Source organism: Jiangella sp. DSM 45060, assembly GCF_900105175.1.
Taxonomy (GTDB): domain Bacteria; phylum Actinomycetota; class Actinomycetes; order Jiangellales; family Jiangellaceae; genus Jiangella.
Genome location: NZ_LT629771.1, coordinates 167,097 through 281,222 on the forward strand (window position 1 = coordinate 167,097; position 114,126 = coordinate 281,222).

Genomic DNA, 114,126 nt, shown 5'->3' on the forward strand with positions numbered 1-114,126 from the left:
GCCGGCTTGCGACGGGCGACGCGGCGGGGCTGCTGGAGGAGCTGCGCACCGATGTCCAGGAGACGCTGACCGAGCTGCGCGAGCTGGCGCACGGCATCTACCCGCCGTTGCTGCGCGAGCACGGGCTCGGTGAGGCGCTGCGCAACGCGGCCGGGCGCGCCACGATCCCGGTCCGCGTCGAGGCCGGCGACGCCGGCGACGTGCCGCGCTACCCGCCGGAGGCCGAGGCGGCGGTGTATTTCTGCTGCTTGGAGGCGCTGCAGAACGCCGGCAAGCACGCCGGCCCGGACGCGACGGTGACGGTGCGGATCGGCGCGGCCGAGGGCGGGCTGGAGTTCGAGGTGGCCGATGACGGCGCCGGCTTCGACCCCGCGGCGACCGCGGAGAGCCACGGGTTCGTGAACATGCGCGACCGCCTCGGCGCGTTCGGCGGCGAACTGACCATCACCAGCGCACCCGGCGCCGGCACCGTCGTCGCCGGTACGCTCCCCGTCGTCGCGCTGACGCCGGTACGCTCCCACCCGTGACCACCGGCACCCGGGTCCGCGTCGTCGTCGCCGACGACGCCCTGCTGGTGCGCGAGGGCGTCCAGCGGGTGCTGGGCCTGTACCCCGACCTCGAGGTCGTCGGCGTGGCCGGAGATCTCGACGGCCTGCTGGCGGCGGTCGACGAGCACCGGCCCGACGTCGTCGTCACGGACATCCGTATGCCGCCGACGTCCAGCGACGAAGGCGTCCGCGCCGCCACCCGGCTGCGCGAGACCGCGCCCGAGACCGGCGTCGTCGTGCTGTCGCAGTATGCCGCGCCCGCGTACGCGCTGGAGCTGCTCTCCGGCGGCTCGCAGCGGCGCGCCTACCTGCTCAAGGAGCGGGTCAGCGAGCCCGACCAGCTGGCCGCGGCCGTCCGCGAGGTGGCCCGCGGCGGCAGCGTCGTCGACCCGCGCGTCGTCGAGGTGCTGGTGGCCGGCAACCGCCCGCCCGGCGATCCGCTGGCCGGGCTCACCAGGCGCGAGCGGGAGGTGCTCGAGCAGATCGCGCAGGGCAAGAGCAACGCCGGCGTCGCCGCCGCGCTCGTGCTCACCGAACGCGCCGTCGAGAAGCACATCAACGCGCTGTTCGCGAAGCTCGGCCTCACCGCCGAGCCCGACGTCCACCGCCGGGTCAGCGCCGTCCTGCTCTACCTCGCCTCGCTGCGCTGACGGGGTGCTGGCACCCCCGCGGGACGGGTGGTGACCGGGTGGCGGTCCCGCCCGGCGGCGACGATGCTGGTGTCATGGCCGGCAGTGCGCACACCCCCCACGCCGAGGCTCCGCCCGCCGTCGTCGACGTCCTCGTGGTCGACGACCAGGAGACCTATCTGTCCGTCGCCCGCTACGTCGTCGGCGCCACGCCCGGGTTCCGGGTCGCCGGCGAGGCCACCAGCGGCGAGGACGCGGTGCGGCTCGCGGCGGCGCTGCGCCCCGGGCTGGTGCTGATGGACATCAACCTGCCCGGCATCTCCGGCATCGAGGCCACCCGCCGGCTGCTCGCGGCCGCGCCCGACGCCGTCGTGCTGCTGATGTCGACGTACCCGGCGTCCGACCTGCCGCAGGACGCGCGCGCCAGCGGCGCCCGGGCCTACGTCCACAAGGAGGACCTCGCGCCCGACGTCCTCGTCGCGGTCATGGCCGGCCGCCTCGATCCCGGCTTCTGAGCGCACCGAAAACCCCTCGACCCACGGCTCGCGCCGGGGCGAGACTGGGATCATGGGCCACGTCGACCTCAACGCCGTCTCCTTCACCCTGCCCGACGGCCGGGTGCTGCTCGACGACGTCTCGTTCCGGGTCGGCGACGGCGCCAAGGTCGCGCTGGTCGGTGCCAACGGGTCCGGCAAGACCACACTGCTGCGCATCGTCGCCGGCGATCTCACGGCACACGACGGCGCCGTCACGCGCAGCGGCGGGCTCGGTGTCATGCGGCAGTTCGTCGCCCGCGACGCCCAGGACGTCCGCGACCTCCTGCTCTCGGTGGCGCCGCCGCGCGTGCGGGCCGCCGCTGCCGCCGTCGACGCCGCCGAGCTGGCCATGATGGACCGCGACGACGAACCCACACAGATGACGTACGCGGCCGCGCTCGGCGAGTGGGCCGACGCCGGCGGCTACGAGACCGAGGTGCTGTGGGACGTCTGCACCACGGCCGCGCTGGGCATCCCGTTCGAGCGGTGCCGCTGGCGCGAGGTGTCGTCGCTGTCCGGCGGCGAGCAGAAGCGGCTGGTGCTCGAGGCGCTGCTGCGCGGGCCCGACGAAGTGCTGCTGCTCGACGAGCCCGACAACTTCCTCGACGTCCCGGCCAAGCGCTGGCTCGAGGACCGCCTGGTCGAGTCCCCCAAGACGGTCCTCTACGTCAGCCACGACCGCGAGCTGCTGCACCGCACCGCCACCCGCGTCGTCACCGTCGAGCTCGGTGCGGCCGGCAACACCGCGTGGGTGCACCCGAGCGGGTTCGGCAGCTACCACGAGGCCCGGCGCGAGCGGTTCGCCCGGCTCGAGGAGCTGCGCCGCCGCTGGGACGAAGAGCACGAGAAGCTGCGTCAGCTCATGCTCATGTACAAGCAGAAGGCCGCCTACAACTCCGACATGGCCAACCGCTACCAGGCGGCGCAGACCCGGTTGCGCAAGTTCGAGGAGGCCGGCCCGCCGGAGGACCAGCCGCGCGAGCAGAACCTTCGCATGCGGCTGCGCGGCGGGCGCACCGGCAAGCGCGCCGTCGTCTGCGAGTCCCTGGAGCTGACGGGTCTCATGAAGCCGTTCGACCTCGAGGTCTGGTACGGCGAGCGGGTCGCCGTCCTCGGTTCCAACGGCTCCGGCAAGTCGCACTTCCTGCGGCTGCTCGCCGCCGGCGGCACCGACCCCGAGCCCGAGCACGAGCCCGTCGACGACGTCCCCGTCGCGCCGGTCCGGCACACCGGGGTGGCGCGGCTGGGCGCGCGGGTGCGGCCGGGCTGGTTCGCGCAGACCCACGACCATCCTGAGCTGGTCGGGCGCACGCTGTTGGAGATCCTGCATCGCGGCGACGGGCGGCGGGCCGGCATGCCGCGCGAGGAGGCCAGCCGCGCGCTCGACCGGTACGAGCTCGCGCACGCCGCCGACCAAGCGTTCGAGTCGCTGTCCGGCGGGCAGCAGGCGCGGCTGCAGATCCTGCTGCTCGAGCTGTCCGGCGCCACGTTGCTGCTGCTCGACGAGCCCACCGACAACCTCGACCTCGTGTCGGCCGAAGCGCTGCAGGACGGGCTCGAGGCGTTCGAGGGCACGGTGCTCGCCGTCACCCACGACCGCTGGTTCGCCCGCGACTTCGACCGCTACCTCGTGTTCGGCGCCAACGGCACCGTCTACGAGGCGCCAGAACCGGTCTGGGACGAAGGCCGCGTCACGCGGGTGCGCTGATGGAGCCCGTGTCGATCACCACCGACGCCGACGAGTTCTGGCAGCGGGCGGGCGAGTGGCTGCGGCGCGAGCCGGTGCTGCGCTCGGTGCTGCTCACCACCGTCGACCGCGAGCGCCGGGGCGGGTCGGGCGGCACGTTCGCCCTGCTGGCCGATGGTGCTGGTGCCGACGCTGTCGGGGCCGACGGGGCCGCGGCGGGCGGGGTGACCGGCGTCGCGGTGTGGACCCCGCCGTTCCGCGTCTACGTCGCCGCGCCGCCGGTCCAGGCCGAGCGGCTCGCCCTGGCCATGCTCGACCGCTGCCCGGCGATCGACGGCGTCACCGGCGTCACCGACGAGTCCGCGGCGTTCGCCCAGGCGTGGGCCGGTCACACCGGCGGCACCGTCGCCGTCTCGATGAACCAGCGGCTGTTCGAGCTCGACGTCGTCGTGCCGCCGCGGCCGGTCTCCGGCGCCGCGCGGCTCGCCGGCTCCGACGACCGCGACCTGCTGGTCGAGTGGACGCTGGCGTTCGAGCGCGAGTCCAACGCCGCGCCCGGCGCCAGCGTCGCCGAGCGCGTCGTCGACCTCATGCTGGCCGACGGCCGCGCCTGGCTCTGGGACGACGACGGCCCGGCCTGCTTCGTGGGCGTCTCCCGCACCGTCAGCGGCGTCGCCCGCATCGCGCCGGTCTACACGCCGCCCGGCCGCCGTCGCCGCGGGTATGCGTCGGCGCTGGTGGCGGCGGTCAGCCAGGCCGTGCTCGACGCCGGCGCCGGCCGCTGCGCCCTCTTCACCGACCTCGCCAACCCCACCGCGAACCACGTCTACACCGCCCTCGGCTACCGCCCCGTCGCCGACGTCACGGCCTACACCTTCAGCCGCTGACCGACGGGTGAGCGTCCGGTGCCGTGCGGACGCTCACCCGCGGGTGTCAGCCCACCGGTTCGACGTTGAACAGGTCGTCGTAGGTCTCCATCAGCAGCGCCCGGCCCTTGACCTGCGCGATCACCTCCGGACCCGCGACACCGTCGATGCCGGGGAGCTGGCCGGCGCCGCCCTCGGGGCCGAGCGGGATCGCGACCAGCGGCGGCAGCTTCTGGTACGCGCTCACCTCGCCGGCTCCGGTGATCCGCGCCGTCAGGTTCGCCGCGACCAGATCCGCCTGCAGCCGCGCGGTCGCCGCCATGTTCCGGTCGGCGTCGGCGATGTCGCCGATCGCGTACACGTTGTCGTGCCCGGCCACCCGCAGCTGGTCGTCGACGCGCAGGTAGCCCTGGTCGTCGCGGGCGGCGGCCAGCGAGCCGGTGACGAACCCGGTCGCCGGGGTCACGCCGAACGCACGGAACCAGATGTCGGCGGTGAGCTCCTCGCCGGTCTCGGTCGTGACGGTGACCGGCGCCGCCGTCGCGGCCGGTGCGTCCGGCAGTGCCCGTAGCGGGCTGCCGAGCACGAGGCGCACGCCGAGCCCGTCGAGCTGGCGGCGCAGTTCCGCGCGCAGCTCCTGGTCGTACGGGCCGGGCAGGATGTCGTCGGCGAGGTCGACCAGCGTGACGCCCTTCTCCGGGTAGGCGGTCTTGATCTCGCCGGCCAGCTCCAGCCCGGCCGCGCCGGCGCCGATCACCAGTGCGTGGCCCGACCCGCGCAGCGCGTCGTGCGCCGCCAGGAACCGCTGCCGCGCCACGGCGACGTCGGTCTCGTCGGTCTTCGCCGGGAACGGGTAGGACGAGCCGGTCGCGAGGACGACGAAGTCGGCGGCCAGCCGCTCGCCGGACGCCAGCGTGACGCCCTCCCCGTCCGCCTCGACGGCGCGGTCACGGACGAAGCGGCCGTGCGCGAGCAGCCGGTCGTACGGCAGGAAGATGCGGTCCAGCCACTCCGGCGCGACGAGCGCGCGCCAGGACGCGAGGTTGTGCAGGAACGTGTCGGACGGGTCGACCAGCGTCACGTCGGCGACCTCGTCGAGCGCCTTCGCGGCGTTGATGCCGCCGAACCCGCCGCCGACGATGACGACGGAGGGGCGCGAGCCGTGGGTCTCGGTCACGAATACTCCTCGGAGAGTCGAAGCTACGAGCCTTCTCGTAGCAGCTTCGAAAATCGAAGCAACATCGCTCGCGCTAGTATTCCTGACATGCCCGCGTCGGTTCGCGCCACCCACGACGCCGACGCCTGCTCCCGCACCGACGCCGCGCTCACCCGGGCGTTCACGATTCTGGGCAAGCGTTGGAACGCGCTGGTCCTGGGTGGTCTACGCACCGGTCCGGCCGGTTTCCGCGAGCTGTCGCGCGCCATCGACGGCCTCAGCGACTCCGTCCTGGCCGATCGCCTCGCCGAGCTGACCCGCAACCACCTCGTCCGCCGCCGCGTCGACGAGGGCCCGCCGGTCTCCGTCACCTACGAGCTGACCGACCACGGCTGCGCCCTCATGCCGGCCCTCGACCAGATCTCCTCCTGGGCCGTCGAGCACCTGCCGCCGGAGCCGTCGGAGGAGTGAGGTCGGCCTCGACAGGCCTCCTCCTGTTCGGCGCCTGCCGCCGGAGCCGTCAGAACAGCGGCGGCGCTGCTGCGATTGCGCACTCGGCCTTAGCTCCAGCCTTGGCGGGTGCCCGCAGCCGGTGGCCGTCACGGCAGTGAGGCGCGGGTCCTACGGGCGATTTCCAGGTCTGTCGGCACCTGCTGCGGGAGGCCGTCACGACAGGGAGGCCGGCCCTGGGTCAGATCTCCGCCGGGCGTCCGGGCGCCTCTCGCGCCGGGCGCCCATCAGAACAGCGCTGGCAGCGGCTGCGGTGGCGGCGGACCCTCGTAGCGGCCCGTGACCCGGACCCGCAGCGCCCGCTCGTCGTACTCCTCCAGCGCGTGCGCGATCCAGCCGGCCGTCCGCGCCACCGTGAAGATCGCCTCGCCAGCCTCCGGCGGCATCCCGGCCGCGACCGTCAGCGTCGCCAGTGCCAGGTCGACGTTCGCCGGCAGCGGCAGGTGCGTCGCGGCGGTCTCGGTGACGGCGCGCGCGGCGGCCAGCGCGGGCGCGGCCTCGGGCATGGCCGCGAGCCGTTCGAACAGGACCTGGGCCCGCGGATCGGTGGTCCGGTAGAGCCGGTGCCCCAGCCCCGGGATGCGCCGCCCCGCGCGCAGGTGTTCGGCCACGACCGGCCCGGCGCCTCGCTCGAGCACGTCGGTGAGCATCCGGTGCGCCAGGCCGCTCGCTCCACCGTGCAGCGGCCCCTCCGCCGCGCCGAGCGCCGCCGAGACGACGGCGTACGGATGCGCCCGCGCCGACGCCGCCGCCCGCGCCGTCACCGTCGACGCCGCCAGCCCGTGGTCGATCAACAGCACCAGCGCCCGGTCCAGGATGTGCACGGCGTACGGCCCGGCCGGGCGGTCGGTGAGTCGGGGCCACAGCCGCTCGGCGATGATCTCGCCCTCGCCAGATGTGCCGCTCTGGTCCGATGTGGTGCCGTGGTCCGTCGCGCCCCCGTGCGTAGTTGGGTGCCCGTCGCCTGCGGCGCTCCCGTGCGCTGCTGGACCGCCGTGCCGTGCTGCTCCGCCGTCTCCGACTCTGCCGCCGCGCGTCATGGGGTGCCCGTCGCCTGCGGCGCTCCCGTGCGCTGCTGGACCGCCGTGCCGTGCCGCTCCGCCGTCTCCGACTCTGCTGCCGTGCGTTAGGGGATCACCGTTGCCTGCTGTTGCCCCGCGGTGACCAACCGGGTCACCGTGCCCTGCTGCGCCCCGGTGTGCTCGGCCGCCGCGCCCAACTTGGCTGCCGGGCCCGAGTCGCCCGGTCACCTCGCCCTCACCCTGCACCGCTGCGCCGCCGCGGCCAGGCGCGTCGAGTCCGGTCTCCTCGCCTCGGCCGTCGCGGCGGGGGAGCGCGTCGACGAAGGTGGCGATGAGTCCGCGGGCCGTCGCCGCGACGGTGCCGGGGCGCAGGTCGAACCGGACCGGATCGACGGTGGCCGCGGCGACCGCCGCCACCCGGAGCCGGTCGACCAAACCGGCCTGCGGCGGCAACGCGTCGCCAGCGGCCCGGGCCGCCGCCAGTCCCTCGGACGGGGCGACGAACGGCGGGTCGAGCCGTTCCTGGCCGGTCCACAACCACCACGCCACCGCCTCGAACGACGTCCGCCGCGCCAGTTCGACCGGATCGACGCCGCGGTAGTAGTAGCGGTCGCCCTCGATCAGGGTCACGCCGCTGTAGACGGGGCCGGCCGCATCGTGCTCGCGCTCCGCGGCGGACCCGGCGTCCGGGCGACCTCGTCGCCGGCGCGCCAGCCGCTCCACCTCGTCGGGGTCGAACGTGCTGGCCCGGCCTCCAGCGCCGCGCCGGCTGCCGAGCAGGCCGCGGCTCACGTAGGCGTACACCGTCTCGGGCTTGATCCCGAGCCGGGCCGCGACCTGTTGAGTCGTCAGCCGACGCTGCTCCACCATCGTCCACCTTCATCGAGATATTGACTCAAATCAATATATCTATCATTACTGTCAACTATTGATCGCGCTGGAGGAACCATGACTGCACAGGTGCCGCGTGGACTGGCCGGGGTCGTCGTCACCGAGACCGTGTTGGGCGATGTCCGTGGCCGGGAGGGCTTCTACCACTACCGCGAGTACTCGGCCGTGGAGCTGGCCGCGAACCGCAGCTTCGAGGACGTCTGGCACCTCATGCTGTTCGGTGCGCTGCCGTCGGCGGAGGAGAGTGTCGCCTTCGCGGGCCGGGTCGCCGGACTGCGGGCGCTCACTGACGAGGTGCGTGCGGCGCTGCCGGCGATCGCCCGCGCGAGCGCCGCGTCAGGTCCGATGGCCGGGTTGCGTACGGCGCTGTCGCTGGTCGGCGCGGCGGAAGGGTTCCGGCCGGTCTACGACCTCACCGCCGACGAGCGGCGTGACGACACACTGCTGGCCGGTGCCGTCGTGCCGACGCTGCTGGCAGCACTGTACCGGCTCGGGCAGGGGCTGGAACCGGTCGAACCGCGCGCTGACCTCGGGCACGCGGCGAACTACCTGTACATGCTGTCCGGCCAGGAGCCGGCGCCCGCGCACGCCCGCGCCGTCGAGCGGTATCTGATCTCGACCATCGACCACGGCTTCAACGCGTCGACGTTCACCGGGCGGGTGATCGCCTCCACCGGCGCCGACGTCGCGGCCTGCCTGGTCGGCGGCATCGCGGCGCTGTCGGGCCCGCTGCACGGGGGCGCGCCGAGCCGGGCGCTGGACACCCTGGACGCCATCGGGACGCCGGACCGCATCCAGGCGTGGGTGCGGGAGCGGGTGCTGGCCGGCGACCGGATCATGGGCTTCGGCCACCCGGTGTACCGCACGGAGGATCCGCGCTCGCGGATGCTGCGCGACATCGCGACCGGTTTCGGCGGCCCACTGGCCGACTTCGCCGTCGAGGTGGAGCGGCAGGTCGAGGCGATCCTGGCCGAGCTCAAGCCCGGCCGCGAACTGCACACCAACGTCGAGTTCTACGCCGGCGTCGTCATGGAGCAGTGCGGTCTGCCGCGGGCGATGTTCACGCCGACGTTCGCGGTCGCCCGGGTCGTCGGCTGGACGGCGAACATCCTGGAGCAGGCGGCGGACAGCAAGATCATCCGGCCCGCCGCCCGCTACGTCGGCCCGCCTCCGCCCGTGCCCGTCCCGGCCGCCTGAGTCCGCGCGACGGGGGGTGGGGCGGACGGTCCGGGCGCCCCGCCGGCCGACGGTGCGGCCGACGACGTCACGACAACTGGCGGGGTTCGAGGACGTGGTGCAGTCGTGGTGTGGCAGGCGGGGCGCGGGGACCGCGCGAGGTACGGCGGCGGGTTTGCGGTGGCGGCGTGTGCGGTGACGGGTGTGCGGTGACGGGTGTGCGCTGCGGGCCGGTGGCCGTGAGCAGCGCGTGCGTGGCAGTCTGCGGCTGGAAGCGGCTGATCCGGGGCGTGCTGGCCGTGTGCGGTGCGTGCGTGGCGGGGTGCGCTGGCCCAGAGGCGGTGGCGGGTGAACGGTTGGGCGTTGGCCCGGGGTTCGGTGGCGAGTGCACCGCGGGGTCGGTGGTGGTGAGGCCGGTGCGGTGGCGGTCTGCGGCTGGAGGTGGCTGATCCGGGGCGTGCTGGCCGTGTGCGGTGCGTGCGTGGCGGGGTGCGCTGGCCCAGAGGCGGTGGCGGGTGAACGGTTGGGCGTTGGCCCGGGGTTCGGTGGCGAGTGCACCGCGGGGTCGGTGGTGGTGAGGCCGGTGCGGTGGCGGTCTGCGGCTGGAGGTGGCTGATCCGGGCGGTGGCCGTGCGCGGTGCGTGTGGGGTGAGGCCGGTGCGGTGGCGGTCTGCGGCTGGAGGTGGCTGATCCGGGGCGCGGCGGCCCTGGGGGGTGCTTGCCTGGCGGTGTTCGCTGGGGCCCGGGACCCGGGGCGCGGTGGCGGGTGCGCTGCGGGCCGGGTGGCCGTGGGCGGTGCGTGCGTGGCGGGGCGGAGCCGGCGCAGGGCGGGTACATGGCTGAGCACGGCCGATCCAGGGTGCGGTGGCCAGGGCGGCAAGGCGTGCAAAACGGGCGCGTGAAAGCTTGCTGAAAGTCTTGCAAGACCCGCTGGGGGTGGCTAGCGTCTCGGGCACCGTGACATCGCCGTCCGCCCCGGGAGTGACCGATGCCGACTCTGCCGCCCAGTCGCCGACTCCTTGCCCTCGCCCTCGCCGCCGCGCTGGGAACGGTCGCCGCAGCGGCGGCCCCATCCGCCGCGGTCGCGCCGCCGTCCGCCGCGGTTGTGCCGCCCGCCGCGGTGACGGCGGTGGGCGCGGAGGACGCGGCGGCGCCGAGGGTCGTCACGTTGGTGGGGAGTCTGCAGAGTGAGCTCGGCTGCCCGGCCGACTGGGACCCGGCCTGCGCCGCCACCGCGCTGACGCCGACGGACGGGGGCGGGTATGCGCTGGCGGCGGAGCTGCCGGCGGGCTCGTACGAATTCAAGGTCGCCCTGAACGGCAGCTGGGACGAGAACTACGGCGCCGGCGGCGTCGCGAACGGCCCGAACCTGCCGCTGGTGCTGGAGGCGCCGGCCGAGGTGACGTTCACGTACGACGACGAGAGCCACCGCATCGCGGTCGCGCCGACGAATCCGCCGCCCGGCCTCACGGAGGAGGACGAGCAGCTGGCGGGCACCAGCCTGCGCGCCGGTCTGACCGACGAACGGTTCTACTTCGTGATGGCGGACCGGTTCGACAACGGCGACCCGTCGAACGACACCGGCGGGTACGAGGTGCTGCCGGGGACGGACGAGCCGCGGCTGGTGCACGGGCTCGACCCCGCGGACAAGGGGTTCTATCACGGCGGCGACCTCGCCGGGATCCTGCGCCGGCTCGACTACATCGAGGACCTCGGCACGACGGCCATCTGGCTGACGCCGTCGTTCATGAACCGGCCGGTGCAGGGCAGCGGCGCCGACGTCAGCGCCGGCTACCACGGCTACTGGATCACCGACTTCACCCGCATCGACCCGCACCTCGGCACGAACGACGAGCTTCGGCAGCTCATCGACGAGGCGCACGAGCGGGGCATCAAGGTGTTCTTCGACATCATCACGAACCACACCGCGGACGTCATCGACTACGAGGAAGGCGCCTACACCTACGTCCCGAAGGGCGAGGCGCCGTACACGGACGCCGCCGGCAACGAGTTCGACGACTCCGCCTACGCCGCCGGCGACACCTTCCCCGAGCTCGACGCACAGACGTCGTTCCCGTACACGCCGTTCTTCCGCACGCCGGAGGACGCGACGGTCAAGGTGCCGGCCTGGCTGAACGACCCGACGCTCTACCACAACCGCGGCGACGCGGCCTTCGACGGCACCGAGGGCGACCTGTACGGCGACTTCGTCGGGCTCGACGACCTGTTCACCGAACAGCCGGCGGTCCGCGATGGGTTGATCAACATTTATCAATACTGGGCGGAATTCGGTGTTGACGGGTTCCGCATTGACACCGTCAAGCACGTCAACATGGACTTCTGGCAGAGGTTCGCCCCGGAGGTGCTGGACGCGGCACACGAGTCGGGCGCCGACGACTTCTTCATGTTCGGCGAGGTGTACGACGCGAACCCGGCGGCGATGTCGCGGTACACGACCGAGGGCGGGCTGCAGGCGACCATCGACTTCGGCTTCCAGACCCGCGCGCAGGGCTTCGCGACCGGCCGCCCGACGACGGAGCTGCGTGACCTGTTCGCCGGCGACGACCACTACACCGACGCCGACTCGAACGCGTACTCGCTGCCGACGTTCCTCGGCAACCACGACATGGGCCGCATCGGCCGGTTCGTCCAGCAGACCGGCGCCGGGGCCGGGGAACAGCTCGACCGCGCGCTGCTCGCGCACGACCTCATGTACCTGACCCGCGGCCAGCCGGTCGTCTACTACGGCGACGAGCAGGGCTTCACCGGCGACGGCGGCGACAAGGACGCCCGCCAGGACATGTTCCCGAGCCAGGTGAGCAGCTACAACGACGACGACCTCATCGGCACGGACGCGACGACGGCGGAGGAGAACTTCGACCCGGACCACCCGATCTACCGGCGCCTCGCCGAGCTGGCCGCCTTGCGCGACGAGCACCCGGCATTGGCCGACGGCGCGCAGATCCACCGCTACGCGAGCGACGACGCCGGCGTGTACGCGTTCAGCCGCATCGACGCCGATGAGCAGGTCGAGTACGTCGTCGCCACCAACAACTCGACGGACGCCCAGGCGGTGAGCTTCGCGACGTTCAACCCGCGGACGACGTTCCAGCCGGTCTGGCCCGCGTCGGCGACGAGCACGAGGTCGGACGCGCAGGGCCGGGTCACCGTCACCGTCCCGCCGCTGTCCGCCGTCGTCTGGCGGGCGCCGAAGCCGCTGAAGCCGTCGACGGACGCGCCGGAGGTACGGTTCCGGACGCCGGGCCCGGGCGGCACCGTCGGCGGACGGGCCGAGATCGGCGTCGTCGTGCCGGCGGGCGCGGCCGGGCAGACCAACGGGGCGGGGCAGACCAGCGGGTTCAACCAGGTCACGCTGGCCTGGCGGCCACTCGGCACCGACGACTGGCGCCCCATCGGCACCGACGACAACGCGCCGTACCGGGTCTTCCACGACGTCAGCGGGCTCGCGCACGGCACGCTGCTCGAGTACCGCGCCGTGCTGAAGGACCACTCCGGCAACCTCTCCGTCGCGTCGACGTACGGCGTGGCCGGCGAGCCGCAGGACGACGGCGAGGACCCGGGCACCGGCGGGCCGGTCGAGCAGCCGGACCGCGTCACCGTGCCCGGCAGCCTGAACAGCGAGATGGGCTGCGCCGGCGACTGGGACCCGGCGTGCGTGCAGGCCGGGCTCACGCTGGACCCGGACGACGACGTCTGGAAGGGCACGTTCGCGCTGCCCGCGGGCGATTTCGAGTACAAGGCCGCGATCGACGGCTCGTGGGCGGAGAACTACGGCCTGGGCGCCCGCCGCGACGGCCCGAACATCCCGCTCCCGCTGGCCGCGGCCGCCGACGTGACGTTCTACTACGACCACGCGACGCACTGGGTCACCAGCGACGCGCAGGACCCGATCGTCACCGTGCCGGGGTCGTTTCAGTCCGAGCTGGGCTGCGCGGCCGACTGGGACCCGGCCTGCATGCGATCGTGGCTGAAGGATCCCGACGGCGACGGCGTCTACGCACTCTCGACGACGGGCCTCGCCACCGGAACGTACGAGGCCAAGGTGACGCACGGGCTGAGCTGGGACGAGAACTACGGCGCGGGCGGCGCGCCGGGCGGGTCGAACATCGCGTTCACGGTGCCCGCCGGCGCTCGCACCACGCTCAGCTACGACGTCGCCACGCACGTGCTGACGGTGACGTCGTCGGCGGCGGAGTCGCAGGCCGACCTCACCCAGCAGAAGGCGCACTGGCTGGAGCGCGGGCTGCTGGCGTGGGACCTGCCGGCGGAGGCGGCGGACTGGAGCTTCCGGCTGCACGCGGCGCCGAGCGGCGGGCTGGCGATCGACGCCGAGGCCGTCACCGGCGGGACGTCGTACCCGCTGACGCTGGGAGAGCTCCCGGAGGACGTCCGCGAGCAGTACCCGCATCTCACCACCTATGACGCGTTGACTGGTGAGGTCAAGGACATCGAGGACGTGCTCACCGGCCAGGTCGCCGTCGCCGCGTACGACGATCTCGGGCGACTGGTCGACGCGACCGGCGTGCAGCTGCCCGGCGTCCTGGACGACGTCTACGCCGGGGCCGCGGACCGCGAGCTGGGCGTCGCCTGGCACGGACGGCGCCCCGACATCGCCGTCTGGGCGCCCACCGCGAAGCACGTCGACCTGCTCCTCACCCCGACGGGAGGCAGCGAGCAGACCGTCCCGATGCGCCGCGACCGCGACGGCGTCTGGACCGCCCGCGGCAACCCGCGCTGGGCCGGCGCCGCCTACGCGTTCGAGGCCGACGTGTACGTGCCGGCGACGGACCGCGTCGAGACGAACGTCGTCACCGACCCGTACTCCGTCGCGCTGACGGCGAACTCGCAGCGCTCGCTCGTCGTCGACCTGGCCGATCCGGCGCTCGAACCGTCCGGCTGGGACGCGCTGGCCAAGCCGGAGCTGGCGCAGCCCGAGGACTCCACCATCTACGAGCTGCACGTCCGCGACTTCTCCATCGGCGACACGTCCGTCCCGGCGGACCACCGCGGCACCTACCAGGCGTTCACCGACGCGGACGGCGCGGGCATGCGGCACCTCTCGGCGCTCGCGGACGCCGGGCTCAACACGGTGCACCTGCTGCCGGTGTTCGACCTCGCGACGGTGCCGGAGAACCGCGCCGACCAGCAGACACCGGCCTGCGACCTCGAGGCGCTGGCGGCCGCCGACCCGGCCGGAACCGCCCAGCAGGAGTGCACGACCGCCGTCGCGGGCCAGGACGGGTTCAACTGGGGCTACGACCCGCTGCACTACACCGTCCCGGAGGGCTCGTACGCCACCGATCCGGACGGCCCCGGCCGCACCCGTGAGTTCCGCGAGATGGTCGCCGCGCTCAACGGCGCCGGGCTGCGCGTCGTCATGGACGTCGTCTACAACCACACCCACGCCGCCGGCCAGGACGATCAGTCGGTGCTGGACCGCATCGTTCCCGGCTACTACCAGCGGCTGTCCGCCACGGGCGCCGTCGAGACGTCCACGTGCTGCGCCAACACCGCGTCGGAGCACGCGATGATGGAGAAGCTGATCGTCGACTCCGTCGTCACCTGGGCGCGCGACTACAAGGTCGACGGGTTCCGGTTCGACCTCATGGGCCACCACAGCCGGTCGACGATGGAGCGGGTGCGGGCCGCCCTCGACGCGCTCACCATCCAGAAGGACGGCGTCGACGGCGCGTCCGTCTACGTGTACGGCGAGGGCTGGAACTTCGGCGAGGTCGCGGACAACGCCCGGTTCCGGCAGGCCACGCAGCTGGAGCTGTTCGGCGCCGGCATCGGCACCTTCAACGACCGGCTGCGCGACGGCGTGCGCGGCGGCGGCCCGTTCGACGACCCGCGCATTCAGGGCTTCGGCAGCGGCCTGTTCACCGACCCGAACGGCGCCGCCGTCAACGGGACGCCGGACGAGCAGCGAGAGAGGTTGCTGCACCTGCAGGACCTCGTCAAGGTCGGGCTGACCGGCAACCTGCGCGACTACGCCTTCACGGACGCCACGGGCGCGGCCGTGACCGGCGCGGACGTCGACTACAACGGCTCGCCGGCCGGCTACACCGCCGACCCCGCCGAGGTGATCACCTACGTCGACGCGCACGACAACGAGACGCTGTTCGACGCGCTCGCGTACAAGCTGCCCGCGGACACGCCGATGGTCGATCGGGTCCGGATGAACGTCCTCTCGCTGGCCACGACGGCGCTCGGCCAGGGCCCGTCGTTCTGGCACGCGGGCGCGGACCTGCTGCGGTCGAAGTCACTGGAACGCAACTCCTACGACTCCGGCGACTGGTTCAACCGGATCGACTGGACCGGTCAGGAGAGCACGTTCGGGTCCGGCCTGCCGCCGGCGACGGACAACGAGGCGAAGTGGGACTTCATGCGGCCGCTGCTTGCCTCGCCGGGGCTGCGACCCGCGGCCGGTGACATGGGGACGGCGACGGCGATGGCGCAGGACCTGCTGCGGCTGCGGTTCTCGTCGCCGCTGTTCCGGCTCGGGTCGGCCGAGCTGGTGCAGGCGCGGCTGTCGTTCGGCGACGGGGGACCGGCGCAGCCCGCCGGCGTCATCGTCATGCAGCTCGACGACCGCGCCGGCGCCGACCTCGACCCGGACCGCGAGCGGCTGGTCGTCGTCTTCAACGCGACGCCGTCGGCGGCGACGGTGCCGGTGGAGGACGGGGCGAGCCTGCGGCTGCACCCCGTCCAGGCGGCCGGCGCCGACCCCGTCGTCCGCGACTCCGTGGCGGGAGCCGCCGGCGTCACCGTCCCGGCGCGGACGGTCGCGGTGTTCGAGCAGCCCTGACGGGGCGCGCGGCCAGGTGCCGCACGACGTACTCCGCGTCGGTCCCGGCGCCGCCGACCAGCATGGACGCGAACCTGCTCTGGAACGCCAGGCCGGTGAAGTAGAGCCCGGGCGACGACGGCACCACGCCGAGCTCCTCCAGCGGCCAGCCGTCGTCGCCCAGGACCGGCAGCCTGATCCAGCCGAAGTCCTGGCGGAACCCCGTACACCACACCACCGCCGAGACGTCGAGCACCCGGCCGCCGTCGAGCACCGGCCGCCCGTCCCGCACGCCCGCGACCCGCTCGGTGACCCGCTCGACCCCGGCGGCGTCGAGGTCGCCCGCCCGGACCCGCAGCAGTGGTCCGCCGTGTGTCCGGATCTCCGGGCGCATCTTCCGCCCGATCGGTGTGCGCAGCGTGAACACGTGCTGGGCCAGGAACCAGAGCAGCGGGAGCGCGGTCCGGGCCCGGCGCGACTCCAGCGGGACCGGCAGCTGGCCGTTGCCGTGCCCGGCGAGGATCGTGTGGTGGTCGCGGGCCGCCTCGACGGCGATGTCCGCGCCCGAGTGCGACGCCCCGACGACGAGGACCGGCCCCGGTGGCAGCTGGTCCGGGCGGAGGTAGTCGGTGGAGTGCAGCTGGACGATGGCCGGGTCCAGCTCGGCGGCGAACGGCGGCACGTACGCCCGCGTCCCGAACGTCCCCGTCGCCACCACGACGTTGTCGGCCGTGAACCGCCGGTCACCGCAGTCCAGGACGTACCCGTCGCCGTCGCCGCTGAGCCCCGTGACCTGGACGCCGTGCTCGACCGGCAGCTCGAACCGGGCCGCGTACGCCTCCAGATAGTCCGCGACCTCGTCCTTCGTCGGGAACGCCCGCCCCGGACCGGGGAAGCGCATCCCCGGCAGCCCGTCGTAGCGTGCCGGGCTGTAGAGCCGCAGCGTGTCCCAGTGCCGCCGCCAGTTGTCGCCGGTCCGGGCTCGGTCGTCCAGGACGAGGAACGGCCGGTGCCGCCTGGCCAGGTGGTACCCGACGCTCAGCCCGGCCTGCCCGCCCCCGACGACGATGGTCTCGATGTGCTGGTCCATGACGCCCTCCCGGTACGTTCGGCCAGGTCAGGCTTCGACGCTAGAACCGGCGCCGCCCCTCCCGCGTCGGGCGAACCATGCATCTTCGGGGCGGACGCGCGTGGGTAGAACTGTGTAGGGACCGGTGGTCCTCGTGATCATCCAGGATCTGACCCCCTATGGGTGGTCGGATCATTGATGATCATGGGTGCTGCACGAGGCCGTGCTCGTAGGCGTACGCCGTCGCTGCGGCGCGGGACGAGACGCCGAGTTTGGCGAAGATGTTGCTGACGTGCCGGGCGACCGTCTTGTCGCTGAGCACGAGCGCCGCCGCGATGGACCGGTTGCTCCGGCCGGCGGCGACCAGGCGCAGGACCTCCAGCTCGCGCGGCGTCAGCCCGCCGGCCGACCCCGGCCCCGCTCGCGACGCCACCCCAGACCCAGCCCCAGACGCCGCACCCGAGCCCAGCCCGGGCCCAACCCCCGCGCCGTCCGTCAGGCGCCGCAGCCGGTCGAGGTCCGGCCCGGCCGACAGCCGGCGGAACGTGCGCACCGCCGCGTCGAGCTCCAGCCGGGCCGCGTCGGCGTCGCCGAGGTCGCGGCAGGCCAGGCCGACCAGGACGCGGGCCCGGGCGGCCTCGTACGGGGTGTCGACCTCGTGGAAGCCTGCCCAGGAGCGCCGTGCGGCCGTCAGCGCCCCACCGGCGTCGCCGCGCACCAGCCGCACCGACGCCGTCGCGTACGCCGACATCGCCGTCAGCACCGGCACCCGGGCCCCGTCGGCGATCTCGGCCAGTTCCGCCGCGGCGTCCGCCGCATCGTCGACGGAGCCGGTCGCCAGCAGCGCCTCGACCAGCGCGGCGAGCAGGGCCGGCCGCTCGATCGGGCTCGGCGTCTCGTCCAGCGCGCGGCGCAGCCCGGCGACGGCGGGCGCCACCCGGCCCTGGCCGAGCCGGAGCAGCGCCAGCCCGGGCTGCGGGTCCAGCCCGCTCAGCCCGGCCAGCCGGTAGGCGTCCTCGGCGGCGGCCAGCTCGCCGCGTAGCCGGTGCAGCTCGGCCTGCTCGTAGTAGGCGGCGCCGGCGGCCGGCTGGCCGGGCGGGTCGGACAGCCGGACGCAGGCGCGCCCGGCCTCGGCCAGCGCGTCGCGCCAGGCTCCCTGGTCGCGCAGGACGTGGACGCGGTGCACCTGGCACTCGCCGCGGAACGGCACGAGGTCGGGCTGCGCCTCGCACCAGCGGCTGAGCGCCGCCGTCCACTCGCGGGCCCGGCGCACGTCGAACGTCGCCCGGCAGGCGTCGATGACGGTGCAGTAGACGATGCCGGTGAGCAGCGGCCCGGCCTCGCCGGCGGTGACCGCGACCATCGCCTCGTCGAGCAGCGCGACACCCTCGGCGACCTTGCCGAGGTCGATCAGCGCCCGGCCGCGGCCCATGCGGCCGAGGATGACGAGGTCGGTGTCGTCGTGCCGCCGTCCGATGGCGACGGCCTCGGCGAACATCTCCGCGGCCACGGCCGGGTCGCCGCCGGCCACCGTCTGCCGGGCCCGGGCCGCGAGGAGGTAGCCGCTCTCGGCGCAGTCGCGCCCGGCGTCGTCGAGGAGGCGGTCGGCGCGGGCCAGCCAGCCGGTCGCCCGCGCGAACTCACCCTGGTTGATCAGTACGATCGCCAGCCAGAACGCGGACCGGACGGCCGCGTGCGGCCGGCCCTCGCGCAGCAGTTCGCGGTAGCCGCGCTCCTGCAGGTTCACGCTGTTGTCGTCGTGGCCGGCGAGGAACGCCGCGACGGCGAGCCGCTCGAGGTCGTCGGTGGGCAGCGGCGCCGCGGCGTCGGCGGCCGTGAACTGCGCGTACGCCCGCTCCCAGGCCCGCGTCTCGAACGCGGCCCGGCCCCGTTCTCGTGCCTCGGTAGTCGTCATGCGCGCCCCCGACCGATCCTGCCGCCACGCTACTCCTGTGCGCGGGTGACAATCGTGGTGTGAGCGCTGCGGACGAGATACCCACCCGGGCCGGCGTGCTGACGGCGCGCCCGGTCGCCGCGCTGACGTCCGAGCAGGCGGCCGAGGCCATGACGCGGGCGTTCGAGGGCTACGTCGTGCCGGTGTCGGTCGACGGGCCGGGGTTCGAGCGCCGTTTCGGCGCCGAGCACCTCGACCGCTACCTCAGCGAGGTCTACACCGCCGACGGCGACCTCGTCGGCATCTGCCTCATCACCCGGCGCGGCAGCACGGCGCGCATCGGCGGGTTCGGCTGCACGCCGGCCTACCGCGGCGTCGGGGTGGGCCGGACGCTGATGGAGCGGGCGATCGTCCGCTGCGTCGAGGCAGGCGCCACCCGCGTCACGCTCGAGGTCATCACCAGCAACGCGGCCGCGGTCCGGCTGTACGAGCGGCTCGGCTTCCGCATCGTGCGCACGCTGGTCGGCTACCGCTGGGAGCGGCCCGCCGCGGCCGGCCCGGTGCCGCCGTCCACCCCGTCCGCGATCGACCCCGCGCGGTTCGCCCGCGACGTCGCCGCCGGGCTGGAGTACGCCGACGAGCCGCCCTGGCAGCTCGCGCCCGAGACGCTGGCCGCCGCCGGGCCGCCGCGCCGGGCCTACCGGCTCGGCCCCGCCGCGGCGCTGCTCAGCCTCACCGGGACCACCGCCGTGCTGAGCGCCGTCCACACCGAACCGGCCGCCAGACGCCGTGGTCACGGCCGCGCGCTGCTGGCCGCGCTGCGCGAGGCGTTCCCCGGACGACGCTGGACGGTGCCGCCGCTCGTGCCTGAGTCGGACGGGGCCGAATTCTTCCGCGCGACGGGCTGGGTTCGCGAGGAGCTGGCCCAGTATGAGATGGTGCACGGGAACGTGTGACCGGCGTCGGGCGGGGATTCCCCACGTTTTGACCATGCGGCGCCCGCACAGGTATCCTGTCGTGTCGTTGTGCGTACCGGAGCGCGGCACGCCAGCCACCAGCCAGATCCATCCTCTCGACCAAAGCGAAGGCCTACGACCGTGCGCACGTACAGCCCCAAGCCCGGCGATGTCCAGCGCCAGTGGCATGTCATCGATGCCACCGACATCGTGCTCGGCAGGCTCGCCAGCCAGACCGCGACCCTGCTGCGCGGCAAGCACAAGCCCGTCTACGCGCCGCACGTCGACACCGGCGACTTCGTCATCGTGGTGAACGCCGACAAGGTCGCGCTCACCGGCAACAAGCTGGAGCAGAAGCTCGACCACCGGCACTCCGGCCGGCCGGGCGGCCTGCGCTCCACCAGCTACCGCGACCTCCTCGAGAAGAACCCGCGCCGGGTCATCGAGAAGGCCGTCAAGGGGATGCTCCCGCACAACAGCCTCGGGCGGCAGATGCTGTCCAAGCTGAAGGTGTACGCGGGTCCGGAGCACCCGCACCAGGCCCAGCAGCCCGTGCCGTACGAGATCGGCCAGGTCGCGCAGTGAGTGAGGACATGACTGAGACCACCGTCGACGAGATCGACACCGACGAGGCTCCCATCGAGAGCTACACCTCCGAGTCGGCGCCGTCGCGCTTCTCGAACATCGAGGCCGCCGCGGCCACCGGCCGGCGCAAGCAGGCCATCGCGCGCGTCCGCATCGCGCCCGGCACCGGGCAGTGGACCATCAACGGCCGCACGCTCGACGCCTACTTCCCGAACAAGGTGCACCAGCAGCTGGTCAGCTCGCCGCTGGTCGAGCTCGAGCTGGGCGACCGCTACGACATCGTCGCCCGCATCGACGGCGGCGGCGTCACCGGCCAGGCCGGCGCGCTGCGGCTGGGCATCGCCCGGGCGCTGAACGCCGCCGACACCGAGAACAACCGCCCGGCGCTGAAGAAGGCCGGCTTCCTCACCCGCGACGCCCGCGTCACGGAGCGGAAGAAGGCCGGTCTCAAGAAGGCCCGCAAGGCTCCGCAGTACAGCAAGCGCTGATTTCGCGCACCGCGCGAGCATCCGCGAACGGCCCCGGGGGGTATACAGAACCCGGGGCCGTTCGCGTTTCCCATCGTTCGTCCGCTGTCCCACTAGGAGCACAATCCGTGGCTCGTCTCTTCGGCACCGACGGCGTTCGCGGCCTGGCGAACTCCGATCTCACGGCCGAGCTCGCCCTCGACCTCTCCGTCGCCGCCGCCCACGTGCTGGGTGAGATCGGCGCGTTCGGCTCCGGTCGCCGCCCGGTCGCGGTGGTCGGCCGCGACCCGCGGGCCTCCGGCGAGTTCCTCGAGGCGGCCGTCGTGGCCGGCCTCGCCAGCGCCGGCGCCGACGTCCTGAAGGTCGGCGTGTTGCCCACGCCCGCCGTGGCGTTCCTCACCGGCATGCTCGACGCCGACCTCGGCGTCATGCTGTCGGCCAGCCACAACCCGATGCCCGACAACGGCATCAAGTTCTTCGCCAAGGGCGGCCAGAAGCTCGAGGACTCCGTCGAGGACGCCATCGAGGCGCGGCTGCGCGAGCCGTGGAAGCGGCCCACCGGCGCCGAGATCGGCCGCGTCCACGACCACCCCGAGGGCCTCGAGACCTACATCTCGCACATCGTCGGCACCGCGCCGTCGCGGCTCGAGGGCCTGCGCGTCGTCGTCGACTGCGCGCACGGCGCCGCCTACCGCGCGGCCCCCGAGGCGCTGCGCCGGCTGGGCGCCGACGTCCTCGCCGTCTGCGCCGAGCCCGACGGCCTGAACATCAACCACAACTGCGGCTCCACCCACCTCGACGTCGTCGCGGCCGAGGTGGTCGCGGCCGGCGCCGACCTCGGCATCGCCCACGACGGCGACGCCGACCGCTGCCTGGCCGTCGACGCCACCGGCGAGATCGTCGACGGCGACCAGATCCTGGCGATCCTCGCGCTGGCCATGCGCGGCCAGGGGACGCTGCGCCGCGACTCCGTCGTCGCCACCGTCATGTCCAACGAGGGCTTCCGGCTGGCCATGCGGCAGTCCGGCGTCGGCGTCATCGACACCGCCGTCGGCGACCGGTACGTCCTCGAGGCGATGAAGGCCGGCGGCTACAACCTCGGCGGCGAGCAGTCCGGCCACGTCGTCATGCTCGACCACGGCACCACCGGCGACGGCGTGCTGACGGCCGTCCACCTGCTCGCCCAGGTCGCGTCGTCCGGCACCCCGCTGGCCGAGCTGGCCGGCGTCGTGCAGCGGCTCCCGCAGGTCCTGGTCAACGTCAAGGGCGTCGACAAGAGCCGGGTCACCGTCGACGAAGGCGTCAAGACCGCCGTCGCCGAGGCCGAGGCCGAGCTCGGCGACACCGGCCGCGTCCTGCTCCGCCCGTCGGGCACCGAGCCGCTGGTCCGCGTCATGGTCGAGGCCGCCACCCCCGAGCAGGCCGAGACGGTGGCCCGCCGGCTGGCCGCGACCGTCCAGGCCGAGCTCGCCCTCTGAAAACCGGTTGCCCGCGCCAGGTGGTGAAGGGGACGCTCGACGGGTGCAGATCATGAAGATTGACGCCGCCGACGCCGACTTCGCCACCTGGTACGAGGTCTACCTCGCCGCGCGGGTGGCCGACAACCCCACCGGCCCGCAGTGGCTCGAACCCGAGCTGAAGGTCATCTACCAGGGCACCGAGTACCGCTCGGTGCAGCTGTGGCTGGCCGAGGAGGACGGCCGGGCCGTCGGCGCCGCCGTGCTGGCGCTGCCGCAGCGCGACAACCTCACGATGGCCGAGCCCGAGGTGTTCGTGCGGCCCGAGGACGCCCGCCGCGGCATCGGCAGCGCGCTGCTGGCCACCGTCGACGACGCGTCGAAGGCCGCGGGGCGCAGCAGCCAGCTGCTCTACATCGAGGCGCCGCTGGGCACCGAGCAGACGGCGGGCATGGCGTTCGCCGAGAAGCACGGCTTCACCCGGCGCATCGGCGAGATCATGCGCGTGCAGCGCCCGCCGTTCGACCTCGACGCCGTCGCGGCGGCCGAGGAGGCGGCCCGGCCGCACGCCGAGGGCTACCGCATCGTCACGTGGCGCGACCACGCCTCCGACGAGTTCGTCGACGAGTACGCCCGGCTCGAGGGCCGCATGAGCACCGACGAGCCGCAGGGTGGCATCGAGTCCGAGCCCGAGGTGTGGGACGCCGCCCGCATCCGCACCGCCGAGCGGCGCAGCGACCTCATGCGCCGCAGCACGTGGGTCGCGGCGGCCATCGCGCCCGACGGCAGCATGGCCGGCGTCACCGAGATCACGGTGTCGCGCGACAGCGACGACATCGGCTTCCAGGACGCCACCATCGTCGACCCCCGCCACCGCGGCCACCGGCTCGGCCTGCTGCTCAAGGCGGCCAACCTGCGCCAACTGCTGGCCGACCGGCCCGGCGTGCAGTCGGTGTGGACGTGGAACGCCGACGTCAACACGCACATGATCGCCATCAACGAGACGCTCGGCTACGAGATCGCCGGCTGGTCCGCCGCCTACCAGCGCAGCATCTAGATCTAGATCTTGCGCAGCCTGATGCGCTGCACCGAGTGATCAGGGCCCTTGGTCAGCGTCAACGTGGCCCGGCCCCGCGTGGGCAGGATGTTCTGCGCGAGGTTGGGCCCGTTGATGGTGTCCCACAGCTGCTCGGCCTGGGTGACGGCGGCGTCGTGGTCGAGGTCGCCGTAGCGGCGGAAGTACGACTCCGGCCGCTGGAACGCCGTCTCGCGCAGCCGCAGGAACCGCTCGACGTACCAGCGGCGGACGTCCTTCGGTGAGGCGTCGACGTACAGGGAGAAGTCGAAGAAGTCGCTGACGGCGAGGCCGGCGACGCCGTCGGCGCGGGGCCGGGCCGGCTGCAGCACGTTCAGGCCCTCGATCAGCAGGATGTCCGGCCGCTCGACGCTGATCTGCCCGCCTTCGACGATGTCGTAGGTGAGGTGCGAGTACACCGGCGCCGTCACCACCTGCTCGCCCGACTTCACCGCCGTCACGAACCGCAGCAGCGCCCGCCGGTCGTACGACTCCGGGAACCCCTTGCGCTGCATGAGCCCGCGCCGCTGCAACTCGGCGTTGGGCAGCAGGAAGCCGTCGGTGGTGACCAACGCCACCCGGGGATGTTCGGACCAGCGGGCCAGCAGCACACGCAGCAGCCGCGCCGTCGTCGACTTCCCGACGGCGACCGACCCGGCGATGCCGATGACGAACGGCGTGCGCGCCGCGAACCCGCCGAGGAACGTCGTCGTCGCCTCGTGCAGCCGCGCCGTGGCCCGGAACCGCAGGTTGAGCAGGCGCGACAGCGGCAGATACACCTCGCGCACCTCGTCGAGGTCGACGGCGTCGCCGAGCCCGCGCAGCTCTTCCAGCTCCGCCGCCGTCAGCGACAACGGGGTCTCGTCGCGCAGCCGCGCCCAGTCGGCGCGGGACATCTCGACGAACGGTGACGAGTCGCGGACAACAGTCATGGTGGCCTCATTCTGACCGACATGTCCCGGCGATGCGCGATCCGGGGCCGAGTGCGGTTACAGTGACCGCCGTGTGCGGGATCGTGGGATACACAGGACATCGCCCAGCGCTCGACGTCGTCGTCGAGGGGCTGCGCAGGCTCGAATACCGCGGCTACGACTCCGCGGGCGTGGCGGTCGTCGCCGACGGCGCGCTGGCCTCGGCCAAGCGGGCAGGAAAGCTGGTGAACCTCGAGAAGGCGCTGGAGGAGCGGCCGCTGCCGGTCTCGGGCACCGGGCTGGGCCACACCCGGTGGGCCACGCACGGCTCGCCCACCGACCGCAACGCCCACCCGCACCTCGACGAGTCCGGCCGCGTCGCCGTCATCCACAACGGCATCATCGAGAACTTCGCCCGGCTGCGCGCCGAGCTGGAGGACTCCGGCGTCCGGTTCGCCTCCGAGACCGACACCGAGGTCGTCGCGCACCTGCTGGCCGCCGAGGTCGCCGCAGGGTCCGACCTCGTCGACGCCATGCGCTCGGTCTGCCGCCGCCTCGACGGCGCGTTCACGCTGCTCGCCGTGCACGCCGACGCCCCCGACCGCGTCGTCGCCGCCCGTCGCAACTCGCCGCTGGTCATCGGCGTCGGCGAGGGCGAGAACTTCCTCGCGTCCGACGTCTCCGCGTTCATCGCGCACACCCGCGAGGCCCTCGAGATCGGCGACGGCCAGGTCGTCGAGATCACGCCCGACGACGTCACGCTCACCGACTTCCACGGCAACGCCGTCGAGGAGAAGCGCTTCCACGTCGACTGGGACGCGTCGGCCGCCGAGAAGGACGGCTACGACTACTTCATGCTCAAGGAGATCGCTGAGCAGCCCAAGGCGGTCGCCAACACCCTGCTCGGGCGGGTCGGCAAGGACGGCCTGCTGTCGCTGGACGAGATGCGGCTGTCCGATGACGAACTGCGCGAGGTCGACAAGGTCGTCGTCGTGGCCTGCGGCACCGCCTACCACGCCGGCATGGTCGCCAAGTACGCCATCGAGCACTGGACCCGGCTCCCCTGCGAGGTCGAGCTGGCCAGCGAGTTCCGCTACCGCGACCCCGTCGTCGACCGTCAGACGCTGGTCATCGCGATCAGCCAGTCCGGCGAGACCATGGACACCCTGATGGCGCTGCGGTACGCCCGCGAGCAGGGCGCCAGGGTGCTGGCCATCTGCAACACCAACGGCTCCACCATCCCGCGCGAGTCCGACGCCGTCCTCTACACGCACGCCGGCCCCGAGGTCGCCGTCGCGTCGACGAAGGCGTTCCTCACCCAGCTGATCGCCTGCTTCCTCGTCGGCCTCTACCTCGGCCAGGTCCGCGGCACCAAGTGGGGCGACGAGATCCGCTCCGTCGTACGCGACCTCTCCGACCTGCCCGCCAAGGTCGACCTCGTCCTGGAGACGATGGAGCCGGTCCGCGAGCTGGCCCGCAACCTCGCCTCGGCCACGTCGGTGCTCTTCCTCGGCCGCCACGTCGGCTTCCCGGTGGCGTTGGAGGGCGCGCTCAAGCTCAAGGAGCTCGCCTACATGCACGCCGAGGGGTTCGCCGCCGGCGAGCTGAAGCACGGCCCCATCGCGCTGGTCGAGGAGGGCACCCCGATCGTCGTCGTGGTCCCGTCGCCGAAGGGCCGCTCGGTGCTGCACGACAAGATCGTCAGCAACATCCAGGAGGTCCGCGCCCGCGGCGCCCGCACCATCGTCATCGCCGAAGAGGGCGACGAGGACGTCGTGCCGTACGCCGACCACCTGATCCGCGTGCCCGAGTGCCCCGTGCTGCTGCAGCCGGTCGTCTCGACGGTGCCGCTGCAGGTCTTCGCCTGCGAAATGGCGAGCGCGCGAGGCTTCGACGTCGACCAGCCGCGGAACCTCGCCAAGAGCGTGACGGTGGAGTGAGCGACGTTCAGAAGTCGGTGGAGAGCAGGTCCATGACGAAGCCGTCGCGGCCGGTGAGCATGCCGACCGGGCGGAAGCCGACCGCGGCGTAGCAGCGGATCGCCACCTCGTTCGTCGCCGCCGTCTCGACGACGATGCGGTGGTGGTCGCAGGCGTCGAACAGGTGCCGGGCCAGCGTGCCGACGGCCTCGCGGCCCAGGCCGCGGCCGTGGAGGTCGGGGTCGAGCAGGATCTCCATGCCGGCGTGGCGGTCGCGCGGGTTGTCGACCTCCCAGTACTGGATCAGCCCGGCGATGCGCCGTCCGGCCAGGATGGTGTACCGCGTGGTGGACCCGTCCTGGAGCAGCCAGCCCTCACCGAGGCCGGTGGGATCCCACCACTGCTTGACCTCGGGTGTGCTGATGATGTGCAGCAGCATCGGCACGTCATCGGCGGCGACGGGGCGCAGAACGACGTGCTCGCCGGCCAATCCGCCCACGAGACTCAATTCGCCCATAGCCGCGAGTGTAAGTCGGCCACGGCATATCGGCATGCGGAACGACCGGCGGCCGCCCGGCTAGGGTGGTGCAGGTGATCGTGGGCGTGGGCATCGACGTCGTCGACGTGCGGCGGTTCGCCGAGACGCTGGAGCGGACGCCGGCGCTGGCGGTGCGCGTCTTCACCCCCGCCGAGCGGGCCCGGTCGGTCGCGTCGCAGGCGGCCCGGTTCGCCGCCAAGGAGGCGCTGGCCAAGGCGCTCGGCGCGCCGAAGGGGCTGCTCTGGCACGACGCCGAGGTCATCAGCGACGCCGACGGGCGGCCGTGGTTCGAGGTGCGCGGGACCGTCAAGGAGCGGTGCGAGCGGCTGCGCGTCGAGACGGTGCACCTGTCGCTGTCGCACGACGCCGGGGTGGCGTCGGCGATCGTGATCCTGGAAGGCGCGTCTCGGTGAGAGCCGTGCACACCGTCGCGGAGATCCGCGCCGCCGAGGACGCCCTGATGGCGCGGCTGCCCGAGGGCGCGCTCATGCAGCGGGCGGTCGCCGGCCTGGTGACGGTCTGCGCGGGCCTGCTCGACGGGGTGTACGGCGCGCGCGTGGTCGTGCTGGCCGGCGCCGGCAACAACGGCGGCGACGCGCTCTGGGCCGGCGCCCGGCTGGCCCGCCGCGGCGCGCACGCCGACGCCGTCCTGCTGAACCCGGAGAAGGCGCATGCGGAGGGCTTGGCGGCGTTCCGCGCCGCGGGCGGGCGCATCGTCGGCCCTGACGGCGTGAACGGCGCGCTCGCCGCCGCCGACCTCGTGCTGGACGGCATCCTCGGCATCGGCGGGCGGGGCGGGCTGCGCGGCGAGGCGGCCGAGCTGGCGCAGCTGCTGGGCGCGGGCCGCACGGCGGGCGCCGTCGTCGCCGTCGATCTTCCCAGCGGGGTCGACCCCGACACCGGCGAGACGCCCGGCCCGCACGTCGTCGCCGACCACACCGTCACGTTCGGCACCGGTAAGGCCGCGCTGGTCATCGACCCCGCGGCGGCCGCGGCCGGCGTCGTGCACGCCGTCGACATCGGGCTGACCCCGTACCTGCCGGAACCCGGGCTGACCGTGCTCGACGACGCCGACGTCGCGGCGCTGCTGCCCGATCCCGGCCGCGAGTCGGACAAGTACTCCCGCGGCGTCGTCGGCGTGCTGGCCGGGTCGGGGGAGTACCCCGGCGCGGCCGTCCTGGCCGTCGGCGGCGCGCTGCACGGCGGCGCCGGCATGGTCCGCTACGCCGGGCCCGGGGCCGTCGCCACCGAAGTGCGGGCCCGCTGGCCCGAGGCGATCGCCGGACCGTCACCGGACACCGTCGGGCGGGTGCAGGCCTGGACCATCGGCTCCGGGCTCGGTTCCGGCCGCGAGGCCGATGTCGCGGCGGCGCTGGCCGCCGGCCTGCCGGTCCTCGTCGACGCCGACGGCCTGCGCTCGCTGCCCGAGCGGTTCACCGGCTCGGCGCTGCTGACTCCGCACGCCGGTGAGCTGGCCCGGCTGCTGGGCGTCGAACGCGACGAGGTCGAGGCTCGTCGGCTGCACCACGCCCGGGCCGCCGCGGCCAGGTGGAACGCCGTCGTGCTGCTCAAGGGGTCGACGACGGTGCTGGCGTCGCCCGACGGGCGGGTGCGGGTCAACCCGACCGGGACGTCCGCGCTGGCCGCCGCCGGCACCGGCGACGTGCTCGCAGGGCTGGCCGGATCGCTGCTGGCCGGCGGGCTGTCACCGCTCGACGCGGGCAGCGTGGCGGCGTACGCGCACGGCCTCGCCGGGCAGCGGGCCGCGGCCGCGTCCGGGTACCCGAGCGCCGGCGACGTGCTGGCGGAGCTGCCGGCCGTGCTGCGGTCCCTGCGCGGCGCTTTGCCATGAGCACCCATACGCATCGATGCGTATCGGTGCTCATGGCAAAGGCCGCCGCCCGGTCGCCAGGGGCGGGCACCCCTTGTCGGTGGTGGCTGACACAATCGGTGACGTGGTGACCGATCAGTACGGCTCCCGGCCCGTGCCGCACGCGGAGGTGCGGGTCGACCTTGCCGCCATCCGCGACAACGTCGCCGAGCTCGCCGTCCGTTCCGCTCCCGCGCAGGTCATGGCGGTGGTGAAGGGCGACGCGTACGGCCACGGGCTGGTCCCGTCGGCGCGCGCCGCCCAGGCCGGCGGCGCCACCTGGCTGGGCACCGCCACCATGGCCGAGGCGCTGGCGCTGCGCGCCGCCGGGATCGGCGGACGGGTCATGGCCTGGCTCTGCGCGCCGGGCGAGCGGTGGGCCGACGCGCTGGCTGCCGACGTCGACGTGTCCGCGTCGGCGCCGTGGGCGGTGGCCGAGATCGCCGCCGCGGCGCGCGAGACCGGCCGCACCGCGCGGCTGCACCTCAAGGCCGACACCGGCATGGGCCGGTCCGGCGCGCCGCCGGCCGAGTGGCCCGAACTCGTCGACGACGCGCTGAAGGCCCAGGCCGAGGGGCTGGTCGAGGTCGTCGGCCTCTGGTCGCACCTGGCCTGCGCCGACGAACCCGGCCACCCGGCCAACGCCCAGCAGCTGGCCGCGTTCCGCGACGCCGTCGCGCTGGCCGAGTCGCGCGGCGCCCGGCCCGAGGTCCGCCACCTCGCCAACTCCGCCGCCACGCTCGCGCTGCGCGACGCCCACTTCGACCTCGTCCGGCCCGGGCTGGCCAGCTACGGGCTGTCGCCGGTGCCGCAGCAGGTCGCGCCGGGCGACGTCGGGCTGCGTCCGGCCATGTCGGTGCGGGCCCGGCTGACGCTGGTCAAACGGGTGCCGGCCGGTCAGGGCGTGTCGTACGGCCACCTCTACGTCACCGACCGCGAGTCCACGCTCGGGCTGGTGCCGCTCGGCTACGCCGACGGCGTGCCGCGGCACGCGTCCGGCGGCTCGGCCGGCCCCGGCGGGCCGTTGCTGGTGGGCGGCGTCACGCGGCGCGTCGCCGGGCGGGTCTGCATGGACCAGTTCGTCGTCGACCTCCGCGACGACGACGTCCGCGCCGGCGACGAGGTCGTGCTGTTCGGCGACGCCGCGGCCGGCGAGCCCACGGCACAGGACTGGGCCGACGCCGCGGGCACCATCTCGTACGAGATCGTCACCCGGTTCGCGCCGCGGCTGCCCCGCGTCTACGTCGGCGGAGCGCTGTGAGCCGGCTCGTCACGGCGGGACGCACGGCCGGGCTGATCGGCACGTGGGTCGGCGTCGCCACCGCCGGCGCCGCCGTCGGGTTCGCCGCCGAGCGCTACGTCATGGGCCGGTCGCTGAAGAAGGACGACCCCTACGCCGACGAGCCGTTCGGGTCGCTGCGCGGCACGTCGCACACCGTCACCACCGACGACGGCGTCGACCTCGGCGTCGAGGTCGACGACGGCCCGGCCGGCGCGCCCACCGTGGTGTTCTGCCACGGCTTCGCGCTCACCATGGACGCCTGGCACTTCCAGCGCCGCGACCTCCGCGGCAGCGCCCGGCTGGTGTTCTGGGACCAGCGCGGGCACGGCCGGTCCGGCCCGCTGCCCGACGACGGCGAGCTGTCCTTCCGGCGGCTCGGCGCCGACCTCGGCCAGGTCATCGACGAGATCGTGCCGAAGGGGCCCATCGTGCTGGTCGGCCACTCCATGGGCGGCATGACGGTGCAGGCGCTGGCCGAGGCGCGGCCCGAGCTGTTCGGCAAGCGGGTCGTCGCCGTCGCGCTCATCGCCACCAGCGGCCAGAAGATCGACGTCTCCGGGCTCGGGCTGCCCGGCTACCTCGGCCGGCTGGCCGGGCGGGCCGCGCCGGCCGCCGTCTCGATCCTGGCCCGCAAACCCGTGCTGGTCGAGCGCGGCCGCAAGATGGGCAGCGACCTCGCCTACGTGCTGACCAGGCGCTACGCGTTCGCCGAGGGCGGTTCGCCGAAGCTGGTCGAGTTCACCGCCATCATGAACGCGGCGGTACCCATCGACGTCGTCGCGCGGTTCTTCCCGCTGTTCGGCGAGCTCGACGCCGCGCCCGCCGTCCCCGTCCTGGCGAAGATCCCGGTGCTCGTCGTGGGTGGCGAGCGAGACCAGATGACGCCGGTCCAGCACAGCCGCGACCTCGCCGACGCGCTGGTCGACGTCGAGTACGTCGAGGCCACCGACGCCGGGCACATGGTGCTGCTGGAACGACACGAGGTGGTCACCGAGGCCTTGCGCACGCTGCTCGACCGGTCCCGCCGCGGCGGCCGGCCGCGGCGCATGAGCAGCCGCATCGCGTCCGTCCGGCGGCGGCGCACCGAGGAGGGCAAGCGGTGATCGACCTCGACGTCCCCGACGCCGAGTCCATGACGGCGCTGGGGGAACGGCTCGCGGGGCTGCTGCGCCCCGGCGACCTCGTGCTGCTCGGCGGCGACCTCGGGGCCGGCAAGACGACGCTCGCCCAGGGCGTCGGCGCCGGGCTGGGCGTGCGCGGCCCCGTCACGTCGCCGACGTTCGTCATCGCGCGGGTGCACCCGTCGCTGGCCGGCGGCCCGCCGCTGGTGCACGTCGACGCGTACCGGCTGGGCGGCTGGGACGAGCTCGAGGACATCGACCTCGAGGCCACGCTGGACGAGGCGGTCACGCTGGTCGAGTGGGGCGAGGGCGTCGCCGAAGGGCTGGCCGGCGACCGGCTGGAGATCCACATCGACCGCGCGCACGGCGCCGACCTCGGTGAGGTGCGGCACGTCCGCGTCCGCGTCGTCGGCGACCGCTGGAACGAGGACGCGCTGGCCGCGGTGGTGCGGCCGTGACCGACCGCACCGCGCCCACCGACGACCAGCTGGCCGCGCTGCTGGCCGCCGGCGCCGCCGTCGAGGACGCCGACCTCACCGAACGCGACCTCACCGAGCTGCTGGGCGTCGCCGGGCCGGCGCCGCGCGTGTTCCGCCGCTGCGACCTCACCGAGGCGCGGCTGGGCGGCGCCGCGCTGGTCGGCGCCACGTTCGAGTCGTGCACCATGGACGGCGCCGGGTTCGGGCGGGCCGACCTCGACGGCTCGGTGTGGACCGGCGGTGGCGCCCCGAAGGCCGACTTCTCCCGCGCCGACCTCTCCGACGCCCGCTTCGACGGCGTCGACCTCGCCAACACCAACTGGCGCGACACGCTGATCGCCGGTGTGGCCTTCACCGGCTGCCGCATGGTCGGCGCCCGGCTCGACGACTCGCGCGGACTCGGTGCCACGTTCAAGCGGTGCAACCTCATGCTGGCCGGGCTGTCCGGCATCAGCCTGCGCGGCCAGGAGCTCGACGGCCTGCGCATGGACGACGCCGTGCTGGCCGGCGCCGACCTGCGCGACACCGTCTGGACCGACTCCCGGCTGCGCGGCGTGGTGCTGCGCGCCGCCGAGCTCGACGGCGCCGATCTCCGCGGCGCCGACCTCGGCGACTTCTCCTGGCAGGAGGTCCACCTGCTGTCCGGCGCCACGATCTCCGGCGAGCAGGCGTCGCGGCTGCTCGGCCAGCTCGGCATCGTCGTCGACTGATGGCCCTCAGCTCGTCGGGAGGCGGCAGATCGCGCACGTCAGGCGGGATGCGACGGTGTGGAGGCTCGGTCCGGCTCGGTCCGCTTCGCGTCCTCCTGTGCCGGGCGGTCGCCGGGGTGGCGCAGGGCGATGAGGAACGCCACCGTCAGCGCGACGGCCATCGCGATCAGGACGGCTCGGATGCTCTCGGCGAAGTCCGCCGCCACCGCCTGCTCGACCGCGCCGCGCGCCGACGCGGGCACGCCGCTGAGGTCTCGGTCGCCGCCGCCGCTGGTGGCGGCCCGCTGGGCCAGCTCGTCCGCCGTGCTCCGGCCGACGCCGAGGCCGACCAGCGACGACGCGAACCGGTCGGTGAACACGTGCGTGGCGATGGTGCCAAGCACCGCGAACCCCAGCGCCGACCCGTAGTTGCGGATCGTCTGGTTGATGCCGGTGACCTCGCCGTAGGACGCGTCGTGGGTGCGGCTGACCGCGTCGGCGCTAGCCGGCCCGAGCAGGAACCCAATCCCGGCCCCGGCCAGCAGCAGCGGGTGGTGCTGGTCCGAGGCGTCCAGCGTGGTCACCTGCGTCGCCCACCTGGCGTAGCCGGCGATGCCCACCGCACAGCCCAGGAGGATCGTCGGCTTCGCGCCCCAGGCATCGAAGATGCGCCCGCCGACCTGCGCCGCCAGCAGGAAGCCGAGGAAGTACAGGAGCAGTAGCGTGCTCGCGCCGCCCGCGTCGAGGCCCAGCGACACCGCCGCGTACACGCTGAGGAAGTACGCGACGGGCACGAACGCGACCATCGCGAAGAACAGCACGCCGGAGTCGACCCGGAAGCCGCGCAGCCGGAAGATGTCCAGCCGGATCAGCGGCGGGTGACGGCGTCGCTCGACGAACCCGAACAACACCAGCAACACGGCACCGCCGACCAGGCACGCCCAGGTCCAGACGCTGGTCCAGCCCCACTCCGTGGCCTGCGAGAACCCGACCACGCTGAGCGCCATGCCGGCCGCCACCATGGCCGCCCCGAGCCAGTCGATCGCGCCCGGTCGCCGATGCTCGCCGATCGGCGCCAGCACGACGCCCACCAGCGCGGCCGCCGCGACCGGCAGGTTGATCCAGAAGATCGTCCGCCACGACCACTCGAGCAGGTAGCTGCCCAGGACCGGGCCCAGCGCGGTGAACGCCCCGGTGAGGCCGAAGAACATCGCCATCGACCGGCCGCGCTTCTCTGGCGCCGCGCTGCCGTAGACGATCGAGATCGCCGCGGGCAGCAGCACCGCCGCGAAGACGCCCTGCGCCGCCCGTGCCGTGATCAGCCAGGCCTCCGCCCACGATGCGTCGGGGGTCGCGCCGCACAGCGCCGACATAACAGCGAACCCGGCGACGCCGACCAGCACCATGCGCCGGGCGCCCCAGGCGTCGGCGATGCGCCCGCCGAGGGCGAACGTCGCGGCCAGCGCCACCAGGTAAGCGTTGATCACCCATTCGCCCTCGTTGCTGGTGAGGCCGAGGTCGCGCTGCAGGTCCGGCGACGCGATCGCCACGATGGTCTGGTCGATGAACGACATCGAGACGGCCAGGATCATCGCCACCATGACGAGCGGCGACAGCCGGGCGGTGCGGGTCGAGTCGGTCATGAGCATTACCCTCCGCCCGGTCGCGCCGCGCCCAGGTCACCCGAACTGGGTGAGGTGGGTACCGCGGACGTAGGGTGGGCGGGTGCTGTTGCTGGCCCTGGACACGTCGACTCCCGCGGTGACCGTCGCCCTGCATGACGGCGAGCGGGTGCTGGCCGAGGCGACCACCGTCGACCCACGCCGGCACACCGAGTTGCTGATGCCGCTGGTCACGTCCGTGCTGGACGATGCCGGCGCCGGCCGCCGCGACCTCACCGAGCTGGCCGTCGGCGTCGGGCCGGGGCCGTTCACCGGGCTGCGGGTCGGCCTGGCCGCGGCGCGCACCATGGGCGCCGTCCTCGACCTCCCGGTCCGCGGGGTCTGCAGCCTCGACGTGCTCGCGTACGGCGTGCGCGCGGCGAACCCGCCGGGCGAGCCGTTCGCCGTCGCCACCGACGCCCGCCGCCGCGAGGTGTACTGGGCCACCTACGACGCCGGCGGCGTGCGCGTCAGCGGCCCCGACGTCGGTCCGGCCGCCGCTCTCGCCGAGCACCGGCTGCCCGCCGCGGGCGCCGGCGCACGCCTGTACCCCGACGCGTTCGCCCGCGCGCTCGACCCCGAGTACCCGTCCGCCGCGCACCTCGCCGCCGCCGTCGTCGCCGAGGCCGTCGAGATCCTGCCGCCCGACCCGCTCTACCTGCGCCGCCCCGACGCCACGCCGCCGAGCGCGCGGAAGAGCGTCCTCGCCCGGTGAGGGTCGCGCTGCGGCCCATGCGCGAGCCGGACCTCGACACCGTCGTGCCGCTGGAGCAGGAGCTGTTCGCCGGCGACCCGCCGTGGTCGGCGGAGCAGTTCCGGTCGGAACTGGCCGGCGTCCCGGACACCCGCTGGTACGTCGTCGCCGAGGACGACGGCGAGGTGGTCGGCTACGCGGGGCTGCTGCTGCCCGGGCTGGCCGGCGAGCCCGCCGACGTCATGACGATCGCCGTCGCGCCGGGCCGGCAGCGCGGCGGCGTCGGGACGTTGCTGATGACGGCGCTCGAGGCGGAGGCCCGGCGCCGCGGCGCCGGGGAGCTGCTGCTGGAGGTCCGCGCCGACAACGAGCCGGCGCGGACGTTCTACACGCGGCACGGTTTCGAGCGCATCGCCGTGCGGCGCAAGTACTACGGCGGCGGCCGCGACGGGCTCGTCCTGCGGAAGTGGCTGCGGGCCGGGTCCGCGGCGGAGGGATAATCGGCGGCGTGAGCGACCAGCCCCTGATCCTCGGCATCGAGACCTCCTGCGACGAGACCGGCGTCGGCCTGGTGCGCGGCACCACGCTGCTCGCCAACGCCGTCGCCAGCTCCGTCGACGAGCACGTCCGCTTCGGCGGCGTCGTCCCGGAGGTGGCCAGCCGCGCGCACCTCGAGGCGATGGTGCCGACGCTGCAGCGGGCGCTGTCCGAGGCCGGCGCCTCGCTCGGTGACGTCGACGCCGTCGCCGTCACCGCGGGGCCGGGGCTGGCCGGCGCCCTGATGGTGGGGGTGTCCGCTGCCAAGGCGCTCGCCGTTGCGCTGGACAAGCCCTTCTACGGCGTCAACCACCTGGTCGGGCACGTGGCGGCGGAGCAGCTGGAGAACGGCCCGCTGACCGAGCCGGTGGTCGCGCTGCTGGTGTCGGGCGGCCACACCGAGATCCTGCTGGTCGAGGACATCGCGACGTCGGCGACGCTGCTCGGCCAGACCCTCGACGACGCCGCGGGCGAGGCGTTCGACAAGGTGGCCCGGCTGATCGGGCTGAAGTACCCGGGCGGGCCGAACATCCAGCGCGCCGCCGAGGAGGGCGACCCCGCCGCCATCCGGTTCCCGCGCGGCCTCACCAGCCAGCGCGACCTCGAACGGCACCGCTACGACTTCTCCTTCTCCGGCCTGAAGACGGCGGTCGCCCGCTGGGTCGAGACCGCCGAGCGCGAAGGCCGGGCGGTCCCGGTGGCCGACGTCGCGGCCGGCTTCCAGGAGGCCGTGGCCGACGTGCTCACCCGCAAGGCCGTGCTGGCCTGCCAGGAGCGCGGCATCTCGACGATGGTCCTGGCCGGCGGCGTGGCGGCGAACGCCCGGCTGCGCGACCTCACCCGCGAGCGCTGCGCGGCGGCCGGCATCGAGCTGCGCCAGCCCCGGTTCTCGCTGTGCACCGACAACGGCGCCATGATCGCGGCCCTCGGCGCCGCCGTCGTCGAGCGTGGCCTGCCGCCGTCGTCGCTGGACTTCGCCTCCGACTCGTCGCTGCCGGTGACCCAGGTGCTGGTCGGCTAGAGCCGCTCCAGGGCGCCGGGGAGCTCGCTGATGTCGCCGAGGACGGTCGTGGCGGTCGCGGCCAGGACTGCCGGGTCGGGCGGGAAGTGCGGGTTCGGCACCGCGACGACGGTCAGGCCGGCGGCGTGGGCGGAGCGCAGCCCGTTGGTGGAGTCCTCGACCGCGGCGGCGCGACGCGGATCGACGTCCAGGCGGCGGGCGGCCTCGAGGTAGACGTCGGGGGCGGGCTTGCCGGCGGCGACGTCCTCGCTGGACACCGCGACGGGCACGAGGCCGGTGAGCCCGGCGAACTCCAGGAACGACGTGATCAGCACCGGCGGCGACGAGCTGGCGATGCCGACCGGCCCGCGCGCGGCCACCGCCCGCACGGCGTCGACGGCGCCCTCGATGACCGGCGGCGCGTCGGCGTACCTGCGGGCCATCTCGTCGACGACCGCCCGCGCCACCTCGTCCGCCGTCAGCGCCGTGCCCAGCTCGCCGACCAGGTAGGCGGCCCACTCGGGCGTGCTCATGCCCTGCATGGCGCGCGTCGCCGCCTCCGTCCACGTCCCCCCGTGCTCCGCCACCACCGCCCGGCGCACCTCGTCCCACGCACGTTCGGAGTCGACCAGCACGCCGTCGAGATCGAAGACCACCGCATCCATGCCCGCCACGCTACCGGGGCGGTCAGCGGGGCTCCGGGATCAGCCAGAGGCCGCCGCGGGGGCGGAGGGTGATCAGCGGGTCCAGCCGTAGCGGCCGGCCGGGGACGGGGCGCAGGCGCCAGTGCCGCAGGATCGTCGCCAGGCCGAGCACCGCCTCGGTCCAGGCGAACCCCTCGCCGATGCAGCGGCGCAGTCCGGCGCCGAACGGGAAGAACGCCCACCGCGGCCGGTCGGCGCCCCCGTCCAACCAGCGGGAGGGGTCGAAGGTGAACGGCTGCGGCCACCATCGCTCGTCGTGGTGGACGACCCACTGGGGCAGGACGACGAGGTCGCCCGGCTCGATGACGTGCCCGCCCACCTCGTGCGGGACGAGCGCCTGGCGACCCATCATCCACGACGGCGGGTAGAGCCGCAGCGTCTCGGACACGACGGCGCGGCACAGCGGCAGCCGGTCGAGGTCGTCCGGCCCCGGTGCGCCGACACCGTCGACCTCGTCCCGCACCGACGCCTGCACGGACGGGTGGACGGCGAGCAGGTGCAGCGCGAACGCCAGCGTGTTCGCCGTCGTCTCGTGGCCGGCCAGCAGCAGCGTCGCCGCCTCGTCGCGCAACTCCTGCGACGACAGGCGGCCGTCGCCGGACCCCAGGACCAGGGCGGACAGCAGGTCGCCGCCGTCGCGGCCGGACGCCACCCGGTCGGCGACCACCGAGTCGACCAGCCCATGCAGCCGCCGCCGTCCCCGCTGCAGCCGCCGCAGCGGCCCGACCGGCAGCCCCTGCAGCCGCTGGCTGAACGGCAGGAACGCCAGCTTGTACGCGCTCAGCAGGTCCGCCAGCGCCCCCTCGACGGCGCCGACGTCGACGGACGTGCCGAGCAGCGTCGTGCCGGCCGTCTCCAGCGTCATCCGGACCGTCGCCGCGTGCACGTCCAGCGGCTCCCGAGGGGTCCACGACGCCGACACAGCAGCGGAACGGTCCACCATCACCGACGCGTACCCGGTAATGTGCCGCGAGTGGAACGCCGGCTGCACGAGGTCGCGGTGCTGACGGTGCACGTCGCCCTCGGCGGTGAGCAGGCCGTCGCCGAGCACGACGCGGGCGCGCTGCAGCACCATGCCCTTGCGGAACCCGGCGGCGTCGGTGACCAGCACCTGCCGGACGAGGTCGGGGTGCGCGAGCTGCCACACCGGGAACGGGCCGAGCCGGAACCGGGCGACGTCGCCGTGCTCGCGCTGCATGGCGGCGACGAAGCGCAGCCGGTCGGACTGGAACGCGAACAGATCACCGACGACCGGCAGCGGGCGGCGCATACCCCGACGCTACGAGCGCCGGCCCGCGCGCCGCCACCCGTTCGCTCACGGTCCGGACACCCGGCGTGGCAGACTGGCGGAAATGCGGCGACTGCTCCTCCTTCTCGCCGGTGCGCTCCTGCTCGCCTCCTGTGGCGGCAGTGACGACGGCGCCGACGACGACTCCTCGGCCACCGAACCCGGCACCACGGCCACCACCAGCCCCAGCCCTACCCCGTCGCCGACCCCCACCACGCCGCCGCCGCTGGCCTGGGGCCCCACGCAGGACGAGTTCGACCGCGCCGCCGCACTGGTGGCCGAGATGCCGGTGGAACGGCAGGCCGGGCAGGTCATCGTCGCGCGCTACAGCGGCCTCGAGCCGCCGACGAGCCAGATCGCGGAGCTCGGCCTCGGCGGCGTCATCCTCATGGGCGACAACGTCGAGTCGCCGGAGCAGGTCCAGGAGGCGACGGCGGCCATCCAGGCGGCCGACGACCGCGAGTTCCCCGTCATCATCGGCATCGACCAGGAGGGCGGCACGGTCGCGCGCATCAAGGCGCCGGCGACGGAGTTCCCCGCCTACATGACGCTCGGCGCGTCCCGCGACACCGAGCTTGCGGCGCAGGTCGCGCTGGCCAGCGGCGAGGAGCTGCGCGGCATGGGCCTGACCATGGTGTTCGCCCCCGACGCCGACGTCACCACCGGCCCGGACGACCCCACCATCGGCACGCGGTCGGCGTCGTCCGACCCGCAGGTCGTCGCCGAGACCGTCCAGGCGTCGCTCGGCGGTTACGCGGCGTCCGGCATCGTCGCGGTGTCCAAGCACTTCCCGGGGCACGGCTCGGTCCCGGCCGACAGCCACGAGGAGCTGCCGGTGCAGACGGCCGGCCTGGACGAGCTGCGCGCCCGCGACTTCGTACCGTTCCAGGCGGCGGTGGCCGCCGGCGCCGAGGCGATCATGGTCGCGCACATAGAAGTAGAGGCCGTCGAGTCAGGTCTGCCGTCGTCGCTGTCGCCGAAGGTCATCGGACTCCTGCGGGACGAGCTCGGCTTCGACGGGCTGGTGGTCACCGACGCGCAGGACATGGCCGCCATCAGCGACGGCTACGGCTCCGGCGCCGCCGCGGTGCAGTCGCTGGCCGCCGGCGCCGACGTCGTGCTGATGCCGGCCGACGTCGAGTCCGCGCACACCGCGATCGTCGACGCCGTCGCGAGCGGCGAGCTGCCCGCGGACCGGCTGGCCCAGGCGGCCACCCGCGGCGTCGCGCTGATGCTGCACGAGGCGGCCGGCCCGGCGCCCGACTCGGCCGCCGTCGGCACGCACGAGGAGCTGTCCTACCAGGAGTCGCTCGGCGGCGTCACGGTCGTCGCCGGCGCCTGCGAGGGCCCCCTGGTCGACGGCCCCGTCCGCGTCGTCGGCGGCGAGGAGGCCGACCGCGTCCGCTTCGACGAGGCCGCCGCGGCCGCCGGCCTCACCACCGACGCGAACGCGCCGACGACGGTCCGGCTGCTCGGCGGGACGGAGCCCGGCTCCGGCGACGTCGTGGTCGCGCTGGACCGCCCGTACGCGCTCGGCGGCAGCGACGCGCCGGTCAAGGTGGCACTGTACGGGCGCACGCCGGGGGCGTTCCGCGCGCTGGCCGAGGTGCTGGCCGGAACGTCACCGGCGCGCGGCACGCTGCCCGTCCCCGTCTCCGGGGCCGAGCAGCAGGGCTGCGCGTCCTAGCGTGACGCCGTCAGCGCGGCCAGCGCCGTGCTGACGAACACCCGCACGCCGTAGGCCAGCGCCTTCTCGTCGATGTCGAAGTCGCCCTGGTGGAGGTCGCCCATCTTCGCCAGCGCGCTGCCGTGCACGCCGATGCGGGCCAGCGCCAGCGGCACGTGCTCGCCGTACCAGGCGAAGTCCTCGCCGCCCATGCTGGTCGACGTTCCGGTGACGGCGTGCGGGCCCAGCTCGGTGGCGACGGCCTGGCGCATGAGCACCACGCTGGCCTCGTCGTTCACCACCGGCGGCACGCCCCGCTCGTAGTCGACCTCGACCCGGGCGCCGCTGGGGTGTGCGAGGTCGCGGACGACGGCGCGGACGTACTTCTCGGCGTCGGCCCAGGCGGCGTGGTCGAGCACGCGGACGGTGCCGCGCAGCACGCCCTCGGACGGGATGGCGTTGGGCGGTCCGCCGGCCTGGATCGACCCCCACACCAGCGAGAACCCGGCCCGGATGTCGATCTGCCGGGCCAGCAGCGCCGGCGCGTCGACGGCGATGCGCGACAGGGTGTCGACGGTGTCGACGGTCAGCTGCGGCCGCGCGGTGTGCCCGCCGGGGCCGGAGACGCGCACCTCGACGAGGTCGCAGGCCGCCGTGATGGGGCCGGACCGCATGCCGATCTGGCCGACCGGCAGCCGTGGGTCGCAGTGCAGCGCGAACGCCCGCTCGACCCCCTCCAGCGCGCCGGCCGCGATGACCTCGCGGGCGCCGGCCATGATCTCCTCGGCGGGCTGGAAGATCACCCGCACCCGTCCGGGCAGCTGCGGCACCTTCGCCAGCGCCAGGGCCGCACCGAGCGCCATGACGGTGTGCGCGTCGTGGCCGCACGCGTGGCAGACGCCGTCGACGGTGGAGCGGTAGGGGACGTCCTTGAGGTCGCGCAGCGGCAGCGCGTCGATATCGGCGCGCAGCGCGACGGTGCGCGAGCCGGTACCGATGTCGACGACCACGCCGGTGCCGCGCGGCAGCACCCGCGGCTCGAGGCCGGACATCCGCAGCTGGCGGACGAGGAGGTCGGTGGTCTGGTGCTCGTTCAGGCCGAGCTCGGGCCGCGCATGGAGCGTGCGACGCAGCGCTGTGAGGTCGTCGGTATGAAGGTCGAGCCAGCTCGCAAGCCAGTCGTAGGTCACTCGGTCACAACCCTGTAGCCATCTCTTCCAAGAGGCTGTCGACGACCTTGGTCAAATCACCGCCGTTCGCCTCTGCAATTGTCCGTTGCCGCTGATAGCTCGCACCCTGCGCGACAATGCGTTCGATGCCGGCGAGCTCCGCGGTGCAGGACAGTCTACGGGCAATGGGCATGAGTTCGTCGGTCAAATCGAGCAATGCCCTGCGCACGGGCACGACGGTGTCCTGGTCGTCGACGATGATCTCGGCGTCGAGACCGAACCGGGCGGCGCGCCACTTGTTCTCGCGGACCACCCAGTTCTTCGGCGACGGCAGCCGGTAGCCGCGGTCGATCTCGCGGTCCAGCCGCTCGACCAGACACTGGGCCAGCGCGGCGACGGCGCCCACCTCGTCCAGCGTGGGCAGGCCGTCGCAGATGCGCAGTTCGACGGTGCCGAAGTCGGGGTGCGGGCGGATGTCCCACCACACCTCGCGGACGGAGTCGATGGTGCGGGTGGAGATCAGCGTCCCCATGTAGCTCTCGAACTGGTCCCAGCCGGACAGCTGGTACGGCAGGCCGGCCGTGGGCAGCGCCTCGAACACCTTGCTGCGCGACGAGGCCAGGCCGGTGTCGTGGCCCACCCAGTACGGCGACGACGCGGAGAGCGCCAGGAAATGCGGCACGTAGGACGTCAGGGCGTTGACAATGGGAATGACTTTCTCCGGCGAGCGCACGCCGACGTGCACGTGGACGCCGAAGATCTGCAGCCGGCGGGCCAGCCACTGCAGGTTCTCGACGAGTTGCTCGTAGCGCGGCTTCGGGCTGATCTTCTGGCTGTTCCAGTTGGTGATCGGGTGGGTGCCGGCGCACATCAGCGCCAGCCCGCGGCGGTCGGCCGCCTTGGCCACCGTCCGGACCGTCTCGGCGAGGTCGGCCTTGGCCTCGCCGACCGTCTGGCACACGCCGGTGACGACCTCGATGGTCGACTGCAGCAACTCGTGCTTGGCCTTCGGGTGCTCCTCGGCGCCGGCCGGGCGGAGCTCGTCGAGGATCTCGATGGCGCCGGAGGTCAGCTCGCGGGTCTCGGGATCGACCAGTTGCAGTTCCCATTCCACGCCCAGGCTGCTGTGGGTGGACGGCGCGAAAGGGATCTGCATGTCCGGAAGTGTTACATGCCTTCCGGTAATTACGGAATGCCCTATCTCACACCTTTTGCGGAGTGAAACCGCTGCGCTTATTGACAAGAGGCATCGCTTCACCCACGAGTGCGAGTCACGGACCTTCGTCCGGCGGGGACGACTCGCACCCGGCGCGGCCAGCGTCGGGCGTGGGCATACGGTGAGCGGGCTGGCTCAAGATCCAATCCTCGCAGCATGACCACCCCGTGACAAGACTTGAGAGGATGCACCCGATGACCGTCCCGAGGGTCCCGCCCATCACGTTCGCCCACCGTGGCGCCATGGCGCGGGAACGCGAGAACACGCTGCCGGCGTTCGAACTGGCGCTGCGGCTGGGCGCGTCGGGCCTCGAGAGCGACGCCTGGGTCACCTCCGACGGCGTCGTCGTGCTCGACCACGACGGCGTCGTGGGGCCGCGGTTCGGGCGCCGGCCGATCGCGCAGGTGCCGCGGTCGCAGCTGCCGGCGCACGTGCCGTCGCTCGCCGAGCTGTACGCCGCCTGCGGGACGGACTTCGAGCTGTCGCTGGACGTCAAGGACCCGGCCGCGTTCGAGCCGGTGGTCGCGGCGGTCCGGGCCGGCGGCGACCCCGGGCGGACGTGGCTCTGCCACCCGTCGCTGTCCGTCGTCACGCGGTGGCGGGCGCTGGCATCGGACGTCCGGCTGGTCGACTCCACCCGGGTCAGCCGCCTGCAGGACGGCGTCCGCGGCCGGGCCCGCACACTGGCCGACCGCGGCATCGACGCCGTCAACCTGCACTGGCTGGACTGGACGCCGATCTACGTGAACCTGTTCCACGAGGTGGGCGTGCACGCGTTCGGCTGGGACGCGCAGTCGCGCTCGTCCATCGACCGCCTCCTCGCCACCGGTGTCGACGCCGTCTACGGCAACCATGTCGATCGCCTGGTCGCCGCGGTCGCCCGGCTCAGCTGACGGCGTCGGCCAGCCGGTCGAGGAACGCGGCCTGGGCCTTGACGATCTTCTCGCGGGCGACGTCGAGCGGGAACCACTCGACCCGGTCGACCTCGGGGAACTCCTGCGTGCGGCCGGAGCGCGGTGGCCACTCCAGCTCGAACGTGCCGGGCACGACGGCGGCGGGGTCGAGGTCGCCGCGCAGCGCCCACGCCGTCACCGTCTTGCCGCCCGACTGCTTCACCGTGCCCAGCTCGACCAGCTCGCCGTCGGGGACCGGCACGCCGAGCTCCTCGGTGAACTCGCGCCGGGCCGCGGCCTCCGGCGTCTCGTCGGGGTCGTACTCGCCCTTCGGCAGCGACCACGCGCCGGCGTCCTTCTTCGCCCAGAACGGCCCGCCCATGTGCCCCAGCAGCACCTCGACGCCGCCGGCGCCGTCACGGTGGAGGAGGATGCCCGCGCTCTGCTTGCCCGCCATGCCCTCAGGGTCTCAGAGCGGGTCGGCGACGAGCACCGTCGCCGCGCCGGCCACCCGCGTGACGACGAACGTCGCGGTCCGCTCGCCGCGCGGCCGCAGCGCCGCCCGCAGCTTCTCCGGCTCGACCCCGACGCCGCGCTTCTTGACCGTCAGCACGCCGATGCCGTGGTCGCGGACGTACCGGCGCAGCGCCTTCACGTCGTACGGCAGGGTGTCGAGGACGCGGTAGCCGCGCGCGAACGGGGTCTCGACCGCCGCGTCGGCCGTCACGTAGGCGATGGACTGGTCGATCAGCCCGCCGCCGACCCGCGCGGCCGCCGCCGTCACCAGGCCGGCCCGGATGACGGCGCCGTCCGGCTCGTACAGGTACGCGCCCAGCGGGCGGACGACCGGCCCGGGGTCGTCGCGGTCGGTCAGCGTCGCGCCCGACGGCAGCAGCGTCGCCCGCCGCCTGACGCCGTCGCGGGCCAGCTCGCCGGACCAGAGCGCCGCTTCCTTCACCTCGCCGCGCTCGGACACCCACTCCGCCTCGACGCCGCCGGGGATCCGCTCGTGCGGCAGGCCCGGCGCGACCTTGACGCATGCCGTCCCCGCCAGCAGCTCCAGCACGAAAGACCACGGCGGCCGGTACGCGTCGGGGTCGAACACCCGGCCGCGGCCGCCGCGGCGGGCCGGGTCGCACACGGCCGCCGCGTACCCCGTCCGGTCGGTTGTCGTCGCGTCGGCGTGCACTACCTGGGCTGGGACGCCCAGGGCCGCGACGTTCGCGGCCGCCACCGCCGCCGTGAGCTCGTCCGCCTCGACGCCCGTTACCGTCAGCCCGGCCCGGGCCAGCTCGACGAGGTCGCCGCCGATGCCGCAGCACAGGTCCGCGACGCTCGCGCCCCGGCCGAGCGCCGCCGCCAGCCGCTCCGCCCGGTGCCGCGCGACCGCGACGCGGGTCGCCTGCTCGTAGCCGTCGACCGTGAAGAACATCCGGCCCGCGTCGGCCGGGTCGAACTTGTCCACCGCGCGGGCCCGCAGCCGCGCCTGCGTCAGCGCCGCCGGGACGAGGTCGGGCGCATGGGTGCGGCGCAGCCGGGTGCCCAGCGCGAACTCGTCCTCGCGCCCGTAGGCGGCGCTCGCCTCGGCCAGCAGCGCGGCACCGGCCGGGGTCCGGAGCGCCTCGAACGTGGCCGTCTGCACGGCGATCAGCCTATCTTGAGTCGAGTCGACTCAAGTATGACGGGAGTGGCGCGTGGGACTGCTCCGGGATCATCCGGACTTCCGCCGGCTGTGGGTGGGCGATGTGCTGAGCAAGGCCGGCAGCCAGGTCCTCCTCCTCGCGGTGCCCGTCCTGGCGGCCACCACGCTGGACGCGTCGACCTGGCAGGTCGGCCTGCTGAGCGCTCTCGCCGGGCTTCCGTACCTGCTGTTCGGGCTGCCGATCGGTGCGTGGAGCGACCGCGTCCGCCGTCGCCCCGTCCTCGTCGCCGCGGACGCCGCCAGGGCCGTGGCGCTGGCCTGGATCCCGCTGGCCGCGCTCATCGGCGTCCTGGCGATCGAGCAGCTCTACGCCGTGCAGTTCGTGGCGGGAACGGCGGCCGCTGTCTTCGATGTGTCGCTGGGCGCCTACCTGCCCTTCCTGGTCGGCCGGGGCCGACTGGTCGAGGCGAACGGCGCCCTGGAGGCGAACCGGGCGGTCACGTTCACGCTCGGCCCCGGCCTGGCCGGCCAGCTGGTCGCCTGGCTCGGCGCCGCGACGGCGGTGGTCGCCTCGGTGGCCGGGTTCCTCTGGTCAGCGCTCTGGCTCGGCCTGATCAGGTCCGCCGAACCGGTCCGGCCGCCCGCGCCGTCGCGGCACCTGGGCCGGGAGATCCGCGAGGGCATCCGGCTCACCCTGGGCCAGCCGTTCATCCGCGCCACGACGCTGCACGCGACCAGCGTCGTGCTGTTCCTGTCCATGCGATACGCGATCGAGACGCTGTTCCTGCTGCGCACCGTGGGGCTGTCGCCGTCGACGATCGGGCTGCTCATGGTCGGGCCGGGGGTGGGCTCGGTCGCCGGCGCGGCGACGGCGGCCCGGATCGCCCGGCGGGCCGGCCGGGTTCGGGCGGTCCTGCTCGCCGGTCTCGTCATGGGCGCGGCCGGCCTGCTCATCCCGCTGGCCGCCGACGGCGCCAGGCTGGCCTGCTACGTCGTCGGTGCCGCCGTGGTGTCGTTCTCGATCGCGGTGACCAACGTGACCGCGGCCAGCCTCCGTCAGGTCCTCTGCCCGGACGAGCTGCTGGGACGGATGAACGCCACAAGCCGTTTCCTGGCGTGGGCGACGCTGCCGCTCGGCGGGATCGCCGGCGGCGCCCTGGGGACGGTCCTCGGCCTGCGCGCGGCGCTCTGGGTCGCCGCCGCCGGGGCCGCGGCGTCCGCGTTCTGGCTGCTGTCGGCCCGGGTGATGCGGGCTCGGGACCTGGCTGCCGAGGCGGACTAGCACTCATCGCGACCGAGTGCTAACTTGAGGACTGGCACCCTCACCATGAGAGTGCCAACGGTCGAGGTCGCCGGCACCCGCGACGACGGCGGCATGCGGCCGGTCCACAAGCAATCACCGTGACATCCCGCGAAAGGGGAGGTCAGACAAGTGTCGGTCTCCATCAAGCCACTCGAGGACCGCATCGTGGTCAAGCCGCTCGAAGCGGAGCAGACCACGGCGTCCGGGCTCGTCATCCCTGACACCGCCAAGGAGAAGCCCCAGGAGGGCGAGGTCGTCGCCGTCGGCGAGGGCCGCTGGGACGACGAGGGCGAGAAGCGCATCCCGCTCGACGTCAAGGTCGGCGACGTGGTGCTCTACTCGAAGTACGGCGGCACCGAGGTGAAGTACGGCGGCGACGAGCTGCTCATCCTCTCCGGCCGCGACGTTCTGGCGATCGTCCAGAAGTGACGCGCTGACGCCCTGACCCGACCGGCTCGCCGCCGGCTCGGGTCGGGGCGTTTCCTCGTTCAGCACTACCCTCCGAAAGGGACCGGTTCCCCATGCCCAAGATCCTCGAGTTCGACGAGGACGCCCGCCGGCGCCTGGAGCGCGGTGTCGACGCCCTCGCGAACACCGTCAAGGTGACGCTCGGCCCCAAGGGCCGCAACGTCGTCCTCGACAAGAAGTTCGGTTCTCCCACCATCACCAACGACGGCGTCACCATCGCCCGTGAGGTCGAGCTGGAGGACCCGCACGAGAACCTCGGCGCGCAGCTCGCCAAGGAGGTCGCCACCAAGACCAACGACGTCGCGGGTGACGGCACCACGACGGCGACGGTGCTCGCGCAGGCCATGGTGCACCGCGGCCTGAAGTCCGTCGCCGCCGGCGCGAACCCGATGGGCATCAAGCGCGGCATCGACGCCGCCGTCGAGGCGGTCCGGGCGAAGCTCGTCGAGACCGCCCGCCCCGTGGACGAGAAGTCCGAGATCGCCTCCGTCGCCGCCATCTCCGCGCAGGACCCCACCATCGGCGAGGTCATCGCCGACGCGTTCGACAAGGTCGGCAAGGACGGCGTCATCACCGTCGACGAGTCGCAGACCTTCGGTACCGAGCTCGAGTTCACCGAGGGCATGCAGTTCGACAAGGGCTACCTCAGCCCGTACTTCGTCACCGACCAGGAGCGTCAGGAGGCCGTCCTCGAGGACGCCTACATCCTGATCCACCAGAACAAGATCTCGTCGGTGAGCGACCTCCTGCCGCTGCTCGAGAAGGTCGTCCAGTCCGGCAAGCAGCTGCTGATCGTGGCCGAGGACGTCGACGGCGAGGCGCTGTCCACGCTGGTCGTCAACAAGATCCGCGGCACGTTCACCTCGGTCGCCGTCAAGGCGCCCGGCTTCGGTGACCGCCGCAAGGCGATCCTGCAGGACCTCGCCGTCCTCACCGGCGGCCAGGTCGTCGCCGAGGAGGTCGGCCTCAAGCTCGACCAGGTCGGTCTCGACGTGCTCGGCTCGGCCCGCCGCATCGTCGTCACCAAGGACGACACCACCGTCGTCGACGGCGGCGGCGCGCAGGCCGACATCGACGGCCGGGTCACGCAGATCCGCGCGGAGATCGACAACACCGACTCCGACTGGGACCGCGAGAAGCTGCAGGAGCGGCTGGCCAAGCTGGCCGGCGGCGTCGGCGTCATCAAGGTCGGCGCGGCCACCGAGGTCGAGCTGAAGGAGCGTAAGCACCGCATCGAGGACGCCGTGTCGGCGACGCGCGCGGCCATCGAGGAGGGCATCGTCTCCGGCGGTGGCGCGGCGCTCGTGCACGCGCGGTCGGCCATCGACGCGCTCGACCTGTCCGGCGACGAAGCCACCGGCGCCGCCATCGTGCGCGGCGCGCTGGTCGAGCCGTTGCGGTGGATCGCCGAGAACGCCGGCGAGAACGGCTACGTCATCGTGGCCAACGTCGAGAACGGCACGCCGGGCCACGGCTACAACGCCGCCACCGGCGAGTACGGCGACCTCATCGCGCAGGGCGTCCTCGACCCCGTCAAGGTGACCCGCTCCGCGGTCGCCAACGCGGCGTCGATCGCCAGCCTGCTGCTCACCACCGAGGTCCTCGTGGCGGACAAGCCCGAGGAGCCGGTCGCCGAGGGTGGCCACGGCCACGGTCACGGCCACTGAGGTTCATCGCTGCACCGGCGGCCCGGGTCCCCTGCACGGGGCCCGGGCCGTCGCTTTGAGACGATGTCCGGCGTGACGCGCCGCCGGGTCCTGCTGTTGCTGCCGCTGCTGACGCTGACCGCGTGCGGGTCGTCCGGACCGGCCGACGCGGACGAGCTGGCCGCCCGGGCGGCCTCGATCGGCGTCGACCCCGACGTCGTCTACGCGGTCTCGCTGGACGGCTTCGCACCGGCCTCCCAGTCGGCCGGGGTGATGGGCGACGCCGGCTTCGGGGTCGCCTACACCGCGCCGGACGGCCGGATGGCGATGCTCACCACCGACCCGCGCGGCGCGGCCGACCCCGGCTGCGTCGTGGCCGGCGACCAGCACGAGTGTGTCGCCGTGCACGACGGCGTCGCGGTGCGGTTGTCGGCCGCCGCGGACGCCGTCGACGAGGAGACGCTGCGCGCCGCGGTCGAGGGCGCGCACGCGCCGTCGGCGGACGAACTGGCCGCGCTGTTCGCGGACGCTCCCGACGGCGGCGGCGCACCGGTCGAGCGTGGCGACCTGCCGTCGTCCGGCGACGGCGCGCCGATCGACCCCGAGGGCGCGGCCGGATGACGACCCGCCTCGACCTGCTGCGCGAGAATGCTGCCGCCTACGCACGCACCGCGCTGACCTGCATCGATCGCGAGTATCCGCACCTGCCGATCATCTACGCCGTAGAACCGGGGCCGTATCCGTTGCACCGTGACCAGCATCCGGCGTTCTACGGCTCGCTGGACTGGCATTCGGCGGTCGAGATGCACTGGGTGCTGGTGCGGCTGCTCCGGCTGGCCGGTTCCGACCTGCCGCCGGCGCTGGCCACCTCGGTTCGGGAGGCGCTGGGCGCGCACCTGACTCCGTCGAACCCTGGCGCGGGAGGCCGAGTTCTTCGCGTCCGGGCCGGGCCGCACGCGGGAACGTCCCTACGGGTGGGGCTGGCTGCTGACGCTGGCGCACGAGCTGGCCGCGTGGTCCGACCCCGACGCGGACGCCTGGGCCGCCGCCGTCCGCCCGCTGGCCGACGTGCTGTCGGGGAACCTGGTGGGCTGGCTGCCGGCGCAGACCTACCCGGTGCGGGGCGGGCTGCACCCGAATTCGGCGTTCGGGCTGCTCCGCTGCTACGAGGGCGCACCGGCGGAGCTGCGCGACGCGATCGACGACGCCGTCCGCCGGTGGTATCTCGACGACACCGACTATCCGGCGCACTACGAGCCGTCCGGCAGCGACTTCCTGTCGCCGGCGCTGGCCGAGGCCGAGCTGGTGGCGCGGGTGCTGCCGGCGGAGGCGTTCGGCGCCTGGTTCGCCGCGTTCCTCCCGCGCGCCGCGTCCTCGTCGCCGTCGCAGCTGTTCGCGCCGGTCACCGTCTCAGACCCGTCGGACGGGCAGCTCGCGCACCTGGCGGGGCTGAACCTCAGCCGGGCGTGGTCGATGCTGGCCGTCGCGTCGGCCTTGCCGGACGGTGCCCCAGCGGCGGCCGCGCTGACGGCGTCGGCCGCCGTGCACGCCGAGGCCGGACTGCCCTTTGTCGTCGGTGGCGACTACATGGTCGAGCACTGGCTCGCCGCCTACGCCGTCGGTTACCTGACCGCCTGAGCGTGAAGAAGCCCCGGCGCGGAATGGCCCGCAATGCGGAGACGCGCCGAGGCTTCGGCCGGGATCACTGGTGTTAGCGCACCTCCTCCAGCCACTGCCCATGGTAGCCGTTGACGGGCTGATTGTCCGAATGTCATGATGGTCGGCTAACTACATCGGGAATTCGCCCGGCGTAGTCCAGAGATGGGCTACCGGGCGGACTGTTAGCGCGGTTCACCGGTGCCCTCAGCACTCAGGAGGAAATCGAATGGCCCGCACCAACAGGCGAGAGCGATCGATGCTGAGCAGGCTACGGAAGCTGCGTGAGCACACCGAGGTTCTGGGGGAGATCTCCAGTGATCTGCGGAAGCTGCTCGAGGTCATCGCAACGCTCTCGGTTCTGGGTGTCGCCCTGCACCAGTTCGTCACGCTGCTGAGGTAGCGAGGCGAGCCGCAGGGAACGGGGTCGGTGGGAGCCGGACCTGGAGTGCGTCACTCGTCAGAAGCTCCCCTGCCAGACGCGGGGAGTGCGGATGCCGGGGCCGACCTCACCACTCGCGATCACCAGGTCGCCGTCCCAGTCGACGGCCGGGGTGGTGGCGGGAGGCGGGCCGGGGAACCAGCCGTCGACGCTCCAGCGGTCGCGGCGGGTGTCGTAGCGCAGGAGCTCGCCGTTGAAGCCGGTGTGGTGGTCGTAGATCCAGGTGACGACGTCGTTCTGGCGCTGCCACTCCGCCGATCCGGGCGGTGCCGCGTTCCGGAGCGCGACGTGGTGCTCGATGAGGTTCCAGCGGTCGATGTCCTTGTCGCCGCCGGCGACGACCAGCCCGGTGCGGCCGACGGGGTGGGCGAGCCCCGCGGTGACGCACCAGGGCAGGTCGGCGATCCGGTCCCAGCGCCGCCGCCGCGGCGAGTACGCGTACGCGTCGCGGTAGAACGTCCAGGTCTTGTCCGCGTGCTGCGCCCGCCCGCTGAGCAGGAAGAACCGGCCGTCCTGGGCGGCTCCGACGGCGACGGTGCGCGGGTCGCCCGGCCAGCGCGGCAGCGTCGTCCAGCCGCGGTCCGGACGGTCGAGGTCCAGGCCGTAGAAGTCGGCGCCCTCCGCGACGTACACGACGCCGTCGACGATGCCGGCGACCGCATACGACAACGGCCGGGGGAGCGGCGGCAGCTCGACCCGGTCGAGCCGGGACCGCCGCGCGTCCCAGCGCAGCAGGTAGACGTCGGCGAACTTCTCGGCCGGGCGCTGCAGCGTGCCGCCGGGGCCGCCGCGGTAGCCCTCGCCGCCGATCACCAGCACGCCGTCGCCGGTGCTCACCGTCGCCGCGTAACCGACGGCGTCGGGCAGCTGGCCGGCCGGCTGCCAGCCGCCGGTCCGCCGCGAGTAGACGAACGCGTCGGTCCAGTACACCTTGCCCAGCGTGTTCGCGCGGGTCGCCGTCAGCGCCGGCTCCGGGAAGTTCGCCCCGCCGGCGACGATGAGGTGGTCGCCGTGCGCGCCGGCGACGGGCCCGGCCAGCCCGAGCTGCGTCCAGTACGACTCCCCGACCGGGATGGCCGGGTGCCAGTCGACCCCGTTCGCGGGCACGTCGGGCAGCCGCCGCCACGTCGCCCCGCCGCCCGCCGGGCCAGCCGCGGCGTCGGCCGCGCCCGTCGCGTCGTCGTCACCTGCCGTGGTAGGTAGACCCCTCCCGGCCCGGGTGGGGCCCACCCTACGGGCGGGCACCGACACACTCGTCCGCGCCGACGAACCGGCCCCAGCCGACGCCCTCGCCTGAGCCGACGCCCGCGCCTGAGCTGACGCGCTCGTCTGCGTCGACGCGGTCCACGCCGCCGCGCCGGCCGCCGCTGCCAAGGTGAGTGCCGCTCGCCGTGTGAGATCCGTCATGTCGGATATCCGACCAAAGAGACGAGGGTTCGTCAACGTTCTTGACACATATCCCATATGTGATGTGGGATGAATCTTCCCCGACGAAGGAGACCCCATGCGCCGGCCCGTCGTCCTTGCCCTTGTTCTCGCGCTTCCAGCGACCGTTCTCGCAGCTCACGCTCCCGCACAGGCGTCGCCGCCGATCAGGCAGACCGTCGTCTTCGAGTCCGGTACCGAGGGTTACGACACGTTCCGCATCCCCGCGATCGTCCGCTCCGACAAGGGGACGCTGCTCGCGTTCGCCGAGGGCCGGGTCGGCGGCGGGGGCGACACCGGCGACATCGACCTGGTGCTGCGCCGCTCGTACGACGACGGCCGCACGTGGGGCCCGCTGCAGGTGGTCGGCGACAACGGCGTGAACGTCTTCGGCAACCCGACCCCCGTGGTCGACCCGAGCACCGGCGACGTCGTCCTGCTCAGCACCCACAACGCCGGCGACGCCACCGAGGCCGAGATCATGCGCGGCGAGGTCACCCCCGAGCAGAGCCGCCGCGTGTTCGTCCAGCGCAGCAGCGACGACGGCGCCAGCTGGTCGGCCGCGCAGGACATCACGGCCGCCACCAAGCTGCCCGAGTGGCGCTGGTACGCCACCGGGCCGGTGCACGCCATCGCGCTGGAGCACGGCGAGCACCGCGGGCGGCTCGTCGCGGCGGCGAACCACTCGACCAGCCCGCCGCCCGGCTCGTCCGACACCGGGCAGGAGGCGAAGTACTACGGCGCGCACTCCCTCTACAGCGACGACGGCGGCCTGACCTGGCAGCTCGGCGACGTCGACACCCCGCTGACCGGCGTCGTGAACCCGAACGAGAACACCGTCACCGAGCTCGCCGACGGCACCCTCTACTTCAACGCGCGCGACCAGAACGGCACCGGCGTCGGCACCCGCGCGACGACCACCAGCAGCGACGGCGGCGAGACGTTCGACGCGCCGTACGCGCTGGAGCCGGACATCGTCACCCCGGTCGTGCAGGGCTCGGTGCTGCGGCTGCCGCGCGCCGGCGACCGGCTCGTGTACTCCGGCCCGGCGAACCCGACGGCCAGGCGGACGCTGCAGCTGCGGTACAGCTTCGACGAGGGCGCGACGTGGACCGGCGGGCCGGTGCTGCACGACGGGCCGGCGGCGTACTCCGACGTGGTCGTGGCCGGCGGGCGGACGCTCGGCGTGCTGTACGAGAACGGCGACACCGGGACGTACGAGCGCATCACGTTCGCGCGGGTGCCGTTCGCCGCGCTGGACCGCGGGCTGGCGCCGGTCACGACGACGCCGGACGCGTCGGGCGGCGGGCAGGACGGCGTCGTCGGCGGGTCGCCGGAGGTGGTCGCCGACGGTGCCGTGGACGCGGGGCTGCGACTCGCGGCGGGCGACTTCGTGGCGGTGCCGCGGAGCTCTCGCGTCGACGTCGGCGCCGGGCCGTTCACCGCGGCCGGCTGGTTCCGTACCGACGCCGCCGCCGACCAGGCGCTGCTGTGGGCGTACAACTCGGGCAGCGGGCGGGACCAGTGGTGGGTCCGGCTCGAGCCCGGGGCGAACCGGATCCGGGCACTGATCGACACCTCGCTGGGCAGCGGCACGCTGGTCGCGCCGGGCTCGTTCGCCGACGGCGCCTGGCACCACGTGGCGCTGGTCCGCGGTGACGACGGGGTGGCCCTCTACGTCGACGGTGCCCTGGCCGCGTCGGCCGGGCCGGTCGCGGGCTCCGTCACCACCGACGCCGCCATCGGCCTGCACCTGGGCCAGCGGCCGGACGGCGCCAACCAGCTGCTCGGCGACCTCGACGACGTCTGGCTGCTCGGCCGGGCGGCGGCCGCGGACGAGCTCGCCGCGCTGGCCGCCGGTGCCGCCGTCGGAGACCCGCTCGTGCACCTGCCGCTCGACGAGCTGAGCCGCTGACCTCGTACCCTGAGTGTCCCTGACGCTGAGAGAGGGACACGATGAGCCGTGCGCGGGTCGGGTACAGCGCCATGTTGGAGCGGTTCGCGCCGTCCGAGGTGGTGCAACTGACGGTGGCGGCCGAGGAGGCCGGGTTCGACGGCGTCATGGCCGACGACCACTTCCAGCCGTGGACGCCGCAGCAGGGGCAGGCCGGGTTCGTCTGGAACGTCATGACGGCGATGGCCGAGCGCACCCGCGGCTCGGTCGGCGTCGGCGCGACCTGCCCGTCGTTCCGCTGGCACCCGGCGGTCGTCGCGCAGGCGGCGGCAACGCTGGAGCAGCTGTACCCGGGGCGGCACTGGCTCGGCATCGGGTCCGGCGAGGCCATCAGCGAGCACGTCGTCGGCGGGTACTGGCCCGAGGCGCCGCAGCGCATCGCCCGCATGTTCGAGGCGGTGGAGATCATCCAGAAGCTCTTCACCGGCCGCGACGTCCGCCACGACGGCCGGTTCTTCACCCTCGAGCGCACCCGCCTCTGGACCATGCCCGACGCGCCGCCGCCGGTCTACATCGCGACGTCCGGCCCGATCACCGCCCGCCGGGCCGGCGCCTCCTGCGACGGCATGATCACCGTCGCCAGCACGCCCGAGAAGGTGGCGTCCCTCTTCGCCCGGTTCGACGATGGCGCCCGCTCGAACGGCAAGGACCCGTCGACGCTGGCGAAGATCGTGCAGGTGCACCTGTCGTGGGCGCCCGACCCGGCCGAGGCCGCCGCCCAGGCGTTGCGCGAATGGCCCAACGGCGCCATGCGCTTCTCCAAGGCCGACCTCCGTTCCCCCTACGACGTCGACCAGATCGCCCGCATGGTCCGCGTCGAGGACTTCGACGGCCGGGTCACCATCTCCGCCGACCTCGACGTGCACCGCCAGGAGCTCCAGCGCTACCTCGACGCCGGCGCCACCCACCTCTATCTGCACGACGCCGGCCCCGACCAGCGCACCTGGATCGACGTGTTCGGCCGCGAGGTCCTCCCGAAGCTCACGGCCTGACGAGGGTCAGAGCGGCGAGAACGTCAGCACGGGGCGGCCGGTGCGCGGGTTGAGGTGGATGTCGGCGTCGACGCCGAAGACGGAGCGGACGACATCGGGAACCAGCACCTCCGACGGCGCGCCGGCGGCCGCCACCCGGCCGCCGTCCAGTACCACGACCTGGTCGCAGTAGGCAGCCGCCAGGTTGAGATCGTGCAGCGCCGCCAAGGTCGTCACACCCAGCGAGCGGACGAACGTCAGCAGCGCCAGCTGGTAGTGGATGTCGAGGTGGTTGGTCGGCTCGTCGAGCAGCAGCAGCTCAGGCTGCTGGGTGATCGCCCGCGCCAGGTGCACCCGCTGCCGCTCGCCGCCGGAGAGGGTGTGCCAGTCGCGGTCGGCGAGGTCGCGCATGCCGACGGTCTCGAGGGCGGCCAGCGCGAGCGCCTCGTCGGACGCCGACGCGCGGTGCGGCGTCCGCCCGAGCAGCACGACGTCGAGCACCTGCAGCGGCACGTCGGTCGTCGACTCCTGTTCGACGACGGCGACGCGGCGGGCGCGGTCGCGGCGGCGCATGGCGCCGAGGTCGTCACCGCCGAGCAGGACGCGGCCGCCGTCGGGGCGGTAGGTCCCGGCGACGGTGCGCAGCAGGCTGGACTTGCCCGATCCGTTCGGCCCGAGCAGCCCCGTCATCGTGCCGGGCGCGACCGACAGCCCGACGCCGTCGACGATGAGCCGGCCCTCGGCCGACCACGAGACGGCCGCGACCTCCAGCGGCGGCGCACCGGCCGCGACCACGGGACGAACGACGGGAGTGTCGAGAACGGTCATCGGCCTACCCTCCGGCGACGCAACAGGACGGCGAACGCGGGCGCGCCGAGGAACGCCGTGACGACGCCCACCGGCAGCTCGCGCGGATCGAACAGCGTGCGGGCCAGCGTGTCGGCCCAGATCATGAAGCTCGCGCCGGCCAGCGCCGCCAGCGGCAGCACCCGCCGGTGCCCGGAGCCGACGACGAACCTGACGGCGTGCGGCAGCATCAGCCCGACGAACCCGATGGCCCCGCTGACGGCGACGGCGGCCCCGGTGAGCAGCGCGACCAGCGTCAGCAGCGTCCACCGGGTCGCGTTGACGTTGATGCCCAGCGTCGACGCGGTGCTGTCGCCGAACGCGAACGCGTCCAGCGTCCGGGCCCGCGACACCAGCGCCGTCCCGACCACGACGACGGCGACCCAGACGATCGCCGCGTCGGTCCACGACGCGCCGCCGAGCGAGCCGAGCAGCCAGCTGAGGATCTCGCGGTAGGAGTCGCCTGTCGCCGACCAGAAGATGATGAACGACGTCGCCGCCGAGCACAGGTACGACACCGCCAGCCCGGCCAGCACCGTCCGCGTCGGCGCCAGTTCGCCGCGGCGGTTGGCCAGCGCGAACGTCACTACGAGCGCCAGCAGCGCGCCGGCGAACGCGGCGACCGGCAGCCCGAGCCAGCCGATGCCCAGGATCAGCACCGCCACGGCCCCGACCGACGCGCCGGACGACAGGCCCAGCAGGTACGGGTCGGCCAGCGGGTTGCGCGTCAGCGTCTGCATGACGGCGCCACAGAGGGCCAGCGCGGCGCCCACCGCGGCCGCCGTCAGCACCCGCGGCAGCCGCAGCTCCCACACGATGCCGTCACGCAGCACCGACAGCGACGTCGAGGTCAGCCCCAGGTGGTCGCCGATCGAGCGCCACACGTCGAGCGGGTGCAGGTCGGCCGAGCCGATCGTCACCGCGAGCGTCACCGACGCCGCCAGCACGACCGCCATGGCGGTGATCCAGGCGGTCGTGCGCGCGGCCGTCCGTCCCGACGGTGCGTCCGCGGGCGCGGGCGGAGGTGCGCCGGTCGCCGGTGCCGTCGTCGTGGTCACTGGTCCAGCGCCTCCAGCTGGGCCGCGAGGTCGACGACGGCCTGCGCGTTGCGGACGCCCGCCTCGGCCGCCGGGAACGGCAGCCGCAGATACCGCTGCTCGGCGACGGCGGGCAGCGCGGCGGTGGCCGGATTGCCCTCGAGTCGCTCGATCTTGCTGTCGGCGGTGTTCCACGCGGCGTCGACCAGGACGATCACGTCGGGGTCGCGGTCGATGACCTGCTCCCAGCTGACGTTCGACCAGGTGGCGTCGACGTCGGCGAAGATGTTCTCGACGCCGAGCTCGCGCATCACCATGGCCGGCGCGCCGATGTCGCCGCCGACGAACGGCGCGTCCTCGCCGGAGGAGTACCAGAGCGCCGTCAGCCCGTCGCCGGGCGCCTCGACCTGGTCGAGCAGCGCCTGCTGCTCGGCGATCAGCTCGTCGGCGCGCTCGGTGGCGCCGAAGAACGACGCGACCTCACGGATCTCCGCGAACAGCTCGTCGAACGTCATCGGGTCGGGCTGGTACTCGGGCTCCTGGCAGGCGGCCGGGGACACGTACGTCGCGATGCCGAAGTCGGCCAGCGATGACCGGTCACCGGCGGTGTCGGCGCCGAAGTTGCTCTCCCAGCCGCCGTAGACGAAGTCGGGCTCGACGTCGAGCAGGGCCTCCTGGCCGGGCACGTTGTCGGACAGCACGGGGACGTCGTCGAGGTCGCCCGCATAGTCGTCCGGCAGCGGGCCGTCGGAGAACGCGGTGCCGACGAGGCGGTCGGCGAGGCCGAGCGCGAGCATCATCTCCGTCGCGGTCGACTTGATGGTGACGACGCGCTCCGGCGGGCTGTCGATGCTCACCTCGGTGCCGCAGTTGTCGACGGTGACCGGCGTGAACTCGCCGGCCGTACCGGTTGCGGCCGCCTCGGTCTGGCCGGCCTCGGCCGGGTCGTCATCGGCCGAGCAGCCGGTCAGCACGACCGTCGCGACCGCGCCGGCCGCGACGCCGACGAGGGCAGCGCGGAACGTTCGGAAAGGGAATAGCGCCACTGGGTCTCCACAGGCAGGCAGGGTCCGTTGGAGACGGTCCAAGGCGACCGCCGAACCAGCTGCCCACTGACCGGGCAGACACAACAGAGCACAAGCGGTGCTCCGGGGCTTCGCTCATCTTAAGCAGCCGAACCCGCAGAAATCATCCCCCTGGGGCGAGATTTATCAAGAATCCATGGATGCGGGCTGGGTTGGGGTGGTGTCGGCGCGGTGGGGCGGGCGCTGTGGGGCCGGCACGGTGGGGAGCGGGTCGAGGCGGGCGCGGTGACGACGCCGCCCGCTCGGCGGCTGAGGGGCCGGGGCGGCTGATGGGGCCGGGGTCGTGTGGGCGGCGGTGCGCCGGGATCGGCGGCCGGAGCGGCGACGGAGGCGCAGCGGCCCTGGGGTGGCCGGTGGCCTGCGGCGGGGTGGCGGGCTGGGGCGGTGCGCCGGAATCGGCGGCCCCGGGGTCGTGCGGCGGGCGGTGGCCGGGGATGCGCGCCGCGGCCGGCGGCCCGGGGGTGGGACGGCCGGCGGTCCGCGTCCGGCGGGGTGACCGGCCGGTTGCGCGGTGCGGCGGCCCACCCAGGAGGGTGGGGTGCCCTCCCGGCCGGGTGGGCCTTCACACTACGCGCGAGCACCGACAACGTCCGCCGCTCGGCTGCGTGGGCGTCCGGTGGGTGGAGCCGTCCGGTGGCCCGGGTGGTGTGCCGCGATCGACGCGCGGGGCGGTGCGGTGGCCCACCCAGGAGGGTGGGTGCCCTCCCGGCCGGGTGGGCCTTCACACTACGCGCGAGCACCGACAACGTCCGCCGCCCGCCCGACACCGGCTGCCCGGCCCGCTCGACCGACACCGGCTGCCCGACACCGGCTGCCCGGCCCGACCCGCTCGCCCGACGCTGCTGGCCGGCCGGCTGCCCGAGTACCGTGATCCCGTGCCACCACGCCGACCCGCGCTCGTCGAGCGGATGCGCCCGTTCACGTCGACCATCTTCGCCGAGATCACGGCGCTGGCGACCCGCACCGGCGCGATCAACCTCGGGCAGGGCTTCCCCGACACCGACGGCCCGGCGGAGATCCTCGAGGCGGCCACCCAGGCGATCCACGGCGGCCTGAACCAGTACCCGCCCGGCCCCGGCGTCCCGGTACTCCGTCAGAGCATCGCCCGGCACCAGAAGCGCTTCTACGGCCTCGACGTCGACCCGGACAGCGAGGTGCTGGTCACCGCCGGCGCCACCGAGGCCATCGCGGCGACGATCCTGGCGCTGTGCGAGCCGGGCGACGAGGTGGTGACGTTCGATCCGGTGTACGACTCGTACGCCGCGTCCATCGCGCTGGCCGGGGCGGTCAAGCGGACGGTGACGCTGCGCTGGCCCGACTTCGCCGTCGACGAGGCGGAGCTGCGGGCCGCGTTCGGGCCGCGCACCCGGGTGGTGCTGGTCAACACGCCGCACAACCCGACCGGCAAGGTGTTCACGCGCGCCGAGCTGGAGGCGATCGGCGCGCTGGCCCGCGAGCACGACGCGATCGTCGTCACCGACGAGGTGTACGAGCACCAGGTCTTCGACGACGCGGTGCATGTGCCGGTCGCGACGCTGCCGGGCCTGGGTGAGCGGACGGTGACGGTGTCGTCGGCGGGCAAGACGTTCTCGGTGACGGGCTGGAAGGTCGGCTGGCTGCACGGTCCGGCCGAGCTGGTGGCCGCCGCGCGCGCCGTCAAGCAGTTCCTGACGTTCGTCAGTGCCGGCCCGCTGCAGCCGGCCGTCGCGACGGGGCTCGACCTCGGCGACGACTTCTACGCAGGGCTGGCCGGTGGTCTGCGGGCGAAGCGCGACCTGCTGATCGAGGGCCTGACGGCGGCCGGGTTCGAGGTGTCGGTGCCGCGCGGGACGTACTTCGTGGTGGCCGACGCCGCGCCGCTCGGGTTCGCCGACGGCGTCGAACTGTGCCAGCGGCTGCCCGAGCTGGCCGGTGTCGCGGCCGTACCGGTGTCGGTGTTCCACGACGACCCGAAGGCGGCGCCGTCGCTGGTCCGGTTCGCGTTCTGCAAGCGTGACGAGGTGCTGCGCGAGGCTGTCGCACGGCTGAGCCGGCTGGCGCCCGGGGCGTAGCTCACTCCAGCACGAACTCCAGCGCCGACCGCACGCCGGCCGCCGGCGCGCCGTCGGCGACCTCGAGCAGCGCCGCCCGCCAGGCCGCGGTCAGCGGCGCCGCGGCCACCCGCACCTCACCCGGCAGCAGGGCGGCCAGGGTGTCGCCGACGGGGTCGGCGACGGCGTCCGGCGCGGTCTCGCCGAGCAGCCGGCACACGCCGAAGCGCACCGTCGCGTCGAACGCCACCAGCAGCGCCGCCCGCACCGCCGCCCGCCCCGGGCCGCCGACCGCCTCGGCCGCGCCCTCCATGCGATCGGTGATGCGCTTCTCGAGGTCGTCGCGGACGACGGTGTACAGGCCGAGCTTCGACCCGAAGTGGTGGTAGAGCGAACCGGTGGTGACGCCGGCCTTCGACGCCAGCTCGGTGACGGTGGCCGCCTCGAAGCCGGCCTGCTCGAAATGGTGCATGGCGGCCTCGATCAGCCGGGCCTTCGCCGACCCGGGAACGGGGATCCACTCCTGCATGGCCATCACCGTAACACGTTGACGGGTGGCCATAACGTCGTTACGGTCTCAGGCATGAAGCTCACCTTCATCTACGTGTCGGTGCCGGATCTGAAAGAGGCACTCGGCTTCTACCGCGACCAGCTCGGGTTCGACGAGGCGTGGCGCGAGGGCGACGACACCGTCGCCTTCCAGTTGCCGGGCACGGAGGTCCAGCTGATGGTCTGTGTTCCGCCGGACGACGGACCGAGGTGGTCCACCGGGCCGTTCTACGGGGTGGACGACCTGCCGGCGTTCATGGCCGAGCACAACGACCTGACCTGGGTCGGCGAGCCGAACGAGATCCCGGGCGGCCGATCCGCCTCGTTCCGCGATCCCGGCGGCAACCTCATCCACGTGTTCGACCAGTCCGGCGCCGAGTGATCCGGCCCCACGGCTTGTAGACCGACAGCAGGAACGCGACGAGCAGCAGGCTGGTCGACACGATCGGCGGGTACAGCAGGTCGCCGGGCTCCAGCCGGACGTCCGCGACTGTGTCCAGCAGTCGGCCCTGCTCGGCCGCCTCCTGCACACCGGGACGCAGCAGCACCAGCACCAGCGTCGACAGCAGCACGTTGAGCACCAGCTTCACCGCGACCCACCAGTACCGCACCAGGCCGTACTTGCTGCCGAGTCCGAGCAGCACGCCGCTCACCAGGCACGCCAGGCTGGCGATCGCCAACGGCCAGCCGGCGAACAGTTCCAGTGCCCGGTAGCTGAGCGCGCGGGTCTCGTCCTCGCTGGTGCGGGCCGCGGTGAAGACCAGCACGGCCATGACGACGTCCATGCCGAACCAGGTGCCCGCCGACAAGAGGTGCGTGACCAGCACGGCCTTGCGGGTGCGACCGCCGAGCCGCCACGGACGGCGAGTCGGCGCGGCCGGCCCGGCCGCGCCGCCCGGGCCGTCGGTGCGGCGGCGTCGGCGCGACTGTCGGTGCCCGCCCGTAGGGTGGGCCCCACCCGGGCCGGGCGGGGTCTGCGTCGTGATCGTCATGCCGTCCACCTTGTCGCCCGCCGCCGTCGCCGTCGTCGGGCGCGGAACGTATCCGCGCGTACGCCCGATCACGTACGGGCAGCTGTTTTGTAAGGATTCGTCCCCCTGGTCAACCGGCGTGGCCGGTCGTGCGTCAACGCCGTATCACCATCGGGCACCAGGGGGATCGTCATGAGACGCACCATCGCCACCATCACCGCATTACTGACCGCCGGGCTCGCGTTCCTCGCGGCCCCGGCCGCCGCCGACGCCGCACCGTACTGCGGCCTGCGCTGGGGGTCGCTGCCGGAACGCGCGGCCGCGACGGAGACCGCGCCGCTCACCGGCGTCCGCGCCGGCCGGCACGCCTGCTTCGACCGGCTCGTCCTCGACTTCGCCGGCGACGCCGACGGCTACGTCGTCCGCTACGTCTCCACCGTCCGGATGGACGGGTCGGGCCAGGCGGTGCCGCTGCGCGGCGGCGCCGACCTGGAGGTCGTCGCGGTCGCGCCGTCCTACGACGCAGGCGGCGACGCCACCTACACCCCGGCCGACCGGCGCGAGCTGGTCAACGTGTCCGGCTGGCGGACGTTCCGCCAGGTCGCGTGGGCCGGCAGCTTCGAGGGGCAGACGACGATCGGGCTCGGCGTGCGGGCCCGGCTGCCGTTCCGGGTGTTCACGCTGGACGGACCGGGCGCCGGCTCGCGCCTGGTCGTCGACGTCGCCCATCGGTGGTGACGGCGGCCGCCGTTCCCGGCCGGGTCGCCCTACACTGACCCGGCCGGGCACACGGCCGAGGCGCGGAGCGACGACACATGGCGACACCAGAGCACCAGCTGTTCGACCAGCTGGCCGGGCCGGCCTGGGCCGGCGCCGAGCCGATCCGGGCGTCCGCGCCGGCGTCCGAGGTCTCGGCGTCGCGCTACCGCGTGCGCGGCCTCACCGAGTACGGCGAGCCGAAGGTCCGGCGCTCGCACGCCGACCCGGAGGTCGTCCTCGAGGATCCCGGCGACGAGGCGGCCGGTCACTACACCGCCGTCCGCGGCGACGGGCCCGACTGCCTCGCCGTCGGCTGCTACCGCGCCGCCACCAGCGGCCTCGGCCTGGCGTTCGTCGCCGTCACGGACAGCCGGCTGGCCGTGCTGCAACTGCGCGACACCTCCGCCGAGCCGATGCCCGACGCCGGCCAGCTGCTGAAGGAGGGCGGCGGTCTGCTGCGGACGATGGGCCGGCTGGTGAAGGGGTTCGTGCGCGAGGTGAGCGCGCTGAACTCGATCGCCGACCGGCCGGAGTCGGCCGTCGTCGAGCCGGTCTGGGAGGTGCCGCGGCACGCGCTCAGCGCCGCCACCCGGTGGAAGAAGCCGCTCATCCCCGAGCTGCGCGGCGGCGAGCGCAACGTCCAGCTGACCTTCGCCGACGGCTCGTTCGCGCGGCTGTGCACCGACGAGGCCGGGCTGGCGTCGCTGGCCGCGCTGGACGGTCCGCCGCGGGGGTGACGACGAGCACGCCGGAGTGGGCGGCACGACGGCCGGGACCAGGACTACCCTGGGGACAACCCCGGCTGCCGACTCAGGAAAGTGTCATGGACCCCATGCTGTCCGACTCCTTCGCGCCCCTCGCCCTGACCTTCGACGACGTCCTGCTGCTGCCCGGTGAGTCCGACGTCATCCCGAGCGAGGTCGACACCACCTCGCGGGTCTCGCGGAACGTCTCGGTCAGCATCCCGCTGCTGTCCAGCGCCATGGACACCGTCACCGAGTCGCGCATGGCCATCGCCATGGCCCGGCAGGGTGGCCTGGGCGTCCTGCACCGCAGCCTGTCCATCGAGGATCAGGCCCACCACGTCGACCTCGTCAAGCGGTCCGAGTCGGGCATGGTCACCGACCCCGTCACCATCGGCCCCGACGCCACGCTGGCCGAGATGGACCGCATGTGCGGCCAGTACCGCATCTCCGGGCTGCCCGTCACCGACGACGACGGCCGGCTGCTGGGCATCATCACCAACCGCGACATCCGGTTCATCCCGTCGGCGGAGTTCGACGAGCGCCGGGTGCACGAGGTGATGACCCGCGAGCCGCTGTTCACCGGCCCGGTCGGCATCAAGCCCGACGACGCGTTCGCGCTGCTGGCCAAGCACAAGATCGAGAAGCTGCCGCTGGTCGACGACGCCGGCCGGCTCAAGGGGCTCATCACCGTCAAGGACTTCGTGAAGTCCGAAGAGTTCCCCAACGCCACCAAGGACGGCGAGGGCCGGTTGGTCGCGGCCGCCGCCGTCGGCTTCTTCGGCGACGCGTGGGAGCGGGCCATGACGCTGGTCGAGGCCGGCGTCGACGTGCTCGTCGTCGACACCGCGCACGGCCACACCAGCGCGCTGCTCGACATGGTGCGCAAGCTCAAGGCCGACCCCGCCGCCCGCGGCGTCGACGTCATCGGCGGCAACGTCGCCACCCGCGCGGGCGCACAGGCGCTGGTCGACGCCGGCGTCGACGGCATCAAGGTCGGCATCGGCCCGGGCTCCATCTGCACCACCCGCGTCGTCGCCGGCGTCGGCGTCCCGCAGGTCACCGCCATCCACGAGGCGGCGCTGGCGGCCAGGCCGGCCGGCATCCCGGTCATCGGCGACGGCGGGCTGCAGTACTCCGGCGACATCGCGAAGGCGCTGGTGGCCGGCGCCGACACCGTCATGCTGGGCTCGCTGCTGGCCGGCGTCTCGGAGAGCCCGGGCGAGCTGATCTTCATCAACGGCAAGCAGTTCAAGTCCTACCGTGGCATGGCCTCGCTCGGCGCCTTCACCAAGCGGGGCGCGGCCACCTCTGGCACCCGCGACCGCTACTTCCAGGCCGACGTCACCAGCGACGACAAGCTCATCGCCGAGGGCATCGAGGGCCAGGTGCCGTTCCGCGGGCCGCTCGGCAGCGTCACGCACCAGCTGGTCGGCGGGCTGCGGCAGTCGATGTTCTACACCGGCGCACGCACCATCACTGAACTGCAGGAGCGCGGCCGGTTCGTCCGCATCACGTCGGCCGGGCTCAAGGAGTCGCACCCGCACGACATCCAGATGACGGTCGAGGCGCCGAACTACTCCTCGCGCGGCTGACGCAGCCGGTCCTCGAGCCCGTCCAGGACGAGCTCGAGGCCGTACCCGAACTCGTCGCCGTAGGCGTACTCGCGGCCGACCACCTGCTCGGCGATCATCTCGGTCAGGTACGGGTACTCGTCGGCGGGCAGGAACTGCCGGAGGTCGCCGGCCAGCTCCTCGGCGCCGCTCGGTCCCTCGAACGGCAGGTTGAGCTCCGTCAGCACGAAGCCGTACACGTAGGCGTCGATCGCCGAGAACGCGTGCGCGGCCAGCGCGACCGAGAAGCCGTTGCGCCGCAGGCAGCCCAGCACGGTGTCGTGGTGGCGCAGCAGCGCCGGAGCCGGCCCGCGGCGCGACTCGACGAGCCCGAGCGCCCACGGGTGCCCCGCCAGGGTGTCGCGGGCCGACGCCGCGCGCGCGGCCATCGCCGGGCGCCAGGGGTCGTCGAGCCCCGGTAGCCGGATCTGGGTGAAGATCCAGTCGGCCAGCGCGTCGAGCAGGTCGTCCTTCGCGCGCAGGTGGTGGTAGAGCGACATCGCCTCGACGCCGAGCTCGCGGCCGACGTTGCGCATGCTCACCTGCGCGAGCCCGCCGCGGTCGGCCACCTGGACGGCGGCCTCGACGATCCGCTCGCGGGACAGGGCGGGGCGCGTGCTCACCGGTGTACCTCGCTGGGGTCTTGTCATCCTTACGGGTGTAAGGCTATCGTGTCTCGAGACTTACACGTGTAAGGGGGGCATTGTGAAGGCAGCGGTCTTCGACCGGTACGGCTCGCCGGAGGTCCTGCGGCTCGCCGACGTTCCGCAACCCGCGCCCGGTCCGAAGGACGCGCTCGTCCGGGTCCACGCGGTCGCGGCCACCTCGGGCGACGCCCGTATCCGCGGCGCGAACTTCCCGCCCGGGTTCGCGCTGTTCGGGCGGCTGGCGTTCGGTGTGTTCCGGCCGCGGCGCAAGATCCTGGGTGGGTCCTTCTCCGGAGTGGTCGAGAGCGTCGGCTCGGCGGTGACGCGGCTGCGGCCCGGCGACGAGGTCAGCGGCATGTCCGGGGCGCGGCTGGGCGGTTACGCCGAGTATCTGACGGTGGCCGCCGACCGGCTCGCCGCGAAGCCGGCCGGCGTGAGCCACGACGACGCGGCCGGACTGCTGTTCGGCGGCACGACGGCGCTGCACTTCCTGCGCGGCCGGGCCAAGCCGGGCCGCAGCGTCCTGGTCGTCGGGGCCTCCGGCGCCGTCGGCACCAACGCCGTCCAGCTGGCACGGCACTTCGGCGCCACGGTCACCGGGGTCACCAGCGGCGCCAACGCCGCCCTGGTCACCGAACTGGGCGCGGACCGCGTCGTCGACCACACGCGCGAGGACGTCACGCAGGGCGCCGAGCGCTACGACGTCGTCTTCGACACCGTCGGCGCCGTCTCGATCGCGAGCGGCCGCCGGCTGCTGACCGGCGACGGTGTCCTCCTGCTGGCCGTGGGCGGCCTGGGCACGGCCGTGCGGGCCCGCGGGAACGTCGTCGCCGGCGTCTCCGCCGAGCGCCGCGAGGACTTCGAGTTCCTGCTGGGGCTGGTCGAGGCCGGCGAGCTCACCGTCGTCATCGACCAGGTCCACGACCTCGCCGACGCCGCCGCGGCGCACGCCCGCGTCGACACCGGTCACAAGGTCGGCAACGTCCTGTTACATCCGTGACGGGGCGCTCCGATATCCTTCGCACGTGGCGGAGATCGAGATCGGCCGTGGCAAGCGCGGCCGCCAAGCATATGCCTTCGACGACGTGGCGATCGTGCCCTCGCGGCGCACCCGCGACCCCGAAGAGGTGTCCACGCACTGGCAGATCGACGCCTACCGGTTCGAGATCCCGCTGCTGGCCGCGCCCATGGACTCCGTCATGTCGCCGCAGACGGCCATCGAGCTGGGGCGGGCCGGCGGGCTGGGCGTGCTCGACCTCGAAGGGCTCTGGACCCGCTACGACGACCCCGAGCCGCTGCTCGAGGAGATCGCCGGGCTCGAGGAGGGCAAGGCGCTCAACCGGCTGCAGGAGATCTACGCCGCGCCGGTGCGCGAAGACCTCATCGCCGACCGCCTGCGCGAGATCCGCGACGCCGGCGTCACGGTGGCCGGGGCGCTGTCGCCGCCGCGGGTGAAGCGCTACCACCAGGCCGTCATCGACGCCGGGGTCGACCTCGTGGTCATCCGCGGCACGACGGTGTCCGCCGAGCACGTCTCCGGCCGGGCCGAGCCGCTGAACCTCAAGCAGTTCATCTACGAGCTCGACGTCCCGGTCATCGTCGGCGGCTGCGCCACGTACCAGGCGGCGCTGCACCTCATGCGCACCGGCGCGGCCGGCGTGCTGGTCGGCTTCGGCGGCGGCTCGTCGCACACCACCCGCTCGGTGCTCGGCCTCACCGTCCCCATGGCCACGGCGGTGGCCGACGTCGCGGCGGCCCGGCGCGACTACCTCGACGAGTCCGGCGGCCGGTACGTGCACGTCATCGCCGACGGCTCCATCGGGCGCTCCGGCGACATCGCCAAGGCCATCGCGTGCGGCGCCGACGCCGTCATGGTCGGCTCGCCGCTGGCCCGGGCCACCGAGGCGCCCGGCCGCGGCTGGCACTGGGGCTCCGAGGCGCACCACGCCGACCTCCCGCGCGGCGAGCGGGTGCACGTCGGCACCATCGGGCCGCTGTCCGAGATCCTGGGCGGCCCGTCCTACCTCGCCGACGGCTCCATGAACCTCGTCGGCGCGCTGCGGCGGGCCATGGCCACCACCGGCTACACCGAGGTCAAGGAGTTCCAGCGGGTCGAGGTCACCGTCCTGCGGTAGACGTAGGCTGGCGTCGATGACCACCACGCCCGTCAACGTCGACACCGTCGTCGACCGCGCACTCCTCGACCGCCTCACCGACCGCGTGGTCGCGCGGCCGCGGGCCGACCGCGCCGCCACCGTCGCGCCGTTCAGCGGCACCCCGCTGGCCGAGGTGCCGCTGTCCACCACCGACGACGTCGCCACGGCGTTCGCCGCCGCCCGCGACGCCCAGCGCTGGTGGGCGGCCCGCCCGGTCGCCGAGCGGGCCCGCATCATCGGCCACGTCCACGACCTCGTGCTCGACCGCCGCGGCGAGATCGCCGACCTCGTGCAGGCCGAGGCGGGCAAGGCGCGGCGCGACGCGTTCGAGGAGGTCGCCGACGTCGCGCTCGCCGCCCACTACGTCGCCGTCCGCGGCCCGCGGGTGCTGCGCGAACGCCGCCGGCTCGGCCTGCTGCCGGGGCTGACGCGGGCCATCGAGGGACACCGTCCCAAGGGCGTCGTCGGCGTCATCTCGCCGTGGAACTACCCGCTGACGCTGGCCATCTCCGACTGCCTGCCCGCGTTCGTCGCCGGCAACGCCGTCGTGCACAAGCCCGACTCGCAGGCCATGCTGACGGCGCTGCTGGCGCGGTCCATCGCGATCGAGGCGGGGCTGCCGGAGGCGTTGTGGCAGATCGTGTCCGGCGACGGCCCGGTCATCGGCGGGGCCGTCGTCGAGCACGCCGACTACGTGTCGTTCACCGGCTCCACCGCCACGGGGCGGGTCATCGCGGCGCGCCTCGGCGAGCGGCTGGTCGGCGCGTCGCTGGAGCTGGGCGGCAAGAACCCCATGCTCGTCCTCGACGACGCCGATCTCGACCGCGCCGCCGAGGCCGCCGTCCGGGCCTGCTTCTCCAACGCCGGCCAGCTGTGCATGTCGATGGAGCGCCTGTACGTCGCGGCGCCGCTGCGCGAGCCGTTCCTCGAACGGTTCCTCGGCCGGGTCGAGTCGATGCACGTCGGCGCGGCGTTCGACTACTCCTGCGACATGGGCTCGCTGATGTCGCAGGCCCAGCTCGACAAGGTCCGCGCCCACGTCGACGACGCGGTCGCGAAGGGCGCGCGGGTGCTCACCGGCGGGCGGGCCCGGCCCGACCTCGGACCCTGGTTCCACGAGCCGACGGTCCTCGACGGCGTCCGGCCCGGCATGCTCGCGGCCGACGCCGAGACGTTCGGCCCGGTCGTCTCCGTCTACCCCGTCAGCTCCGACGACGAGGCGGTCGAGCTGGCCAACGACACCCCGTACGGCCTCAACGCCAGCGTGTGGACGACCAACGTCCGCCGCGGCATCCACGTCGCCCGCCGGCTGCGCTCCGGCGTCGTCAACGTCAACGAGGGCTACGCCGCGGCGTGGGGCAGCCACGACCTCCCGATCGGCGGCATGGGCGCCTCCGGCCTCGGCCGGCGGCACGGCCGCGAGGGCATCCTGCGCTACACCGAGCCGCAGGCCATCGCCGTCCAGCGGGTGCACAACATCGCACCGCCGGCCGGCCTGTCCTACGACACCTTCACCGACGCCATGGCCAAGTCCCTGCGCGTACTACGCCGCACCGGCCGCGCCTGAGCCGTTCGACGCTCAGGCGCTGCGGAGATCGCGGATCCGGCACCGCACTCCCGGCGCGCCGGCGAGTTTGCTGTCGGTGGTGAGGAGCTCGGCGTCCAGTGTCTCCGCCAGTGCCACGTAGGCGGCGTCGTACGGCCAAAGGTTCTCCCGAAGCTCCCAGATCCGCGGGAGGAGGGCCACGTGATCGTAGCGACGCAGGTTCATCGCGCCCAGGAGATCCAGTGCCCGGCGCGCCTCGTCGGCCGGCAGTTTGCCGCCACGCACCAGGCCACGCAGGGTCGACGCACATTCGAGGTCGACCGCATGCGGCGCGGCCACGTACTCGCCGGTGACCGCCACGCGGACGCGCTCGGCGGTTGCGTCGGTCCCGACCAGGAACTCGACCAGCGCCGAGGTATCGAGAACGATCACCCGCGCGCCGCGCGGATGTTGTCCAGGACCTCGGTGACGTCGTCAGCCGTCACCGACGAGCGCGCCGCGATGGACCGGGCGACGTCTGCGGCCTCGTCCGTGGACAGCGCTGCCGCCTCCCGTTCGAGCATCTGCTGGACGTACGCCTGCAGCGACCGCCCGGCTCGCGCAGCGCGCACCTTCAATGTCGTGACGGTCTCGTCCGAGACATCGCGGATGTGGATGGTTGCCATGCAATCATTCTACTTGCACGGCAATCATTCCGCTAGCAGCTCATCGCTGGTCGGCCGGCGCTGACGCCGGGGTGCCGTGCCAGGACTCCCAGAGCGCGGCGTAGGCGCCGCCCTCGGCGACGAGTTCGTCGTGGGAGCCGAGCTCGGCGATCTGGCCGCCCTCGACGACGGCGACGCGGTCGGCGTCGTGGGCGGTGTGCAGGCGGTGGGCGATGGCGATGACCGTGCGCCCGTGCAGCACCGCCGACAGCGACCGCTCCAGATGCCGCGCCGCCCGGGGGTCGAGCAGCGACGTCGCTTCGTCGAGGACCAGTGTGTGCGGGTCGGCGAGGACGATGCGGGCCAGCGCGATCTGCTGCGCGAACGCCGGCCCCACCTGGTGGCCGCCGGAGCCCACGACGGTGTCGAGTCCGTCGGGCAGCGCGTCGGTGGCCTCGAGCGCGTCGACGGCGCCCAGCGCGCGACGCAGGTCGTCGTCGGAGGCGGACGGGGCCGCCAGCGCGAGGTTGTCGCGCAGGGTGCCGACGAACACGTGGTGCTCCTGGGTGACCAGCACGACCTCGCGGCGCAGTTGGTCGACCTCGAGGTCGACCAGGGGGACGCCGCCGACGTCGACGCGGCCCTGCCGGGGCGGGTGGATGCCGGCCAGCAGCCGCCCGAGCGTCGACTTGCCGGCGCCGGACGGCCCGACCATGGCCAACCGTTCGCCGTGCGCGAGCTCCAGCGACACCCCGTGCAGGACGTCCTGGCCCTCGACGTACGCGTATCGCACGTCGGAGGCCTCGATGTCCTCGCCCGCGGGCACGGCGCCCGTGGGTGCGCGGTCGGGCGGCACGTTGGCGATGCCGACCACCCGGGCGAACGACGTCAGCCCGACCTGCAGCTCGTCGAGCCACGAGACCAGGCGGTCGACGGGGTCGACGATCTGCACCATGTACAGGACGACGGTGGTGACCTGGCCGACGGTGGCGTGGCCGCCCGCGGCCAGCCAGGCGCCCCACGCCAGCGTGGCCACGACCGGCAGCACGTACGCCATCTCGGCGGACGGGAACCAGACGCTGCGCAGGAACAGCGTGCGCTTCTCGGCCGCGAACGCCTCGCGCAGGTCGTCGTCGCCGCGGGTGACGCGGACGTCGCCGAGGCCGAGCGCCTCGATGGTGCGGGCGCCGTCGACGGTCTCGGTGATGGTGCCGTTGATGGTGGCGTACGCCGCGCGCTCCCACAGGTATCCGGCCCGCGCGCGGTTGAGATACCAGCGGGTGCTGACGATCAGCAGCGGCGCGCCGACGATGGCGCCCAGCGCCACCAGCGGACCGGCGAGCACGGCCGCCGTCAGCGTGAGCACCGTGGTGACCACCGCGACCAGGATCTCGGGCACCGCGAACCGCACGGTGCGCGACAGCGCGTCGATGTCGCCGGTGGTGCGGGCGACGAGGTCGCCGGTGCCGGCCCGCTCGACGGTGGACAGCGGCAGGCTCAGCACGCGGGTGATGAAGGTGTCGCGCAGTTCGGCGAAGACCCGCTCGCCGAGCACCAGCGACCGTTTGATCGCCACCCGGGTCAGCAGCGCCTGCACGACGATGCAGCCGGCCAGCACGGCGGCCAGCACGTCGACCCTGGTCTCGGTGCCGTCGCTCGTGACGGTGTCGACCATGCGGCCGAGCAGGAACGGGCCGGCCAGCCCGGCGGCGGCCGCCAGGACGTGGACGGCCAGCGCGATGATCAGCGTGCCGCGGTGCCGGCGGAACAGCCGGGCGGCCTCGTGGCGGACCTCGGCCGGCGTGGCGACCGGCAGCGCACCCGCGGGCGTCCGGTCGGCCGACGGGGTGGGGGTCGTGCTCATTCCGGGTCCTCCTCTCGGGTGACGGTGCGGCGGTAGGCGGGGGTGGTGCTCATCAACTCGTCGTGGCTGCCGGTGGCGACCAGCCGGCCGTCGTCGAACCAGACGACGGTGTCGGCCTTGGCCAGCATGAGCGGGCTGGCGGTGACGACGACGGTGGTGCGCCCGGCGCGGGCGTCGCGCAGCCGGCCGGCGATGGCCGCCTCGGTGTGCGCGTCGACGGCGCTGGTGGGCTCGACCAGCACCAGCACCTCGGGCTCGCGCACCAGCACGCGGGCCAGCGCGACCCGCTGCCGCTGACCGCCGGACAGCGACCGGCCGCGCTCCTCGACGGTGGCGTCGAGGCCCTCGCGCAGCGTCTCGAGCACGTCGCCGGCCGACGCGGTCTCCATGGCCGTGGTCAGCTGGGCGTCGTCGTGGCGTCCGTAGGGGTCGAGCCCGCCCCGCAGCGAGCCGGTGAACAGCGTCGGCTCGGGGTCGCTGACCACGATGCGGCGACGGACCTCGTCGATGCTCAGCTGGTCGAGCGGCACGTCGCCGAGCCGCACGCCGTTGCCGGGCACCAGCCGGCCGAGCCGGTCGGCCAGCGCGGCGGTGAACCCGGGCTCGTCGGCGACCAGCATGGTCAGCGAGCCGGGCTCGACCCGCAGCCCGGTGGCGTCGTCGACCAGCACGCCCGCGGGCGCCGCCGGCGCGTCGGTGGCGGTGTCGGGCACCTCGCGCTCGACCGCCAGCACGGCCAGCACGCGCCGCGCGGCGACCACCGCACGGGTGGCCGCGAACGCCATCTCACCGGCCGTGCGGACCGGCATGAGCAGGAAGAACGCGTAGCCGTACAGCGCCACCAGCGCGCCCGGCTCGATGTCGCCGCGCAGCACCAGCCGCGCGCCGACCCACGTCAGTAGCACCAGGAAGATGCCCGGCAGCAGCACCAGGACGGCGTCGAGGATGGCCTGGGTGCCGGCCAGCCGGACGCCGGCCGCACGGACGGTCTCGGACCGCTCGGCGTAGCGGCGGATGAACACCTTCTCGCCGCCGATGCCGCGCAGCACCCGCAGGCCGCCGACGGTGTCGGCGCCGAGGGCGGTGAGGTCGCCGAGCGCCTCGCGCTGGCGGCGCTGCCGTTCCTGCAGCGGGCGGATGAGCGGGCCCATGGCGACGACCAGCAGCGGCACCCCGATGAGCACCATGAGGCCGATCGGCACGGACGTGTTCAGCACGATGACGGCCACGACGAGGTACGACACGATGGCGCCGACGAAGCGCGGCACCACCTCCATCATGTGGCCGATGTGCATGGAGTCGCTGGACACCGTGGCCACGACCTCGCCGGTGGGCATCGACTTCGGCACCGCCGGCCCGGTGCGCGCGGTGTGCCGCGAGACCAGCTGGATGACCCGGAACGCCGCGTACAACCAGTTGGCCACCGACGCGCGGTGGCGCATGACGCCGGCCAGCGCCTGCAGCAGGCCCAGCCCGCCGACGAACACCGCCCAGCGGGCCGTGCTGCCGGAGTCGTCGGCGACGATGCCGTCGATGCCGTGGCCGATGCCCCAGGGGATCAGCGCCTGCGCGACCATCCAGACGACGCCGAAGAAGCCGCCGACGACGAGCGTGCGCCACTGTGCCCGCGCCAGCCAGGTCAGGAACCTGAAACGGGAGCGGGTGTCGGGGATGCCGGGGTCGGCGTAGGGAAGATCGCGCACGACATACCACGGTACGGATGGTGAAGGCTGTGCCGCACCTGGTTTTCCGCCTGCTGGGATCGTTCCCGGGGCTGGTCAGCGCCCGAACGCGGGCCGGGCTTCGAGCCGCTCGGTGACGCTCGCGACGTTGCCGGCCCGGTCCGCCACCCTGACCTCGACGAGGTGCCGCCCTGGCCGCAGCCGCACCGGCCCGGTGTAGGTCGTCCACGGCCCGCCGTCGAGCCGGTAGGCGATCTCGTGCACGCCGAGGCCGGCTCCGTCGTCGGCGGTCAGTTCCAGGTACGGTCGCCAGTCGCCGTCCACGTGCGCCACACCCACCTCGACGGCGGGCGGCGCGGCGTCGACGGCCGGCGGCGTCCAGCGGAACAGCTCCGGGCCGGACGCCATCGCGAGGTCGCCGTCGTCGAGCACGGTGAATGACGAGTACGCGAACGCGCCCAGGTCCTCGGCCGCGCCGGTCGCGCCGTACACGCAGTAGAGCCGGCCGCCGACGGACACGTACACCGCGTCGGCGCCGGGCACGGTCTCGACGATGCCGGCCTGGTGCGGCCAGGTCTTCCGCCCGGACGGCAGTGGGTCGCCGAGCTGGACGGTGCGCAGCGTCGCGCCCGTGGCCGGGTCCAGTTCGACCAGCGCCGACCCGGCCAGCGTCCACAGCCGGCCGGCCGCGTCGACCGTCGTCGCGACGTAGGCCGGCGCGCCCGGCACCGGCGTGACCTGCCAGCGGACGTCGCCGCTGACCGGGTCGAACGCCAGCACCGTCCCGTCGGACTGCACCGGATCGGGGCTGCCGGTGCCGCCGTACACCCAGGTCCCCGCGTACACCGTCGCACCGTCCGCCGATGCCGCGAGCGAGGTCAGCGCGCGATCTGGGGAGAGGTCGTCGAGGAACCGGGTCTCGCCCGTCGCGCGGTCGGAGACCGCGACCGACCCGCCGAACGTCGAGCCCTTGGGCCCGGTCGCCGCGACCACCACGTCGTCCAGCGGCAGCAGCGCGAACACCCGGTCCTGCGGGTTCGCCGTGTGCTGCTTGAAGTCCCACAGCTTCACCGGGTTGACCGGCGTCCCGGGCGGGCCGGGCGCGTAGTCGGGGTCGTTGAACGCCGCGTCCGGGTCGTAGCGGTAGCCGCGCGCGTCGGGGTAGGCGCCCACCCATACCGAGTCGCCGTCGTCGTACAGGTACTCCGTCTGCGAGAACCGGTTGAACCGCGATGCGCCGGTCGCGGTGTCGACGTGGGCGAAGCCGCCGAGGAAGCCGCCGGCCCACACGCCGCCGCCGGTGGCCGGCTCCAATGACACGATCTCGATCGGCTCGCCCGGAACCTCCGTCCGCGCGACCTCGCCGCGGCCGGTCCGCGGGTTGTACCGCCACAGCTCGCCGCGCCAGAAGAAGCCGGTCAGCGTCAGGCCGGGCCACTCCGGATCGCCGAGGTCGGCCCAGCCGGCGCCGCGGTAGTTGTAGACGCGGCCCTCGTAGCGCAGCGACGTCGGCGTGACGTCGCCGGTGGCCGGGTCCCAGGCGGTCAGCGTGTTGGTGCGCATGACGTACAGCTCGCCGTCCGGGCCGGGCGCGGGCAGTTCCAGCCCGGCGACGGTGTCCAGCGACGCGCCCCAGGTGCCGGTGGCCGGGTCGTACTCGTACAGCGGGGCGTACTTGATGTCGGTGCCGATGCGCACGTACAGCCGGTCGCCGGCCACGTTGACATCGAACACCGAGGTCAGGTCGTTGCCCGGGTCGGAAGCCGGCGGGAGTGCGATCTCCCGCTGGTCGCCGGTGGCGGGGTCGACCTCGACGAGGTGTGCGCGCGTCATCGTGCCGACGTAGAGCTTGCCGCCGTACGAGGCGATCGTGCGGCCCTGCTGGGTGTCGGCGGCCACGGCGCCGTAGTCCTGGTACTCGCGGGTGTCGGGGTCGTACGCGTACAGCCGCGCGCCGGGGTAGGTGACGCCGTAGACACGGCCGTCCGGGCCCTCGGTGATGTCCCAGGCGAACGTCTGGCCGGGCGCGACCTGGCCGAGGTCCTCGACGGCGCCGGCGCCCCACGGCAGCCGGTACAGGTGCCCGTTGGAGTTCGCGCTGATGTAGACGTCGCCGCCGTCGAGCGTGATGACGCTGTACGACGAGCTGGCGCCGGGCAGCGGCGTGGTCAGCAGGATCTCGCCGGTGCGTGCGTCGGCGGCGGTCAGCCGGGCCGGCTCGCCGTTGGTGACGCCGTAGACCGTCGGCACGCCGTCGGGGGTGGTCGCCACCGCGCCGCCGATCAGGTTGACGTCGCTCAGCGGCGCGCCCAGCGGGACGGGCTCGGCGGCGGCCGCGGCGGGCGCGACGGCCGCGGCGGGAGCCGCACCCAGTGGAAGGGCGACGGCGACGAGAACGGCGGCGAGCAGCGGGTGGCGCATCGAACCTCCGAGTTACGGGCTGGACCGTAAATACGCCTCGCGACCCTACTGGAGGGGGCGGCATCCTGCCAAGGGTCTGCACTACGCTCGATGGGTGGCCGAGACCTCCCATGACACCGTTCTCGTCGTCGACTTCGGCGCCCAGTACGCCCAGCTGATCGCGCGGCGCGTCCGCGAGGCGCGGGTCTACTCCGAGATCGTCCCGCACACCATGCCGGTCGCGGACCTGCTGGCGAAGAACCCGAAGGCGATCATCCTGTCCGGTGGGCCGTCCAGCGTGTACGCCGAGGGCGCCCCCGCCGTCGATCCCGCGCTGTTCCAGGCCGGGGTCCCCGCGTTCGGCATCTGCTACGGCTTCCAGGCCATGGCGCGGGCGCTCGGCGGCACCGTCGCGCACACCGGGCGGTCCGAGTTCGGCCGCACCGACCTCGCCGTGCAAGTCGAAGGCACGCTGCTGCAGGGCGTCGAGACCGGCACGAAGGTGTGGATGAGCCACGGCGACTCCGTCACCGCCGCGCCGGCCGGGTTCGCCGTGCTGGCCGGCACGCCCGACACCCCGGTCGCGGCGTTCGAGGACACCGCGCGCGGGCTGGCCGGCGTGCAGTGGCACCCCGAGGTGCTGCACTCCGAGCACGGCCAGGCCGTCCTGCAGCACTTCCTGTACGAGATCGCCGGCGCCCGGCCCACCTGGACCATGGCGAACATCGTCGACGAGACGGTGACGGCGGTGCGCGAGCAGGTCGGCGGCAAGCGCGTCATCTGCGCGCTGTCCGGCGGCGTCGACTCCGCGGTGGCCGCGGCGCTGGTCCAGAAGGCCGTCGGCGCCCAGCTGACCTGCGTCTACGTCGACCACGGGCTCATGCGCCAGGGCGAGTCCGAGCAGGTCGAGCGCGACTACGTCGCCGCCACCGGGGTCGACCTCCACGTCGTCGACGCAGCTGATCGCTTCCTCACCCAGCTGAAGGGCGTCGAGGACCCGGAGGAGAAGCGCAAGATCATCGGGCGCGAGTTCATCCGGGTGTTCGAGCAGGCCGCCCGCGACATCGTCGCCCAGGCCGGCGAGGCGGGCACCGAGGTCGAGTTCCTGGTGCAGGGCACGCTGTACCCCGACGTCGTCGAGTCCGGCGGCGGCGAAGGCACCGCGAACATCAAGAGCCACCACAACGTCGGCGGGCTGCCCGACGACCTCCAGTTCACCCTCATCGAGCCGCTGCGCACGCTGTTCAAGGACGAGGTCCGCGCGGTCGGCGAGGAGCTGGGGCTGCCGGCCGAGATGGTCTGGCGCCAGCCGTTCCCCGGCCCCGGCCTCGCCATCCGCATCGTCGGCGCCGTCGACTCCGAGCGGCTGGCCATCCTGCGCCGGGCCGACGCCATCGCCCGCGCCGAGCTGACCGCGGCCGGCCTCGACCGCGAGGTCTGGCAGTTCCCGGTGGTGCTGCTGGCCGACGTCCGGTCGGTCGGCGTGCAGGGCGACGGCCGCACCTACGGCCACCCGATCGTGCTGCGCCCGGTGTCCAGCGAGGACGCCATGACGGCGGACTGGTCGCGGCTGCCGTACGAGGTCATCGAGCGCATCTCCACCCGCATCACCAACGAGGTGCGTGAGGTCAACCGCGTCGTGCTCGACGTCACCAGCAAGCCGCCGGGCACCATCGAGTGGGAGTGATCCGTCCGATTGTGCGCGTGCGTTGGGCAGCGCGTCACGCCCAGTTCGACGTCGTGTGGTCGAGGTGACACGGTCGCTCCCTAGCCTGACCGCATGTCGGACACGCCCGGGCTGCAGCGGCCCCTCGTCGTCGCGCACCGTGGCGCGTGCGGCTACCGGCCGGAGCACACGCTTGCCGCCTACCAGCTCGCCGTCGACCTCGGCGCCGACTACCTCGCGACCGACCTCCAGCTCACCCGCGACGGCGTCCTGGTCGCCCGGCACGACGCCGAGCTGTCCGCGTCCACCGACGTCGCCGATCGGCCGGAGTTCGCGCACCGGCGCCGCCGCGGGCTGGTCGACGGCCGCGAGCTGACCGGCTGGTTCGTCGACGACTTCACCCTCGACGAGGTCAGGTCGCTGTACGCGCGGGAGCGGATCCCCGAGCTGCGCCCCGCCAACCAGGCCTACGACGGCCGGCTACGGGTGCCGACGTTCGACGAGATCATCACGCTGGCGGTCGAGGGTGGCCGCCGCCGCGGCCGTCCGGTCGGACTGTGCCCGGAGCTCAAGCACCCCACCTATTACGCCGAGCGGGGACTGTCGGCGGAGGACGCGCTGATGGCGGCGCTGCTGGCGTTCCGGCTGGAGCGCGGCGGCGTCCCCGTCCTCGTCCAGTGCTCCGAGCCGACGGTGCTGCGGCGGCTGGCCGCGCGCACGTCGGTGCCGCTGGCGCAGCTGGTCGACAGCACCGGCCGGCCGTTCGACTGGGAACGCGCCGGCGACGGCCGCCGGTTCGTCGACCTGCTCACCCCGACCGGGCTGCGCGAGGTGGCTACGTACGCGACGGTGCTGGCGGCGCACCGGTCGCTGGTGGTGCCGCGCGACCCGGAAGGGCGGCTGGGCCATCCGGGCCGGCTGGTGTCCGACGCTCACGACCTCGGCATGGCGGTGCATGCCTGGACGTTCCGGAACGAGAACTCGTTCCTGCCGGCCGACCGGCGCCGCGGCTCGCAGGCGGCTGGCCACGGCGACGCGCTGGGGGAGTACGAGGTGTTCTTCGGCGCCGGGGTGGACGCTGTGGTCACCGACCACCCCGACACCGCGGTTGGGGCCAGGGATCAGGCCTTCGGGTCGCGCTCGCGGCGCAGCTTGCTCAGCGACGCCAGCAGCCCGGCGAGGCCGATCGAGACCAGCAGTACCGGCATGGCGACCTCGAGGCCGGACAGTCCCAGCACGTCGTAGTGCACGAACGGCCACATGGCGCTCACTCCAAGGAAGAGAAGTCCGAAGATCAGGGAGACGACGTCGGTGTCGTGGCGCCTCATCGGGTCACCTCCAGATCGCCCAGGCCCAGCTCGAGGTCCAGCACGACGGTGCCGCCGCCGGGCCCGTCGGCGCCGTTGTCGGTGACGTCCTCGAGCTCCTGGCCGAGACCGTCCTGCCGCTCGCCGAAGATGTCGAGGTTGCCCGCGCCGACCGAGGCCCGGGTGATCTCGACGTCGGCGTTGGGCGGCAGCGTGATGGTGAGGCTGCCGGCGCCCTGCTCGATGTCGAGACGCACGGTGTCGGCGTCGGTGAGGGTGAGCCCGGACAGGTCGTACGTGATGTCGCCCGCGCCGTACTCCTGAGTCCCCGTGGGGATCTGCTCGGTGGTGACGTAGGTGCGGGTGATGTTGCCCGAGTTGTGGTAGTCCCACTGCGACACGAACGTGGCCGGGACCAGCGCGATCGCCAGCAGGAAGCCGAGCACGATCAGTCCGCGGGAGCGCCCGTACCAGGCGCCGACGATCAGCCCCAGCGCCACGATGCCCAGCGGCACCGCCACGTAGATGGCCGGCGGGTAGTCGGCCCAGGAGGCGTCGTTGGCGGCGAGCACGCCGACCGACACCAGCGCGAGGCAGAAGGTGATCAGGCCGAGCGCCGAGCGCTGCTTGGCCGGCTTCGCGGGCGGGGGCGACGGCGCGGGGGCGGGCGGCTCGGGCGGCGGGCCCCAGTCGGGGCCTTCCGGCCAGCCGCTGGTGGGGCCGGTCGGGCCGGCGGGCGCGGTGGCGGCAGCGGCGCCGGTGGCGGCGGCCGCGGGGCCCGTGGCGGCCGGGCCGGCCGTGGCGCCGGCCGGGCCGGTGACCGTCCCGCCCGGGGCCGCCGGAGCGACGGTGGGGTCGTAGACGTAGGAGTCGAACCCGGCCTCCTGCGGGTAGCCGTCGCCGGCCTGTTCGTCGTCGGCGCGGCGGCGCAGCAGCAGGTACACGCCCATGACGGCGAGCAGGAGCAGCACGCCGCCGTCCCACGTGCCGGCGATGATGCCGATGCCGGCGATCAGGCCGACGCCGCCGAGCAGCAGCGCCAGTGGGACGGTGCCCGAGCGGCGGTACTCGCCACGCCCGAGCGCCTGGTCGAGGATCGAGCGCTCCTCGTCCTCGGCCGGGACCACCAGCCAGCCGATGGCGTACAGCAGCACGCCGACGCCGCCGAAGATGGCGAGGACGACGGTCGCGACGCGGAGCACGACGGGATCGATGCCGAGCCGCCGGCCCAGTCCGCCGAGCACGCCGGCGACGACCCGGTCCGACCGGCTGCGGCGCAGCAAGCGGAACTCGTCCGAGACGCTCGGCCCGGCGCCCGCGGCGGGGGAGGCAGGAGGCACATCACTCATGGCATCGATGATGCCGAGAAGACGACCCCGAATGCATCGGGGATGACCCGGAACGGTCCCCGAGCCGCGATCTCCGGGAGGTCCCTCATGGCGGCGCGCGCTCGCGCGTGTGACCATCGATGTCATGAGCACTGTGCCGACGCCACGTGCTGCCGGGCCGGCAGCGCGCGGTTCGGCGCGCCCCGGCGAGGCCGGCGACGACCCTGTCGAGGCGCCCGACGCCGCCGTCGAGCCGCCCGCCGAGCCCGTCGACGCCGACCCTGAGCCCGAGTCCGAGGCCGCCGCGGCCACCGAGCGCGGCTCCCGTGAGCTGCCGCCGGGCGAGCCGCCCCAGGCCGGGCGCACCGGCGCCCGCGAGCCCGACGCCGCCGACGACACCGGCGCGCCGCCCAAGTTCGTCCGCCATTCCGACGGCCGCATGGTCGCCGGCGTCGCCGTGGCGCTGGCCGCGCAGTTCAAGGTGCAGCCGCTCGCCGTCAGGGTCGCGTTCAGCCTGCTCAGCGCCGTCTCCGGGTTCGGCATCGTGCTCTACCTCGCGCTGTGGATCTTCACCCCGCTCGACCAGACGGTGCAGCGCGAGGCCGAGGAGGCGAACACGCCGGCCGGCCTCGCCGCCGCCACCCGCACCGGCAAGCGCCGCCGCCGCACGTTCGTCCAGCGCACGGGCGACCTCGGCCAGCTGGCCGCGCTGGTCGTCCTCGGCGCCGGCGTGTGGCTGCTGGTCCAGCAGACCCCCCTCGGCGTCAGCCCGGCCGTCTTCTTCCCGCTGCTGCTGGCCGCCGCCGGCCTGACGCTGGTGTGGCGGGCCGCCGACGAGCAGGAGCGCAGCCGGCTGTCGGCCATCTCGCCGCGGCTGCCGTGGCTGGCCGCGCTGACCGGCAAGGGCGGCTGGATCGCCGGCATGCGGGTCGTGGCCGGCGCCGGCGTCGTCGTGGCCGGCGTCGTCGTGTTCCTCGTCGGGCAGGGCCAGTTCGACGCGACGATGGACGCGCTCGGCGGCGTGCTGGTCATCCTGGTCGGCGTCGGGCTGATCGCCGGGCCGTGGCTGTGGAAGCTGTGGCGCAACCTCGAGAGCGAGCGGCGCGCCCGCATCGTCTCGCAGGAACGCGCCGACATGGCCTCCCACCTGCACGACTCCGTGCTGCAGACGCTCGCGCTCATCCAGAAGCAGGCCAACGACCCCCGCGCCGTCGTCCGGCTGGCCCGCAGCCAGGAGCGCGACCTCCGCGCCTGGCTCTACAGCGACCTCGTCGACGACGGCTCATCGCTGGCCGCAGCGCTGACGAAGATGGCCGCCGAGGTCGAGGACGCGTTCGGCACGCCGGTCGAGGTGGTCACCGTCGGCGACGCCGAGATCGACGACGTCGCCCGGGCCGTCCTCAAGGCCGCCCGCGAGGCCACCGTCAACGCCGCCAAGCACTCCGGCGCCGACAAGATCGACATCTTCGTCGAGGCCGGCGACGACGGCGTCGAGGTGTTCGTCCGCGACCGCGGCGCCGGGTTCGACCCCGACTCCGTGCCCGAGGACCGGCTGGGTGTGCGACGCTCGGTCATCGGGCGTATGGAACGGCACGGGGGCGAGGCCACCATCCGGTCCGCGCCCGGCGAAGGCACCGAAGTCCGACTGTCGACCAGGAGAAGCTCGTGAGCGAGACCAAGCCAGACGAGACCAGGCCCGCCGACTCCGGCCCGGTCACGGTCGTCCTCGTCGACGACCACGCCATGTTCCGCACGGGCGTCCGCGCAGAGCTGGCCCAGGCGCCGTCCGTCGACGTCGTCGGCGAGGCGGCCGACACCGCCGAGGCCGTCGCCGTGGTGCTGCGCACCAAACCCGAGGTCGTGCTGCTCGACGTCCACCTGCCCGGCGGCGGTGGCGGCGAGGTCATCCGCCAGGTGCACCCCAAGGAGCCCGGCGTGCGGTTCCTGGCGCTGTCGGTGTCCGACGCCGCTGAGGACGTCATCGGCACCATCCGGGCCGGCGCGCGCGGCTACGTCACGAAGTCCATCACCGGCGACGACCTCGTGTCCGCCGTCGGCCGCGTGGCCGACGGCGACGCCGTCTTCTCGCCCCGGCTGGCCGGGTTCGTGCTCGACGCCTTCGCCGGCACCGAGGCGCCGTCCGTCGACGACGACCTCGACCGCCTCACCCAGCGCGAGCGCGAGGTGCTGCGGCTGATCGCCCGCGGCTACGCGTACAAGGAGATCGCCAAGGAGCTGTTCATCTCGGTCAAGACGGTCGAGACGCACGTGTCGGCGGTGCTGCGCAAGCTGCAGCTGTCCAACCGGTACGAGCTGACCCGCTGGGCCACCGATCGGCGGCTCGTCTGACCCGGTGTCGCTGAAGTACGACGCGACGTAGTAGGCTCCCCGATCATGGAGTTCGTCTACGACCTCGTGCTCGTGCTGCACTTCTTCGGACTGGCCAGCCTGCTCGGCGGCATCATGGTGCAGCTGAGCGCGCGTGGCGGCCGCGTCGTCAACCTGGCCATGCTGCACGGCGCGCTGACGCAGCTCGTCACCGGTGTCGCGATGGTCGGCATGGCGTCCGGCATCGACTCCCTCGGCAAGGACGTCGACAACGCGAAGATCGGCGTGAAGCTGGTCATCGTGCTGATCATCACCGCGTTGTGCTTCGCTCAGCGCAAACGCACCGCCATCGCCGACGGGCTGTTCTTCGCCCTGTTCGGGCTCACCGCCGCGAACGTCGTGATCGCCGTCTTCTGGAGCTGATCCCGTCAGGGCTCCGCCGCGTCCACGGCCAGGTGACCAGAGCCCAGACTGCGGCGACGAGCACCGTCTCGACCACCACGTACCACGGCCAGGGGCCGAACAGGTCCAGCAACGACGCCGAGTCCGGCTTGGCGTTGAGGAAGCCGTAGTTCGCGCCGGCCGCCGCGTTGAACGCGAACACCAGCGCCGCCCACACAGCGGTCGCCGTCACCGCGACCCGGTACGAGTCCCAGCCGGGCCGGATCCCCAGGCCCCACGTCAGGAAGACCGCCGCCGCCACGGTCAGCCCGTGCATCGACCAGTAGAGGACGAAGGCGGGATCGGGGAACTCCGCGTCGAGATCCGGGGTGAGGATCGGCTGGACGCTGAGCGTGAGGCCCCAGTAGTACGTCAGTGCGGCCGACCAGCGCCGGCGCGTCAGCAGCGCGTGGATCGCCGCCAGCCACGCCAGGTCGCAGAGCTGGATCGGCAACGACAGTCCCAGGTCGAAGCGGCCGGGCAGGTTGAAGTACACCTGCAGCGGCAGCGTCAGTGCCAGGAAGACGACGGCGAACCCGGTGCTGAGCCGATCCGCTGCGAGGGTGCCGCGGGCCGCGCGTCCCCGCCGCACCAGCCACCAGGCCAGCGCTACCAGGACCACGAGCACGGCCACGTGGGAGAGGCCGTACGGCGTGAAGGTGTCGCCCGACATCGATGCCGCTCCCGTCGTGGACGGTTCCCCTTCCGGCGGGAGGTATGCGGGGGCGGCCGATCGCACCGTGCGTTCGTAAGCGTGTTCGGGCGGAGTCTGTCGGCGGTCGGGCATAGGCTGGGGGCGCCAGCCAAGCGAGTGAGAAGGCGAGTGTGACCCGCCGGCGATGAGTGCCCTGTTCGACGACCTCACCCTGACCGCGGCGGCCGAGCCGAAGAAGCCGGCGAAGCGGCGCTCGCGCGACCCCGAAGCGCTGCTCGACGGGCTCAACGGGCCGCAGCGCGACGCCGTCACCCATCAGGGGTCACCGCTGCTCATCGTGGCCGGTGCGGGGTCGGGGAAGACGCGGGTGCTCACCCGGCGCATCGCGTACCTGCTGGGCGAGCGCAACGCGCACCCGGGCTCCATCCTCGCCATCACGTTCACCAACAAGGCCGCCGGCGAGATGAAGGAGCGCGTCGCCGACCTCGTCGGGAAGCGCTCCGACATCATGTGGGTGTCCACGTTCCACTCGGCGTGCGTGCGCATCCTGCGCCGCGAGGCCAAGCACTTCGGCTACACGTCGTCGTTCTCCATCTACGACCAAGCCGACTCCCACCGCCTCATGGCCATGGTGTGCCGCGAGCTCGACCTCGACCCCCGCCGCTACCAGCCGCGGCAGTTCAGCTACGCCGTCAGCAACTTCAAGAACGAGCTGGTCGACTACGAGACCGCGCTGGCCCGGGCCGAGTCGCACCACGAGAAGATGATCGCCGAGGCGTACGAGCTGTACCAACGCCGGCTCACCGAGGCCAACGCGTTCGACTTCGACGACCTCATCATGACGACGGTGCACCTGCTGCAGGCGTTCCCCGACGTCGCCGAGAACTACCGGCGGCGGTTCCGGCACATCCTGGTCGACGAGTACCAGGACACCAACCACGCCCAGTACGTGCTGGTGCGCGAGCTGGTCGGCACCGGCGTCATCTCCGGCGAGGACGAGCCCGCGGTGCCGCCGGCCGAGCTGTGCGTGGTGGGCGACGCCGACCAGTCCATCTACGCGTTCCGCGGCGCCACCATCCGCAACATCCTGCAGTTCGAGGAGGACTACCCCGACACCCGGGTCATCCTGCTCGAACAGAACTACCGGTCCACGCAGACCATCCTGTCCGCCGCCAACGCCGTCATCGCCCGCAACTCCGGCCGCAAGCCGAAGCGGCTGTGGAGCGACAGCGGCGACGGCGCCAAGATCGTCGGCTACGTGGCCGACGACGAGCACGCCGAGGCGCAGTTCGTCGCCGACGAGATCGACCGCCTCACCGACGACGGCGAGGCCCGCACCGGCGACGTCGCCGTGTTCTACCGCACCAACGCGCAGTCGCGCGTGCTGGAAGAGATCTTCGTCCGGGTCGGCCTGCCCTACCGCGTCGTCGGCGGCACCCGGTTCTACGAGCGGCGCGAGATCCGCGACGCGCTGGCCTACCTGCGGTTCCTGGCCAACCCCGAAGACTCCGTGTCGCTGCGGCGCATCCTCAACGTCCCCAAGCGGGGTATCGGCGACCGCGCCGAGGCCATGGTCGAGGCGCTGGCCCAGCGCGAGCGCAGCACGTTCTTCCAGGCGCTGCGCCACGCCGCCGACGCGCCTGGCATCGCCACCCGCTCCGTCAACTCCATCGAGGGGTTCGTCCAGCTGACCGACGAGCTGCGGCAACTGGTCACCGACGGCGTCGGCCCGGCCGCCGTGCTCGAGGCCACGCTCGATCGCACCGGCTACGTCGCCGAGCTGTCCGAGTCCGACGACCCGCAGGACGAAACCCGCCTCGACAACCTGCGCGAGCTCGTCGCCGTCGCCGGCGAGTACGAGGCGAGCGAAGACTCCGACGGCTCGCTGCCCGGGTTCCTCGAGCAGGTCAGCCTGGTCGCCGACGCCGACGAGATTCCCGAGGGCGACGACCACGACGGCATGGTCACGCTCATGACGCTGCACACCGCGAAGGGCCTGGAGTTCCCGGTGGTGTTCCTCACCGGCCTCGAGGACGGCGTCTTCCCGCACCAGCGCTCGCTCGGCGGCAACACGCAGGAGCTCGAGGAAGAGCGCCGGCTCGCTTACGTCGGCATCACCCGGGCGCGCGAACGGCTGTACCTGTCGCGGGCGTTGCTGCGCAGCGCCTGGGGGTCGCCGGCGCACAACCCGGCGTCGCGGTTCCTCGCCGAGATCCCCGACGAGCTCATCGACTGGCGCCGCACCGAGGCCGACCAGGTCAAGTGGACCACCCCGCCGCCGCGACGGCAGGCGGTCAGCGGCCGGTCCACCGGTGCCGGGAACCGCCCGGTCATCGCGCTGTCGGCCGGCGACCGCGTCACCCACGACGCGTTCGGCCTGGGCACCGTCGTGGCGACCAACGGCCAGGGCGAGCACGCCCAGGCCACCGTCGACTTCGGCGAGTCCGGGCTGAAGACGCTGCTGCTGCGCTACGCGCCGGTCGAGAAGCTCTGAGCCAGCGCGGTCGCCCGCCGCCGCCCGTTGCGCAGCAGCACGACGGCGGTGACGACGGTGGCGACGGCGAACACCGCCAGCAGGATCCCCGCGACCACGGGCGGCACCGGGCTGTCGCTGGTGCAGACCTCGCCGGTGACGGTGCCGTCCGAGTCCATCGAGCCGGAGCACACGCTCGTACCGACGGTGCCCACCAGGGCGAACAGCCAGAACATCCCCAGGGCGGGCAGCAGGAACGTGCCCGCCGTCTTCTCGCCGGGCGTCCAGAGCGGCGAGACCCAGAGCAGAAGCCAGCCGGTGATCAGCGCCACCGGAAGCGCGAAGATGCCGCCGACCGTGGCGAGGACCGGCAGCACCAGCGGCGCCGCGGCCAGCAGCGCGACGACGGCGGCCGGCACCCAGTCGCGCTGCGACAACGGCCGCTTGCCGGGGCCGACTCCGGCGGGGCCGACCCCGGTGGGGCCGACGCTGACGCCGTCGTCGCCGGTCGCCTCGGCCGCGATGGCGAGCGGGTCGCCGAGCGCCCGCAGCACCTCGTCGACGCCGTCGTCGGTGACGTCGGGCCGGTCGGCCAGGGCGGCATGGATGTGCTCGCGGACGCCCGCGACGAGATCGTCCCGTTCGCCGGCCGGCAGAGCGCCGAGCGCGCCGGCCAACTCGTCCAGGTAGCGGTCGATGCGCTGGTGCTGGGTGGCGGTCAGCATGGGTCCTCCATGGCGCTCACCCTCGCCCGGTGGCGAGGACGCGGTCGACGGCGTCGCGGAACGGCCGCCAGGTCTGTTCGAACGTGTCCAGCGCGGCCTGCCCGTCGGGCGTGAGCCGGTAGTAGCGGCGCGGCGGCCCCGACTCCGACTCCTGCCACGACGACGCGACCAGCCCGCCCTTGCGCAGCCGCGACAGCAGCGGATACAGCGTCCCCTCGCCGGCCATCAGCACGCCGTCGGTCAGTTCGCGGGCGATGTCCAGCCCGTACCGCTCGCCGTCGCGGACGAGGGCGAGGATGCAGTACTCCAGCGCGCCGCGCCGGAGGTTGGTCATGATCTGACCCTCGCCAGGTACCATGCGAGACAAGATACCAGGGCGCCGCGCGGTTGTGTGTGCCGCCGGACCGGCAGCGTACGGCCGCGCGGCTGTCCACAGGCGGCACGGATTGCCGCTGTCATCCACAATCGCCGAGCAGCCTCTGGTGGGCGTGCGCGGCTGCCGCTGAGCTGTCTCCGTGACCGCAGACCCGGTGCCCGCGACGTGCGACGGTGACCTGCTCGCGCGGCTGCTGGAGGCCCAGGCGGGCGTCCTGCACCGCCACGAGGTGCCGCCGGCGTTCGCCCGCCACGTGCGCCGGGAGGTGCGCGCCCGTCGCTGGCAGCGGATCGGGCGCGACGTCTTCGTCAGCCACAACGGCGAGCTGGGGAGCCGTCAACGGTTGCAGGCCGCCGTGAAGGCCTCACCACGTGGTGCCGCGCTCGCCGGCCTGACCGCAGCGGAGCTCGACGGACTCCAGGGGTTCGCCACGGGCGCCATCTTCGTCACCCAGCCCTGCGGCACGCGCGACCCACGGCTGCCCGGAGTCGTCGTCCACTACTCCCGGTTCCTCGCCGAGCCCGACGTCCACCCGCTCAAGGTCCCGCGACGGTGCCGGCTCCCGCGGAGCATCGTCGACGCCGCGGCGTGGGCGTCCGAAGACAACCGCGCGCGGGCGATCGTCCTCGCCGGGGTGCAGCAACGTCTGGTGACACCCGAGCAGCTGCGCGACGCGCTGTCACGGCGTGGTCCCTGCCTGCGCCACGCCTTGATCGCCGAGACCATCGACGACGCCGCCGGCGGTGTCGCGTCGGTGCCGGAGCGCGAGTTCGCCGTGCTCGTCCGGGCGTTCCACCTGCCCGAACCCGTCCGTCAGCGGATCCTCCGCCGAGCGGACGGACGCTGCTATCTCGACACGGACTGGGCGGAGTTCCGCCTCGCGGCCGAGGTCGACGGCCGTGGTCACCTCGACGTCTTCACGTGGGATGCCGACCTCGATCGGGCGAACGACATCGTGATCGACGGCCGGACGCTGCTGCGCATCACGTCGTATGCCATCAGGCATCGGCCCGAGTCGGTCGGCGAGACCCTGCGCCGTGCGCTCATCGCCCGCGGCTGGGACGGGCGCACCGCCGGCTGACGATCAGGTGACGAAACGCCCCGCCAAGGCGTCGTTGTGTCACCTGATCGTTTTCCGTCCGCATGCTGAAGATGATCAGGTGACACAACGCCACCCGCCCGGCCGCCTTCGTCACCTGATCCTTCGCGGGAAAACGATCAGGTGACGAAGCCGGCGCTCAGACGCGGCGGAAGAGGAGGGCGCGCTTGACCTCCTGGATGGCCTTCGTCACCTCGATGCCGCGCGGGCAGGCGTCCGTGCAGTTGAACGTCGTCCGGCAGCGCCAGACGCCGTCGCGGTCGTTGAGGATCTCGAGGCGCTCCTCGGCGCCCTCGTCGCGCGAGTCGAAGATGAAGCGGTGGGCGCCGACGATGGCCTGCGGGCCGAAGTACTGGCCGTCGGACCAGTAGACGGGGCAGGAGGTGGTGCAGGCGGCGCACATGATGCACTTGGTGGTGTCGTCGTAGCGGGCGCGGTCCTCGGGGGACTGACGGCGCTCGCGGGACGGGTCGTTCCCGGACGTGACGAGGAACGGCATGATCGACTTGTACGCCTCGAAGAACGGATCCATGTCGACAACGAGGTCCTTGAGCACGGCGAGGCCCTTGATCGGCTCGACCGTGATCGGCTTGTCGATCGGCAGATCCTTGAGCAGCGTCTTGCAGGCCAGCCGGTTGCGCCCGTTGATGCGCATCGCGTCGGAGCCGCAGATCCCGTGCGCGCACGACCGCCGGAACGTCAGCGAGCCGTCGATCTCCCACTTGATCTTGTGCAGCGCGTCGAGCACCCGGTCGGTGCCGTGCATGGTGACGGTGTGCTCCTCCCAGCGCGGCTCGGTGTCGTTCTCCGGGTTGAACCGGCGCAGCCGCATCGTGACCTGGAAGGACGGGACGGCGCCCGCGGCGGGCGCGTCGGCGACAGCAGCAGTCATCAGAACTTGCGCTCCATCGGCTGGTAGCGGGTGACGACGACGGGCTTGAAGTCGAGGCGGACCCCGTCGTCGGAAGGAGAGCGGTACGCCATGGTGTGGCGCATGTAGTTGACGTCGTCGCGGTTCTGGTAGTCCTCGCGGAAGTGGCCGCCGCGCGACTCCTTGCGTTCCAGCGCGCCGACGACGATGACCTCGGCGAGGTCGAGCAGGAAGCCCAGCTCGACCGCCTCGAGCAGGTCGGTGTTGAACCGACGCCCCTTGTCCTGCACCGACACCGAGCCGTACCGGGCCTTCAGCGCATGGATGTCCGACAGCGCCTGCTTGAGCGTCGCCTCGGACCGGAACACCTGCGCGTTCGCGTCCATCGTCTCCTGCAGCTCACGGCGCAGGACGGCGACGCGCTCGCCGTCGGCGCGGTCGCGGATCCCCTCCAGCAGCGCGACGGTGTCGTCGGACGGATCGGACGGCAGTTCGACCAGGGGAGCATGAGACGCGAATTCCGCCGCCGCGATGCCGGCCCGCCGCCCGAACACGTTGATGTCGAGCAGCGAGTTGGTGCCCAGCCGGTTGGCGCCGTGCACGCTGACGCAGGCCACTTCGCCGGCCGCGTAGAGGCCGGGCAGGACGTGCGTGTTGTCGGCCAGCACCTCGGCGTCGATCGTCGTCGGCATGCCGCCCATCGCGTAGTGCGCGGTCGGGAAGACCGGGACCGGCTCGGTGTACGGCTCGACGCCCAGGTAGGTGCGGGCGAACTCGGTGATGTCGGGCAGCTTCGCGTCGATGTGCGCCGGCTCGAGGTGGGTGAGGTCGAGCAGGACGTAGTCCTTGTTCGGGCCGGAGCCGCGGCCCTCGCGGACCTCGTTGGCCATGGCCCGGGCGACGACGTCGCGCGGCGCGAGGTCCTTCAGCGTCGGTGCGTAGCGCTCCATGAACCGCTCGCCCTCGCTGTTGCGCAGGATCGCGCCCTCACCACGGGCCGCCTCGGACAGCAGGATGCCGAGGCCGGCCAGGCCCGTCGGGTGGAACTGGAAGAACTCCATGTCCTCCAGCGGCAGCCCGCGCCGGTACGCGATGGCCATGCCGTCGCCGGTCAGCGTGTGCGCGTTGGACGTGGTCTTGTACACCTTGCCGGCGCCGCCGGTCGCGAACACGACCGCCTTCGCGCGGAACACGTGGATCTCGCCGGTGGCCAGTTCGTACGCCACGACGCCGGCGGTGCGGCGGACGCCGTCGACCTCGTTGAACAGCAGGTCGAGCACGTAGAACTCGTTGAAGAACTCGACGTCGCGCTTGATGCACTGCTGGTAGAGCGTCTGCAGGATCATGTGGCCGGTGCGGTCGGCGGCGTAGCAGGACCGGCGGACGGCGGCCTCGCCGTGCTTGCGGGTGTGCCCGCCGAAGCGGCGCTGGTCGATCAGGCCGTCGGGCGTCCGGTTGAACGGCAGCCCCATCTTCTCCAGGTCGAGGACGGCGTCGATGGCCTCCTTCGCCATCACCTCGGCGGCGTCCTGGTCGACCAGGAAGTCACCGCCCTTGACGGTGTCGAAGGTGTGCCACTCCCAGTTGTCCTCCTCGACGTTGGCCAGTGCGGCGCACATGCCGCCCTGGGCCGCGCCGGTGTGCGACCGGGTCGGGTAGAGCTTGGTCAGCACGGCGGTGCGGACCCGCTGGCCGGACTCGAGCGCCGCGCGCATCCCGGCGCCGCCGGCGCCGACGATCACCACGTCGTACTGATGGGTCTGCATGACTTGCCTCTCGAAGATGAACTACGGCACCTGGCAGAACGACGGCAGCAGGTCGGCGGCCGCGTCCGGCGGGCACGGGTCGAACGTGAAGATCACCAGCGTCCCGAGCACGATGGTGATCGTCGTGGCCGTGTACAGGGCGACCTTCAGCCACAGCCGCACCTGGTCGCGCTCGGCGTAGTCGTTGATGACGGTGCGCAGCCCGTTGGTGCCGTGCAGCATCGCCAGCCACAGCATCAGCAGGTCCCAGACCTGCCAGAGCGGGTCGGCCCACTTGCCGGCCACGAAGCCGAAGTCGAGCGCGTTGATGCCGTCGCCGGTGACGAGGTTCACGAACAGGTGCGTGAAGATCAGGATCACCAGCAGCACGCCGGACGCGCGCATGAACATCCACGCGTACAGCTCGGTGTTGGTCCGGCCGCGCAGCCGCCGCGGCGAGCGCGGCGAGGGAATCGTCGTCGTCATCGGGTCAGCCCCCGAACACGTGGGAGAGGTGGCGGATCGTGAACGGCACCATGAGCACCACCCAGAGCACCAGGACGGTGACGGACATGTGTTTCTGGTAGCGCGGCCCCTTCGACCAGAAGTCGACGAGGACGATGCGCAGGCCGTTGAACGCGTGGAACACGATGGCGGCCACCAGCCCCACCTCCATGAGCCCGACGACCGGGTTCTTGTAGGTGGCGATCACCTCGTTGTACGCCTCCGGCGACACGCGGACGAGCGCGGTGTCGAGGATGTGCGCGAAGAGGAAGAAGAAGATGCCGATGCCGGTGACCCGATGGGCCACCCACGACCACATGCCTTCACGGCCGCGGTAAAGCGTGCCTGCAGGCGCCTTGGGCACGAACGTGCACCCTTCCGATTGCGACGGGGGACGCCGGGCAGCGTGCCCGGCCGCCGGTCATGGTAGCCCCGCCGCCATGGCCGAGTCCGTGGCCAATGTCACGTCTGGCCTGTTCAGAGGCCTGTTTCGGCCGTGACATCTCTCACTTAGGTCACCCTAAGTCGCTGAAGATCCTACGCCGCGGCCGCGGCCAGGCGCCTGCGCGCGACCGCCGTCGCGTAGTGCTCGAGCAACTGGTCGCAGACCGCCTCCCACGACCGCCCGTACACCGACTCGCGGGCCGCGGCGGCCATCCGGACCCGGCGCACCGGGTCGGCGGCGATCCGTGCCACGGCGGCGCGCAGCTGCTCGCCGTCACCGGTGTCGACGAGGTAGCCGGACCAGCCGTCGTCGACGAGGTCGGTGGGGCCGCCGGCGTTCGGGGCGACGACGGGGACGCCGGAGGCCAGCGCCTCCTGGACGGCCTGGCAGAACGTCTCGGCCGGTCCCGTGTGCACGAACACGTCCAGGCTGGCGTAGGCGCGCGACAGCTCCTGGCCGGTGCGGAACCCGAGGAACGCGGCGTCGGGCAGCGCGGCCCGCAGCGACGACTCGCTCGGCCCGCCGCCGACGACCGCCAGCCTGACGCCGGGCAGCCCGGCCAGCGCCGTCAGCGACGCGACGTGCTTCTCCGGCGCCAGCCGGCCGATGTAGCCGACGATGACCTCGCCGTCCGGCGCCAGCTCACGGCGCAGTCCCTCGTCGCGGTGGGCCGGGTGGAAGCGGACGAGGTCGACGCCGCGGCCCCAGCGGGCCAGCCGGGCGAAGCCGTGCGCGTCCAGCTGCCGCAGGCTGGCCGTCGACGGCGCCAGCGTGAGGTCGGCCTGGTCGTGGATGCGTCGCAGCCACGACCAGATCGCGTCGTCGCCGATGGTGCGCCAGAGCCGGTAGCCGCGGGCGAACCCGGCGAGGTCGGTCTGGTAGACGGCGACCGTCGGCAACCCCAGCCGGGTCGCCGCGTTCATGCCGGCCCGGCCCAGCCAGACCGGCGCCGCCAGGTGCACGACGTCGGGGTCGAAGTCGCGCAGGATCCGGCTGATGCGCCGCCGGGTGGAGATGCCGACGATGCTGTCGTCGTTGCCCGGCAGAGCGAACGACGGCACCCGCAGCACCTGGTGCCCGTCGTACTCCGACACGCCCTCGCCGGGAGCGATCACGAGCCCCGTGTGGCCGCGTCGCGTGAGATGCTCCACCACGCGGCAGACCGAGTTCGCGACACCGTTGACCTGGGGGAGGAACGACTCCGCGACGATCGCTACCCTCATGCCGGCAACGATGCGGGCACCCGGTGGCGCGACGGGGATGGCCGCGTGAACGGCGGTCGACGCTACGGCGTCGGCTGAGCCGTTTCGAGACGCAAGGTTCTCACTATGAGAGACGCACGGTGACGCTGAGTGATGTCTGCCCGCAAGATCGATACTACGAGTGCGCCTGCCGGCTCGCGCTGGCACGGGCGTCTCGGCCGTGACAGGGCGACCTGGGGGTAGCGAGTGACGACCGAGATCGGGACACCGGCACGCGTGCTGCTCGTCGGCAAGCGGGTACGCGTCCTCGACGAGCTGGGCCGGGCGTTGCGCGAGGCCGGCATGGTGGTCCGCGAAGAGACCGACGCCGAGCGCGTCCGCTACGGCGTCGACGGCGCCACCATCGACATCCTGGCGCTGGGCCGGGCCGTCACCGGACCCAAGCGCGACCGGATGATCTCGTCGCTGAAGGCACAGAACCCCACGTTGCGGGTCGTCGACGGCCTCGCGCCGATCCCGTCGATCATCGTGGCGCAGATCCGCGAGGTCGTCACGGCGCCCAACCGCGACACCCGCATCATCGGCGCCGCCGCCTACGAGTCCGGCGACAACAGCATCGTGCTGGTGCTGCGCAAGCCCGCCCACGTGGACGTCACGCTGCACCGGCTGGACCCGCTCTACCGGGTGCACGAGACCGACGTCTACACCGGCCCGCTGGACAAGGGACGGCAGCGACTGCCGCTCGGCCGCCGGGTCGGCCGGGGCGAGCGGTTCCTCGTCGTCGAGGCCGACCGCGAGACGACGGTCCACCCGCTCGGCTGAGCGTTGTGGACAATGTCACCACCCACACCACCCGCCGGAGCCCTACCGTGAAGGGATCCAGCCGACGGAGGTGAGGGACGTGGCCACGCGCACGACGGAGTCCGGGTTGCCCGTCGAGCCCGTCTACGGACCGGAGGCGCTCGACGACTGGCCGGCGCAGCAGCGGCTGGGCGTGCCGGGCGAGTACCCATACACCCGCGGCGTCTACCCGACGATGTACACCGGGCGGCCGTGGACCATGCGGCAGTACGCCGGGTTCGGCACCGCCGCCGAGTCGAACCGGCGCTACCACCAGCTGGTCGAGGCCGGCACCGGCGGACTGTCCGTCGCGTTCGACCTGCCCACGCAGATGGGGTACGACTCCGACGCGGCGGTGGCGGCGGGCGAGGTCGGCAAGGTGGGCGTCGCCATCGACTCGGTCGAGGACATGCGCGTGCTGTTCGACGGCATCCCGCTGGGCGAGGTGTCGACGTCGATGACGATCAACGCGCCGGCGTCGCTGCTGTTGCTGCTGTACCAGCTGGTCGGCGCGGAACAGGGTGTCGCCGGCGAGCGGCTGACCGGGACGATCCAGAACGACGTGCTCAAGGAGTACATCGCCCGCGGCACCTACATCTACCCGCCGGCCGCGTCGCTGCGGCTGACCAGCGACATCTTCGGCTACTGCCGGCGTGAGCTGCCACGCTGGAACACCATCTCGATCTCCGGCTACCACATGGCCGAGGCCGGCGCGACGCCCGTGCAGGAGGTGGCGTTCACGCTGGCCAACGCGCGCGAGTACGTCCGCGCCGCCCTCAGCGCGGGGCTCGACGTCGACGAGTTCGCGCCGCGGCTGTCGTTCTTCTTCGTGTCGCGGACCACGATCCTCGAGGAGGTCGCGAAGTTCCGCGCCGCCCGGCGCATCTGGGCCCGCGTCATGCGCGACGAGTTCGGCGCGACCAACCCGAAGTCGCAGATGCTGCGGTTCCACACCCAGACGGCGGGCGTGCAGCTCACGGCGCAGCAGCCTGAGGTGAACCTGGTCCGGGTCGCGGTGCAGGCACTGGCCGCGGTGCTCGGCGGCACGCAGTCGCTGCACACGAACTCCTACGACGAGGCCATCGCGCTGCCGACGGAGAAGGCGGCCCGGCTGGCGCTGCGCACCCAGCAGGTGCTGGCCTACGAGACCGACGTCACCAGCACCGTCGACCCGTTCGCCGGCTCGTACGCCGTCGAGTCGCTCACCGACGAGCTGGAGGCGGCCGCCGTCGAGCTGATGACGCGGGTCGAGGACATGGGCGGTGCCGTCGCGGCCATCGAGCGCGGCTTCCAGAAGGACCAGATCGAGCAGTCGGCGTACGACGTCGCCAAGCAGGTCGACGCCGGCGTGCGCACCGTCGTCGGCGTCAACCGGTACGTCACCGACGACGAGGAGCCGTACGAGCCGCTGCGGGTCGACCCCGCCATCGAGGCGGCGCAGGCCGCGCGACTGGCCGCGCTGCGCTCGTCCCGCGACGGCGACGTCGTCGGGCGGTCGTTGGACGCACTGCGCACGGCGGCCGCGGGCACCGACAACGTGCTGGTCCCGATGCGCGCCGCGCTGGCCGCCCGGGCCACCGTCGGCGAGGTGTGCGACGCGCTGCGCGAGGTGTGGGGGACGTACACGCCGCCGGCCGGAATCTGACCCGCTGTCCGACGCGGAACGTACGATGTGCCGATCAGCACATCGACGGAGGGACGCATGAGCCGACGCGCGCTGGCGGTGGGCGCCGCCGTGGCCGCGTTCCTGCTGCCGGCCGGCTGCTCGGCCGCGGGTGAGGAGCCGACCGGCCTGGGCTCCTCGACCGGCGGGTCCGCCGTCACGACGTCCGCGTCCGCCGTCCCGTCCGACCCGCCGACCGTGCCCGGCGACGTCCCGTCCGGCCCGGTGACCGAGCCGAGCGCCGCGTTCACGCCGCCCTACCAGCCGCCCGGCGAAGAGCGCACCGTCGAGCTGCACGCCGAGCTGCCCATCGAGGCGCCCGCCGACGCCACCGACGAGGAACTCGCGGTGCTGCGGGGCGCCGGCCGGTTCATGGCCAGCTGGGACGCCGTGCTGTTCGGCGCCGGCGACGAACAGTCGGGCATTCTGCGCACCGCCATCGACCCTCAACTCGGCCGGCTGCTCAACTACATGGTCGAGTCGATCTCGAAGCAGCGGGTCGTCGTCGGCGAGACGACGCATCTCGTGCTGCGCGGCGTCAGCGTCGACGACACCACCGCCGAGGTCGACGTCTGCACCATCATGCGCGACTGGGTGCAGTACATCGGCGGCACCGGCGAACCACAGCCCGAGGTCGAGCGCCTGGTGCTGACGATGACACTGGTCGACGGCGCGTGGCTGGCGTCCGACACCGAGCAAGCCGACCCCGCGCCGTGCGAGTGAGACGGCGTCCTGACGGGGTCCGTGCCCGATGGTAAAGTCCAGGTCCGCCCGTTGTGACCGAACCACCTGGAGTGCCGAGCCATGAGGGCCGTCGTCAGAAGCCTGTCCACGCTGGTGGCCGGCGCCGCCCTGGTGCTGGCCGCGGCTGGCCTGGCCGGGGCCCGCGACGGCACCGGTGGCGACGACACCGGCGACGGCTACGAGGTCGGCGTCGAGGTCGTCCTGACCGGCGACGGCGCACCCGGCGACGGCGGCAGCTACACGGTCTCGATCCCGCCGGTCTGCTGGTGGGAGCGGCTCGACAGCCAAATGCCAGGCGACGGCAGCAGCGTCGACGCCGGCGACCCCGAGGCCGTGATGAAGTGGTACGAAGAGACGTACCCGCTCATCAACGGCTCGTTCTCGTTCGCCCGCGGGATGTTCCCCGACCGGTCGGTGTTCGAGGAGGCGATCGCGCGGGAGGCCGCCGGCACCGACCTCACCTGGTACCAGGTCCGCGCCGGCGACGCCGGCAGCGTGGACGACATGATGAAGTGCGCCCAGGGGTCCAACTACGGCGGGGTCAACGGCGAGATCCCGATCATCTACTGGCCGTGGGTCGACGGCGAGCCGCCGGCGCCGGCCGTCGACCCCGAGACGCTGGCCATCGAGGCCCGCGACGTCATGGTCATCGACGAGCCCGAGGTCGACCGCAACCCGCGGCTGGCCGGCACCGCCGACGGCGCCACGTTCGTCAACGTCAACACCTGGTTCTGGGTGGTCGACCCCGAGATGGTCGGCGGCGACGGCGGCACCCGCACCATCCGCGCCGACGTCGTCGGCGCCAACGTGTGGGCCGAGGTCACCGCGACGACCGACGGGCTGTCCATCGCGTCGCCGAACGGGTCGCGCCAGTGCGACCCGGAGGTCGCCCAGCAGGCCTGGACGTCCGGCGCGGCCGACGCCGACGGGTGTACCGTCCAGTTCACCCGCGCCTCCGTCGCCTACCCGGGCGGCTACCCCGTCACCGCCGCCACCGAGTGGTCGGCGTCGTGGGAGGGCCAGGAGGAGGACGGCACCGCCGTCGGCGGCGACCTCGACCCGCTGCGCCGCGAATCGACCGTGAACGTCCCGGTCGCCGAGGTGCAGACCGTCGTCAAACGCGCTCGCTGAGGGGACGTTCCCGGCGTTCACGCTGTGCGGCGGTTCGACAGCGACTTGGTCACGGATACATCTCGGCGGTTCACCCTGCGTTCAAATGGCGAGATGGGCGGTTAGCCTACGGCTTGGATTCGCAGCGATTTCGGCCCCACCGGACACGAGTGGCACGGCCGATCGACCATCGGGGCCTGGAGGGGCAGATGAACAAGAGGTTTCGGCTCGCCGCCGCGGTGAGCGCCGTCGCGCTCGCGGTCGCGGCTTGTGGTGAGGCTCCGGACGAGAACGGCGACGGCACCGCCACCGGCGACAGCACGGGCGGCAGCGCTGACTTCACCGCGTGCATGGTGTCCGACCAGGGCGGCATCAACGACAAGTCGTTCAACGAGACGTCGTACAACGGCCTGGTGCTGGCCCAGGAAGAGGGCATCATCCCGGAGCCGAAGTTCGCCGAGTCGCAGACCGACGCCGACTACGGCCCGAACGTCACCGCCATGGTCCAGGACGACTGCGGCATCATCGTGACGGTCGGCTTCCTGCTCGCCGACGCCACCCGCGAGGCGGCCGAGTCCAACCCCGAAGAGCACTTCGCCATCGTCGACTACCAGTACACCGACGAGACCGGCACGCCGACGCCCATCGACAACGTCAAGCCCCTGGTGTTCAACACCCAGGAGGCGGCGTTCCTGGCCGGCTACGCGGCGGCGTCGTACTCCAAGACCGGCATCGTCGGCACCTGGGGCGGCGCGCCCATCCCCACGGTCACCATCTTCATGGACGGCTTCTACGACGGCGTCCAGTACTACAACGAGCAGAAGGGGACCGACGTCCAGGTCCTCGGCTGGGACAAGGCGACGCAGGACGGCCAGTTCGTCGGCGACTTCGCCAACACCGGCCTCGCCCGGCAGATCAGCGACAACCTCATCAGCCAGGGCGCCGACGTCCTGCACCCGGTCGCCGGCCCGCTGGCCGAGAGTGCGGCCATCGCGGCGCAGGCGGCGGGCAACGTCGCCGTCGTGTGGGCCGACTCCGACGGCTTCGAGTCCGCGCCCGACTACGGCGACGTCATCCTGACCTCCGTCCTCAAGGGCATGGACCAGGCCGTCCTCGCGGCGACGCAGGAGGCGGCGGACGACGCGTTCAGCAACGAGCCGTACGTCGGCACGCTCGAGAACGGCGGCGTCGGGCTGGCCCCGTTCCACGACTTCGACGGTGAGGTCTCGCAGGAGACGAAGGACGAGATCGCGCAGATCCAGGAGCAGATCATCTCCGGCGACCTCGTCGTCGAGTCGGACGCGGCGTTCTCCTGACCGTCGGTCACGACCACCCCGGACGGCCCGCCCAGCGGGCCGTTCGGGGTAGCGTCGTGCTCACTTCATCGCTCGCACCACGAGGAGGGCGGTCCGGCCGTTGAAGCTCGAACTGCGCGGCATCACCAAGCGCTTCGGCAGCCTGGTGGCCAACGATTCCATCGACCTGGTGGTCGAGCCGGGCGAGATCCACTGCCTGCTCGGTGAGAACGGCGCCGGCAAGAGCACGCTGATGAACGTGCTGTACGGCCTCTACCAGCCCGACGACGGCCAGATCGTCGTCAACGACAACAAGGTCGCGTTCTCCGGCCCGGGCGACGCCATGGCGGCCGGCATCGGCATGGTGCACCAGCACTTCATGCTGATCCCGGTGTTCACCGTCGCCGAGAACGTCATGCTCGGCCAGGAGCACGTCGGCTCGGCCGGCCTACTCGACATGGACGCCGCCCGGCGCGACGTCCGCGAGATCTCCGACCGCTACGGCTTCAACGTCGACCCCGACGCCCTCGTCGAGAACCTCCCCGTCGGCGTCCAGCAGCGGGTCGAGATCATCAAGGCGCTGGTCCGCAAGGCCGACGTGCTGATCCTCGACGAGCCGACCGCGGTGCTGACGCCGCAGGAGACCGACGAGCTGATCGCGATCATGCGCCAGCTCAAGGCCGACGGCACGTCGATCGTGTTCATCACCCACAAACTGCGCGAGGTCCGCGCCATCGCCGACCGCATCACCGTCATCCGCCGCGGCGCCGTCGTCGGCGAGGCCTCGCCGGACGCGTCGGAGAACGAGCTGGCCTCGATGATGGTCGGCCGCTCCGTCAGCCTCACCGTCGACAAGGCGCCGGCCGAGCCCGGCGACGTCGCGTTCGCCGTCGACGACCTCAGCGTGGTCGACGACCGCGGCGCCGCCGTCGTCGACCACGTCTCCTTCGACGTGCGCGGCGGCGAGATCCTCGCCGTCGGCGGCGTCCAGGGCAACGGCCAGACCGAGCTGGTCGAGGCGATCCTCGGCGTGCAGGAGCACGTCACCGGGTCGATCCGCCTCGACGGCAAGGAGCTGCTCGGCCGCGGGGTCGGCGACGTGCTCGGCGCCGGCGTCGGGTTCGTGCCCGAGGACCGCACCGTCGACGGCATCGTCTCCAGCTTCTCCGTCGCCGAGAACCTCGTCCTCGACCTCTACAAGCGGTCCCCGTTCGCCCGCGGCCTGTCGCTGCGCGGCTCGGAACTGGCGACGAACGCGCGGCAGCGGGTCGAGGAGTTCGACATCCGCACCAGCAGCATCGACACCCCGGCCGGCACGCTGTCCGGCGGCAACCAGCAGAAGGTCGTCGTCGCCCGGGAGCTGTCGCGGCCGCTGAAGCTGTTCATCGCCGCCCAGCCGACCCGCGGCCTCGACGTCGGCTCGATCGAGTTCGTGCACAAGCGCATCGTGCGCGAGCGCGACAACGGCACGCCGGTCATCATCGTCTCCACCGAGCTGGACGAGATCAGCGCGCTGGCCGACCGCATCGCCGTCATGTACCGCGGCCACATCGTCGGCATCGTGCCCGGCGACACCGACCGCGACGTGCTCGGGCTGATGATGGCCGGCATCGCGCCCGACGAGGCGCAGGCCGAGGCCGAGGCGAACCCGACGGAGGTCGAGCACGCCGGCGAGACCGGCGACCCGGAGGACGGACAGCCGTGACCGACACCAAGCCACCCGCCGAGGCGCCCGAGCCGGCCGCGCCCGAGGAGGAGCCGCTCCCGCCGCGGCAGGAGACGTTCTTCCAGCGGTTCATGCGCGAGCTGACCGGCGGCAGCATCCTGGTGACCATCCTGTCGGTGCTGCTGGCGCTGGTCATCGGGGCCGTGCTGATCGCCGCGTCCGACCCGGACGTCCAGGACCGCGCCGACTACTTCTTCTCCCGGCCCGGCGACACCCTCTCGGCCGCGTGGAGCGCCATCAGCGACGCCTACAGCGCGCTGTTCACCGGCTCGATCATCGACATCAACGAGTACACGATCGGGCGGGCGCTGCGGCCGCTGGCCGAGACCGCGACCAACGCGGCGCCGCTCATCGCCGCCGGTCTCGGCGTCGCGCTGGCGTTCCGGGCCGGCCTGTTCAACATCGGCGCCGAGGGCCAGATCATCCTGGGCGCCATCCTCGCCGGCTACGTCGGCTTCGGCTGGCACCTGCCGACCGGCCTGCACCTCGTCCTCGGCGTGCTGGCCGGCATCGCGGGCGGCGCGTTGTGGGCCGGCATCGTCGGCGTGCTGAAGGCGCGCACCGGGGCCCACGAGGTCATCGTCACGATCATGCTCAACTACGTGGCGCGGTTCCTCATCGCCTACCTGCTCACGACGGCGGCGTTCCAGCGGCCCGGCGCGTCCAACCCCGTCAGCCCTATCGTCGACGGGTCCGCCCAGCTGCCCCGGTTCTTCGACGACTCCCGGCTGCACCTCGGGTTCGTGCTGGTCATCCTGGCCGCGTTCGGCGTGTGGTGGCTGCTCGAGCGCAGCACGATGGGCTTCGAGTTCCGCGCCGTCGGGGCCAACCCCAACGCCGCGCGCACCGCCGGCATGTCCGTCAGCCGCACCTACATCTGGGTCATGGTGCTGGCCGGCGGCCTGTCCGGGCTCGCCGGCGTCATGCAGGTGCTGGGCACCGAGCGGTACCTCACGTCCGGCATCTCGGCCGGCATCGGCTTCGACGCCATCACCGTCGCGCTGCTCGGCCGGGCCAGTCCGTGGGGGACGGTGGCCGCGGGCCTGCTGTTCGGCGCGCTGCGCGCCGGTGGCGTGCCCATGCAGGCCAGCACCGGCACGCCCATCGACATCATCGTCGTCATCCAGTCGCTCATCGTGCTGTTCATCGCGGCGCCGCCGCTGGTCCGGGCCATCTTCCGGGTCCCGGTCCGGTCGGCCGGGCAACCCGTCGCCGGGCTGCAGAGGGGGTGGGGCGCGTGAGCGCGCCGACCATGACCGCGCCGGCGGCGCTGTCCGCGGACCTCGCCGTCCGGCCGAGCTGGAAGGCGCCGATCGCGTTCGGCCTGCTCGCGCTGGTCGCGCTGATCACCTTCGGCATCCTCGGCGAGTCCGGCCAGACCAGCACGTTCGGCATCTCCACCAGCTCCGACGCCTGGCAGATCGACCCGCTGGCGCTGTCGTCGCAGCCGGTGGCGCTCGGGCTGTCGCTGGTGTGCGTCGTCGTCGCGGCGTACTCGGCCTGGCTGGTGCGTTCGGGTCAGGCGGTGCCGACGTGGCTCACCGTTCTCTTCGCGATCGCGTTCGTGCTGGCGTTCCTCGTCTGGGCCGTCGCCGGCGAGCAGATCTCGTTCACGTCGCTGCTGCAGGGCGCGCTGGCGCTGTCGGTGCCGTTGGTGTTCGGGGCGCTGTCCGGCGTGCTGTGCGAGCGGGCCGGCGTCATCAACATCGCCATCGAGGGCCAGCTGCTGGCCGGTGCGTTCCTGTCCGCCGTCGTCGCCACCCTGACCGGGAGCCTGTACGTCGGCCTCGTCGCGGCGGTCGTGGCCGGGCTGCTGGTGGCGTTCGTGCTGGCGGTCTTCGCGATCAAGTACATCGTCAACCAGATCATCGTCGGCGTCGTGCTGAACGTGCTCGTGCTCGGCGTGACGAACTTCCTGTACGGGCAGCTGCTGGCGCCCGAGGCGGGCACGTGGAACAGCCCGGGCACGCTGCCGCGGGTGGAGATCCCGCTGCTCAGCGAGATCCCGGTCATCGGGCCGGTGCTGTTCGAGCAGACGATCATCGTCTACGCCATGTACGTCACCGTCGCCCTGGTGCACGTCGCGCTCTTCCGCACCCGCTGGGGCCTGCGCGTGCGCTCCGTCGGCGAGCACCCGAAGGCCGCCGACACCCTGGGCATCCGCGTCAACACCGTCCGCTTCCGCAACGTCCTCCTCGGCGGCGCGGTGGCCGGCTTCGGCGGCGCGTTCTTCACCCTCGGCAACGTGGGGGCGTTCTCGCGGGAGATGTCGGCCGGCCAGGGCTTCATCGCGCTGGCGGCGATGATCTTCGGGCGGTGGAGCCCGCTCGGCGCGCTGGGGGCGGCGCTGCTGTTCGGGTTCGCGAACAACCTGCAGAGCGTGCTCGGCATCATCGGCACGCCGATCCCCAGCGAGTTCATGCTGATGCTGCCGTACATCCTGACGATCTTCGCGGTCGCCGGGCTGGTCGGCCGGGTCCGGGCGCCGGCCGCCGACGGCGAGCCGTACGTGAAGTCGTGACGGCGGTCGACTGGGCCGCACTGCGCGCCGCCGCCGTCGAGGTGGCGGCGCGCGCGTACGCGCCGTACTCCGGCTTCCCCGTCGGCGCGGCAGCCCTGGTGTCCGACGGCCGGGTGGTCGTCGGCTGCAACGTCGAGAACGCCGCCTACGGCGTGACGCTGTGCGCCGAATGCGGCCTCATCTCCTCGCTGATCGCCGGCGGCGGCGGCCGGCTCGTCGCCTTCACCTGCGTCGGCGGCGCCGACCGGCGGCTGACCATGCCGTGCGGGCGCTGCCGGCAACTGCTCTGGGAGCACGGCGGGGCGTCGCTGCTGGTCGAGACGCCGCTCGGCATCCAGACGATGGACCAGGTGCTGCCGCAGGCCTTCGGGCCCGAACAGCTGCCGCCGCACCCCTAGCTCGCTGGCCCGCTCCGGCGTTGTACCCGGCGACTCCGGGTCGACTCGGCGGCGAGTGTCGGTGCCCGCCCGTAGGGTGGGAAGCCCTCCCAGCCGGGCGGGGTCCGTACTCGTCCGTTCGATGTGCGCGACACCTTCCGGCCAGCCCGCCGCTCCTGGCCGGTCGCCGTCGCGGTCCTCCACCCGGCCGCCACCCCCGGCCGCCGCCCCGCCTCCGTCCGTCCGCGCCCGGCCCGCTGTGCCGCGTCGGCGGCGAGTGTCGGTGCCCGCCCGTAGGGTGGGAAGCCCTCCCAGCCGGGCGGGGTCCGTACTCGAGCGTTCGATGTGCGCGACACCTTCCGGCGAGCCCGCCGCTCCTGGCCGGTCGCCGTCGCGGTCCTCCACCCGGCCGCCACCCCCGGCCGCCGCCCCGCCTTCCGTCCGTGCCCGGCCCGCCGCTCCTGGCCGGTCGCCGTCGCGGCGACTCCAGGCCAGCCCGCCGCTCCTGGCCGGTCGCCGTCGCGGTCCTCCACCCGGCCGCCACCCCCGGCCGCCACCCCCGGCCGCCACCGCGCCTTCCGTCCGTCCTCGCCCGGCCCGCTGTGCCGCGCCGGCGGCGAGTGTCGGTGCCCGCCCGTAGGGTGGGAAGCCCTCCCGGCCGGGCGGGGTCCGTACTCGAGCGTTCGATGTGCGCGGCGCCTCCCGGCGGGGTGTCCGCCTCCGTCCCCCGGGAGTCGCCATGGAGTTGCTGACCGCGCGTGAGATCAAGGCCGAACTCCGGCGGCGAACGGTGGCGCTCGCCGCGCCGCCGCGGCCGCACACGCCCACCGGCGGCGTGGCTGTCGGCGTGTGCGTCGTCGGGCCCGCGACGTACGGCGTGGCGGTGCGCATGTTCGGGCCGTCCGAGCTGGCCGACGAGGTCGCGGCGGCCGGCCGCGCGCTGGCCGGCGACCAGTGCGACGTCCGCGACGTCGGGGTGGTGCGCGCGTCCCAGTGGGACCCTGCCGAGCTGCGGAAACGCCAGCGGCCGCTGCGTCCCGGCCTGTCCGTCTCGCACGCCGACGTCACGGCGGGCACCATTGGCGCGTTCGTCGTCGACGGGTCCGGCGCTGTGCTGGCGCTGTCGAACAACCACGTGCTCGCCGACTCCGGGCGCGGCGCCGCCGGCGACGTCGTCATGCAGCCGGGGGTGGCCGACGGCGGCAGCGCGGCCGCCGACCGCATCGGCATCCTCGACGGCGTCGTCGCGCTCGATCCCGTCGCGCCGAACCTCGTCGACGCCGCCACCGCGCGCCTCGACGACGTCGAGGTGTCCGCGCAGTACCCGGCCGGGTCGCTGGCCGGCTGGGTCGCCGTCACCGACGACGTCGAGGTCGAGAAGGCCGGCCGCACCACCGGGGTCACCAGGGGACGGGTCAGCGCCATCGAGATCGACGGCATCAGCGTCCAGTACCCCACCGGCGTCATCGACTTCGACGACCAGATCGAGGTCACCGGCGGCGGCCCCGAAGGCTTCTCCTCCGGCGGCGACAGCGGGTCGCTGGTCTACCGGCCCGACACCCGCGAGGCGGTCGGCCTGCTGTTCGCCGGCAGCGACACCGGCGGGCCCGACGGCCAGGGCCTCACCTACTGCAACCCCATCGGCGCCGTCCTCGACCGCCTCGGCGTCCGGCTCGTCTAGATAGCAGTGATGTCCGACGGCGCGCGCTCGGCCCGGGCGAGCGCCCGCAACACCGCCGGCGCACCGTGCTTGCGCGCCGACAGCGCCGTGAGCAGCGCGAACACCGGCGTCAGCGCGGCGTCGGGCAGCTCCGGGGTGTCGACGCCGACGCTGACGGCGAGGTCGTCGTCGTGGACGGCGATCTCCAGCAGCCGCGTCGTCAGGTAGTCGTCGAGGGTCAGCGACCAGCGGCCGGTCAGGTGGACGAGCCGCCCGGCCGGCTCCGCCGACAACGCCGCCCGAAGCGTGGCCAGCGCGGCCGCCGTCCGCTCCACCAGCGCCTCGGGGCCGTCGGCGGCGTTGGCGTCGCCGCCCGCGCGGATGGCGACGTTCGTCGCGGCGTCGACCCCGGTGCCGATCCAGGTGGCCCGGGTGTAGTGGTGGATCAGCGCCGCCGGCTCGTCGTCCGGCACCGGTGCGGCCAGCACGTCCGGCACCGCCAGAACCTGCCCGGCGAGGTGCCCGGCCAACCCGCCGACGGTGAACGCCTCGAGTGCGCTCGACTCGTCCCAGCGCGCAGCGACCGCAGGGTCGCCGAGCAGCTTGAGCGCCGCGCCCGCCGCGTCGAGATAGGCCTGCCGCACCGTCGTCATGCCGCCAGCCTACGGGCGGGCCGGAGGTGCGATGATCCCACCATGGCAGCACCCGAACCCTTCGACGCCGTCGACGTCATCCGGACCAAGCGCGACCGCGGCGAGCTGTCCGACGGGCAGATCGACTGGGTCGTCGACGCGTACACGCGCGGCGTCGTGGCCGATGAGCAGATGTCGGCGCTGGCGATGGCGATCCTGCTCAACGGCATGGCCCGGCGCGAGATCTCCCGCTGGACCGACGCGATGATCCGCACCGGCCGGCGCATGGACTGGTCCGCCGTCGAGCGGCGCACCACCGACAAGCACTCCACCGGCGGCGTCGGCGACAAGATCACGCTCCCGCTGGCGCCGACGGTGGCCGCGTGCGGCGCCGCCGTCCCGCAGCTGTCCGGCCGCGGCCTCGGCCACACCGGCGGCACGCTGGACAAGCTGGAGTCGATCCCGGGCTGGCGGGCGTCGCTGTCGGCGTCGGAGATGCTGGACGTGCTGCGGTCGACCGGCGCGGTGGTCTGCGCCGCCGGCGACGACCTCGCGCCGGCGGACAAGAAGCTGTACGCGCTGCGCGACGTCACCGGCACCGTCGAGGCGATCCCGCTGATCGCGTCGTCGATCATGAGCAAGAAGATCGCCGAGGGCACCGGCGCGCTCGTCCTCGACGTCAAGGTCGGGTCCGGCGCGTTCATGAAGGACGTCGCGTCGGCGCGCGAGCTGGCGTCGACCATGGTCGCGCTGGGCTCCGACGCCGGCGTGCGCACCGTCGCGCTGCTCACCAACATGGAGACGCCGCTCGGGCTGACGGCGGGCAACGCGCTGGAGGTGCGCGAGTCGGTCGAGGTGCTCGACGGCGGCGGCCCCGGCGACGTCGTCGAGCTGACCGTCACGCTGGCCCGCGAGATGCTGGCCGCGGCGGGGCTGACCGGCGGCAAGGACCCGGCCGACGCGCTGACGGACGGGTCGGCGATGGACGTGTGGCGGCGGATGATCTCCGCCCAGGGCGGCGACCCGGCCGCGCCGCTGCCGGTCGCGCGCGAGACGCACACCGTCCTCGCCCCCGCGTCCGGTGTCCTGACCGAGCTGGACGCCTACCAGGTGGGCGTCGCCGCGTGGCGGCTCGGTGCCGGGCGGGCGCGCAAGGACGAGTCCGTCCAGGCCGCCGCCGGTGTCGAGCTGCACGCCAAGCCCGGCGCCGTCGTCCGGGCCGGCGAGCCGCTGCTGACGCTGCACACCGACGAGCCGGCCCGGTTCGACCGCGCGCTCGCGGCGCTGGAGGGCGGCTACGTCATCGCGCCGGAGGGCAGCCGGCCCGATCTGCCGCCGCTGGTCATCGACCGCATCGGCTGACCGGTCTACGCTCGGCGCCATGGTGAGACTGATCGACGCGCCGGCCCGCATCCCGGTGCCCGGCGGCAAGGTCATCGACGAGTACGTCGGCCGCGTCGCGACCCAGAACGGCGCGGTCTCGGTGGCCCGCATGCAGGCGCCGCCCGGCTGGGACGAGCCGGCGCAGACGCCGGAGTTCGACGAGATCACGCTCGTCCTCAGCGGCAGCGTCGTCGTCGAGCACGACGGCGGCAGCGTGGAGGTCGCGGCCGGGCAGGCGCTGTTCACCGCGGCAGGCGAGCGCGTCCGTTACACCGCCGGCCCGTCCGGCGCCGAGTACGTCGCCGTCTGCCTGCCCGCGTTCGCGCCCGACCTGGCCGGTCGCGAGGACTGAGCCGGCGGGCTCCAGCTGTACCAGTACGGTTGGCGGATGGTGCCCGAACAGTTGATCGCCGGCCGTACGTCGCGGGCCATCGCCGACAGCGTCGAGGCGGCGGTCGAGGCCGGGCAGCTGGCCGAGTCCGAGCCGCTGCCGTCGGTGCGCGGCCTCGCGGCGCGCCTCGGCGTCAGCCCGACGACGGTCGCCGCGGCCTACCGTGACCTGCGGCTGCGCGGCGTCGTCACCAGCGAGGCCGGTCGCGTCACGCGGGTCGGCGTCCGGCCGGTCAGCCGGGCCCAGCAGTACGGTTCGGTCGGGCCCGGTGTCCGCGACCTCAGCGACGGCAACCCGGACCCCGAGATGCTGCCCGACATCGCCGCCATGCTGCGCCGGATGGAGCTGCCGCGGTTCCTGTACGGCGCGCCGGCGGTGCTGCCGGAGCTGGCCGAGATCGGCCAGGCCCAGTTCGCCGATCTCCCTGCCGTGTTGCGCACCAACGCCGGGCCGCTCGCCGTCGTCGGCGGTGCGATGGACGGCGTCGAGCGGGTGCTCGCGGCCCGGGCGCGGCCCAACGACCGGGTCGCCGTCGAGGATCCCGGCTATCCCGGCGTGCTGGAGCTGGTCCGGTCGATGGGCATGGTCCCGGTGGGCGTCGCGCTCGACGAGGACGGGCCGGTGCCGTCGTCGCTGGCGTCGGCGCTGGCCGGCGGGGTCGTCGCGTTCGTCGTCACGCCGCGGGCGCAGAACCCGACCGGCGCCGCCGTCGGACCCGACCGGGCGCGGGACCTGCGCAACGTCCTCTACGACCATCCGGACGTCGTCGTGATCGAGGACGACCACGCGTCGCTGATCGCCGGCGCCCCGCACGTCTCCATCTGCACGGGCCGCCCGTCGTGGGCGGTCGTGCGGACCACCAGCAAGGTGCTCGGGCCGGACCTGCGCACCGGGTTCCTGCTCGCCGACCCGCGCACCGCCCGCCGAGTGGCGGAGCGGCAGCTGGTCGGCGCTGGCTGGGTGAGTCACGTGCTGCAGCACCTGGTGGTGCGGCTGTGGTCCGACGACGACATCAGCACCGGCATGCGCCTGGCCGCCGACGTCTACGGCGCGCGGCGGCGGGCGCTGCTCAACGGCCTGGCCGAGCGGGGTGTGGCGGCGCGCGGGCGGTCGGGCCTGAACGTGTGGGTGCCGGTGCCGCACGAGGTCCCCGTCGTGCAGGCGCTGCAGAGCCGCGGGTGGGCGGTCCGGGCCGGCGAGCCGCACCGCATGCACAGCGAGCCGTTCATCCGCATCACCACGTCGACCCTCGCCGCCGGCGACGCGGACCGCCTCGCCGCCGACGTCGCCGCGGTGCTCGGCCGGTCGCAGCGGACGCGGCTGGCCTGAGCGGGGGTGTGGTTGGCCCGGACGGGCGTGGTTGACCGGGACGGGTGTGGTCGGGGCGGGGCGGACGCGGCTGGCCTGGGCGGGTGTGGTTGGGACGGGGCTGGCCTGGCAGGGCGTGGTTGGTTTGGGCGGCTGGAGTTGGGGCGGGGACGCGGCCGGATCCTTCTGCGCCGAACCGTTTGCCAGCCGGCGGCGGTAGGTCGCGTCGAACTCGCGGTAGGTATGACCCGCCCCTCTAGGGAGGGGGCCCACCCTACGGGCGGGCACTGACACTGTCCGCGGTCGCATCGCTGCGGCCCCGGCCTCGCGGGCGCTACGGCACGGACGTCCTGCGCTCGCGGGTGCTACGGCGCGGACGTCCTGGGCTCGCGGGTGCTACGGCGCGGACGTCCTGGGCTCGCGGGTGCTACGGCGCGGACGTCCTGGGCTCGCGGGTGCTACGGCGCGGACGTCCTGGGCTCGCGGGTGCTACGGCGCGGACGTCCTGGGCTCGCGGGTGCTACGGCGCGGACGTCCTGGGCTCGCGGGTGCTACGGCGCGGACGTCCTGGGCTCGCGGGTGCTACGGCGCGGACGTCCTGGGCTCGCGGGTGCTACGGCGCGGACGTCCTGCGCTCGCGGGCCGTGTGCGCCTGGGCGTCGGGGGCACGTGGTCGAGGCAGGGGGTCCTGCGCTCATGGGCGTCGTGGGTCGCGGCGTCAGGACGTCCCATCCTCGCCGAGGCGGAGGACGTCGGTCATGAGGGCGGCGACTTCGCGGTCGCGGCCGTGCGTGCTGGTGGCCAGCGTGGCCGCGACCCGGCGCTGCGTCTCGACCGGCTTGTTCTGGCTGAGCTTGAACGTGCTGCGGACGTCGGCGGCGGTCAGCTCGAACGCGACGATGCCGGCCAGCAGCTGGTCGACGTAGTCCAGCGACGGGGTCGGGTCCCAGCCGGTGCCGGCGTACGCCTCGGTCGCGTCGATGCTGGCCATGATGATCGCCAGCGCCTCGTCCCGATCGTCGACGACCCGGAGCGGGCCGCTGACGTGCACGGCGGCGTAGTTCCAGGTGGGGACGTTCGGGCGGTCGCCGTCGTACCAGGTGGGCGACACGTAGCCGTCCGGGCCGAGGAACACCGCGAGCGCCGAGCCCGCCGTCCGCAACGCCGCCGCCTGCGGGTTCACCTTCGCCAGGTGACCGACGATCGCGCCGCCGAGCAGCGGCTCGCCATCGGCCGGCGGACGGCCGTTGGGACCTGGCTTGCGCAGCATCGGCACGTGCGTCGCGACAGGCGGCGCCACAGCACCCGCCGCGGCATCGGCGGCGACGCCGGAGCCGCAGATGATGAGGCCGAACGGGTTCTCGCGGACCAACCGGCCCTCGCGGTCCGGCGAGTCGGCGCGGAAGTGCCGAGGCGTGTGCATGCGGCTCCCAACTGTACTGGTACGGTTGCTGCGACCGTAACGCAACAGTACGTGAACTGCCAGACTGTGCCCGCGACGGCGGACGACGTGGAGGTGCGGTGGAGCTCGACCTGCTGGTGACCGGCGCCCAGATCGTGACCATGGACGCAGCTCGGCCGGCCGCCTCGCGGCTCGGCGTCTGGCAGGGCCGCATCGCCGGGCTGGACGAGGAACTCGACGGGCTGCGGGCGCGGCGGACGGTCGATCTCGGCGGCGCGACCGTGCTGCCGGGCTTCGTCGACGCGCACAGTCATCTCGCGTGGACGGGCATGGCCGCCGGTCTGGTCGACCTGTCCGCGATGCGTACCCGCGACGCCGTGCTGGACGCGGTCCGGCGGGCGGCGGACGCGGTGCCCGGCGACGGCTGGGTCGACCTCGCCGGATACGACCAGCGTCCGCTCGGCGCGCACCTCACCCGCGACGATCTCGAGGCGGCCGCACCCGGCCGGCGGCTCTACGTCCGGCACACGTCCGGGCACGCCTGCCTGGTCTCCGACGCCGTCCTGGCCACCGTCACCGACGACGAGTTCGCGGCGCACGCGCCCGGCGTGGTCCGCGACGCCAGCGGCCGGCCGACCGGCCTGCTGGAGGAGGGCGCCATGGCGATCGCCCGCGCCCGCCGGCTGCCGTACACGCTGGACGAGATCGTCGCCGCTGTCGAGAGGGCCGGGCGCGAATGCCTGGCGCAGGGCATCACGACGGTCGCCGAGGCGGGCATCGTCACCGACCTCGCCGGTTCGTCGCCGGTCGAGCTGGCCGCGTACCAGGTCGCGCGCGAGCAGGGCCGGTTGCCGGTCCGCGTCCAGACGATGGTGCCGGCGGCCATGCTGCGGCCGTCCGGCGCGGCAGACGAGGACGGCATCGCGCGCGCCGTCGACCTCGGGCTGCGCACCGGGCTCGGCGACGACCGGCTGTCGATCGGCGCGCTGAAGCTGTGGCTGGACGGCGGCATGATGGCCCGCACCGCCGCCCTGACCGCGCCGTACCTCACGCCCGACGGCTCCGACGGCGGCAGCGGCCAGCTCGCGTTCGGCGACGACGAGCTGGCGGCGCTGATCCTCGACGCGCACCGAGCCGGCTGGCAGCTGGCCATCCACGCCATCGGCGACGCCGCCGTCGACCAGGCGATCGCCGTCGTCACCGCGGCGCAGGCGGCGCATCCGCGGCCCGGCGCCCGGCACCGCGTCGAGCACTGCGGACTGGTCCGCCCCGAGCAGCTGCCGCGGCTGGCGGCGGCCGGACTGACCGCCGTCGTCCAGCCGACGTTCCTGCACGCGTTCGGCGACGACTACTCGACGATCATGGGCCCCGAGCGCAGCGGCTGGATGTACCGCGGCCGGTCCTTCCTCGACCACGGCGTCCGCGTCGCCGGCAGCTCGGACCGTCCGGTGGCCGACGGCGCCCCGCTGCGGGCGATCCAGTTCATGGTCGAACGCACCAGCTCCGGCGGCGCCCCCGTCGGCCCGGACGAGGCCGTCACCGTCGACGAGGCGCTCGCCGCCTACACCACCGGCAGCGCCTACGCCTGCCGCGTCGACGACGTCGCCGGCAGCCTGGCGGCGGGCAAGCAGGCCGACCTCGTCGTGCTCGGCGCCGATCCGCGCGCCGTCGAACCGTCCGCCATCGCCGACGTCCCGGTCGTCGCGACGGTGCTCGGCGGCGAGGTCGTCCACGGGGCGATCTGAGGTCCGCTCCGGGTACCCCTTACGGGAGAGCCCCTACGCCCAGCGACGTAGGCCGCGATTCGGCTCCACGACCGATGTGCGGAGTCCGCCCGGCTGGAACCGTGGAGCCATGGTGTTCAGGACGCTGGCGACGGGCGCGTTCCTCGTCGGCGCTCCGACGCGCGACGATTCCGGCGCCGAGCCGGCGGAGTCGTCGTCGCCGGGAGCGGCCGACGGCGAGCGCGAGCCCGACGCCGTCGCGGGGAAGTGGCAGACCGGCAACTGAACGGGGACGACGAGAGCGCCGGGCTCGCGGGGGTCGAGCCCGGCGCTCTCGCCGGTTCAGGGGGTGTCAGCGCTCACTCGGCTCCAGCCGGGCCCCGAGCGCCTTGGCGCCGATCACCAGCACGGCCGCGGCCAGGATGATGTCCTTGAAGACGTACTGCGCCTCCAGCGTCGGCGTGCCGTCGGGGAACATGTCGCCGAAGAACAGCACGAGCGGCGACATCATCCCCAGCAGCGACCCCGACAACACCACCAGGCCGGTGCGCAGGAACACGCCGGTGATCAGCGTGAGCCCGATGAACGTCTCGATGACGGCGGTCAGCGTCACGGCGGTCTGCCCGTGCACCAACCCCAGCGTCAACGCGTCGACCGTGCGCATGACCAGCGGCTCCGCCGGGCTCGCGCCGGGGATGAACTTCAGTGCGCCGAACGCCAGCACGACGATGCCGAGGCTGACCTGGAGCGCCTGGATCCCATGCGCCGACAGCCACCGAGCGGCGACGGCGACCGGGTCGCGGCGGGCGGGAACGCCGGTGCTCTGACGGGCGGGGGCTGTGGTGGACATGATCTACCATCCTTCGTAGAGAGGGGTCCGCGGCTTGGACTGTCCTTCTCGGCGGACCGCCGGAGTTGCCGCTCCGGCGGTCCTTCACCGACTCCGTTGGGGGAGTGGCTTCACGCTACGAAGGCGACCGCTGCTCACACGTCGGCTCGGGGGCGTATCTCGCGTCTACGTACGTCGACGTACGGGATGCTGACGATCACCCAGGGGAGTGGGCGGGTGCGTGCCGGGTTCGGGGCGCGCCCGGGGTCTGGTGGCGTGTGGGCGGCGCGTGTGGCCGGGGTGTTGGGCGGCGCTCGTCGTCGGGGCGCCGCCGACGCGTGGCTGGGGTTGGGCCGGCGCTCGGTGGGATTCCGTGCGCCTCGGCCCGGCTCGGTCGCCGTCCTTGGCTGCCGTGTGGTCGGCCACGGGAGCGGGCGGGGTCGCGGCGAGTTTCCGTGGTTTTCGCGCTGGTAGGTATGACCCGCCCCTCTAGGGAGGGTGCCCACCCTGCGGGCGGGCACTGACAGGCGGGCACTGACGGGCGGGCACTGAGAGGGTGGGCGCTGAAGGGGTGGGCGCTGAAGGGGTGGGCGCTGACGGGCACGCGCGGCTCGAGGCGGCGGTCGAGGGAGAGCGCGGAGAGGCCGGAGGACCCGGGCGCTGCCTTCGCCCGGATCCTCCGGCCCTTTCTCCCCGTATCCCCGTCGTGCGGGTCCGCGAGGCACTCACCGAACGCCCCAATGCCGCATCAGCCGAACGGCCGACTGGACTTTCCCCTCATTCTCGACTTACCGCAGAATTGCAGCCGTGTGATTGCCCGGCCAACCCCAGAAGGCGTCAAGAACAATTCGGGCGAATTGCCGCCTATCGCCCCGGTGTCGCCGGAGGCGCCATCCTTCAATCGCCGGCGGCGTCGGGGAAGACGGCGGGGAGGCGGCCGGTGGCGCCGTCGGGAGCGAGCGGGACGATGCGCCGTCCTTCGCGGCGGATCGGGCGCGCCTCCCAGGCGTGGTCGACGGCGTTCCAGGTCAGGACGTACTCGGTGTCGCGGTGCAGCATCGGCCTCAACCTCCGGAACCTTCCGAGGAAACTCTCCGAACCCCGCCAGCCCCCAACGAACCCCCCGCAAGTCGAGCAAGAACCGAGAACCATGACCGGCGGGTTGCCGGGTTCGGGGTGGTCTTCCCGGCAACCCGCCTCAAGTCACGGCATCCATGAGCGGTGTCGAATCGGGAGAAAGGCACCGGCCATGACTCGTGTATCGATCATTTCGCCGGAATTGGGTGATCAGTAGGGCATCGAGGTGGGATCATCGGGGGAGGCAAGTGGGGAGGGTTCGGGATTCTCCGGATCACCTGACAGCAATACGCCGACAATGCCATTATGTTCCTCCCCACGTACGTGGAGACATCGTGCGCGAACCGAACGAGCACCTGCGACTGGCCCGCGAGAGCACGCCGTCAGCCGACGTGGCGGGGGCGGCGATGTCTCGTCAGGAGCTGGCCGACCGCGTCAACGCCCACCTGTTCGAGCGCACCGGCCGCCTGTACGAGCTGGACGACAACTACGTCGGCAAGCTCGAACGCGGCATCATCCGCTGGCCGCAGGCCGCCTACCGCGACGCGTTGCGGGCGGTGCTCGGCGCCGCGACCGACGCCGAGCTGGGCTTCGTCAACACCCGCCGGCTGCAGGCCGCACCCGTCCTGCAGCGGCCGGAGCAAGGCGCCGAACCGCTGGGCGGTGAACCGGACGTGAAGCGGCAGGAGTTCCTGCGGGCCGCCTTCGTCGGAGTCGGCGGCCTGCTGACGTCGCCGTCGACGCTGCTGGACCTGCTGGCGCCGCTGCGGCCGAGCGACGCGCCGAAGCGGGTGGGACGCAGCGAGATCGAGCAGGTCCGCGGCGCCGCCGACCTGCTGGTCAGCTGGGGGCACAGCCACGGCGGCGCCGGGGTGCGCGAGGCGGCGAACGCCCAGCTGCGGTGGTTCGGTCAGCTGCTGAACGCGCAGGCGACGCCCGAGGTGCGGGTGGAGCTGCACGAGGCGGTCGGGCTGCTCGGCCACGCCACCGCGCACATGGCCTTCGACGCGTGCGCGTACGACGACGCGCGGCAGATCTTCAAGTTCGCGCTCGCCTGCTCCGAGGAGGTCGGCAGCTGGCACCTGCGGGCGAAGGTGCTGTCGTCGCTGGCCCGGCAGGAGATCTGGCGCGGCGAGCCCGACCTCGGCCTGACGTACGCGGAGCTGGCGCTGGTCCGCGCCGACCGCCTCACAGCGACCGAACAGGCCATGCTGCACACCGCCCGCGCCCG

At 73.4% G+C, this 114,126-nt stretch carries 102 protein-coding genes and 1 pseudogene (2 of these 103 running past the window's edge); 65 read left to right on the forward strand and 38 right to left on the reverse strand.

Annotated elements, in window-relative coordinates:
- The 5 genes from BLU82_RS36220 to BLU82_RS00900 all read left to right on the forward strand — a co-directional run.
- Positions 1-527 carry the 3' portion of a sensor histidine kinase gene (locus tag BLU82_RS36220; RefSeq protein ID WP_370246353.1) on the forward strand. The gene continues 361 nt to the left of window position 1, outside the view, so 527 of the gene's 888 nt are visible here — the last part of the coding sequence; the start codon falls outside the window, past its left edge; it ends in the stop codon at positions 525-527.
- Positions 524-1,198: a response regulator transcription factor gene (locus BLU82_RS00885; protein ID WP_092614360.1), complete on the forward strand. Its 675-nt coding sequence runs from the start codon at positions 524-526 to the stop codon at positions 1,196-1,198. Before BLU82_RS36220 ends, BLU82_RS00885 begins: the two co-directional genes overlap by 4 nt.
- Positions 1,199-1,272: 74 nt before the next feature.
- Entirely contained in the window at positions 1,273-1,692 is a 420-nt protein-coding gene (locus tag BLU82_RS00890) for a response regulator transcription factor (RefSeq protein WP_092614363.1), read from the forward strand.
- A 52-nt stretch (positions 1,693-1,744) separates the two neighbouring features.
- The gene (locus BLU82_RS36225; RefSeq protein WP_092614366.1) at positions 1,745-3,421 is read left to right on the forward strand and encodes an ABC-F family ATP-binding cassette domain-containing protein; all 1,677 of its coding nucleotides are present in this window, start codon (positions 1,745-1,747) and stop codon (positions 3,419-3,421) included.
- The gene (locus BLU82_RS00900) at positions 3,421-4,287 is read left to right on the forward strand and encodes a GNAT family N-acetyltransferase (RefSeq protein WP_092614369.1); all 867 of its coding nucleotides are present in this window, start codon (positions 3,421-3,423) and stop codon (positions 4,285-4,287) included. The genes BLU82_RS36225 and BLU82_RS00900 overlap by 1 nt, the downstream gene beginning before the upstream one ends.
- A 46-nt stretch (positions 4,288-4,333) precedes the next feature.
- Here the strand turns inward: BLU82_RS00900 and BLU82_RS00905 are convergent, their stop codons facing one another.
- Positions 4,334-5,443 carry an NAD(P)/FAD-dependent oxidoreductase gene (locus tag BLU82_RS00905; protein ID WP_092614372.1) on the reverse strand — a complete coding sequence of 370 codons (1,110 nt, stop codon included), beginning with the start codon at positions 5,441-5,443 and terminating at the stop codon, positions 4,334-4,336.
- An 87-nt stretch (positions 5,444-5,530) separates the two neighbouring features.
- Between BLU82_RS00905 and BLU82_RS00910 the strand changes: the two genes are divergently transcribed.
- Positions 5,531-5,893, forward strand: a complete 363-nt coding sequence (locus BLU82_RS00910; protein WP_092614375.1) for a helix-turn-helix domain-containing protein — start codon at positions 5,531-5,533, stop codon at positions 5,891-5,893.
- Between the two features lie 266 nt (positions 5,894-6,159).
- Here the strand turns inward: BLU82_RS00910 and BLU82_RS34910 are convergent, their stop codons facing one another.
- Positions 6,160-7,824, reverse strand: a complete 1,665-nt coding sequence (locus BLU82_RS34910; RefSeq protein WP_197682658.1) for a citrate/2-methylcitrate synthase — start codon at positions 7,822-7,824, stop codon at positions 6,160-6,162.
- A gap of 78 nt (positions 7,825-7,902) precedes the next feature.
- On the opposite strand from BLU82_RS34910, the gene BLU82_RS00925 reads away from it, so the two are divergent.
- Positions 7,903-9,042, forward strand: coding sequence for a citrate synthase/methylcitrate synthase (locus BLU82_RS00925; RefSeq protein WP_092614379.1), 1,140 nt, complete (start codon positions 7,903-7,905; stop codon positions 9,040-9,042).
- A 967-nt stretch (positions 9,043-10,009) separates the two neighbouring features.
- Complete coding sequence (gene pulA / locus BLU82_RS00930; RefSeq protein WP_092614383.1) at positions 10,010-15,850, forward strand: pullulanase-type alpha-1,6-glucosidase; 5,841 nt, start codon at positions 10,010-10,012, stop codon at positions 15,848-15,850.
- Here the strand turns inward: pulA and BLU82_RS00935 are convergent.
- The gene (locus tag BLU82_RS00935) at positions 15,807-16,919 is read right to left on the reverse strand and encodes an NAD(P)/FAD-dependent oxidoreductase (RefSeq protein ID WP_092614386.1); all 1,113 of its coding nucleotides are present in this window, start codon (positions 16,917-16,919) and stop codon (positions 15,807-15,809) included. The genes pulA and BLU82_RS00935 overlap by 44 nt on opposite strands.
- A gap of 181 nt (positions 16,920-17,100) precedes the next feature.
- A complete protein-coding gene (locus BLU82_RS35430; protein WP_092614390.1) occupies positions 17,101-18,813 on the reverse strand; it encodes a response regulator transcription factor in 1,713 nt (570 codons plus the stop codon).
- A gap of 59 nt (positions 18,814-18,872) precedes the next feature.
- On the opposite strand from BLU82_RS35430, the gene BLU82_RS00945 reads away from it, so the two are divergent.
- The 5 genes from BLU82_RS00945 (at position 18,873) to BLU82_RS00965 (ending at position 23,314) form a co-directional block, all read left to right on the forward strand.
- Positions 18,873-19,748, forward strand: a complete 876-nt coding sequence (locus BLU82_RS00945) for an N-acetyltransferase (RefSeq protein ID WP_157740450.1) — start codon at positions 18,873-18,875, stop codon at positions 19,746-19,748.
- A 141-nt stretch (positions 19,749-19,889) separates the two neighbouring features.
- On the forward strand, positions 19,890-20,333 hold the full coding sequence (gene rplM, locus BLU82_RS00950) for a 50S ribosomal protein L13 (RefSeq protein WP_069110634.1): 444 nt from the start codon (positions 19,890-19,892) through the stop codon (positions 20,331-20,333).
- An 8-nt stretch (positions 20,334-20,341) separates the two neighbouring features.
- On the forward strand, positions 20,342-20,821 hold the full coding sequence (gene rpsI, locus BLU82_RS00955; protein ID WP_092614396.1) for a 30S ribosomal protein S9: 480 nt from the start codon (positions 20,342-20,344) through the stop codon (positions 20,819-20,821).
- Between the two features lie 107 nt (positions 20,822-20,928).
- The gene (gene glmM, locus BLU82_RS00960; protein WP_092614399.1) at positions 20,929-22,278 is read left to right on the forward strand and encodes a phosphoglucosamine mutase; all 1,350 of its coding nucleotides are present in this window, start codon (positions 20,929-20,931) and stop codon (positions 22,276-22,278) included.
- Between the two features lie 52 nt (positions 22,279-22,330).
- Positions 22,331-23,314, forward strand: a complete 984-nt coding sequence (locus BLU82_RS00965; RefSeq protein WP_157740451.1) for a GNAT family N-acetyltransferase — start codon at positions 22,331-22,333, stop codon at positions 23,312-23,314.
- Positions 23,315-23,316: 2 nt separating this feature from the next.
- On the opposite strand, the gene coaA is transcribed toward BLU82_RS00965, so the two are convergent.
- Complete coding sequence (gene coaA, locus BLU82_RS00970) at positions 23,317-24,264, reverse strand: type I pantothenate kinase (RefSeq protein ID WP_092614405.1); 948 nt, start codon at positions 24,262-24,264, stop codon at positions 23,317-23,319.
- Between the two features lie 71 nt (positions 24,265-24,335).
- Here coaA and glmS point away from each other — a divergent pair, with 71 nt between their 5' ends.
- Positions 24,336-26,183, forward strand: a complete 1,848-nt coding sequence (glmS, locus tag BLU82_RS00975) for a glutamine--fructose-6-phosphate transaminase (isomerizing) (protein ID WP_092625250.1) — start codon at positions 24,336-24,338, stop codon at positions 26,181-26,183.
- A gap of 7 nt (positions 26,184-26,190) precedes the next feature.
- Here glmS and BLU82_RS00980 read toward each other — a convergent pair whose 3' ends face one another.
- Complete coding sequence (locus BLU82_RS00980; protein WP_092614408.1) at positions 26,191-26,679, reverse strand: GNAT family N-acetyltransferase; 489 nt, start codon at positions 26,677-26,679, stop codon at positions 26,191-26,193.
- 74 nt (positions 26,680-26,753) lie between these two features.
- Between BLU82_RS00980 and BLU82_RS00985 the strand changes: the two genes are divergently transcribed.
- The 6 genes from BLU82_RS00985 to BLU82_RS01010 all read left to right on the forward strand — a co-directional run bounded on the left by BLU82_RS00985 (position 26,754) and on the right by BLU82_RS01010 (position 32,162).
- The gene (locus tag BLU82_RS00985) at positions 26,754-27,113 is read left to right on the forward strand and encodes a holo-ACP synthase (RefSeq protein ID WP_092625252.1); all 360 of its coding nucleotides are present in this window, start codon (positions 26,754-26,756) and stop codon (positions 27,111-27,113) included.
- Positions 27,110-28,552, forward strand: a complete 1,443-nt coding sequence (locus tag BLU82_RS00990; protein WP_172885499.1) for an NAD(P)H-hydrate dehydratase — start codon at positions 27,110-27,112, stop codon at positions 28,550-28,552. The genes BLU82_RS00985 and BLU82_RS00990 overlap by 4 nt, the downstream gene beginning before the upstream one ends.
- 106 nt (positions 28,553-28,658) lie before the next feature.
- A complete protein-coding gene (gene alr / locus BLU82_RS00995; protein ID WP_370246354.1) occupies positions 28,659-29,831 on the forward strand; it encodes an alanine racemase in 1,173 nt (390 codons plus the stop codon).
- On the forward strand, positions 29,828-30,955 hold the full coding sequence (locus BLU82_RS01000) for an alpha/beta fold hydrolase (protein WP_197682659.1): 1,128 nt from the start codon (positions 29,828-29,830) through the stop codon (positions 30,953-30,955). Before alr ends, BLU82_RS01000 begins: the two co-directional genes overlap by 4 nt.
- Positions 30,952-31,431: a tRNA (adenosine(37)-N6)-threonylcarbamoyltransferase complex ATPase subunit type 1 TsaE gene (tsaE, locus tag BLU82_RS01005; protein ID WP_231947670.1), complete on the forward strand. Its 480-nt coding sequence runs from the start codon at positions 30,952-30,954 to the stop codon at positions 31,429-31,431. Before BLU82_RS01000 ends, tsaE begins: the two co-directional genes overlap by 4 nt.
- On the forward strand, positions 31,428-32,162 hold the full coding sequence (locus tag BLU82_RS01010; RefSeq protein ID WP_197682660.1) for a pentapeptide repeat-containing protein: 735 nt from the start codon (positions 31,428-31,430) through the stop codon (positions 32,160-32,162). The genes tsaE and BLU82_RS01010 overlap by 4 nt, the downstream gene beginning before the upstream one ends.
- Positions 32,163-32,200: 38 nt before the next feature.
- Here BLU82_RS01010 and BLU82_RS01015 read toward each other — a convergent pair whose 3' ends face one another.
- The gene (locus BLU82_RS01015) at positions 32,201-33,784 is read right to left on the reverse strand and encodes an MFS transporter (protein WP_092625262.1); all 1,584 of its coding nucleotides are present in this window, start codon (positions 33,782-33,784) and stop codon (positions 32,201-32,203) included.
- Between the two features lie 82 nt (positions 33,785-33,866).
- On the opposite strand from BLU82_RS01015, the gene tsaB reads away from it, so the two are divergent.
- Genes tsaB through tsaD form a run of 3 tightly spaced genes read left to right on the forward strand, consistent with a single transcriptional unit; the run spans position 33,867 to position 36,054 of the window.
- Complete coding sequence (tsaB, locus tag BLU82_RS01020) at positions 33,867-34,517, forward strand: tRNA (adenosine(37)-N6)-threonylcarbamoyltransferase complex dimerization subunit type 1 TsaB (RefSeq protein WP_092614414.1); 651 nt, start codon at positions 33,867-33,869, stop codon at positions 34,515-34,517.
- On the forward strand, positions 34,514-34,996 hold the full coding sequence (gene rimI / locus BLU82_RS01025; protein ID WP_231947671.1) for a ribosomal protein S18-alanine N-acetyltransferase: 483 nt from the start codon (positions 34,514-34,516) through the stop codon (positions 34,994-34,996). Before tsaB ends, rimI begins: the two co-directional genes overlap by 4 nt.
- Positions 34,996-36,054, forward strand: coding sequence for a tRNA (adenosine(37)-N6)-threonylcarbamoyltransferase complex transferase subunit TsaD (tsaD, locus tag BLU82_RS01030; RefSeq protein WP_370246355.1), 1,059 nt, complete (start codon positions 34,996-34,998; stop codon positions 36,052-36,054). The genes rimI and tsaD overlap by 1 nt, the downstream gene beginning before the upstream one ends.
- Here tsaD and BLU82_RS01035 read toward each other — a convergent pair.
- Positions 36,051-36,698, reverse strand: a complete 648-nt coding sequence (locus BLU82_RS01035; protein WP_092614420.1) for an HAD family phosphatase — start codon at positions 36,696-36,698, stop codon at positions 36,051-36,053. The two genes, tsaD and BLU82_RS01035, sit on opposite strands and share 4 nt — an antisense overlap.
- A gap of 22 nt (positions 36,699-36,720) precedes the next feature.
- Complete coding sequence (locus tag BLU82_RS01040) at positions 36,721-38,007, reverse strand: cytochrome P450 (RefSeq protein ID WP_092614423.1); 1,287 nt, start codon at positions 38,005-38,007, stop codon at positions 36,721-36,723.
- An 82-nt stretch (positions 38,008-38,089) separates the two neighbouring features.
- Between BLU82_RS01040 and BLU82_RS01045 the strand changes: the two genes are divergently transcribed.
- Positions 38,090-39,712, forward strand: a complete 1,623-nt coding sequence (locus tag BLU82_RS01045; protein WP_197682661.1) for a glycoside hydrolase family 3 protein — start codon at positions 38,090-38,092, stop codon at positions 39,710-39,712.
- On the opposite strand, the gene BLU82_RS01050 is transcribed toward BLU82_RS01045, so the two are convergent.
- Together BLU82_RS01050 and BLU82_RS01055 are read right to left on the reverse strand one after the other, a co-directional pair.
- A complete protein-coding gene (locus BLU82_RS01050) occupies positions 39,709-40,881 on the reverse strand; it encodes an amidohydrolase (RefSeq protein WP_092614426.1) in 1,173 nt (390 codons plus the stop codon). The genes BLU82_RS01045 and BLU82_RS01050 overlap by 4 nt on opposite strands.
- Before the next feature lie 4 nt (positions 40,882-40,885).
- Positions 40,886-42,016: a glutamate--cysteine ligase gene (locus BLU82_RS01055; protein ID WP_092614429.1), complete on the reverse strand. Its 1,131-nt coding sequence runs from the start codon at positions 42,014-42,016 to the stop codon at positions 40,886-40,888.
- A 254-nt stretch (positions 42,017-42,270) separates the two neighbouring features.
- On the opposite strand from BLU82_RS01055, the gene BLU82_RS01060 reads away from it, so the two are divergent.
- Entirely contained in the window at positions 42,271-42,969 is a 699-nt protein-coding gene (locus BLU82_RS01060) for a glycerophosphodiester phosphodiesterase (protein ID WP_092614432.1), read from the forward strand.
- On the opposite strand, the gene BLU82_RS01065 is transcribed toward BLU82_RS01060, so the two are convergent.
- Both BLU82_RS01065 and BLU82_RS01070 read right to left on the reverse strand, forming a co-directional pair.
- On the reverse strand, positions 42,962-43,426 hold the full coding sequence (locus BLU82_RS01065; protein WP_092614435.1) for an NUDIX domain-containing protein: 465 nt from the start codon (positions 43,424-43,426) through the stop codon (positions 42,962-42,964). The genes BLU82_RS01060 and BLU82_RS01065 overlap by 8 nt on opposite strands.
- A 12-nt stretch (positions 43,427-43,438) precedes the next feature.
- Positions 43,439-44,611 (reverse strand): class I SAM-dependent methyltransferase, encoded by a 1,173-nt coding sequence (locus tag BLU82_RS01070; protein ID WP_092614438.1) that lies wholly within the window; start codon positions 44,609-44,611, stop codon positions 43,439-43,441.
- Between the two features lie 52 nt (positions 44,612-44,663).
- Here BLU82_RS01070 and BLU82_RS01075 point away from each other — a divergent pair, with 52 nt between their 5' ends.
- The 7 genes and pseudogenes from BLU82_RS01075 (at position 44,664) to BLU82_RS33895 (ending at position 50,087) form a co-directional block, all read left to right on the forward strand.
- Positions 44,664-45,893: an MFS transporter gene (locus BLU82_RS01075; protein ID WP_092614441.1), complete on the forward strand. Its 1,230-nt coding sequence runs from the start codon at positions 44,664-44,666 to the stop codon at positions 45,891-45,893.
- 150 nt (positions 45,894-46,043) lie between these two features.
- Entirely contained in the window at positions 46,044-46,343 is a 300-nt protein-coding gene (groES, locus tag BLU82_RS01080) for a co-chaperone GroES (protein ID WP_046768987.1), read from the forward strand.
- A 92-nt stretch (positions 46,344-46,435) separates the two neighbouring features.
- The gene (gene groL / locus BLU82_RS01085; RefSeq protein ID WP_092614444.1) at positions 46,436-48,049 is read left to right on the forward strand and encodes a chaperonin GroEL; all 1,614 of its coding nucleotides are present in this window, start codon (positions 46,436-46,438) and stop codon (positions 48,047-48,049) included.
- Positions 48,050-48,121: 72 nt separating this feature from the next.
- Positions 48,122-48,649, forward strand: a complete 528-nt coding sequence (locus BLU82_RS01090; protein WP_197682662.1) for a hypothetical protein — start codon at positions 48,122-48,124, stop codon at positions 48,647-48,649.
- Positions 48,646-48,876: pseudogene (locus BLU82_RS36230) on the forward strand (DUF2891 family protein); the annotation flags it as partial. The gene BLU82_RS01090 and the pseudogene BLU82_RS36230, both read left to right, overlap by 4 nt.
- Positions 48,877-48,940: 64 nt before the next feature.
- Positions 48,941-49,666 carry a DUF2891 family protein gene (locus BLU82_RS01095; protein WP_255367136.1) on the forward strand — a complete coding sequence of 242 codons (726 nt, stop codon included), beginning with the start codon at positions 48,941-48,943 and terminating at the stop codon, positions 49,664-49,666.
- A 247-nt stretch (positions 49,667-49,913) separates the two neighbouring features.
- On the forward strand, positions 49,914-50,087 hold the full coding sequence (locus tag BLU82_RS33895) for a hypothetical protein (protein WP_157740452.1): 174 nt from the start codon (positions 49,914-49,916) through the stop codon (positions 50,085-50,087).
- Positions 50,088-50,144: 57 nt separating this feature from the next.
- Here the strand turns inward: BLU82_RS33895 and BLU82_RS01100 are convergent, their stop codons facing one another.
- Entirely contained in the window at positions 50,145-51,233 is a 1,089-nt protein-coding gene (locus tag BLU82_RS01100) for a galactose oxidase (RefSeq protein ID WP_092614452.1), read from the reverse strand.
- 397 nt (positions 51,234-51,630) lie between these two features.
- Here BLU82_RS01100 and BLU82_RS33900 point away from each other — a divergent pair, with 397 nt between their 5' ends.
- The gene (locus BLU82_RS33900) at positions 51,631-53,466 is read left to right on the forward strand and encodes a sialidase family protein (protein ID WP_157740453.1); all 1,836 of its coding nucleotides are present in this window, start codon (positions 51,631-51,633) and stop codon (positions 53,464-53,466) included.
- 41 nt (positions 53,467-53,507) lie between these two features.
- On the forward strand, positions 53,508-54,497 hold the full coding sequence (locus tag BLU82_RS01110; protein ID WP_092614455.1) for a TIGR03557 family F420-dependent LLM class oxidoreductase: 990 nt from the start codon (positions 53,508-53,510) through the stop codon (positions 54,495-54,497).
- Between the two features lie 6 nt (positions 54,498-54,503).
- On the opposite strand, the gene BLU82_RS01115 is transcribed toward BLU82_RS01110, so the two are convergent.
- The 3 genes from BLU82_RS01115 to BLU82_RS01125 all read right to left on the reverse strand — a co-directional run bounded on the left by BLU82_RS01115 (position 54,504) and on the right by BLU82_RS01125 (position 57,405).
- Complete coding sequence (locus tag BLU82_RS01115) at positions 54,504-55,304, reverse strand: ABC transporter ATP-binding protein (RefSeq protein WP_092614457.1); 801 nt, start codon at positions 55,302-55,304, stop codon at positions 54,504-54,506.
- Complete coding sequence (locus BLU82_RS01120) at positions 55,301-56,278, reverse strand: putative F420-0 ABC transporter permease subunit (RefSeq protein ID WP_092625268.1); 978 nt, start codon at positions 56,276-56,278, stop codon at positions 55,301-55,303. The genes BLU82_RS01115 and BLU82_RS01120 overlap by 4 nt, the downstream gene beginning before the upstream one ends.
- A gap of 98 nt (positions 56,279-56,376) precedes the next feature.
- Positions 56,377-57,405: a putative F420-0 ABC transporter substrate-binding protein gene (locus BLU82_RS01125; RefSeq protein ID WP_172885500.1), complete on the reverse strand. Its 1,029-nt coding sequence runs from the start codon at positions 57,403-57,405 to the stop codon at positions 56,377-56,379.
- Between the two features lie 914 nt (positions 57,406-58,319).
- Between BLU82_RS01125 and BLU82_RS01130 the strand changes: the two genes are divergently transcribed.
- Positions 58,320-59,495: a pyridoxal phosphate-dependent aminotransferase gene (locus BLU82_RS01130; protein ID WP_231947672.1), complete on the forward strand. Its 1,176-nt coding sequence runs from the start codon at positions 58,320-58,322 to the stop codon at positions 59,493-59,495.
- 1 nt (position 59,496) lies between these two features.
- Here BLU82_RS01130 and BLU82_RS01135 read toward each other — a convergent pair whose 3' ends face one another.
- The gene (locus BLU82_RS01135) at positions 59,497-60,003 is read right to left on the reverse strand and encodes a TetR/AcrR family transcriptional regulator (RefSeq protein WP_092625272.1); all 507 of its coding nucleotides are present in this window, start codon (positions 60,001-60,003) and stop codon (positions 59,497-59,499) included.
- Between the two features lie 54 nt (positions 60,004-60,057).
- On the opposite strand from BLU82_RS01135, the gene BLU82_RS01140 reads away from it, so the two are divergent.
- The gene (locus BLU82_RS01140) at positions 60,058-60,405 is read left to right on the forward strand and encodes a VOC family protein (RefSeq protein ID WP_092614461.1); all 348 of its coding nucleotides are present in this window, start codon (positions 60,058-60,060) and stop codon (positions 60,403-60,405) included.
- Here the strand turns inward: BLU82_RS01140 and BLU82_RS01145 are convergent.
- Positions 60,371-61,015: a DUF2269 family protein gene (locus BLU82_RS01145; protein ID WP_197682663.1), complete on the reverse strand. Its 645-nt coding sequence runs from the start codon at positions 61,013-61,015 to the stop codon at positions 60,371-60,373. The genes BLU82_RS01140 and BLU82_RS01145 overlap by 35 nt on opposite strands.
- A gap of 171 nt (positions 61,016-61,186) precedes the next feature.
- Between BLU82_RS01145 and BLU82_RS01150 the strand changes: the two genes are divergently transcribed.
- The 3 genes from BLU82_RS01150 to guaB all read left to right on the forward strand — a co-directional run bounded on the left by BLU82_RS01150 (position 61,187) and on the right by guaB (position 64,091).
- A complete protein-coding gene (locus BLU82_RS01150) occupies positions 61,187-61,732 on the forward strand; it encodes a hypothetical protein (protein WP_092614463.1) in 546 nt (181 codons plus the stop codon).
- Positions 61,733-61,809: 77 nt separating this feature from the next.
- Complete coding sequence (locus BLU82_RS01155; RefSeq protein WP_092614465.1) at positions 61,810-62,490, forward strand: hypothetical protein; 681 nt, start codon at positions 61,810-61,812, stop codon at positions 62,488-62,490.
- An 86-nt stretch (positions 62,491-62,576) separates the two neighbouring features.
- The gene (guaB, locus tag BLU82_RS01160; RefSeq protein WP_304440711.1) at positions 62,577-64,091 is read left to right on the forward strand and encodes an IMP dehydrogenase; all 1,515 of its coding nucleotides are present in this window, start codon (positions 62,577-62,579) and stop codon (positions 64,089-64,091) included.
- On the opposite strand, the gene BLU82_RS01165 is transcribed toward guaB, so the two are convergent.
- On the reverse strand, positions 64,073-64,732 hold the full coding sequence (locus BLU82_RS01165; protein WP_092614467.1) for a TetR/AcrR family transcriptional regulator: 660 nt from the start codon (positions 64,730-64,732) through the stop codon (positions 64,073-64,075). The genes guaB and BLU82_RS01165 overlap by 19 nt on opposite strands.
- Positions 64,733-64,814: 82 nt before the next feature.
- On the opposite strand from BLU82_RS01165, the gene BLU82_RS01170 reads away from it, so the two are divergent.
- From BLU82_RS01170 to BLU82_RS01180, 3 genes are read left to right on the forward strand one after another with little or no spacing between them, the layout of a single operon-like run.
- Entirely contained in the window at positions 64,815-65,756 is a 942-nt protein-coding gene (locus BLU82_RS01170; protein ID WP_092614469.1) for an NAD(P)-dependent alcohol dehydrogenase, read from the forward strand.
- 25 nt (positions 65,757-65,781) lie between these two features.
- Positions 65,782-66,891: a GuaB3 family IMP dehydrogenase-related protein gene (locus BLU82_RS01175; RefSeq protein ID WP_092614471.1), complete on the forward strand. Its 1,110-nt coding sequence runs from the start codon at positions 65,782-65,784 to the stop codon at positions 66,889-66,891.
- A 16-nt stretch (positions 66,892-66,907) separates the two neighbouring features.
- Positions 66,908-68,479 (forward strand): succinic semialdehyde dehydrogenase, encoded by a 1,572-nt coding sequence (locus BLU82_RS01180; protein ID WP_092614473.1) that lies wholly within the window; start codon positions 66,908-66,910, stop codon positions 68,477-68,479.
- Between the two features lie 12 nt (positions 68,480-68,491).
- Here BLU82_RS01180 and BLU82_RS01185 read toward each other — a convergent pair whose 3' ends face one another.
- The 5 genes from BLU82_RS01185 to BLU82_RS01205 form a co-directional block, all read right to left on the reverse strand.
- On the reverse strand, positions 68,492-68,890 hold the full coding sequence (locus tag BLU82_RS01185) for a type II toxin-antitoxin system VapC family toxin (protein ID WP_092614476.1): 399 nt from the start codon (positions 68,888-68,890) through the stop codon (positions 68,492-68,494).
- Positions 68,887-69,123: a hypothetical protein gene (locus tag BLU82_RS01190; RefSeq protein WP_092614479.1), complete on the reverse strand. Its 237-nt coding sequence runs from the start codon at positions 69,121-69,123 to the stop codon at positions 68,887-68,889. Before BLU82_RS01190 ends, BLU82_RS01185 begins: the two co-directional genes overlap by 4 nt.
- Positions 69,124-69,163: 40 nt before the next feature.
- Positions 69,164-70,966, reverse strand: coding sequence for an ABC transporter ATP-binding protein (locus BLU82_RS01195; protein WP_092614482.1), 1,803 nt, complete (start codon positions 70,964-70,966; stop codon positions 69,164-69,166).
- Positions 70,963-72,669, reverse strand: a complete 1,707-nt coding sequence (locus BLU82_RS01200; protein WP_092614485.1) for an ABC transporter ATP-binding protein — start codon at positions 72,667-72,669, stop codon at positions 70,963-70,965. The genes BLU82_RS01195 and BLU82_RS01200 overlap by 4 nt, the downstream gene beginning before the upstream one ends.
- 75 nt (positions 72,670-72,744) lie before the next feature.
- A complete protein-coding gene (locus BLU82_RS01205) occupies positions 72,745-75,069 on the reverse strand; it encodes a PQQ-binding-like beta-propeller repeat protein (RefSeq protein WP_092614488.1) in 2,325 nt (774 codons plus the stop codon).
- 94 nt (positions 75,070-75,163) lie between these two features.
- Here BLU82_RS01205 and guaA point away from each other — a divergent pair, with 94 nt between their 5' ends.
- Both guaA and BLU82_RS01215 read left to right on the forward strand, forming a co-directional pair.
- Positions 75,164-76,735 carry a glutamine-hydrolyzing GMP synthase gene (gene guaA / locus BLU82_RS01210; protein ID WP_092614491.1) on the forward strand — a complete coding sequence of 524 codons (1,572 nt, stop codon included), beginning with the start codon at positions 75,164-75,166 and terminating at the stop codon, positions 76,733-76,735.
- 93 nt (positions 76,736-76,828) lie between these two features.
- Entirely contained in the window at positions 76,829-77,959 is a 1,131-nt protein-coding gene (locus tag BLU82_RS01215) for a glycerophosphodiester phosphodiesterase family protein (protein WP_092614494.1), read from the forward strand.
- Between the two features lie 79 nt (positions 77,960-78,038).
- Here BLU82_RS01215 and BLU82_RS01220 read toward each other — a convergent pair whose 3' ends face one another.
- Positions 78,039-79,370: a PspC domain-containing protein gene (locus tag BLU82_RS01220; RefSeq protein ID WP_172885501.1), complete on the reverse strand. Its 1,332-nt coding sequence runs from the start codon at positions 79,368-79,370 to the stop codon at positions 78,039-78,041.
- A gap of 124 nt (positions 79,371-79,494) precedes the next feature.
- Here BLU82_RS01220 and BLU82_RS01225 point away from each other — a divergent pair, with 124 nt between their 5' ends.
- From BLU82_RS01225 to BLU82_RS01235, 3 genes are read left to right on the forward strand one after another with little or no spacing between them, the layout of a single operon-like run.
- Positions 79,495-81,018 (forward strand): ATP-binding protein, encoded by a 1,524-nt coding sequence (locus tag BLU82_RS01225; protein ID WP_092614500.1) that lies wholly within the window; start codon positions 79,495-79,497, stop codon positions 81,016-81,018.
- The gene (locus BLU82_RS01230; RefSeq protein WP_092614503.1) at positions 81,015-81,698 is read left to right on the forward strand and encodes a response regulator transcription factor; all 684 of its coding nucleotides are present in this window, start codon (positions 81,015-81,017) and stop codon (positions 81,696-81,698) included. The genes BLU82_RS01225 and BLU82_RS01230 overlap by 4 nt, the downstream gene beginning before the upstream one ends.
- 45 nt (positions 81,699-81,743) lie before the next feature.
- The gene (locus BLU82_RS01235) at positions 81,744-82,100 is read left to right on the forward strand and encodes a hypothetical protein (RefSeq protein ID WP_092614506.1); all 357 of its coding nucleotides are present in this window, start codon (positions 81,744-81,746) and stop codon (positions 82,098-82,100) included.
- Here the strand turns inward: BLU82_RS01235 and BLU82_RS01240 are convergent.
- Positions 82,060-82,791, reverse strand: a complete 732-nt coding sequence (locus BLU82_RS01240) for a TIGR02206 family membrane protein (RefSeq protein ID WP_092614509.1) — start codon at positions 82,789-82,791, stop codon at positions 82,060-82,062. The two genes, BLU82_RS01235 and BLU82_RS01240, sit on opposite strands and share 41 nt — an antisense overlap.
- Before the next feature lie 166 nt (positions 82,792-82,957).
- On the opposite strand from BLU82_RS01240, the gene pcrA reads away from it, so the two are divergent.
- The gene (gene pcrA / locus BLU82_RS01245) at positions 82,958-85,267 is read left to right on the forward strand and encodes a DNA helicase PcrA (protein WP_092614512.1); all 2,310 of its coding nucleotides are present in this window, start codon (positions 82,958-82,960) and stop codon (positions 85,265-85,267) included.
- Here pcrA and BLU82_RS01250 read toward each other — a convergent pair.
- Together BLU82_RS01250 and BLU82_RS01255 are read right to left on the reverse strand one after the other, a co-directional pair.
- Entirely contained in the window at positions 85,243-85,971 is a 729-nt protein-coding gene (locus BLU82_RS01250; protein ID WP_092614515.1) for a hypothetical protein, read from the reverse strand. The genes pcrA and BLU82_RS01250 overlap by 25 nt on opposite strands.
- Positions 85,972-85,987: 16 nt before the next feature.
- Positions 85,988-86,329: a PadR family transcriptional regulator gene (locus BLU82_RS01255; protein ID WP_092614518.1), complete on the reverse strand. Its 342-nt coding sequence runs from the start codon at positions 86,327-86,329 to the stop codon at positions 85,988-85,990.
- 157 nt (positions 86,330-86,486) lie between these two features.
- Here BLU82_RS01255 and BLU82_RS01260 point away from each other — a divergent pair, with 157 nt between their 5' ends.
- Positions 86,487-87,428, forward strand: coding sequence for a hypothetical protein (locus tag BLU82_RS01260; RefSeq protein WP_157740454.1), 942 nt, complete (start codon positions 86,487-86,489; stop codon positions 87,426-87,428).
- Between the two features lie 157 nt (positions 87,429-87,585).
- Here BLU82_RS01260 and BLU82_RS01265 read toward each other — a convergent pair whose 3' ends face one another.
- From BLU82_RS01265 to BLU82_RS01285, 5 genes are all read right to left on the reverse strand, one after another.
- Positions 87,586-88,338 carry a succinate dehydrogenase iron-sulfur subunit gene (locus tag BLU82_RS01265; RefSeq protein ID WP_092614523.1) on the reverse strand — a complete coding sequence of 251 codons (753 nt, stop codon included), beginning with the start codon at positions 88,336-88,338 and terminating at the stop codon, positions 87,586-87,588.
- A complete protein-coding gene (gene sdhA / locus BLU82_RS01270) occupies positions 88,338-90,083 on the reverse strand; it encodes a succinate dehydrogenase flavoprotein subunit (protein ID WP_092614525.1) in 1,746 nt (581 codons plus the stop codon). Before sdhA ends, BLU82_RS01265 begins: the two co-directional genes overlap by 1 nt.
- Before the next feature lie 21 nt (positions 90,084-90,104).
- Positions 90,105-90,548 (reverse strand): succinate dehydrogenase hydrophobic membrane anchor subunit, encoded by a 444-nt coding sequence (locus BLU82_RS01275; RefSeq protein WP_092614530.1) that lies wholly within the window; start codon positions 90,546-90,548, stop codon positions 90,105-90,107.
- A gap of 4 nt (positions 90,549-90,552) precedes the next feature.
- The gene (gene sdhC / locus BLU82_RS01280) at positions 90,553-90,930 is read right to left on the reverse strand and encodes a succinate dehydrogenase, cytochrome b556 subunit (protein ID WP_092614532.1); all 378 of its coding nucleotides are present in this window, start codon (positions 90,928-90,930) and stop codon (positions 90,553-90,555) included.
- 173 nt (positions 90,931-91,103) lie between these two features.
- On the reverse strand, positions 91,104-92,234 hold the full coding sequence (locus BLU82_RS01285; RefSeq protein ID WP_092614534.1) for a glycosyltransferase family 1 protein: 1,131 nt from the start codon (positions 92,232-92,234) through the stop codon (positions 91,104-91,106).
- A gap of 225 nt (positions 92,235-92,459) precedes the next feature.
- On the opposite strand from BLU82_RS01285, the gene BLU82_RS01290 reads away from it, so the two are divergent.
- The 10 genes from BLU82_RS01290 to BLU82_RS01335 all read left to right on the forward strand — a co-directional run bounded on the left by BLU82_RS01290 (position 92,460) and on the right by BLU82_RS01335 (position 104,170).
- On the forward strand, positions 92,460-93,035 hold the full coding sequence (locus tag BLU82_RS01290; RefSeq protein ID WP_157740455.1) for a hypothetical protein: 576 nt from the start codon (positions 92,460-92,462) through the stop codon (positions 93,033-93,035).
- Between the two features lie 79 nt (positions 93,036-93,114).
- A complete protein-coding gene (locus BLU82_RS01295; protein ID WP_172885502.1) occupies positions 93,115-94,698 on the forward strand; it encodes a methylmalonyl-CoA mutase in 1,584 nt (527 codons plus the stop codon).
- Between the two features lie 57 nt (positions 94,699-94,755).
- Positions 94,756-95,439, forward strand: coding sequence for a hypothetical protein (locus BLU82_RS01300; RefSeq protein ID WP_092614541.1), 684 nt, complete (start codon positions 94,756-94,758; stop codon positions 95,437-95,439).
- An 81-nt stretch (positions 95,440-95,520) separates the two neighbouring features.
- Entirely contained in the window at positions 95,521-96,591 is a 1,071-nt protein-coding gene (locus tag BLU82_RS01305; RefSeq protein WP_092614544.1) for a hypothetical protein, read from the forward strand.
- Between the two features lie 188 nt (positions 96,592-96,779).
- A complete protein-coding gene (locus BLU82_RS01310; protein WP_092614547.1) occupies positions 96,780-97,886 on the forward strand; it encodes a BMP family protein in 1,107 nt (368 codons plus the stop codon).
- A 100-nt stretch (positions 97,887-97,986) separates the two neighbouring features.
- On the forward strand, positions 97,987-99,570 hold the full coding sequence (locus BLU82_RS01315; RefSeq protein ID WP_092614550.1) for an ABC transporter ATP-binding protein: 1,584 nt from the start codon (positions 97,987-97,989) through the stop codon (positions 99,568-99,570).
- A complete protein-coding gene (locus tag BLU82_RS01320; RefSeq protein WP_197682664.1) occupies positions 99,567-100,832 on the forward strand; it encodes an ABC transporter permease in 1,266 nt (421 codons plus the stop codon). Before BLU82_RS01315 ends, BLU82_RS01320 begins: the two co-directional genes overlap by 4 nt.
- 11 nt (positions 100,833-100,843) lie before the next feature.
- Entirely contained in the window at positions 100,844-102,112 is a 1,269-nt protein-coding gene (locus BLU82_RS01325) for an ABC transporter permease (RefSeq protein ID WP_092625278.1), read from the forward strand.
- Positions 102,109-102,510: a cytidine deaminase gene (locus BLU82_RS01330; protein ID WP_092614553.1), complete on the forward strand. Its 402-nt coding sequence runs from the start codon at positions 102,109-102,111 to the stop codon at positions 102,508-102,510. Before BLU82_RS01325 ends, BLU82_RS01330 begins: the two co-directional genes overlap by 4 nt.
- Before the next feature lie 718 nt (positions 102,511-103,228).
- A complete protein-coding gene (locus BLU82_RS01335; RefSeq protein WP_092614556.1) occupies positions 103,229-104,170 on the forward strand; it encodes a hypothetical protein in 942 nt (313 codons plus the stop codon).
- Here the strand turns inward: BLU82_RS01335 and BLU82_RS01340 are convergent.
- Positions 104,167-104,802: a maleylpyruvate isomerase N-terminal domain-containing protein gene (locus BLU82_RS01340; RefSeq protein ID WP_092614559.1), complete on the reverse strand. Its 636-nt coding sequence runs from the start codon at positions 104,800-104,802 to the stop codon at positions 104,167-104,169. The genes BLU82_RS01335 and BLU82_RS01340 overlap by 4 nt on opposite strands.
- A 42-nt stretch (positions 104,803-104,844) precedes the next feature.
- Here BLU82_RS01340 and BLU82_RS01345 point away from each other — a divergent pair, with 42 nt between their 5' ends.
- From BLU82_RS01345 to BLU82_RS01355, 3 genes are read left to right on the forward strand one after another with little or no spacing between them, the layout of a single operon-like run.
- The gene (locus tag BLU82_RS01345) at positions 104,845-106,143 is read left to right on the forward strand and encodes a thymidine phosphorylase (RefSeq protein ID WP_092614563.1); all 1,299 of its coding nucleotides are present in this window, start codon (positions 104,845-104,847) and stop codon (positions 106,141-106,143) included.
- A 19-nt stretch (positions 106,144-106,162) separates the two neighbouring features.
- Positions 106,163-106,516 (forward strand): cupin, encoded by a 354-nt coding sequence (locus tag BLU82_RS01350; RefSeq protein ID WP_092614566.1) that lies wholly within the window; start codon positions 106,163-106,165, stop codon positions 106,514-106,516.
- Positions 106,517-106,552: 36 nt separating this feature from the next.
- Positions 106,553-107,884, forward strand: a complete 1,332-nt coding sequence (locus tag BLU82_RS01355; RefSeq protein ID WP_092614569.1) for an aminotransferase class I/II-fold pyridoxal phosphate-dependent enzyme — start codon at positions 106,553-106,555, stop codon at positions 107,882-107,884.
- A 697-nt stretch (positions 107,885-108,581) separates the two neighbouring features.
- Here the strand turns inward: BLU82_RS01355 and BLU82_RS01360 are convergent.
- The gene (locus tag BLU82_RS01360; RefSeq protein WP_092614572.1) at positions 108,582-109,286 is read right to left on the reverse strand and encodes an FMN-binding negative transcriptional regulator; all 705 of its coding nucleotides are present in this window, start codon (positions 109,284-109,286) and stop codon (positions 108,582-108,584) included.
- A gap of 140 nt (positions 109,287-109,426) precedes the next feature.
- Between BLU82_RS01360 and BLU82_RS01365 the strand changes: the two genes are divergently transcribed.
- Positions 109,427-111,010, forward strand: a complete 1,584-nt coding sequence (locus BLU82_RS01365) for an amidohydrolase (protein WP_092625282.1) — start codon at positions 109,427-109,429, stop codon at positions 111,008-111,010.
- Positions 111,011-111,119: 109 nt separating this feature from the next.
- The gene (locus BLU82_RS33905) at positions 111,120-111,275 is read left to right on the forward strand and encodes a hypothetical protein (RefSeq protein ID WP_157740456.1); all 156 of its coding nucleotides are present in this window, start codon (positions 111,120-111,122) and stop codon (positions 111,273-111,275) included.
- A 66-nt stretch (positions 111,276-111,341) separates the two neighbouring features.
- On the opposite strand, the gene BLU82_RS01370 is transcribed toward BLU82_RS33905, so the two are convergent.
- Complete coding sequence (locus tag BLU82_RS01370) at positions 111,342-111,839, reverse strand: DoxX family protein (protein ID WP_092614575.1); 498 nt, start codon at positions 111,837-111,839, stop codon at positions 111,342-111,344.
- Between the two features lie 876 nt (positions 111,840-112,715).
- Positions 112,716-112,877, reverse strand: a complete 162-nt coding sequence (locus BLU82_RS33910; RefSeq protein WP_157740457.1) for a hypothetical protein — start codon at positions 112,875-112,877, stop codon at positions 112,716-112,718.
- Positions 112,878-113,230: 353 nt separating this feature from the next.
- Here BLU82_RS33910 and BLU82_RS01375 point away from each other — a divergent pair, with 353 nt between their 5' ends.
- A protein-coding gene (locus tag BLU82_RS01375) for a hypothetical protein (RefSeq protein ID WP_197682667.1) crosses the window boundary here: on the forward strand, positions 113,231-114,126 show its 5' portion. It continues 463 nt past the right edge of the window; the window shows 896 of its 1,359 coding nt (coding positions 1-896); it begins with the start codon at positions 113,231-113,233; the stop codon falls past the right edge of the window.

Coding starts and splice junctions, on each gene's coding strand:
- BLU82_RS01045 (WP_197682661.1), top strand. CDS start 38,090: ATGCGGCGACTGCTCCTCCTTCTCGCCGGTGCGCTCCTGCTCGCCTCC.
- BLU82_RS01205 (WP_092614488.1), bottom strand. CDS start 75,069: ATGCGCCACCCGCTGCTCGCCGCCGTTCTCGTCGCCGTCGCCCTTCCA.
- BLU82_RS01055 (WP_092614429.1), bottom strand. CDS start 42,016: ATGCAGATCCCTTTCGCGCCGTCCACCCACAGCAGCCTGGGCGTGGAA.
- BLU82_RS01240 (WP_092614509.1), bottom strand. CDS start 82,791: ATGTCGGGCGACACCTTCACGCCGTACGGCCTCTCCCACGTGGCCGTG.
- BLU82_RS01220 (WP_172885501.1), bottom strand. CDS start 79,370: ATGAGTGATGTGCCTCCTGCCTCCCCCGCCGCGGGCGCCGGGCCGAGC.
- BLU82_RS01350 (WP_092614566.1), top strand. CDS start 106,163: ATGGTGAGACTGATCGACGCGCCGGCCCGCATCCCGGTGCCCGGCGGC.
- BLU82_RS01145 (WP_197682663.1), bottom strand. CDS start 61,015: ATGACGATCACGACGCAGACCCCGCCCGGCCCGGGTGGGGCCCACCCT.
- BLU82_RS01190 (WP_092614479.1), bottom strand. CDS start 69,123: ATGGCAACCATCCACATCCGCGATGTCTCGGACGAGACCGTCACGACA.
- BLU82_RS01300 (WP_092614541.1), top strand. CDS start 94,756: ATGAGCCGACGCGCGCTGGCGGTGGGCGCCGCCGTGGCCGCGTTCCTG.
- BLU82_RS01325 (WP_092625278.1), top strand. CDS start 100,844: ATGACCGCGCCGGCGGCGCTGTCCGCGGACCTCGCCGTCCGGCCGAGC.
- BLU82_RS01365 (WP_092625282.1), top strand. CDS start 109,427: ATGGACGCAGCTCGGCCGGCCGCCTCGCGGCTCGGCGTCTGGCAGGGC.
- guaB (WP_304440711.1), top strand. CDS start 62,577: ATGGACCCCATGCTGTCCGACTCCTTCGCGCCCCTCGCCCTGACCTTC.
- BLU82_RS33905 (WP_157740456.1), top strand. CDS start 111,120: ATGGTGTTCAGGACGCTGGCGACGGGCGCGTTCCTCGTCGGCGCTCCG.
- BLU82_RS01110 (WP_092614455.1), top strand. CDS start 53,508: ATGAGCCGTGCGCGGGTCGGGTACAGCGCCATGTTGGAGCGGTTCGCG.
- BLU82_RS01335 (WP_092614556.1), top strand. CDS start 103,229: ATGGAGTTGCTGACCGCGCGTGAGATCAAGGCCGAACTCCGGCGGCGA.
- pcrA (WP_092614512.1), top strand. CDS start 82,958: ATGAGTGCCCTGTTCGACGACCTCACCCTGACCGCGGCGGCCGAGCCG.
- BLU82_RS35430 (WP_092614390.1), bottom strand. CDS start 18,813: ATGACGACTACCGAGGCACGAGAACGGGGCCGGGCCGCGTTCGAGACG.
- BLU82_RS36225 (WP_092614366.1), top strand. CDS start 1,745: ATGGGCCACGTCGACCTCAACGCCGTCTCCTTCACCCTGCCCGACGGC.
- BLU82_RS01275 (WP_092614530.1), bottom strand. CDS start 90,548: ATGACGACGACGATTCCCTCGCCGCGCTCGCCGCGGCGGCTGCGCGGC.
- BLU82_RS00900 (WP_092614369.1), top strand. CDS start 3,421: ATGGAGCCCGTGTCGATCACCACCGACGCCGACGAGTTCTGGCAGCGG.
- BLU82_RS01140 (WP_092614461.1), top strand. CDS start 60,058: ATGAAGCTCACCTTCATCTACGTGTCGGTGCCGGATCTGAAAGAGGCA.
- BLU82_RS00890 (WP_092614363.1), top strand. CDS start 1,273: ATGGCCGGCAGTGCGCACACCCCCCACGCCGAGGCTCCGCCCGCCGTC.
- BLU82_RS01180 (WP_092614473.1), top strand. CDS start 66,908: ATGACCACCACGCCCGTCAACGTCGACACCGTCGTCGACCGCGCACTC.
- pulA (WP_092614383.1), top strand. CDS start 10,010: ATGCCGACTCTGCCGCCCAGTCGCCGACTCCTTGCCCTCGCCCTCGCC.
- BLU82_RS00935 (WP_092614386.1), bottom strand. CDS start 16,919: ATGGACCAGCACATCGAGACCATCGTCGTCGGGGGCGGGCAGGCCGGG.
- BLU82_RS01265 (WP_092614523.1), bottom strand. CDS start 88,338: ATGACTGCTGCTGTCGCCGACGCGCCCGCCGCGGGCGCCGTCCCGTCC.
- BLU82_RS00925 (WP_092614379.1), top strand. CDS start 7,903: ATGACTGCACAGGTGCCGCGTGGACTGGCCGGGGTCGTCGTCACCGAG.
- BLU82_RS01150 (WP_092614463.1), top strand. CDS start 61,187: ATGAGACGCACCATCGCCACCATCACCGCATTACTGACCGCCGGGCTC.
- BLU82_RS33910 (WP_157740457.1), bottom strand. CDS start 112,877: ATGCTGCACCGCGACACCGAGTACGTCCTGACCTGGAACGCCGTCGAC.
- BLU82_RS00910 (WP_092614375.1), top strand. CDS start 5,531: ATGCCCGCGTCGGTTCGCGCCACCCACGACGCCGACGCCTGCTCCCGC.
- BLU82_RS01155 (WP_092614465.1), top strand. CDS start 61,810: ATGGCGACACCAGAGCACCAGCTGTTCGACCAGCTGGCCGGGCCGGCC.
- BLU82_RS01360 (WP_092614572.1), bottom strand. CDS start 109,286: ATGCACACGCCTCGGCACTTCCGCGCCGACTCGCCGGACCGCGAGGGC.
- BLU82_RS01120 (WP_092625268.1), bottom strand. CDS start 56,278: ATGGCGGTCGTGCTGGCGGCGTCGGTGACGCTCGCGGTGACGATCGGC.
- BLU82_RS34910 (WP_197682658.1), bottom strand. CDS start 7,824: ATGGTGGAGCAGCGTCGGCTGACGACTCAACAGGTCGCGGCCCGGCTC.
- BLU82_RS00965 (WP_157740451.1), top strand. CDS start 22,331: ATGAAGATTGACGCCGCCGACGCCGACTTCGCCACCTGGTACGAGGTC.
- BLU82_RS01060 (WP_092614432.1), top strand. CDS start 42,271: ATGACCGTCCCGAGGGTCCCGCCCATCACGTTCGCCCACCGTGGCGCC.
- coaA (WP_092614405.1), bottom strand. CDS start 24,264: ATGACTGTTGTCCGCGACTCGTCACCGTTCGTCGAGATGTCCCGCGCC.
- BLU82_RS01340 (WP_092614559.1), bottom strand. CDS start 104,802: ATGACGACGGTGCGGCAGGCCTATCTCGACGCGGCGGGCGCGGCGCTC.
- BLU82_RS01195 (WP_092614482.1), bottom strand. CDS start 70,966: ATGAGCACGACCCCCACCCCGTCGGCCGACCGGACGCCCGCGGGTGCG.
- rpsI (WP_092614396.1), top strand. CDS start 20,342: ATGACTGAGACCACCGTCGACGAGATCGACACCGACGAGGCTCCCATC.
- BLU82_RS33895 (WP_157740452.1), top strand. CDS start 49,914: ATGGCCCGCACCAACAGGCGAGAGCGATCGATGCTGAGCAGGCTACGG.
- BLU82_RS01035 (WP_092614420.1), bottom strand. CDS start 36,698: ATGGATGCGGTGGTCTTCGATCTCGACGGCGTGCTGGTCGACTCCGAA.
- BLU82_RS01215 (WP_092614494.1), top strand. CDS start 76,829: ATGTCGGACACGCCCGGGCTGCAGCGGCCCCTCGTCGTCGCGCACCGT.
- BLU82_RS01250 (WP_092614515.1), bottom strand. CDS start 85,971: ATGCTGACCGCCACCCAGCACCAGCGCATCGACCGCTACCTGGACGAG.
- BLU82_RS01355 (WP_092614569.1), top strand. CDS start 106,553: ATGGTGCCCGAACAGTTGATCGCCGGCCGTACGTCGCGGGCCATCGCC.
- groL (WP_092614444.1), top strand. CDS start 46,436: ATGCCCAAGATCCTCGAGTTCGACGAGGACGCCCGCCGGCGCCTGGAG.
- BLU82_RS01285 (WP_092614534.1), bottom strand. CDS start 92,234: ATGAGGGTAGCGATCGTCGCGGAGTCGTTCCTCCCCCAGGTCAACGGT.
- BLU82_RS00980 (WP_092614408.1), bottom strand. CDS start 26,679: ATGGGCGAATTGAGTCTCGTGGGCGGATTGGCCGGCGAGCACGTCGTT.
- BLU82_RS01370 (WP_092614575.1), bottom strand. CDS start 111,839: ATGTCCACCACAGCCCCCGCCCGTCAGAGCACCGGCGTTCCCGCCCGC.
- BLU82_RS01305 (WP_092614544.1), top strand. CDS start 95,521: ATGAGGGCCGTCGTCAGAAGCCTGTCCACGCTGGTGGCCGGCGCCGCC.
- BLU82_RS01065 (WP_092614435.1), bottom strand. CDS start 43,426: ATGGCGGGCAAGCAGAGCGCGGGCATCCTCCTCCACCGTGACGGCGCC.
- BLU82_RS01255 (WP_092614518.1), bottom strand. CDS start 86,329: ATGGTACCTGGCGAGGGTCAGATCATGACCAACCTCCGGCGCGGCGCG.
- BLU82_RS01235 (WP_092614506.1), top strand. CDS start 81,744: ATGGAGTTCGTCTACGACCTCGTGCTCGTGCTGCACTTCTTCGGACTG.
- BLU82_RS01040 (WP_092614423.1), bottom strand. CDS start 38,007: ATGCGCCGCCCGCTGCCGGTCGTCGGTGATCTGTTCGCGTTCCAGTCC.
- BLU82_RS01115 (WP_092614457.1), bottom strand. CDS start 55,304: ATGACCGTTCTCGACACTCCCGTCGTTCGTCCCGTGGTCGCGGCCGGT.
- BLU82_RS01015 (WP_092625262.1), bottom strand. CDS start 33,784: ATGACCGACTCGACCCGCACCGCCCGGCTGTCGCCGCTCGTCATGGTG.
- BLU82_RS01225 (WP_092614500.1), top strand. CDS start 79,495: ATGAGCACTGTGCCGACGCCACGTGCTGCCGGGCCGGCAGCGCGCGGT.
- BLU82_RS01345 (WP_092614563.1), top strand. CDS start 104,845: ATGGCAGCACCCGAACCCTTCGACGCCGTCGACGTCATCCGGACCAAG.
- BLU82_RS01310 (WP_092614547.1), top strand. CDS start 96,780: ATGAACAAGAGGTTTCGGCTCGCCGCCGCGGTGAGCGCCGTCGCGCTC.
- BLU82_RS01135 (WP_092625272.1), bottom strand. CDS start 60,003: ATGCAGGAGTGGATCCCCGTTCCCGGGTCGGCGAAGGCCCGGCTGATC.
- BLU82_RS33900 (WP_157740453.1), top strand. CDS start 51,631: ATGCGCCGGCCCGTCGTCCTTGCCCTTGTTCTCGCGCTTCCAGCGACC.
- sdhA (WP_092614525.1), bottom strand. CDS start 90,083: ATGCAGACCCATCAGTACGACGTGGTGATCGTCGGCGCCGGCGGCGCC.